Source organism: Streptomyces sp. NPDC014889 (assembly GCF_043081205.1).
GTDB lineage: Bacteria > Actinomycetota > Actinomycetes > Streptomycetales > Streptomycetaceae > Streptomyces.
Genome location: NZ_JBIBWH010000007.1, coordinates 273,955 through 386,544, shown reverse-complemented (window position 1 = coordinate 386,544; position 112,590 = coordinate 273,955). Strand labels below are relative to the sequence as shown.

104 protein-coding genes, 7 tRNA genes and 1 riboswitch (1 of these 112 only partly in view) are annotated in these 112,590 nt (G+C 71.9%); of the genes, 23 read left to right on the top strand and 88 right to left on the bottom strand.

The window, feature by feature from the left end:
- The 4 genes in view from ACF09J_RS16805 to ACF09J_RS16790 are tightly spaced (at most 48 nt apart) and all read right to left on the bottom strand, a layout consistent with a single transcriptional unit that may run on beyond the window.
- On the bottom strand, positions 1-2,761 hold the 5' portion of the coding sequence (locus ACF09J_RS16805; protein WP_392306156.1) for a pentapeptide repeat-containing protein. 980 nt of this gene lie to the left of the window's left edge; 2,761 of the gene's 3,741 nt are visible here — the first part of the coding sequence; its start codon is at positions 2,759-2,761; its stop codon lies beyond the left edge, outside the window.
- Complete coding sequence (locus tag ACF09J_RS16800) at positions 2,754-3,554, bottom strand: SIR2 family protein (RefSeq protein ID WP_392306155.1); 801 nt, start codon at positions 3,552-3,554, stop codon at positions 2,754-2,756. The genes ACF09J_RS16805 and ACF09J_RS16800 overlap by 8 nt, the downstream gene beginning before the upstream one ends.
- A 48-nt stretch (positions 3,555-3,602) precedes the next feature.
- A complete protein-coding gene (locus ACF09J_RS16795) occupies positions 3,603-4,718 on the bottom strand; it encodes a hypothetical protein (RefSeq protein WP_392306154.1) in 1,116 nt (371 codons plus the stop codon).
- Complete coding sequence (locus ACF09J_RS16790) at positions 4,715-6,052, bottom strand: B12-binding domain-containing radical SAM protein (RefSeq protein ID WP_392306153.1); 1,338 nt, start codon at positions 6,050-6,052, stop codon at positions 4,715-4,717. Before ACF09J_RS16790 ends, ACF09J_RS16795 begins: the two co-directional genes overlap by 4 nt.
- A 215-nt stretch (positions 6,053-6,267) precedes the next feature.
- Here ACF09J_RS16790 and ACF09J_RS16785 point away from each other — a divergent pair, with 215 nt between their 5' ends.
- On the top strand, positions 6,268-7,044 hold the full coding sequence (locus tag ACF09J_RS16785; protein WP_392306152.1) for a hypothetical protein: 777 nt from the start codon (positions 6,268-6,270) through the stop codon (positions 7,042-7,044).
- Between the two features lie 98 nt (positions 7,045-7,142).
- Here the strand turns inward: ACF09J_RS16785 and ACF09J_RS16780 are convergent, their stop codons facing one another.
- The 10 genes from ACF09J_RS16780 to ACF09J_RS16735 all read right to left on the bottom strand — a co-directional run bounded on the left by ACF09J_RS16780 (position 7,143) and on the right by ACF09J_RS16735 (position 16,661).
- Positions 7,143-8,213 carry a hemolysin family protein gene (locus ACF09J_RS16780; protein ID WP_392306151.1) on the bottom strand — a complete coding sequence of 357 codons (1,071 nt, stop codon included), beginning with the start codon at positions 8,211-8,213 and terminating at the stop codon, positions 7,143-7,145.
- Complete coding sequence (locus tag ACF09J_RS16775; RefSeq protein WP_392306150.1) at positions 8,210-9,556, bottom strand: hemolysin family protein; 1,347 nt, start codon at positions 9,554-9,556, stop codon at positions 8,210-8,212. Before ACF09J_RS16775 ends, ACF09J_RS16780 begins: the two co-directional genes overlap by 4 nt.
- A gap of 224 nt (positions 9,557-9,780) precedes the next feature.
- Positions 9,781-10,248, bottom strand: coding sequence for a PH domain-containing protein (locus ACF09J_RS16770; protein WP_392306149.1), 468 nt, complete (start codon positions 10,246-10,248; stop codon positions 9,781-9,783).
- 21 nt (positions 10,249-10,269) lie between these two features.
- A complete protein-coding gene (gene hisG / locus ACF09J_RS16765; RefSeq protein ID WP_392306148.1) occupies positions 10,270-11,118 on the bottom strand; it encodes an ATP phosphoribosyltransferase in 849 nt (282 codons plus the stop codon).
- Positions 11,119-11,174: 56 nt separating this feature from the next.
- A complete protein-coding gene (locus ACF09J_RS16760) occupies positions 11,175-11,447 on the bottom strand; it encodes a phosphoribosyl-ATP diphosphatase (protein WP_062704494.1) in 273 nt (90 codons plus the stop codon).
- Positions 11,448-11,481: 34 nt separating this feature from the next.
- Positions 11,482-11,967: a 6,7-dimethyl-8-ribityllumazine synthase gene (gene ribH, locus ACF09J_RS16755; RefSeq protein WP_392306147.1), complete on the bottom strand. Its 486-nt coding sequence runs from the start codon at positions 11,965-11,967 to the stop codon at positions 11,482-11,484.
- A 22-nt stretch (positions 11,968-11,989) separates the two neighbouring features.
- Positions 11,990-13,318, bottom strand: coding sequence for a bifunctional 3,4-dihydroxy-2-butanone-4-phosphate synthase/GTP cyclohydrolase II (locus ACF09J_RS16750; RefSeq protein WP_392306146.1), 1,329 nt, complete (start codon positions 13,316-13,318; stop codon positions 11,990-11,992).
- Positions 13,315-13,959, bottom strand: a complete 645-nt coding sequence (locus ACF09J_RS16745; protein WP_392306145.1) for a nicotinamide riboside transporter PnuC — start codon at positions 13,957-13,959, stop codon at positions 13,315-13,317. Before ACF09J_RS16745 ends, ACF09J_RS16750 begins: the two co-directional genes overlap by 4 nt.
- Positions 13,956-14,564: a riboflavin synthase gene (locus tag ACF09J_RS16740; RefSeq protein WP_392306144.1), complete on the bottom strand. Its 609-nt coding sequence runs from the start codon at positions 14,562-14,564 to the stop codon at positions 13,956-13,958. The genes ACF09J_RS16745 and ACF09J_RS16740 overlap by 4 nt, the downstream gene beginning before the upstream one ends.
- Positions 14,565-14,718: 154 nt before the next feature.
- Positions 14,719-14,849, bottom strand: a riboswitch (FMN riboswitch).
- A 585-nt stretch (positions 14,850-15,434) separates the two neighbouring features.
- Entirely contained in the window at positions 15,435-16,661 is a 1,227-nt protein-coding gene (locus ACF09J_RS16735) for an ROK family transcriptional regulator (RefSeq protein ID WP_392306143.1), read from the bottom strand.
- Positions 16,662-16,793: 132 nt separating this feature from the next.
- Here ACF09J_RS16735 and ACF09J_RS16730 point away from each other — a divergent pair, with 132 nt between their 5' ends.
- From ACF09J_RS16730 to ACF09J_RS16715, 4 genes are all read left to right on the top strand, one after another.
- Positions 16,794-18,005: an MFS transporter gene (locus ACF09J_RS16730; protein ID WP_392306142.1), complete on the top strand. Its 1,212-nt coding sequence runs from the start codon at positions 16,794-16,796 to the stop codon at positions 18,003-18,005.
- 185 nt (positions 18,006-18,190) lie between these two features.
- On the top strand, positions 18,191-19,588 hold the full coding sequence (locus ACF09J_RS16725) for a uracil-xanthine permease family protein (RefSeq protein WP_392306141.1): 1,398 nt from the start codon (positions 18,191-18,193) through the stop codon (positions 19,586-19,588).
- 114 nt (positions 19,589-19,702) lie between these two features.
- Positions 19,703-20,389, top strand: a complete 687-nt coding sequence (locus ACF09J_RS16720; RefSeq protein ID WP_392306140.1) for a DUF5995 family protein — start codon at positions 19,703-19,705, stop codon at positions 20,387-20,389.
- 91 nt (positions 20,390-20,480) lie between these two features.
- Positions 20,481-21,413 (top strand): LLM class F420-dependent oxidoreductase, encoded by a 933-nt coding sequence (locus tag ACF09J_RS16715; protein ID WP_392306139.1) that lies wholly within the window; start codon positions 20,481-20,483, stop codon positions 21,411-21,413.
- A 16-nt stretch (positions 21,414-21,429) separates the two neighbouring features.
- Here ACF09J_RS16715 and ACF09J_RS16710 read toward each other — a convergent pair whose 3' ends face one another.
- The 10 genes from ACF09J_RS16710 to fmt form a co-directional block, all read right to left on the bottom strand.
- Positions 21,430-23,127 (bottom strand): flavin monoamine oxidase family protein, encoded by a 1,698-nt coding sequence (locus ACF09J_RS16710; RefSeq protein ID WP_392306138.1) that lies wholly within the window; start codon positions 23,125-23,127, stop codon positions 21,430-21,432.
- 50 nt (positions 23,128-23,177) lie between these two features.
- On the bottom strand, positions 23,178-23,966 hold the full coding sequence (locus ACF09J_RS16705; RefSeq protein ID WP_392306137.1) for a carbon-nitrogen hydrolase family protein: 789 nt from the start codon (positions 23,964-23,966) through the stop codon (positions 23,178-23,180).
- 208 nt (positions 23,967-24,174) lie between these two features.
- Positions 24,175-24,627, bottom strand: coding sequence for an Lrp/AsnC family transcriptional regulator (locus ACF09J_RS16700; RefSeq protein WP_390828254.1), 453 nt, complete (start codon positions 24,625-24,627; stop codon positions 24,175-24,177).
- A gap of 34 nt (positions 24,628-24,661) precedes the next feature.
- Positions 24,662-26,104: a GuaB1 family IMP dehydrogenase-related protein gene (locus ACF09J_RS16695; protein WP_392306136.1), complete on the bottom strand. Its 1,443-nt coding sequence runs from the start codon at positions 26,102-26,104 to the stop codon at positions 24,662-24,664.
- A gap of 132 nt (positions 26,105-26,236) precedes the next feature.
- Complete coding sequence (locus ACF09J_RS16690) at positions 26,237-26,566, bottom strand: barstar family protein (RefSeq protein WP_392306135.1); 330 nt, start codon at positions 26,564-26,566, stop codon at positions 26,237-26,239.
- Positions 26,563-26,964 (bottom strand): ribonuclease domain-containing protein, encoded by a 402-nt coding sequence (locus tag ACF09J_RS16685; protein ID WP_392306134.1) that lies wholly within the window; start codon positions 26,962-26,964, stop codon positions 26,563-26,565. Before ACF09J_RS16685 ends, ACF09J_RS16690 begins: the two co-directional genes overlap by 4 nt.
- A 38-nt stretch (positions 26,965-27,002) precedes the next feature.
- Positions 27,003-28,046, bottom strand: coding sequence for a sugar-binding transcriptional regulator (locus ACF09J_RS16680; RefSeq protein ID WP_392306133.1), 1,044 nt, complete (start codon positions 28,044-28,046; stop codon positions 27,003-27,005).
- A 78-nt stretch (positions 28,047-28,124) separates the two neighbouring features.
- Complete coding sequence (rpe, locus tag ACF09J_RS16675; protein ID WP_392306132.1) at positions 28,125-28,811, bottom strand: ribulose-phosphate 3-epimerase; 687 nt, start codon at positions 28,809-28,811, stop codon at positions 28,125-28,127.
- A gap of 78 nt (positions 28,812-28,889) precedes the next feature.
- Entirely contained in the window at positions 28,890-30,305 is a 1,416-nt protein-coding gene (locus tag ACF09J_RS16670) for an RsmB/NOP family class I SAM-dependent RNA methyltransferase (RefSeq protein WP_392306131.1), read from the bottom strand.
- Positions 30,306-30,387: 82 nt separating this feature from the next.
- Positions 30,388-31,320 (bottom strand): methionyl-tRNA formyltransferase, encoded by a 933-nt coding sequence (gene fmt / locus ACF09J_RS16665; protein WP_392306130.1) that lies wholly within the window; start codon positions 31,318-31,320, stop codon positions 30,388-30,390.
- 1,165 nt (positions 31,321-32,485) lie between these two features.
- Here fmt and ACF09J_RS16660 point away from each other — a divergent pair.
- Complete coding sequence (locus ACF09J_RS16660; protein WP_392306129.1) at positions 32,486-33,019, top strand: hypothetical protein; 534 nt, start codon at positions 32,486-32,488, stop codon at positions 33,017-33,019.
- A gap of 55 nt (positions 33,020-33,074) precedes the next feature.
- Here the strand turns inward: ACF09J_RS16660 and ACF09J_RS16655 are convergent, their stop codons facing one another.
- The 14 genes from ACF09J_RS16655 to pyrR all read right to left on the bottom strand — a co-directional run bounded on the left by ACF09J_RS16655 (position 33,075) and on the right by pyrR (position 49,857).
- A complete protein-coding gene (locus ACF09J_RS16655; RefSeq protein ID WP_392306128.1) occupies positions 33,075-35,222 on the bottom strand; it encodes a primosomal protein N' in 2,148 nt (715 codons plus the stop codon).
- A 115-nt stretch (positions 35,223-35,337) separates the two neighbouring features.
- Positions 35,338-36,552, bottom strand: coding sequence for a methionine adenosyltransferase (gene metK, locus ACF09J_RS16650; RefSeq protein ID WP_392306127.1), 1,215 nt, complete (start codon positions 36,550-36,552; stop codon positions 35,338-35,340).
- A 238-nt stretch (positions 36,553-36,790) separates the two neighbouring features.
- Positions 36,791-37,993: a bifunctional phosphopantothenoylcysteine decarboxylase/phosphopantothenate--cysteine ligase CoaBC gene (coaBC, locus tag ACF09J_RS16645; RefSeq protein ID WP_392306126.1), complete on the bottom strand. Its 1,203-nt coding sequence runs from the start codon at positions 37,991-37,993 to the stop codon at positions 36,791-36,793.
- A 185-nt stretch (positions 37,994-38,178) separates the two neighbouring features.
- Complete coding sequence (gene rpoZ, locus ACF09J_RS16640) at positions 38,179-38,451, bottom strand: DNA-directed RNA polymerase subunit omega (RefSeq protein WP_030577387.1); 273 nt, start codon at positions 38,449-38,451, stop codon at positions 38,179-38,181.
- A 50-nt stretch (positions 38,452-38,501) separates the two neighbouring features.
- Positions 38,502-39,095, bottom strand: a complete 594-nt coding sequence (gmk, locus tag ACF09J_RS16635; protein WP_392306125.1) for a guanylate kinase — start codon at positions 39,093-39,095, stop codon at positions 38,502-38,504.
- 58 nt (positions 39,096-39,153) lie between these two features.
- A complete protein-coding gene (locus tag ACF09J_RS16630) occupies positions 39,154-39,477 on the bottom strand; it encodes an integration host factor (protein WP_003977346.1) in 324 nt (107 codons plus the stop codon).
- 288 nt (positions 39,478-39,765) lie between these two features.
- The gene (gene pyrF / locus ACF09J_RS16625; protein WP_392306124.1) at positions 39,766-40,611 is read right to left on the bottom strand and encodes an orotidine-5'-phosphate decarboxylase; all 846 of its coding nucleotides are present in this window, start codon (positions 40,609-40,611) and stop codon (positions 39,766-39,768) included.
- Complete coding sequence (locus tag ACF09J_RS16620) at positions 40,608-41,723, bottom strand: quinone-dependent dihydroorotate dehydrogenase (protein ID WP_392306123.1); 1,116 nt, start codon at positions 41,721-41,723, stop codon at positions 40,608-40,610. Before ACF09J_RS16620 ends, pyrF begins: the two co-directional genes overlap by 4 nt.
- A 99-nt stretch (positions 41,724-41,822) precedes the next feature.
- On the bottom strand, positions 41,823-45,131 hold the full coding sequence (carB, locus tag ACF09J_RS16615) for a carbamoyl-phosphate synthase large subunit (protein WP_392306122.1): 3,309 nt from the start codon (positions 45,129-45,131) through the stop codon (positions 41,823-41,825).
- Positions 45,124-46,266: a glutamine-hydrolyzing carbamoyl-phosphate synthase small subunit gene (gene carA, locus ACF09J_RS16610; protein ID WP_392306121.1), complete on the bottom strand. Its 1,143-nt coding sequence runs from the start codon at positions 46,264-46,266 to the stop codon at positions 45,124-45,126. Before carA ends, carB begins: the two co-directional genes overlap by 8 nt.
- Positions 46,263-46,856: a hypothetical protein gene (locus tag ACF09J_RS16605; protein WP_392306120.1), complete on the bottom strand. Its 594-nt coding sequence runs from the start codon at positions 46,854-46,856 to the stop codon at positions 46,263-46,265. The genes carA and ACF09J_RS16605 overlap by 4 nt, the downstream gene beginning before the upstream one ends.
- Positions 46,853-48,139 (bottom strand): dihydroorotase, encoded by a 1,287-nt coding sequence (locus ACF09J_RS16600; protein WP_392306119.1) that lies wholly within the window; start codon positions 48,137-48,139, stop codon positions 46,853-46,855. The genes ACF09J_RS16605 and ACF09J_RS16600 overlap by 4 nt, the downstream gene beginning before the upstream one ends.
- A gap of 4 nt (positions 48,140-48,143) precedes the next feature.
- Positions 48,144-49,172 carry an aspartate carbamoyltransferase catalytic subunit gene (locus ACF09J_RS16595; RefSeq protein ID WP_392306118.1) on the bottom strand — a complete coding sequence of 343 codons (1,029 nt, stop codon included), beginning with the start codon at positions 49,170-49,172 and terminating at the stop codon, positions 48,144-48,146.
- A 100-nt stretch (positions 49,173-49,272) separates the two neighbouring features.
- Positions 49,273-49,857 carry a bifunctional pyr operon transcriptional regulator/uracil phosphoribosyltransferase PyrR gene (gene pyrR, locus ACF09J_RS16590; protein ID WP_392306117.1) on the bottom strand — a complete coding sequence of 195 codons (585 nt, stop codon included), beginning with the start codon at positions 49,855-49,857 and terminating at the stop codon, positions 49,273-49,275.
- 254 nt (positions 49,858-50,111) lie between these two features.
- Here pyrR and bldD point away from each other — a divergent pair, with 254 nt between their 5' ends.
- A complete protein-coding gene (bldD, locus tag ACF09J_RS16585; protein WP_004990661.1) occupies positions 50,112-50,615 on the top strand; it encodes a transcriptional regulator BldD in 504 nt (167 codons plus the stop codon).
- Positions 50,616-51,004: 389 nt separating this feature from the next.
- Here the strand turns inward: bldD and nusB are convergent, their stop codons facing one another.
- The 17 genes from nusB to ACF09J_RS16500 all read right to left on the bottom strand — a co-directional run bounded on the left by nusB (position 51,005) and on the right by ACF09J_RS16500 (position 68,085).
- Positions 51,005-51,439, bottom strand: coding sequence for a transcription antitermination factor NusB (gene nusB, locus ACF09J_RS16580; RefSeq protein ID WP_390724322.1), 435 nt, complete (start codon positions 51,437-51,439; stop codon positions 51,005-51,007).
- A gap of 2 nt (positions 51,440-51,441) precedes the next feature.
- Entirely contained in the window at positions 51,442-52,008 is a 567-nt protein-coding gene (gene efp / locus ACF09J_RS16575) for an elongation factor P (protein ID WP_392306116.1), read from the bottom strand.
- Positions 52,009-52,064: 56 nt separating this feature from the next.
- Positions 52,065-53,174 (bottom strand): aminopeptidase P family protein, encoded by a 1,110-nt coding sequence (locus ACF09J_RS16570; RefSeq protein WP_392306115.1) that lies wholly within the window; start codon positions 53,172-53,174, stop codon positions 52,065-52,067.
- Between the two features lie 105 nt (positions 53,175-53,279).
- Positions 53,280-54,410 (bottom strand): AAA family ATPase, encoded by a 1,131-nt coding sequence (locus tag ACF09J_RS16565; RefSeq protein ID WP_392306114.1) that lies wholly within the window; start codon positions 54,408-54,410, stop codon positions 53,280-53,282.
- 164 nt (positions 54,411-54,574) lie between these two features.
- The gene (gene aroB, locus ACF09J_RS16560; RefSeq protein ID WP_392306113.1) at positions 54,575-55,666 is read right to left on the bottom strand and encodes a 3-dehydroquinate synthase; all 1,092 of its coding nucleotides are present in this window, start codon (positions 55,664-55,666) and stop codon (positions 54,575-54,577) included.
- Positions 55,663-56,181 carry a shikimate kinase gene (locus ACF09J_RS16555; protein WP_392306112.1) on the bottom strand — a complete coding sequence of 173 codons (519 nt, stop codon included), beginning with the start codon at positions 56,179-56,181 and terminating at the stop codon, positions 55,663-55,665. Before ACF09J_RS16555 ends, aroB begins: the two co-directional genes overlap by 4 nt.
- Positions 56,178-57,362 (bottom strand): chorismate synthase, encoded by a 1,185-nt coding sequence (gene aroC, locus ACF09J_RS16550; RefSeq protein WP_392306111.1) that lies wholly within the window; start codon positions 57,360-57,362, stop codon positions 56,178-56,180. Before aroC ends, ACF09J_RS16555 begins: the two co-directional genes overlap by 4 nt.
- A gap of 158 nt (positions 57,363-57,520) precedes the next feature.
- On the bottom strand, positions 57,521-57,829 hold the full coding sequence (locus ACF09J_RS16545; protein WP_392306110.1) for a hypothetical protein: 309 nt from the start codon (positions 57,827-57,829) through the stop codon (positions 57,521-57,523).
- Positions 57,830-58,118: 289 nt separating this feature from the next.
- Entirely contained in the window at positions 58,119-58,958 is an 840-nt protein-coding gene (locus ACF09J_RS16540) for a shikimate dehydrogenase (RefSeq protein ID WP_392306109.1), read from the bottom strand.
- On the bottom strand, positions 58,939-60,774 hold the full coding sequence (gene mltG, locus ACF09J_RS16535) for an endolytic transglycosylase MltG (RefSeq protein WP_392306108.1): 1,836 nt from the start codon (positions 60,772-60,774) through the stop codon (positions 58,939-58,941). Before mltG ends, ACF09J_RS16540 begins: the two co-directional genes overlap by 20 nt.
- A gap of 122 nt (positions 60,775-60,896) precedes the next feature.
- Positions 60,897-61,361 carry a Holliday junction resolvase RuvX gene (gene ruvX / locus ACF09J_RS16530; RefSeq protein WP_358737525.1) on the bottom strand — a complete coding sequence of 155 codons (465 nt, stop codon included), beginning with the start codon at positions 61,359-61,361 and terminating at the stop codon, positions 60,897-60,899.
- Positions 61,361-64,033 carry an alanine--tRNA ligase gene (alaS, locus tag ACF09J_RS16525; RefSeq protein ID WP_392306107.1) on the bottom strand — a complete coding sequence of 891 codons (2,673 nt, stop codon included), beginning with the start codon at positions 64,031-64,033 and terminating at the stop codon, positions 61,361-61,363. Before alaS ends, ruvX begins: the two co-directional genes overlap by 1 nt.
- Positions 64,033-64,407: a hypothetical protein gene (locus tag ACF09J_RS16520; protein WP_392306106.1), complete on the bottom strand. Its 375-nt coding sequence runs from the start codon at positions 64,405-64,407 to the stop codon at positions 64,033-64,035. Before ACF09J_RS16520 ends, alaS begins: the two co-directional genes overlap by 1 nt.
- A gap of 9 nt (positions 64,408-64,416) precedes the next feature.
- Positions 64,417-64,866: a DUF948 domain-containing protein gene (locus ACF09J_RS16515; RefSeq protein ID WP_390828222.1), complete on the bottom strand. Its 450-nt coding sequence runs from the start codon at positions 64,864-64,866 to the stop codon at positions 64,417-64,419.
- 186 nt (positions 64,867-65,052) lie between these two features.
- The gene (gene rpsD, locus ACF09J_RS16510) at positions 65,053-65,667 is read right to left on the bottom strand and encodes a 30S ribosomal protein S4 (protein ID WP_392306105.1); all 615 of its coding nucleotides are present in this window, start codon (positions 65,665-65,667) and stop codon (positions 65,053-65,055) included.
- Between the two features lie 345 nt (positions 65,668-66,012).
- Positions 66,013-67,368: a replication-associated recombination protein A gene (locus tag ACF09J_RS16505; RefSeq protein ID WP_392306104.1), complete on the bottom strand. Its 1,356-nt coding sequence runs from the start codon at positions 67,366-67,368 to the stop codon at positions 66,013-66,015.
- 60 nt (positions 67,369-67,428) lie between these two features.
- Entirely contained in the window at positions 67,429-68,085 is a 657-nt protein-coding gene (locus ACF09J_RS16500; RefSeq protein ID WP_392306103.1) for a vitamin K epoxide reductase family protein, read from the bottom strand.
- Between the two features lie 143 nt (positions 68,086-68,228).
- On the opposite strand from ACF09J_RS16500, the gene ACF09J_RS16495 reads away from it, so the two are divergent.
- Together ACF09J_RS16495 and ACF09J_RS16490 are read left to right on the top strand one after the other, a co-directional pair.
- A complete protein-coding gene (locus tag ACF09J_RS16495) occupies positions 68,229-69,089 on the top strand; it encodes an ABC transporter ATP-binding protein (protein ID WP_392306102.1) in 861 nt (286 codons plus the stop codon).
- Positions 69,086-69,931 (top strand): ABC transporter permease, encoded by an 846-nt coding sequence (locus tag ACF09J_RS16490; RefSeq protein ID WP_392306101.1) that lies wholly within the window; start codon positions 69,086-69,088, stop codon positions 69,929-69,931. The genes ACF09J_RS16495 and ACF09J_RS16490 overlap by 4 nt, the downstream gene beginning before the upstream one ends.
- Before the next feature lie 75 nt (positions 69,932-70,006).
- Here the strand turns inward: ACF09J_RS16490 and hisS are convergent, their stop codons facing one another.
- Positions 70,007-71,269, bottom strand: a complete 1,263-nt coding sequence (gene hisS, locus ACF09J_RS16485) for a histidine--tRNA ligase (protein WP_392306100.1) — start codon at positions 71,267-71,269, stop codon at positions 70,007-70,009.
- 13 nt (positions 71,270-71,282) lie between these two features.
- On the bottom strand, positions 71,283-71,996 hold the full coding sequence (locus ACF09J_RS16480; protein WP_392306099.1) for an MBL fold metallo-hydrolase: 714 nt from the start codon (positions 71,994-71,996) through the stop codon (positions 71,283-71,285).
- Between the two features lie 166 nt (positions 71,997-72,162).
- Here ACF09J_RS16480 and ACF09J_RS16475 point away from each other — a divergent pair, with 166 nt between their 5' ends.
- Together ACF09J_RS16475 and ACF09J_RS16470 are read left to right on the top strand one after the other, a co-directional pair.
- Positions 72,163-72,996 carry a peptidylprolyl isomerase gene (locus ACF09J_RS16475; RefSeq protein ID WP_392306098.1) on the top strand — a complete coding sequence of 278 codons (834 nt, stop codon included), beginning with the start codon at positions 72,163-72,165 and terminating at the stop codon, positions 72,994-72,996.
- Positions 72,997-73,142: 146 nt separating this feature from the next.
- Positions 73,143-74,372 (top strand): DUF349 domain-containing protein, encoded by a 1,230-nt coding sequence (locus ACF09J_RS16470; protein WP_392306097.1) that lies wholly within the window; start codon positions 73,143-73,145, stop codon positions 74,370-74,372.
- A gap of 99 nt (positions 74,373-74,471) precedes the next feature.
- Here ACF09J_RS16470 and ACF09J_RS16465 read toward each other — a convergent pair whose 3' ends face one another.
- The 15 genes from ACF09J_RS16465 to pgsA form a co-directional block, all read right to left on the bottom strand.
- Positions 74,472-76,979 (bottom strand): RelA/SpoT family protein, encoded by a 2,508-nt coding sequence (locus ACF09J_RS16465; RefSeq protein ID WP_392306096.1) that lies wholly within the window; start codon positions 76,977-76,979, stop codon positions 74,472-74,474.
- Positions 76,980-77,476: 497 nt separating this feature from the next.
- Positions 77,477-78,016: an adenine phosphoribosyltransferase gene (locus ACF09J_RS16460; protein WP_392306095.1), complete on the bottom strand. Its 540-nt coding sequence runs from the start codon at positions 78,014-78,016 to the stop codon at positions 77,477-77,479.
- Positions 78,013-79,131 carry a protein translocase subunit SecF gene (gene secF / locus ACF09J_RS16455; RefSeq protein WP_392306094.1) on the bottom strand — a complete coding sequence of 373 codons (1,119 nt, stop codon included), beginning with the start codon at positions 79,129-79,131 and terminating at the stop codon, positions 78,013-78,015. Before secF ends, ACF09J_RS16460 begins: the two co-directional genes overlap by 4 nt.
- 1 nt (position 79,132) lies before the next feature.
- On the bottom strand, positions 79,133-80,869 hold the full coding sequence (gene secD / locus ACF09J_RS16450; RefSeq protein WP_392306093.1) for a protein translocase subunit SecD: 1,737 nt from the start codon (positions 80,867-80,869) through the stop codon (positions 79,133-79,135).
- Between the two features lie 134 nt (positions 80,870-81,003).
- A complete protein-coding gene (gene yajC / locus ACF09J_RS16445) occupies positions 81,004-81,513 on the bottom strand; it encodes a preprotein translocase subunit YajC (protein WP_392306092.1) in 510 nt (169 codons plus the stop codon).
- Between the two features lie 165 nt (positions 81,514-81,678).
- A complete protein-coding gene (gene ruvB / locus ACF09J_RS16440; protein WP_392306091.1) occupies positions 81,679-82,773 on the bottom strand; it encodes a Holliday junction branch migration DNA helicase RuvB in 1,095 nt (364 codons plus the stop codon).
- A gap of 15 nt (positions 82,774-82,788) precedes the next feature.
- Complete coding sequence (ruvA, locus tag ACF09J_RS16435) at positions 82,789-83,394, bottom strand: Holliday junction branch migration protein RuvA (protein ID WP_392306090.1); 606 nt, start codon at positions 83,392-83,394, stop codon at positions 82,789-82,791.
- Positions 83,391-83,969 (bottom strand): crossover junction endodeoxyribonuclease RuvC, encoded by a 579-nt coding sequence (gene ruvC, locus ACF09J_RS16430; RefSeq protein ID WP_392306089.1) that lies wholly within the window; start codon positions 83,967-83,969, stop codon positions 83,391-83,393. Before ruvC ends, ruvA begins: the two co-directional genes overlap by 4 nt.
- Before the next feature lie 174 nt (positions 83,970-84,143).
- Entirely contained in the window at positions 84,144-84,896 is a 753-nt protein-coding gene (locus ACF09J_RS16425) for a YebC/PmpR family DNA-binding transcriptional regulator (RefSeq protein WP_392306088.1), read from the bottom strand.
- Between the two features lie 48 nt (positions 84,897-84,944).
- Entirely contained in the window at positions 84,945-85,550 is a 606-nt protein-coding gene (gene pdxT / locus ACF09J_RS16420; protein ID WP_392306087.1) for a pyridoxal 5'-phosphate synthase glutaminase subunit PdxT, read from the bottom strand.
- Between the two features lie 27 nt (positions 85,551-85,577).
- Positions 85,578-86,426 carry a pyridoxal 5'-phosphate synthase lyase subunit PdxS gene (gene pdxS, locus ACF09J_RS16415; RefSeq protein WP_202430709.1) on the bottom strand — a complete coding sequence of 283 codons (849 nt, stop codon included), beginning with the start codon at positions 86,424-86,426 and terminating at the stop codon, positions 85,578-85,580.
- A 205-nt stretch (positions 86,427-86,631) separates the two neighbouring features.
- Positions 86,632-87,174, bottom strand: a complete 543-nt coding sequence (locus ACF09J_RS16410) for a hypothetical protein (RefSeq protein WP_392306086.1) — start codon at positions 87,172-87,174, stop codon at positions 86,632-86,634.
- Positions 87,175-87,249: 75 nt separating this feature from the next.
- Positions 87,250-88,413: a glycosyltransferase family 4 protein gene (locus tag ACF09J_RS16405; protein ID WP_392306085.1), complete on the bottom strand. Its 1,164-nt coding sequence runs from the start codon at positions 88,411-88,413 to the stop codon at positions 87,250-87,252.
- The gene (locus ACF09J_RS16400) at positions 88,410-89,339 is read right to left on the bottom strand and encodes a phosphatidylinositol mannoside acyltransferase (RefSeq protein ID WP_392306084.1); all 930 of its coding nucleotides are present in this window, start codon (positions 89,337-89,339) and stop codon (positions 88,410-88,412) included. Before ACF09J_RS16400 ends, ACF09J_RS16405 begins: the two co-directional genes overlap by 4 nt.
- A complete protein-coding gene (gene pgsA / locus ACF09J_RS16395) occupies positions 89,336-90,064 on the bottom strand; it encodes a phosphatidylinositol phosphate synthase (RefSeq protein ID WP_392306207.1) in 729 nt (242 codons plus the stop codon). Before pgsA ends, ACF09J_RS16400 begins: the two co-directional genes overlap by 4 nt.
- 227 nt (positions 90,065-90,291) lie before the next feature.
- Here pgsA and ACF09J_RS16390 point away from each other — a divergent pair, with 227 nt between their 5' ends.
- A complete protein-coding gene (locus ACF09J_RS16390; protein WP_392306083.1) occupies positions 90,292-92,490 on the top strand; it encodes an elongation factor G-like protein EF-G2 in 2,199 nt (732 codons plus the stop codon).
- A gap of 169 nt (positions 92,491-92,659) precedes the next feature.
- On the top strand, positions 92,660-94,327 hold the full coding sequence (locus tag ACF09J_RS16385; protein WP_392306082.1) for a hypothetical protein: 1,668 nt from the start codon (positions 92,660-92,662) through the stop codon (positions 94,325-94,327).
- A gap of 42 nt (positions 94,328-94,369) precedes the next feature.
- Here the strand turns inward: ACF09J_RS16385 and ACF09J_RS16380 are convergent, their stop codons facing one another.
- The 4 genes from ACF09J_RS16380 to ACF09J_RS16365 form a co-directional block, all read right to left on the bottom strand.
- A complete protein-coding gene (locus ACF09J_RS16380; RefSeq protein ID WP_392306081.1) occupies positions 94,370-94,915 on the bottom strand; it encodes an HIT family protein in 546 nt (181 codons plus the stop codon).
- A 90-nt stretch (positions 94,916-95,005) separates the two neighbouring features.
- A complete protein-coding gene (thrS, locus tag ACF09J_RS16375) occupies positions 95,006-96,982 on the bottom strand; it encodes a threonine--tRNA ligase (RefSeq protein ID WP_392306080.1) in 1,977 nt (658 codons plus the stop codon).
- Between the two features lie 131 nt (positions 96,983-97,113).
- Positions 97,114-98,355 (bottom strand): hypothetical protein, encoded by a 1,242-nt coding sequence (locus ACF09J_RS16370; protein WP_392306079.1) that lies wholly within the window; start codon positions 98,353-98,355, stop codon positions 97,114-97,116.
- Positions 98,352-98,918, bottom strand: coding sequence for a DUF4365 domain-containing protein (locus ACF09J_RS16365; protein WP_392306206.1), 567 nt, complete (start codon positions 98,916-98,918; stop codon positions 98,352-98,354). The genes ACF09J_RS16370 and ACF09J_RS16365 overlap by 4 nt, the downstream gene beginning before the upstream one ends.
- 184 nt (positions 98,919-99,102) lie before the next feature.
- Here ACF09J_RS16365 and ACF09J_RS16360 point away from each other — a divergent pair, with 184 nt between their 5' ends.
- A complete protein-coding gene (locus ACF09J_RS16360; RefSeq protein WP_392306078.1) occupies positions 99,103-99,831 on the top strand; it encodes a 3'-5' exonuclease in 729 nt (242 codons plus the stop codon).
- A 45-nt stretch (positions 99,832-99,876) separates the two neighbouring features.
- Here ACF09J_RS16360 and ACF09J_RS16355 read toward each other — a convergent pair.
- The 4 genes from ACF09J_RS16355 to ACF09J_RS16340 all read right to left on the bottom strand — a co-directional run bounded on the left by ACF09J_RS16355 (position 99,877) and on the right by ACF09J_RS16340 (position 101,370).
- Positions 99,877-99,948: transfer RNA gene (locus ACF09J_RS16355), tRNA-Val, on the bottom strand.
- 39 nt (positions 99,949-99,987) lie between these two features.
- A complete protein-coding gene (locus ACF09J_RS16350) occupies positions 99,988-100,434 on the bottom strand; it encodes an SRPBCC family protein (protein ID WP_392306077.1) in 447 nt (148 codons plus the stop codon).
- 330 nt (positions 100,435-100,764) lie between these two features.
- Positions 100,765-100,836: transfer RNA gene (locus ACF09J_RS16345), tRNA-Val, on the bottom strand.
- Between the two features lie 69 nt (positions 100,837-100,905).
- On the bottom strand, positions 100,906-101,370 hold the full coding sequence (locus tag ACF09J_RS16340; RefSeq protein WP_392306076.1) for a TIGR02611 family protein: 465 nt from the start codon (positions 101,368-101,370) through the stop codon (positions 100,906-100,908).
- 192 nt (positions 101,371-101,562) lie between these two features.
- Between ACF09J_RS16340 and ACF09J_RS16335 the strand changes: the two genes are divergently transcribed.
- Positions 101,563-101,976 carry an SsgA family sporulation/cell division regulator gene (locus ACF09J_RS16335; RefSeq protein WP_004002642.1) on the top strand — a complete coding sequence of 138 codons (414 nt, stop codon included), beginning with the start codon at positions 101,563-101,565 and terminating at the stop codon, positions 101,974-101,976.
- Positions 101,977-102,202: 226 nt separating this feature from the next.
- Positions 102,203-102,766, top strand: coding sequence for a CGNR zinc finger domain-containing protein (locus ACF09J_RS16330; protein ID WP_392306075.1), 564 nt, complete (start codon positions 102,203-102,205; stop codon positions 102,764-102,766).
- Between the two features lie 102 nt (positions 102,767-102,868).
- On the opposite strand, the gene ACF09J_RS16325 is transcribed toward ACF09J_RS16330, so the two are convergent.
- Positions 102,869-103,021, bottom strand: a complete 153-nt coding sequence (locus tag ACF09J_RS16325) for a hypothetical protein (RefSeq protein WP_361412767.1) — start codon at positions 103,019-103,021, stop codon at positions 102,869-102,871.
- Positions 103,022-103,159: 138 nt separating this feature from the next.
- A complete protein-coding gene (locus ACF09J_RS16320; protein WP_392306074.1) occupies positions 103,160-103,612 on the bottom strand; it encodes a hypothetical protein in 453 nt (150 codons plus the stop codon).
- A 190-nt stretch (positions 103,613-103,802) separates the two neighbouring features.
- Between ACF09J_RS16320 and ACF09J_RS16315 the strand changes: the two genes are divergently transcribed.
- Positions 103,803-104,333: a DsbA family protein gene (locus tag ACF09J_RS16315; protein WP_392306073.1), complete on the top strand. Its 531-nt coding sequence runs from the start codon at positions 103,803-103,805 to the stop codon at positions 104,331-104,333.
- 48 nt (positions 104,334-104,381) lie between these two features.
- Here the strand turns inward: ACF09J_RS16315 and ACF09J_RS16310 are convergent, their stop codons facing one another.
- The 3 genes from ACF09J_RS16310 to ACF09J_RS16300 form a co-directional block, all read right to left on the bottom strand.
- Positions 104,382-105,206 (bottom strand): GNAT family N-acetyltransferase, encoded by an 825-nt coding sequence (locus tag ACF09J_RS16310; protein ID WP_392306072.1) that lies wholly within the window; start codon positions 105,204-105,206, stop codon positions 104,382-104,384.
- An 87-nt stretch (positions 105,207-105,293) separates the two neighbouring features.
- Positions 105,294-106,115: an aminotransferase class IV gene (locus ACF09J_RS16305; RefSeq protein WP_392306071.1), complete on the bottom strand. Its 822-nt coding sequence runs from the start codon at positions 106,113-106,115 to the stop codon at positions 105,294-105,296.
- A gap of 11 nt (positions 106,116-106,126) precedes the next feature.
- Positions 106,127-107,245: a chorismate-binding protein gene (locus tag ACF09J_RS16300; RefSeq protein WP_392306070.1), complete on the bottom strand. Its 1,119-nt coding sequence runs from the start codon at positions 107,243-107,245 to the stop codon at positions 106,127-106,129.
- A 178-nt stretch (positions 107,246-107,423) separates the two neighbouring features.
- On the opposite strand from ACF09J_RS16300, the gene ACF09J_RS16295 reads away from it, so the two are divergent.
- The 5 genes from ACF09J_RS16295 (at position 107,424) to ACF09J_RS16275 (ending at position 107,887) form a co-directional block, all read left to right on the top strand.
- A tRNA-Gly gene (locus tag ACF09J_RS16295) sits at positions 107,424-107,496 on the top strand.
- A 38-nt stretch (positions 107,497-107,534) separates the two neighbouring features.
- Positions 107,535-107,608: transfer RNA gene (locus ACF09J_RS16290), tRNA-Cys, on the top strand.
- 1 nt (position 107,609) lies between these two features.
- Positions 107,610-107,681, top strand: a tRNA-Val gene (locus ACF09J_RS16285).
- Between the two features lie 25 nt (positions 107,682-107,706).
- Positions 107,707-107,778: transfer RNA gene (locus ACF09J_RS16280), tRNA-Val, on the top strand.
- A gap of 37 nt (positions 107,779-107,815) precedes the next feature.
- Positions 107,816-107,887 (top strand) — tRNA-Val (locus tag ACF09J_RS16275).
- Between the two features lie 205 nt (positions 107,888-108,092).
- On the opposite strand, the gene ACF09J_RS16270 is transcribed toward ACF09J_RS16275, so the two are convergent.
- Positions 108,093-108,287, bottom strand: a complete 195-nt coding sequence (locus ACF09J_RS16270) for a hypothetical protein (protein WP_392306069.1) — start codon at positions 108,285-108,287, stop codon at positions 108,093-108,095.
- A gap of 571 nt (positions 108,288-108,858) precedes the next feature.
- On the opposite strand from ACF09J_RS16270, the gene ACF09J_RS16265 reads away from it, so the two are divergent.
- On the top strand, positions 108,859-110,211 hold the full coding sequence (locus ACF09J_RS16265) for a serine/threonine-protein kinase (RefSeq protein WP_392306068.1): 1,353 nt from the start codon (positions 108,859-108,861) through the stop codon (positions 110,209-110,211).
- Between the two features lie 28 nt (positions 110,212-110,239).
- Here the strand turns inward: ACF09J_RS16265 and ACF09J_RS16260 are convergent, their stop codons facing one another.
- Positions 110,240-111,058 (bottom strand): TrmH family RNA methyltransferase, encoded by an 819-nt coding sequence (locus ACF09J_RS16260; RefSeq protein WP_392306067.1) that lies wholly within the window; start codon positions 111,056-111,058, stop codon positions 110,240-110,242.
- Positions 111,059-111,098: 40 nt separating this feature from the next.
- Positions 111,099-112,331 (bottom strand): uroporphyrinogen-III C-methyltransferase, encoded by a 1,233-nt coding sequence (gene cobA, locus ACF09J_RS16255; RefSeq protein WP_392306066.1) that lies wholly within the window; start codon positions 112,329-112,331, stop codon positions 111,099-111,101.
- Positions 112,332-112,590: the final 259 nt, after the last annotated feature.

Below are 112,590 nucleotides of genomic sequence, written 5' to 3'. Positions count from 1 at the left end.
TCTCGTGCAGCATCGCGCCGTGCAGCCGGGCGCCCCGCAGGTCGGCGCCGGTCACCACGGCACCCTGGAGCAGCACCGAGCGCAGATCGCAGTCACGCAGATCGGCGCCGGCCAGCCGGGCGCCCTGGAGGTCGGCGCCGCGCAGATCGAGTCCGCGCAGCGAGCGGCCGGCCAGGGAGACGCCCATGCGGTTGGCCAGTGAGAGGCAGTTCGCGGGCAGCCGGCCGCCGACCAGGGACCCCACAGGACCGGCGGCGGGCTCGCGGACGGCCGGCGCCGGCCCGCCCGGGGGCAGCCAGTCGAGCGGCGACAGTCCTGCGGAGGCCAGTTGCTCGGCCAGATAGCCGATCGGCTCGGGCAGCAGCAGCCGTTCGTCCAGCGGGGCGAGGTCCCCCGCGCGCAGCGCCGTGCACAGACCGCGTGCGGTGAGGAACTCGCGCATGGTCTTGAGCCGGAAGCGCACGGTGCCGTCGGCGGCCACCCGTAGGAAGGCCTCCCAGCGGGGGTCGGCGCTCAGCGGCCCGGCCGTCGTGGCGGAGGCGGGTTCCGGCACGCCGAGGACGCCGCGGGCCTCGGGCAGCGGCAGGGCATGGGTGGCCCGGCTGCGCATCCGGCCTGCGAGCGCCGCGAGCCGGTCGATGTCGGCGCGGACCGCCGCGCCGTCGACGGCGACGCGTTCGGCACCGCCGAGCAGGACGGTGACGTACTCCTCGAACAGTTCCGAGGCGGTCGTCGGGGCCTCGCGCCCGGGCACGGCCAGCACCACGGACATCAGGTCGAGCAGACCGGGCAGCCGGGCCAGATCGGTCAGCGCGCTGCTGGCGTCGATCAGCCGCCGCACCGGTTCCGCCCGGGTGCCGAGCCGCCGCGCCAGGGCCTGGACGCGCTGTTCGTAGCCGAGGTCGGCGAGCCGGATCACCTCGAAGGTGGACCCGTCCGGCAGCCGGAGTCCGGGGACGCCGGCGGTGTCCTCGGACGCGGTCGCGGACGACGGTGCGCCCGGGGCGCCGCCGAGGCGCAGGGCGGAGCGGTCCTGTTCGAAGTAGCCGGGCCTGCTCGCCAGCAGGATCTTGCTCCGGGGGCCCACCAGATCGGCGAGTTCGGCCAGGGTGCGCCGGGCGCGCTCGGGAGTGACCTGCCAGCGCAGTTCGTCGAGCCCGTCGAGGATCACGACCAGCCGGCCGGTGTCGTTGGCGTACCGGAAGGACCGTGTGCCACCGAGGAGTTCGGCGCCCTTGCCGCGCATCTGCGCGATCAGGAAGTCCTCCAGCGAGCCGGTGGCGGGCATCTCCGACAGGAGGGCGAGCACGGGGACGCGTCCGCGGTTGGGGTCGTCCAGGCAGCGGCGGGCCAGGGCGTAGGCGAGGTGCCGGCAGTACCAGGACTTGCCGCTGCCGGGTTCGCCGAGCAGGGTGAGCTGGCTGTGCGAGCGCTCGCGCAGCCAGGAGTCGACGTAGTCGTCGAGCCAGTAGGCGTCGCCGCGCACCGGGGCCACCGCGTCGGACAGCGGGCGCTGGCACTGGAGGTCCACATAGGCGCCGCGCTGGGTTCCGCTCTCGTACTCGTCGAGGATCCAGCGCAGATACGGTTCGACGCCGAGGACGCGCTCCAGCAGGGACTGGCGCGTGTGCAGTTCGAGCCGGTCGTCTGCGGCGGCGAGCCGGCGGGCGGTGTTGGAGACCCTGGTCTCGGTGACGGCCATGCCCCGGCCGTGCCCGCCGACGCGTTCGGCGAGCCGGCGCACATCGCCGCCCGACAGCTCGCCCTCCACGATGTGCGCGGTGAGCGGCCCGGGTTCGGTGGGGTGCCCGAAGACGGACTCCACGGCGCGGTCGCTCAGCCGTACCGAGTGCCGTGCGCTCCAGCCGAGGACGCCGAGTTGCTCCTCGCACTCCCTTATGGCCGGTGACTCCCCGCGCAGTTCCTCGGTGCCCTGCCGTTCCGCCGTGCCGCGGACCAGGTCGAGCAGGTCCCGGGTATAGGCGGCGGTGGGGACGCCGCCGGTGGCGACGACCTTGATCTGCCGCCGGCCGTAGGCGGCGCGCACCCCGTCGTCGGCCTCGGGCAGCACCACGACGGCGCCGCGCCAGTGGACGCCGAGCGAGTGCAGGGCGGGTGCCAGGAGCTCTTCGAGGACCGGGTCGTGCGGGGCGAAGCCGACGAGGACCAGGGTGTGCGAGGCGGGCAGGTCGGCCAGGCGTGCGGTGAGCAGGGGGCGCAGAAAGCGGGCGGCCCGCCGCTCCCGTTCGCTGACCAGGGCGTCCTGCGGGGCGTCCAGACAGCCGAAGAGATGGACGATCTGGGGCTGTGCGGTGTCCCAGAAGGCGATCGCCGTCTCGGTCTTGACGACGTGGAAGGGGCGCCGGAAGCGGCGGTAGGCGTCTTCGGCCGTCGGGAACAGCGAGGTGACCAGGAGGCAGGCCGGCGGGCGGGCGGCGAGCCACTCATGGAGCGCCGCGGAGGGCGAGGGTGGCCGCGCGGGCGTCGTCTCACCGGGCGCCGCCGGGCGTCCCGCGGTGCGCAGCAGGCTGATCAGGGCGGCGCGGCCGAAGCGGGTCAGGTACTCCTCGGTGAGCCGGTCCGGTGGAGGGGGCGAGGGCTCGTCGGCGCGGCCGAGTTCGGCGAGCAGCGCCGTGCGGACGGTGTCGTCCGTCTCGCGGTCGAACTCGGGGCCCAGGACCACGGCCAGGGAGCCGGTTGCCCAGGCCCGGGCCAGTTCGACGACGAGGTGCGGGTCGAACTCGGGCGGGGTGTCAGGCATGCGCGGCGCTCAGTCCGTCCAGCCAGCGGGCCAGGGCCCGGGTGACACCGTCCTCCGTCACGTCGAGCGGCAGGGTGCGCAGCCCCCTGGTGAGCGCGACCCGCTGTTGCAGGGGCGAGACGTCGGCGGTGAGCACCCAGCCGACGGGTTTGTGCTCACCGAGCCCGGCGGTCGCCAGGTCCCAGAGCATGTTGAACTCCGGGTCGGACGGTCCGGCGCCGAGCACCAGCAGTTCATGGGTCTCCAGCAGGCCGCGGACGTACTCGGCGAGCCGGGGCTTGACCGCGCCGTAGACCGCGAAGTCCCGGCGGGTGACGGTCAGTGTCTCCGGGTTGAGCACATCGCCGCACATCTTGACCAGCCGGGTGCGGGCGGGCGCGGTGTAGGCGAGGTCGGAGTCCCGTACGACGACGTCGACCGGGCCCGCGACGGCGCTCAGGGCCTCCTCAAGCAGGACGTCGTAGTTGGTGGTGAGGATCTCTTTGAGGCCGGTGGCGGCCAGGGCCCGGTGCGCGTCGGTGTAGGCGAGGGAGCGGCGCAGTTCGCGGCGCAGATGGGAGACGAGGCTGTTGCGGCCGTACTCCGCCTCGTACGCCTCGGCAAGGGCGGGCAGGTCGTCGGGCAGCTGGGTGCCGCCCGCCGCGGGGCCCAGCGCCTGCCCGAGCGGGGCGAAGAGCCGGCCCCAGCCGGGATATCCGGCGCCCATGGACAGCCCGGCGCCCACGAGGACGGCCAGGCGGCCCTCCGCGGCCCGGGTCGCGAGGTGTCCGAACACTCCGTCGGCTGCTGTCATCCGCGTCCACCGTCCCCGTTCGTTCGTCGTGCGTCGTACGTCCGTCGATCACCCGGTGTCCGTCCGCCCGGCGGGGCCGCGCAGCTCCGCGACGGCGGCGCGGAAGCGGGAGACGGAGGCGTCGCCCCGGCCGTGGCCGTAGCCGTGCAGGACCCCGACCTCCAGTTGCCGGGTGAGCCAAGCGTCCCACACGGCACGCACCCGCGGGTCCTCGATCGCACCGAGGGCCGCCCGGATCCTGCGGGTCAACCGGCCTGCGGCCAGGACGACATGGGAGCGCACGGCATAGTGCTCCAGCATCCGGTCCACCCGGACGAGTGCCTCGGCGCCGAGCGGGCCGCGGCCCCACACCCGGGTGGCGAGCCACTGCCGGTCGGCGGGGTCGGCGCGCCGCCACAGCAGTCCCGAGACCGCGGTCAACCTGCCGTCACCGAGGTCGGAGTGGCGCAGTCCGCCGTCACGGCTCTCCCTTGCGGTGGTGTTGCGCAGGTCGTTGCGCAACTGGCCGGCCTCGGCGCACCAGGGGTAGGCGGTGGTGACGAAGGCCGCCGCGCGGGGGTCGCCGCCGGCGGTCAGGACGTCGGCCCAGGCGCTCCCGACGAAGGCGGTACGCCGCCGGGCCGCCTCGGTGTAGCGCTCCCAGGAGAAGGTGCCGTGGGTCAGCGCGTGCCGCTGCGACTGGCCGTCGGCCATCCCGGTCACGCACTCCTCCCACAGGTCGCCGGGCAGCCCGGCGAGCGGTCCCGAGCGCGGCAGGCCCCGCCGGGCGGCGTCCAGGGTGCGGGTCAACTCGCTGCGTCCGTGGGCCGCGTAGGCCGTGGCGGTGCCGTAGCGCACGCGTTTGCGGTCGAGCAGGTCGTCGAGGCAGTAGAAGACCGCGAACAGCAACTCCGGCATCAGACAGCGGTGGACCGGCCGGCCGGGGCGGGCGAGGGTCAGCCAGGGCAGTACGGCGCGGTACTTGCGGCCGGGCATCGTCTCGACGTAGTGCACGGCGGCCGGGCCGAGCCAGTGCGCGGCGGCGGTACGCAGCGGGGTGCTCCACAGGTCCTGGACGAAGACCGCGGTGAACTCGGTCTCCACCGCGCCGTACCAGGTGGTGACCGGCCAGGGCGCGCCGCCGGGCCCGGTGGAGGCCAGGCCGGGGGCCGGCGGGACGCTCACGGGGCCGGCCGGCGGGGCGCCGCGGCGGGCTCGCCCGAGGGCCGGCCCGCGTCCCGGCCCACCGTGTCGAGCCAGCCTTCCCAGGCGTGCACGGCCAGGGCGGTGTCCCGCATGGAGAGGATGCCGCGGCCGAACGGCTCACTCACCGTCTTGCGGTTGGCCCAGAACACCTCGGCGAAGTCCTCGGCCGCGGCGACCCGGCGGTAGTCGACGTACGTCATCGGGCGGGGTACGGCGCCGGCCGCGCGCACGGTGTCCAGGGTCAGGGCGACCTCCTGGCGGGTCTGGCCGGGCAGTCCCACCATGACGAAGCAGATCAGCAGGATGCCCTCGGCCGCGCACCAGGCGCCCAGGTCGGCCAGCCGCTCGGCGCCGACGCGCCCGGAGTAGCGGTTCCGGCCGTCCGGGAGCAGCGACTCCACACCGACGGCCACCCGGGTGCAGCCGGCCGCGGCCATCGCGCCCAGCAGCGGCGGGTCGAGCTCGGCGTGCGAGGTGACGCACTTCCAGGTGACCCCGGTGCGCGGGGCGCCGACACGGGCGCAGAAGTCGTGGACGTAGTCGCGGTGGGCGGTGAAGTTGGCCCCGAACAGCGAGACGGCGGTGTATCCGTGGTTCTCGCGGGCCGCGCGCAGATAGCCGGCCAGGGTGTCGAGACCCGTACGGAAGTACTCGTGGCGGCCCATCACGTCGGGGATCGGGCAGTAGCCGCAGTAGCTGTCGCAGCCGCGTGACACGCCGACCGCCAGCTCCCGTTCGGGTTCGCGGCCCGGGTACGACTCGTCCGCGGGCAGCCGCGCGTACCCGGCGACGGGCAGCAGGTCCAGTGCGGGCAGCTCCCAGTCGCCGGCCAGGTGGATGCCGGCCGGGCCGCGGGTCCAGGTGCCGGCCGTCCGGGTCAGGGTGCCGGGCACGGGTCCCGGCTCGGCGCCGGCGGCCACCTGGGCGGCGATCTCGGCGAGCGCCGGCTCCCAGTCCTGCTCCAGGACGATCCAGTCGGCGTCGGTGCGCTGGAACTGCCGGCGCAGATGGTAGGCGCCCCGCCCGTACAGAGCGATCCGGGTGCCGGGCGAGAGCTGGCGCAGCAGCCGGACGGTACGGGCCGTCTCCAGGGTGTTGTCCAGGGTGACGTGCAGGACGACGAGTCCGTTGGCCTGCAGCGCCTCCCCGACGATCGTGTCCCAGGTGACCTCGGGCAGGACGCCGTCGATGACGCGGACCTCGTGTCCGGCCCGGTCACGCAGATGGGCGGCGACCTCACCAAGCTCCACGAAGTGGTAGTCGAGGTTGAGATAGGCGCTCACACAGGGTGCTGAGACGATCCGGATCAGCATGGCCGGCCTCCTGGCGGGTCGCGCGGGTGTTCCCGGACGGTACGGAGGTACGGGGTGCGGAGAGCCGCCGCGCCGGCCGGACCATGTGCGCCGCGCGCGCCGTGTAGCGAACCCTGCCACACCGGCGAGGGCGGGGGCAGCGGTGCGCACTCTCCAACACATACCGTGCACAGGGCAGTTGCGGCTGATCCCGCCATGCGGGAACATCGGCACGGATGAGGCATCTGCGCAATGTCGAGGTCTATGTGGCCGCGGCGCTGGCCGCCGTGTTCGCCGTGCTGTCGGTCATCGGCGACATCGTGCCGGTGGACCTGCGGTGGGCGGCGCTGCTCGCGGCGGTGGCCCTGCTGGTGTACCGGTCGGCGCTGGAGACCCGGGTCCCGTCCGGGGACGAGCTGCTGGGGGACCGGATCGAACTCCAGGAAGCCTCGCCGCCGCTCGCCAAGCGGCTGGAAACGGCCCGTGCGGTCTGGCTGTTCGCACCCAGCGGGATCAACTTCCTGACGCCGCACGTGTCCCAGGCGCTGCGGCACCACGTGCTGAGCCGGCCGGAGGGTTCGGTGCGGGTGGTCGTGCTGGATCCGGCGGCCACGGACGCCGTCGCGGTCGCCGAGCACCAGCTCGACGACAGTCTGGAGGCTCCGCTCCAGCGGCTGCGGCCCTCGCTCGACACGGTGCTGCGGCAACTCGCCACCATGGACTCCTGGCCGCGCACCGGCACCTTCGAGTACCGGGTGCTCCCCTACAACCCCGGCTTCAGCCTGGTGGCCGTCGACCCGGGCGAGCGGGACGGCTGGCTGGTCCTGGAACTGCACGGCGTCCGCAACGAGGCCGTCACCAGCCGGATGCACCTGCGCCTCACCCGCCGCGCCCACGAGAAGTGGCACCGCTACTGGCTCCACCAGTACGAACACCTCTGGCACCAGTCCCGGCCCCCGGACCCGGGCCCGGGTACGGGTCCTGCCCCGGCTCCCGGCCCGGGCCCCGGGTGACGAGCCGTGCGAGCAGCACTCGGCGCACCGGTCCGCCCTCTCCTGAGGCCGAAACCGGCCCACCCCGTGCAGCGGGTGGGCCGGCGCCCGTGCGGGTGTCAGGCTGTGAGGGCCTGCCGGGGGGTGGGGCGGGGGGACGTGAGCGTCTGGGCGCGGTGGGCCGGGTCGGTGACCTCGCCGACCAGGAGTTCCAGTACGTCCTCCAGGGCGACCAGGCCGAGCACCCGCCCGGTGGTGTCGGCCACCTGGGCCAGATGGGTGGCGGCCCGGCGCATCACCGTCAGGGCGTCGTCGAGCGGCAGATCGGCCCTCAGCGTGGCCATCGGGCGCCAGGCCCGCTGGGGCACGGGACCGTCGGCGTCCTCCAGGTCGAGCACGTCCTTGACGTGCAGATAGCCCAGGAAGGCGCCGCCGCCCGCGGCGACCGGGAAGCGGGAGTAGCCGGTGCGGGCGGTGAGCGCGACGATCTCGGCCGAGGTGACCGACGGGCCGACCGTGACCAGTGCCTCGGGCGCAAGCAGGACGTCCGTCACCGGGCGCGAGCCCAGCTCCAGGGCGTCCTCCAGGCGCTCCTGCTCCTCGGGGTCCAGGAGCCCCGCCTGGCGGGAGTCCTCGACCAATCGGCCCAGCTGCACGCTGGTGAAGGCGGCCTCGACCTCGTCCTTGGGCTCGACCCGGAAGAGCCGCAGGACACCCTTGGCGCAGGCGCCGAGCGCCACCGTGATCGGCCGGCACAGCCGGGCGAAGGCGACCAGACCGGGGCCCAGCCACAGCGCGGCCTTCTCCGGCGCGGCCATGGCAAGATTCTTCGGCACCATCTCGCCGATGACGAGGTGGAAGAAGACCACGGCCGCAAGCGCGATGACGTAGCCAAGCGGGTGGACCACGCCGCTCGGCAGCCGGAGCCATGCGAACACCGGCTCCAGCAGGCGGGCCACCGTGGGTTCGGCGACGGCGCCCAGGGTCAGCGAGCAGACGGTGATGCCGAACTGGGCGGCGGCCATCATCTGCGGCAGCCGCTCCAGGCCGTGCAGCACCTGCCGGGCCCTGGCCGTGCCGAGCGGTTCGATCTGGCTGCGGCGGACGGAGACGAGGGCGAACTCGGCGCCGACGAAGAAGCCGTTGGCGAGGACCAGCAGCGCGGCGAACAGCAGTTGGATCACGCTCATCGGGCGGCCTCCGCCACGGCCGGGACCGGGTCCGCCGCGGTGACGGTGCGCACCAGCCGGACCCGCTCCGCGCGGTAGTGCCCGACCTGGCGCACGGCCAGCCGCCAGCCCGGCAGCTCGGCGCGGTCGCCGGGGGCCGGGATACGGCCGAGCAGGTCGGCGACCAGTCCGGCGACGGTCTCGTACGGGCCCTCGGGCGCGTCCAGGCCGATCCGCCGGAGCAGGTCGACACGGCAGCCGCCGTCGACGTCCCAGGCGGGGCTGCCGTCCTCGGGCGGGGCCGGCGCGAGTTCCGGCACGTCCGTGGCGTCGTGCTCGTCGCGGACCTCGCCGACGAGCTCCTCCACGATGTCCTCCAGGGTGACGACGCCCGCGGTGCCGCCGTACTCGTCGACGACGACCGCTATCGGCTGCTCGTTGCGGAGCTGGGCGAGCAGCGGCTGCACCGGCAGGGTCTCGGGGACCAGCAGCGCCGGGCGGGCGATCCGGCCCACCGGGGTGTGCAGCCACTCGTCGGACGGCACCGCGAGGGCGTCCTTGAGGTGGACCATGCCGACGACCTCGTCGATCTTCTCGTGGTAGACGGGGAAGCGGGACAGGCCGGTGGCGCGGGTGAGGTTGACCACGTCCTCGGCGGTCGCCGAGGTCTGGAGCGCGCTGACCTTCACCCGCGGGGTCATGACGTGCTGTGCGGTCAGGTCGCCCAGGGACAGGGTGCGCACGAAGAGGTCCGCGGTGTCCTGTTCGAGGGCGCCGGCCAGGGCCGAGTGGCGGGCCAGGGAGACCAGCTCGCCGGGGGTGCGGGCGGAGGCCAGCTCCTCCGTGGGTTCGACGCCCAGGGCGCGCACCAGCCGGTTGGCGACTGTGTTGAGCGCGGCGATCACCGGGTGGAACAGGCGCGAGAAGAGGTGCTGGGGGCCGGCCACGAAGCGCGCCACCTGGAGGGGCCGGGAGACCGCCCAGTTCTTGGGTACGAGCTCGCCGATCACCATCTGGACCGCCGAGGCCAGCAGCATGCCGACGACGACGGCGACCCCGGAGACGGCTCCGCCGGGAACACCGGCGGCCGCGAACGGGCCGCGCAGCAGCCCGGCCAGCGCCGGTTCGGCGAGCATGCCGACGACCAGGGAGGTGATGGTGATGCCGAGCTGGGTGCCGGAGAGCTGGAAGGACAGCTCCCTGAGGGACTCGACGACCCTGAGGGCCCGTCTGTCGCCCTCCTCGGCGGCCTTCTCGGCGTCCGGGCGCTCGACCGTGACCAGGCCGAACTCGGCCGCGACGAAGAAGCCGTTGGCGAGAATGAGCAGGAACGCCGCTCCTAGGAGCAGCAAGGGGATGGTCATGATGCCGCCGCCTCCGCGTTCGCGCGGAACATGTCCGCGCTATGTCGGCAGGGGGCGGCGCAGGTACTGCAGGACGATCCGTCCATCGCCGGAGGGAGTCACTCCTCGGGTAGCAGGAGCCCCTGGCACCGGTCGTGGAACCCAGGGGCGGAGGCGCAGCGAAAACGCGTCCGCAACCAGATTAATCAAGACACCGGCCGATGCGTCAGGGTGGACGTCCCGAGTCAGCTATGACGTTCGTCGCCGGACCGCTCGGGGCCCGCGAGCGAACGGGCTTCGACGAGCGCGCGCAGGGCGCGCGCGTCGGCGATGGCCTGCTGCTTCGCTATGCCCGGCTGTATGCCCAGGGCGGCCAGGCTGGTGCCGTCGCTGAGGTTCAGGAACACCCACGGATCACCCGGGCGCAGGTTGACCTGGATTATCTCCGCCCACTCCAGACGGCGGCGGCCGGCGATGTTGACGACGGTGACGCCCGAGTCGTCGGCGACGACCTTCGGCCGGGCGAGCAGGACGAGGACCCCGGCCAGGAGCGCGCCGGTGAAGGCGAAACTCACCCGTTCGCCGGGGCTGAGCTGCTCAAGGAGCAGCCCCACGGTCGTGATCACCACGAATATGACGGCTCCCGCGGTGAGCAGGACGGCCCGGGTGCGGCCCGGACGGAAGGTGACGGGAAGTACGGGTATCTCGGACATCTCCGGGTGCCTCCTCGTTCCTCAGAGTCGGCAGGCGTGGATGGCCGTGGTGAGGATGGCCCGGGCGCCGAGCTCGTACAGATCGTCCATGATCCGCTGCGCCTCCTTGGCGGGGACCATGGCGCGCACGGCTACCCAGCCCTCGTTGTGCAGCGGGGAGACGGTCGGTGACTCCAGGCCGGGGGTGAGCGCGACGGCCCGTTCGAGCTGCTCGACCCGGCAGTCGTAGTCCATCATCACGTACGTCCGGGCCACCAGGACGCCCTGGAGGCGGCGCAGGAACTGCTGGACCTTGGGCTCCTCGACGTCGGCGCCGGTGCGGCGGACGACGATCGCCTCGGACTTCATGATCGACTCGCCGACGATCTCCAGGCCGGCGTTGCGCAGGGAGGTGCCGGTCTCGACGACGTCGGCGATGGCCTCGGCGACCCCGAGTTCGATGGCGGTCTCGACGGCGCCGTCCAGGTGGACGACGGAGGCGTCGATGCCGCTGTCGGCGAGGTGCTTGCTGACGATGCCCTCGTAGGACGTGGCGACCGTCCGGCCGTTCAGGTCCGCGATGCCGCCGACCGTGCCGGGCTTGGCCGCGTAGTGGAAGGTGGAGCGGGCGAAGCCGAGCGGCAGGATCTCCTCGGCGCCCGCTCCGGAGTCGATGAGCAGGTCGCGGCCGGTGATGCCGATGTCCAGGCGGCCGGTGGAGACGTAGATCGCGATGTCGCGGGGGCGGAGGTAGAAGAACTCGACCTCGTTGACCGGGTCGACGATCCGCAGTTCCTTGGACTCCCGCCGCTGCTGGTAGCCGGCCTCATGCAGCATGTCCGCCGCAGGGCCGGAGAGTGAACCCTTGTTGGGGACGGCGATGCGCAGCATGAGGTCGGCTTCCTTCGTTCGTCTCGTACGACAGTGTGTGCGGTTGCTCGGAGTGCTCAGAGGTGGGCGTAGACGTCGTCCAGGGAGATGCCGCGGGCGACCATCATCACCTGGACGTGGTACAGCAGCTGCGAGATCTCCTCGGCGGCCGCCTCCTTGCCCTCGTACTCGGCGGCCATCCAGACCTCGGCGGCCTCCTCGACGACCTTCTTGCCGATGGCATGGACGCCCTTGCCGACCAGCTCGGCGGTGCGGGAGGTGGCGGGGTCGCCGTCTGCGGCCTTCTGCTGGAGCTCGGTGAAGAGCTCCTCGAACGTCTTCTTGGACATGGTGGTGCCAACCCTACGCGCTCCGGGCGACTGCTCACCGCCAGGGTTCGGATACCGAGCGGAGCGTGGCGGCGGTCGCGACCGCCGCGGTGACCGCCTCGTGGCCCTTGTCCTCGCTGGACCCGTCGAGGCCCGCCCGGTCCAGGGCCTGCTCCTCGGTGTCGCAGGTGAGCACGCCGAAGCCGACCGGGACGCCGGTCTCGACCGACACCTGGGTCAGGCCGTTCGTGACGCCCTGGCACACATAGTCGAAGTGGGGGGTGCCGCCGCGGATGACGACGCCGAGGGCGACGATCGCGTCGTAGCCGCGGCCGGCCAGGACCTTCGCCACCACCGGGAGCTCGAAGCTGCCGGGGACCCGGAGCAGGGTCGGCTCGTCGATCCCCAGTTCGTGCAGGGCGCGCAGGGCCCCGTCCACCAGTCCGTCCATCACCTTCTCGTGCCACTGCGCCGCGACGACGGCGACCCTGAGGTCTCCGACGTTCCGGACGGACAGTTCCGGTGCACCCTTGCCGCTCACGTGTCTCCTCGCGTCTGTTCGCTTACTGGTTGCCGCAGGTGGACACGGTGGTGGTGTCCAGCCAGGGCAGGTCGTGCCCCATCCGGTCCCGCTTGGTGCGCAGGTACCGGAGGTTGTGCTCGCCGGCCTGGACCGGCATCGGCTCCCGTCCGGTGACCTTGAGGCCGTGCCGGAGCAGGGCGTCGGTCTTGTCGGGGTTGTTGGTCAGCAGGCGGACGCTCGTCACCCCGAGGTCCTGGAGGATCCGCGCGCCGGCGCCGTAGTCGCGGGCGTCGGCGGGCAGGCCGAGTTCGAGGTTGGCGTCGAGGGTGTCCCGGCCGCGCTCCTGGAGTTCGTAGGCGCGCAGCTTGGACATCAGGCCGATGCCGCGTCCCTCGTGACCGCGCAGGTAGACCACCACTCCCCTGCCCTCCTGCTGGATGCGCTCCAGGGAGGTGTCCAGCTGGGGGCCGCAGTCGCAGCGCTGGGAGGCGAAGATGTCTCCGGTGAGGCACTCGGAGTGGACGCGGACCAGGACGTCCTCGCCGTCGCCGATCTCGCCGTGCACCAGGGCCACGTGCTCGACGCCGTCCGCGGTGGAGCGGTAGCCGTACGCGATGAAGACGCCGTGCGCGGTGGGCAGGCGCACCTCGGCCTCGCGGAGGACCGCGGGCTGGGCCGGCCGTCCCTCCTGCTCGGGCGATTCCGGCAACCCGGGCGAGCGCCGGTGCGCGATCAGGTCCTCGATGGAGATGATCGTCAGGCCGTGCTTGCGGGCGAAGACGATCAGTTCGGGCAGCCGGAGCATCCGGCCGTCGTCGCCGGCGATCTCGACGATCGCTCCGGCCGGGCGCAGCCCCGCCAGCCGGGCGAGGTCGACGGCGGCCTCGGTGTGGCCGGGGCGGACGAGCACGCCGCCGGGGCGGGCGCGCAGCGGGAAGACATGGCCCGGGCGGACGAGGTCGGTGGGCTCCGCGGTGCCGCTCGCCAGCAACTGGAGGGTGGTGGCGCGGTCGGAGGCGGAGATGCCGGTCGTGACGCCGTGGGCGGCGCCGGCGTCGACGGAGACCGTGAAGGCGGTCTTCATCGACTCGGTGTTCTCCTCGACCATCTGCGGCAGCTTCAGCCGGTCCAGCTCCTCGCCCTCCATGGGGGCGCAGATCAGACCGCGGCACTCGCTCATCATGAAGGCGACGATCTCGGGGGTCGCCTTCTCGGCGGCGATGACGAGGTCGCCCTCGTTCTCGCGGTCCTCGTCGTCGACGACCACGACCGGGCGGCCGGCCGCGATGTCGGCGACGGCCTGCTCGACGGGGTCGAGGGTGAAGTCCTCCATGGGGTCGGTGCCGTAGAGGACGGTTGCCGCTGTCATGCGGGCGCTCCTTCCAGGACCGGCCGCGCGTCCGTGCGGGTGCGCAGCCACCAGTCGCGCATGCCCCACAGGACCAGCGCGCCGTAGACGATGTAGACGAAGCCGGAGAAGGCGAAGCCGTTGGCGAAGTTGAGCGGTACGCCGACGACGTCGACGAGCAGCCAGGCGAACCAGAACTCGACCATGCCGCGCGCCTGCGCGTACATGGCGACGACGGTGCCGACGAAGATGTAGGCGTCGGGCCAGGGGTCCCAGGACAGCGACGGGTAGGCGTGGAACAGTCCGGCGACGGCGACCGTGCCGGCCGCGGCGGCGCCGAGCAGCACGGCACGCTCGCGCCAGGTGGCGAACCGCACGGCGATGTGGCCGTCCGCCGCCCCGCCCTTGCCGCGGTTCCACTGCCACCAGCCGAAGACGGCGACGACCATGACGACGATCTGCTTGCCCGCGCTGCCCGAAAGGTGGGCGGTGGCGAACGCGGCGAACAGGACCAGGCCGGACAGGAACTGGACGGGCCAGCTCCAGATGGAGCGCCGCCAGCCGAACGCCAGGCCGAGCAGGCCGATGACGTTGCCGGTCATGTCCGACCACTTGATGTGCTGGCCGAGGAGGGTGAACGCCTCGGAGTTGAGCCAGTTCACCGTCCGGCTCCCTGGGCGCGGTCGCCGAGCAGCCGCTCGACGTACTTGGCGACGACGTCCACCTCGAGGTTGACCGGGTCGCCCGGCTGCTTCAGGCCGAGGGTGGTCAGGGCCAGGGTGGTCGGGATGAGGCTGACGGTGAAGTGCGCGTCACCGGCCTCGACGACGGTGAGGCTGATGCCGTCGACGGTGATGGAGCCCTTCTCGACGACGTAGCGCGCGAGGTCCGGCGGCAGCGAGATCCTCACGATCTCCCAGTGCTCGGAGGGGGTGCGCTCCAGGATCGTGCCGGTGCCGTCGACGTGCCCCTGCACGATGTGGCCGCCGAGGCGGGCGCCGACGGCGGTGGGGCGTTCGAGGTTGACGCGGGAGCCGGTGGTGAGGACGCCGAGACTGGAGCGCTTGAGGGTCTCCGCCATGACGTCGGCGGTGAACTCGTCGCCCTCGTGCTCGACGACGGTGAGACAGACCCCGTTCACGGCGATGGAGTCGCCGTGCCGCGCGCCCTCGGTCACGACGGGGCCGCGGAGCCGGAAACGGGCGGCGTCGCCGAGGTCCTCCACGGCGGTGACTTCACCCAGCTCTTCGACGATTCCGGTGAACACTTCCCGGGTCCTCCTGCCTCTTCGGGCACGGACTCCGGGGGCTGCCGACGTCGACAGACTGCACGAACGAGGACACTCGGGGGACGACGCCGGACGGGACCCGCCCGCGAAGGGCGAGCCCAGAGACGGCGGCGCACACGGATGTGCTCGCTCGCCGCGCACTGCCTCCCATCCGGACTTTAACCGTCGGTCCAGGAATTCCACCTGGTCAACCGGCCGCTGGAAGCGACCGGGTCGCGGACTGTAACCGCCGGTTCGGACTTTCACCGACCCCGGAGTGCGCTGCTTCTGGTACAGAGCCAGTGTGCCACGCCCGATGGGCGGGACCACGGACGAAGCGTGTGGGGTGGCTCACAGAACGTACCGCCCGCGCTGCCGTGCGTGGGCGTGGAGGTCCGGCGGCGGGCAAGGGCCGTCGTCACCGCCGCCGGACCGGTCTGCGCGGAAGTCCGACCCTAAGAGGACTAGACCAGGCAGGTCAACAGATGCGTGGAACACGCAAGTTCCACCACACCGACCCGAACGCCCGTCGCGACCTGTGCAGTTCGCCCGGCACGGGGGCTGGTTTCCGTGCGGGGGCGGGCGATTGCGCGCGGATGCCGGGCCGGCTTCCATGCGGCACCGGGCCTGGTCTCCTTGCGGCACCGGGCGGATTCCGTAGCGGCCGGGGCGACTGCCGCACAGCGGCAAGCCGGTTCCGTGGGGCGCCAGGACGGCTTCCGTGGCCGGTTCCGTGGGCGCCAGGACGGCTTCCGTGCGACCTCGGGCCTGGCTGCCTGACGGCGCCGGGCCGATTCCCTGGCGGCTGGGCCCGCTGCCGGGCGGTGCCGAGTCGAGCCCGTGCGGTGTCGGGTCGGGCTGCCTGCGGCGTCAGCGTTCCGGTGGGGTGAACAGGTCGTCCTGGGCGCGGTCGCGGGCGGTCACGAGGGCGCCGCGCAGTACCGCCCGGCCGCCGAGCGCGCCCGCCCTCACCTCCGTGTGCAGCGGGGACATCCGGGCCACGCGCTCCGCCACGCGCGCGGCGAGCGCGTCTCCGCCGGCCTGCCCGATCTCGCCCCCGAGGACCACGCACCCGGGATCGAGAACGGCCACCACCGAGGCCACCCCGAGGGCGACGCGGTCGGCCAGGGCGTCGAGGAAGCGCGAGGCCGCCGCGGAGCCGGCAGCCCCCGCGCTCGTCCGTACCGCCGTCCGCACCAGTTCCGCGGCGACCGGCTCCGCGCCCGCTCCCTCCATGCGGTCCGAGCCGGCCCCGCTCGCCGACAGCCCGTGCCGCTCGGCCAGTTCCGTCACCGCGGCAGCACAGGCCAGGGAGTGGAAGCCGTCCGCGCACCCTGTCGCCGAGGGCAGCCCCGCGGTGCCCGGGACGGGCAGGAAGCCGATCTCGCCGGTGCCTCCGGAGGCACCGCGGCGCAGGGTTCCGTCCAGGACGACGGCCGCGCCCGTGCCGTGGCCGAGCCACAGCAGGACGAAGGTGTCCCGCCCTTGGGCGGCCCCGTCGCGCTGCTCGGCCAGCGCCGCGAGGTTGGTCTCGTTCTCGACGGTCACCCGGGCCCGCGGCAGCCGCTCCTGCAGGGCGGCGACCAGCCGGCGGTGCCACTCGGGCAGTCCCGTGGAGTCGCGGAGCTCACCGGTGACCGGGTCGATCAGCCCCGGCGCGCCGATCCCGACCGTGTGCAGCCGCTCCGCCCCCGCCTCCTTGACCACCCGCTCCACCAGACCGACCGCCTGCTCGAGCGCCGGGCCCGTACCGGTGTCCCCGCCGATCGGCACGGACTCCGCGGCCAGTTCCCGGCCCAGCAGGTCGGCGACGATCACGGCCACGCTGTCGGTGCGGACGTCGAGGGCGGCCAACTGGGCGCGGTCGGCGACGATGCCGTAGAGCCGCGCGTTGGGCCCGCGCCGCTGCTCGCCGGACTCACCGACCACGGTGACCAGGCCGGAGGCCGTCAGCCGCTCGACGAGATCGGCGACGGTGGGCCGGGACAGACCGGTGAGCTGCTTCAACTGCCCTGCTGTCAGCGGTCCTTGCTGCTGAAGCAGCCGCAGGGCGAGCCGGTCGTTGATGGCCCGGGCGGTGCTCGGGGATGCGGGCATGCCGGGAATCCTTCCAGATCTGCGGGCTGCTGCCGTCGTGATATCCGCTATCTATCAGGCAGGTTCCCTGATAGTTTACGTCGGCGCGAAAACGCGAGGGGCAGCGACGGTCAGCCAGGGAGGGGCCGGACAATGAGTGCGGTGGTCTACGAACAGTACGAGGTACGGCGCGCCCGGTACGCCGTGGCGGCCGTCTTCGCCGTGCACGGCGCCGTCACCGGCTCGTTCGCGACCCGGGTGCCGTGGATCCAGGACCACGCCGGGGTCAGCCCCGGGCAACTGGGCCTCGCGCTGGCCTTCCCCGCGCTCGGCGCGTCCCTCGCGATGCCGCTCGCGGGCGGCATCAGCCACCGCTTCGGCGCCCGCAACGCGCTGCGCGGCCTGATCGCCCTGTGGACACTCGCCCTCGTCCTGCCCTCACTCGCACCGAACCTCCTGACCCTGTGCCTGGGCCTGTTCCTCTACGGCGCCACGGCGGGCATGGCGGACGTCGCGATGAACGCCCTCGGGGTGGAGGTCGAGAACCGGCTCGACCGCTCCATCATGTCCGGCCTGCACGGCATGTGGAGCGCGGGCGCCCTGGTCGGCTCGGCGGCCGGCACGGTCGCCGCGCACCTCGGCTCGGACGCGCGGCTGCACCACCTGCTGGCCGCCGCCGTGCTGACCGTGCTGGGCGTGACCGCCTGCACCTGGGTGCTGGACCTCCAGCCCGCGCAGGACGAGGAGCCGCCGCCGCGGTTCGCGCTGCCGCCGAAGTCGGCGCTGCTGATCGGCGCGATCGGGTTCTGCGCGGTGTTCGCGGAGGGCGCCAGCCTGGACTGGTCGGCGGTCTACCTGCGGCACCAGCTGGAGACCTCGGCCGGGCTCGCGGCGGCCTGCACCACGGGCTTCACCCTCACCATGGCGATCGCGCGGATCTCGGGCGACCGGGTGGTGGACCGGTTCGGCGCCGTGCGCACGGTGCGGGCGAGCGGCGTGCTGGCGGTCCTCGGCGGCCTGCTCGTCGTCGCGGGGAGCCATCCGGCGGTGGCGATGACCGGGTTCGCGCTGATGGGCCTCGGCATCGCGGTCGTCGTACCGCTGTGCTTCGCCGCGGCCGGCCGCAGCGGTCCGAACCCCAGCCAGGCCATCGCCGGTGTCGCGACCATCACGTACACCTCCGGGCTCGTCGCCCCGAGCGCGATCGGCGGACTGGCCCAGGCGACCAGCCTGGTGGTCTCCTTCGGCCTGGTGACCCTGCTCGCGTGCGGTCTGGTCGCCTTCGCGGGGGTGCTCAGGGCCGGCGACCGGAACCGGACGAAGATCGGCCCCACGAGCACCGCGGTACCCGACCCGCGGCCCTGAGCGGCGCCCGAGCGGCTCTCCGGGCGGGGCCCGAGCGGTTGTCCGCTCGGCTCCTGAGCGGCTTGTCCGGCGGACCCCGAGCGGGACCTCAACGGCCCTGAGCAGGGGCGGGTGGGCACCGGACCCGTCGGCACCCCGACAATGGTGCGGACAGGCTCCACGTACAGAGAAAGCGAAATCCCACCATGGACCTCGGCGTGCGCTGGAAGCTGCACGGTGACGGGCGCACGCCCGCGCCCGGAGCAGTGGTACGGCCCGACGAACGGCTCTCCTGGCCCCGCACGGCAGGACTCGGCGCGCAGCACGTCGTGGCCATGTTCGGCGCCTCCTTCGTCGCCCCCGTGCTCATGGGCCTCGACCCCAACCTCGCGATCATGATGTCGGGCGTCGCGACCGTCATCTTCCTGCTCGCCACCCGCGGCCGGGTGCCCAGCTACCTCGGCTGCTCGCTCTCCTTCGTGGGCGTCGCCGCGGTCATCCGGGCGCAGGGCGGTACCAGCGCCACCGTGACCGGCGCGGTCCTCGTCGTCGGCGCCGCGCTGTTCCTGGTCGGGCTCGCCGTGCAGCACTTCGGGGCGCGGATCATCCACGCCGCGATGCCGCCGATCGTCACCGGCGCGGTCGTCATGCTGATCGGCTTCAACCTCGCGCCGGTGACCGCCTCCACCTACTGGCCGCAGGACCAGTGGACGGCCCTGCTCGTGATGCTGTTCACCGGCCTGGCCGTGGTGTGCCTGCGCGGCTTCTGGTCCCGGATCGCGATCTTCCTCGGGCTGGTCTTCGGCTACGCCGTCTCCTGGATCTTCGACCGGGGCCTCGGAAAGATCCACTCCGTGGACGCGAGCGGCAAGCTCACCGACCACTGGCGCCTGGACCTGTCGGGCGTGGGCAAGGCCGACTGGATCGGGCTGCCGTCCTTCCACGGGCCCAGCTTCCAGTGGTCGGCGATCCTGGTGGCGCTGCCCGTCGTCATCGCGCTGGTCGCGGAGAACGCCGGGCACGTGAAGGCGGTCGGCGAGATGACCGGCGACCCGCTGGACGACAAGCTCGGCACCGCGATCTCGGCGGACGGTGTGGCCTCCATGCTGTCGACCGCGGTGGGCGGCCCGCCCAACACCACCTACTCCGAGAACATCGGCGTGATGGCCGCGACCCGCGTCTACTCGACCGCCGCGTACTGGGCCGCCGCGGGCTTCGCGCTGCTGTTCGGCGTCTGCCCCAAGTTCGGCGCGATCGTGGCCGCGATCCCCGGCGGTGTCCTCGGCGGCATCACGGTCATCCTGTACGGCATGATCGGCCTGCTCGGCGCGCAGATCTGGATCAACGCCAAGGTCGACCTGCGCAACCCGCTGAACCTGGTGCCGGCCGCGGCGGGCATCATCATCGGCGTCGGCAACGTCAGCATGAAGTTCAGCGACACCTTCTCCCTCAGCGGCATCGCGCTCGGCACCCTGGTCGTCATCACCGGCTACCACGCGCTGCGCGCCTTCGCGCCCGCCCACCTCAAGAGGCAGGAGCCGCTGCTGGACGAGGGCACGTCGTCGTACGGCGAGGAGGCCGAGGGCACCCGGCCGGCCTCCTAGGCCCGCCCCGTGGGCGTGCGCCCGTCCGGTTCGCCGGCGGGCGCGTTCCCCCGTTCCGGGGAAGCGCCGGGCCCGTCGGCGCCCGGGCCGGCCCGGGCCTGGGACGCTGCCTCCATGGGGCAATCGGCACAACTCACCCATGGCGGCCCGGACACGGGGGACGCGGCGGACGCGATCGGCGCCACGGGCGCCCGCATGCGCGACCTCGCCGCCGCGCTGCCCGAGCGCGACGGGATCGCGGCCTTCCACCGCGTGTACCTCGCCGCCACCGAGGCGACCGGCCGGTGGCCCGCGACCGCGCTGGACGCACCGCTCGCCGGGCGGTACCTCGCCGCCGTGGACGCGGCCGCCGAGGGGCGGCGGCCGCCCGCCTGCTGGCGGCCGGCGTTCCAGTTCCGCCGGCACCCCGGGGTGCGGCCGGCGCAGTTCGCGCTGGCGGGCCTCCACGCCCTCATCGGCCACGACCTGACCCTCGCCGTGGTGGACGCCTGCCGGGAGGCCCGGTGCGAACCGGCCGACCTGGAGGGCGAGTTCGACCGCGTGGGCGACCTCCTCCTGGCGCTGGAGGAGCGCGTCCGCGAGGATCTGGCGCCCGGCCCCGAGCTGCTCCGGATCACCGACCCGCTCACCCACCTGCTCGGCTCGTGGAACCTGGAGCGGGCGCGTGAGGCAAGCTGGTCGGCCGCGCGGGCACTGTGGGCGCTGCGCCGACTGCCCGACGTGGCCGAGGAGTTCGCCCTGCGGCTGGACGCGGCGGTCGGCTTCGACTGCCGCATGATGCTCACGCCGCTGCCCGACTGATCCGGACATCCTCGGGCACCTTCCCGGAACGGCCCCCTGATCACTGTACGTTGGCCATGGGGCACGGACGATCACGAAGGAGCGCACCGTCATGGCGACCCGTCTGGGCATCGGCCTTCCGCAGAACCGTCAGTACGACCTCGGCAGGGACGTGCCCGACGTGGCACGCGCCGTGGAACGCATCGGCTACGACAGCGTGTGGGTCTACGAGCGGGCCCTGTTCCCGGAGCCCGCCACCCAGGGGCTCTACGGCATGGAGGGCGTGCCCTGGCCGGACACCTACCGGCACGTGGCCGACCCGCTGGTCACGCTCGCGCTTGCCGCGGCGGTCACCGAACGGGTCGGGCTGGGCACCAGCGTGCTGGTCGCGCCGCTCCACGTGCCGTTCCAGCTCGCCAGGTCCCTCGCCTCGCTGGACGCGGCCGCGGGCGGCCGGGTGATCGCCGGCTTCGGCACGGGCTGGTCCCTGGACGAGTACGCGGCGACGGGGATCCGGCCGATCAAGGAGCGCGGCCGGGTGCTGGACGAGGTGATCGACGTCTGCCGGGCCGTGTGGGGGCCCGACCCGGTGCGCTACGACGGCCGTATCACGAAGATCGAGTCGGCCGTGGTGGGCCCCAAGCCGGCCCGGCCGATCCCGATTCTGCTGGCCGCGGGCACCCGCAGGGCCCGGGAGCGGCTCGTCGAGCACGCCGACGGCTGGCTGCCGGTGGCCGCGGGCGGCGCCGAGCAGCTCGCGAGCCAGTGGGACGCGCTGCGGGACCTGGCCGCCGAGCGGGGCCGGCAGCAGCCGATCCGGACGGTGCTGCGGGTGAACGCGGCGTACTCGGCCAAGGCGCACGACGGTGCCGGACGCCGGCCCTTCCAGGGCAACGCAGACCAGATCGTCGAGGACCTCCTCCCGTACGCGGCGATCGGCCTGGAGGAGATCCTGATCGATGTGCAGGGCCGCCCGCGGGACGCCGAGGAGCTCAAGGACGTCGCCGCGGAGGTGTTCGGGGCTGCGCGGGCGGCCGGAGTGTGACCGCCCTCAACTCCTCTCAGCCCTCCGGGAGTTCGACCGGGGCGATCTCGTCGTAGACGTCGCCGGGGCCGGGGTTGGCCGGGTCGGTGGCGCCGCCGAACTGGTGCATGACGCCCCAGACCGCGTTCAGCGCGGTCTGCACGGCGCCCTCGGCCCACCCGGCCGTCCAGGAGATGTCGTCGCCGGCGAGGAAGACGCCCCGCTTGTCCTCGGGCAGCCGGTCCTGCATGAAGTGGGTGAACAGGCGCCGCTGGTAGCGGTAGTGGCCGGGCAGGTTGGCCTTGAACGCGCCCATGAAGTAGGGCTCGTTCTCCCAGGACACGGTGACCGGGCTCCCGATGACGTGCCCCCGGATGTCGACGTTCGGATAGATCTCCGACAGCGACTTCAGCATGACCTCCATCCGCTCGTTCGCGGACAGCGGCAGCCACTTCAGGCTGTCGTCGCACCAGGTGTAGGAGAGGCAGATGACGGCGGGCCTGTCCGGCCCGTCGTCGAGCAGGTAGGTGCCGCGGGTCATGCGGTCGGTGAGCGTCATCGACATCACGTCCCGGCCGGTCCGCGGGTCCTTGTCCAGCCAGAACGGCCGGTCGACCGGCACGAACAGCTTGCTGGACTCCATGTAGTGGGTGCGCTCGATCGCGGTCCAGTGGTCGATCGGGAAGAGCGCGTCGTCGCACTGGACCTTGGACAGCAGCATCCAGGACTGGGCGGTGAAGATCGCCGCCCGGTAGGTGCGGATGTCGCCGCTCGCGTCCGTCACCGTGATCCGGTTGTTCGCCGTGCGGTGCAGCCGGGTGACGGCGGGGCGCGGTTCACCGTCCACGTGCAGGGACTTCAGCGACGTGCCGTAGGGCCAGTGCACGATCTTCTCCGGCTCGCGCTCCCACAGCCGCAGCGGCAGTTGCTGCGAGCCGCCCACGATGCCGCGGTGGTGGTCGTCGGCCTCGGTGTAGACGACGCGCAGGATCTCCAGGATGGAGTTGGGGAAGTCGGTGTCCCAGCCGCCGGTGCCGAAGCCGACCTGGCCGAAGATCTCGCGGTGCCGGAAGGACTTGAAGGCCTCGGAGTCGCACAGGAAGCCGTAGAAGGTCTGGTTGTCGAGCTTCTCGACCAGCCGGGACCAGATCTCGCGGATGCGCGGCACGTCGCGCGTCCGCAGGGCGCGGTTCATGTCGGAGAAGTCCGCGCCCTCCTCCAGGCACCGGTTCCAGGCGTCCGCCACGTCCCGGTAGACCTGCGGCAGGTCGGCGATCGTCTCCGCGTAGTGCGACTCGCCCTTGAGGTCGACGACGGTCGACGGGGTCGCCTCGGACAGCGGGTTGGGGAACGGCCGGGTCTCCAGGCCCACCAGGTCGATGTAGTGCTGGAGGGCGGTGGAGGACGGCGGGAAGCGCATGGCGCCCATCTCGGCGGTCAGCGACTCGTCGCAGCCCTCGAAGCCGACGGTGCGCAGCCGGCCGCCGATCCGGTCGGCCTCGTAGACGACGGGCTTGAGGCCCATCTTCATCAGCTCGTAGGCGGCGACGATGCCGGACAGGCCGCCGCCGATGATCGCGACCTCGGTGCCGTGCTCGGTCGCGGGGACCTGGCCGAGTCCCGCCGGGTGGGCGAGGAAGTCGTCGTACGCGTACGGGAAGTCCGGGCCGAACATGGTGATCGGCGGCTGCTGCTCGTCTGCGTGCTCGACGGCGTTGGGCACCGTGGACGTCATGGGGTACGGACTCCTTGCGCGGAAGAACTGGGGTGGGGCGATCGGGTGGTTCAGACGAGGGACCCGTAGAGGCCGGGGCGGCGGCCCTCCAGATACGGGTTGGTCTCGCGGGAGGCGGCGAGGAGGCCGGGTTCGGCGTCCGCGAGGACCAGTTCCTCGGTCCGGCCGGCGCGGGCGCGGGCCACCCCGTCGGGGCCTGCGAGAGCGGAGAGCCCGACGAACTCGAACTCGCCCTCGGTACCGGCCCGGTTGACGTAGGCGATGTACATCTGGTTCTCGAAGGCGCGCACCGGGACCAGGGATTCGGCGACGAACTGGAACGGGTGCATCAGCGCCGTCGGGACGACGAGGAGGTCGGTGCCGGCCAGGGCGTGGGCGCGTACGTTCTCCGGGAACTCGACGTCGTAGCAGATGATCAGGCCGACGGTCAGTCCGTTCAGCTCCGCCTGGACGACCGGCTGCTCGCCCGGCGTGAACTGGGCGTGCTCGAAGTCGCCGAACAGGTGCGTCTTGCGGTAGTTGGCGAGGCGGGTGCCGTCGGCGGAGATCAGCTGCACGGAGTTGTGGACCGTCTCGCCGTCCCGCTCCGGGTAGCCGTAGGCGACGGCCAGTCCGTGCCTGCAGGCCAGCTCCGCGACCGCGTCCGCCCAGTCGCCGTCGGCGGGCTCGGCCAGCCGGCCGATGTCGCCGCCGATCGCGTACCCGGTCAGGAACAGCTCCGACGTCGCCAGCAGCCCGGCCCCGGCGGCGGCGGCACGGCCGGCGGCGGCGTCGAGGACCTTGAGGTTCTCGCCGACGGAGCCGGGACGGCCGGAGCTTTGGAGCAGGGCGGTGCGCATGGACGTTCCTCACCGGTACGGGGGGTCGGGGATCGCTTAGACGCTACGGTCGGCGACCCCGGCGAACAAGCGGCAGCCGTTGCGCGTCGGTGAGCTGTTCGTTGCGTGCGCCCGGGGATGGACGGCGATTCGTTGCACGGGCCGTGTCGGCTGCAACGGGCGCCTGACCTGCGACGGGCTGAGGCGGGCGAAGGCCGGACGCGAGACCCTAGCCCGGCGCGCCCGAGGAGAAGCGGCGCAGGAGGGGGGAGAGCACCAGGACGGACTTCGTCCGTTCCACGAAGGGCTCGCCGGCGATCCGCTCCAGGACCCGCTCGAAGTGGCGCATGTCGGCGGCGAAGACCTGGACGATCGCGTCCGCCTCGCCGGTGACGGTGGAGGCGGACACGACCTCCTGATAGCGCTCAAGGCCGCGCTGGATGGTCTCCGGGGAGGTGTTGCTGCGGCAGTAGATCTCGACGAACCCCTCGGTCTCCCAGCCGAGCGCCGCCGGATCGACCCGGACGGTGAAGCCGGTGATGGCGCCGGTGGCGCGCAGCCTGTCCACGCGCCGCTTCACGGCGGGCGCGGACAGGCCGACCAGTTGACCGATGTCCGCGTAGGAGCGGCGGGCGTCCTCGGCGAGGGCGTGCACGATGCGTTCGTCGAGATCGTTCAGCACTGTGGGTGGTTCACTTCTCAGGGACTCGGCGGGCTCAGTTCCAGCTGGCGTGCAGCGGCTTGCCCTCGGCGTAGCCGGCCGCGCTCTGGATGCCGACGATGGCCTTGTCGGCGAACTCCTCCAGGGAGCCGGCCCCGGCGTAGGTGCACGAGGAGCGGACGCCGGCGATGATCGCGTCGATCAGGTCCTCGACGCCCGGCATGGCCGGGTCGAGGAACATCCGGGAGGTGGAGATGCCCTCCTCGAACAGCGCCTTGCGGGCGCGGTCGTACGCCGACTCCTCGGAAGTGCGGTTGCGCACCGCGCGCGCGGAGGCCATGCCGAACGACTCCTTGTAGGGGCGTCCGTCGGCGTCGTGCTGGAGGTCGCCGGGCGACTCGTAGGTGCCCGCGAACCAGGAGCCGATCATCACGTTGGACGCGCCCGCGGCGAGCGCCATGGCCACGTCGCGCGGGTGGCGGACCCCGCCGTCGGCCCACACGTGCTTGCCGTACTTCCTCGCCTCGGCCGCGCACTCCAGGACCGCGGAGAACTGCGGGCGGCCCACGCCGGTCATCATGCGGGTGGTGCACATGGCGCCCGGTCCCACGCCGACCTTGACGATGTCCGCGCCCGCCTCGATCAGGTCCTTGACGCCCTCGGCGGAGACGATGTTGCCGGCGACGACGGGCACCCGCGGGTCGAGGTCGCGCACCAGCTTGACGGCGTTGATCATCGACTCCTGGTGGCCGTGCGCGGTGTCGATGACGAGCGTGTCGACGCCCGCGTCGAGCAGTTGCTCGGCCTTGCCCGCCACGTCGCCGTTGATGCCCACGGCGGCGGCGATGCGCAGCTTGCCCCGGGCGTCGGTGGCGGGGGTGTACAGCGTGGCGCGCAGGGCACCCTTGCGGGTGAGGATGCCGGCGAGCCTGCCGTCCCTGTCCACGGCGGGCGCGTAGCGGCGGTTGGCCCCGTCCAGGGTGTTGAAGGCCTCGCGCGGGTCGATGTCCGCGTCCAGCAGGAGCAGGTCCTTGCTCATGACCACTTCGAGCTGGGTGAAGCGGTCGACGCCGGTCAGGTCCCGGTCGGTGACGACGCCGACCGGCCGGTGCTGCTCGTCGACGACCACGCCGGCGTTGTGCGCGCGCTTCGGCAGCAGGGCCAGGGCGTCGGCGACGGTCTGGTGCGGGGCCAGCACGATCGGCGTGTCCAGGACGAGGTGGCGGCTCTTGACCCAGGAGATCACGTCGGTGACGACGTCGATCGGGATGTCCTGCGGGAGGGCCACGAGACCACCGCGGCGGGCCACGGTCTCGGCCATGCGGCGCCCGGCGATGGCGGTCATGTTGGCGACGACGAGCGGGATGGTGGTGCCCGTGCCGTCCGGGGAGCCGAGGTCCACGCCCTGACGTGAGCCGACCGCGCTGCGGCTCGGCACCATGAAGACGTCGTCGTACGTCAGGTCGTACGCGGGCTGGATGTCATTGAGGAAACGCACGTGCCGCACATCCCAGTCGATCAGAGGTGACCCCCGGACAGGTCCGCCAGGGGGAAAGAGCACGTACTTCATTCTCCCATGGCGGGAACCGTGCCATGCCCGCACGGAAGGTCCAGGCCGGCCGGCGGCCCGCTAGGAGGAACCTCCAAGCGCGAGGGCGACGTCCAGGCCAGGCCGGCCGCCCGCCGCGGCGGCGAAGACCTCCTCGGCGATCTCCCACTCCTCCGGTCTGGCCTGCGCGTAGCCCTGCCAGTCCCGGACCACGACCAGCATTCCGCGCTTCACGGCCTCGGCGGGCCAGAGGGTCTCGTCGCCGAGACTGTCGGCCAGGGCGTCCCAGTTCCGTCCGAACCAGTCGGGCAGCGCGAGGTCACGGGCGGCACGGTCCATCAGTGCCGCCTTGTCCGTGACACCGTCGAGGTCCAGCGTGACCACGACCCGGCCCGCCAGGTCTTCGCTCATCTCAGTACCGCCCGGAACGTGTTGTAGTGATCATCGGTGTAGTAGAACTCCCCGCCCTGGCCGCTGACGATGCGCCTGGCCCCGCGGTCGCGCGAGCCGGGGGTGCGCACCGTGTACTCGTGGTAGTAGCCGCGCGGCTCCTTGGGCAGCCGCCCCTCGAAATTGCCGAAGACGGTGTTGTCCTGCCGGTACGGGTAGGGGCCGCCCCTGTCGACGAGGTCCAGGGTCTGCCGGGCCTCGGCCGGCAGCCGGGACTGACTGATCGTGGCCATCCCGTGCGCCCACGAAGGGGCGGAGGGGTCGGAACCGGCCTGCCCGGAGGGCGAGCAGCCCGTCAGGAGGACGGCGAGCGTGACGAGGAGCCCCGCGAACACACGGGGGACGAACCGCAGCAGCATGCCGACGATGCTCCCACGGCCGCCCCGCCGTGTGCTCGTCAGGTGCCGTCCGGGTCCGCCCTGTTGAGAGCGGGCCGGGGGGCGGGGCCCGCTGTCAACAGATAGTCCGCGGCCGAGGTGTCCGTGACCAGGCTGGTGACCAGACCGGACCGGAGCACCGCGTCGATCGCCGCCGCCTTGCGCTGCCCGCCCGCGATCGCGACGACCTCGGGGATACGGCGCAACTGGTCGGCCTTGACCGTGATGCACCGCTCCCCCAGGTCCCGTCCGATCCGGCGGCCCTCGGCGTCGAAGAGGTGCGCGGCCATCTCGGCGGCGACGCCGAGCGAGGCGTAGTGGGCCCGCTCCTCGTCGCTGAGCATGTCGTGCACCGTCGAGATGCCGGGCTCCCAGGAGCCGATGGACACGCAGGCGACCGTGACCTTGTCGAAGTATTCAAACGCGCGTGCGATTCCGGTCTGGTGGCGCAGCGCCCCCGCGGTGGCCGCGTCCGGCAGCAGCATCGGCGCGTAGATGGGGTGGGCGTCGCCGCCCGAGACCTGGGCGGCGCGGCGCACGGCCTCCACCGAGCCGCGCTCGGAGGTCCCGGCGTCGTACACCCCGGTGAGCTGCACCACCGTGCACGGTGGCAGCCGGTTCAGGGCCGCCGCCATGTGGATGGTGGACCTGCCCCAGGCCAGACCCAGCACGGCTCCCTCGTCGACGAGCTCGCCGAGCAGGTCGGCGGCCACTTCGCCGAGGTTCTCGGGGTCGGGCGTCTCCTCTGCCTCGGCCGGGGACTCGACCACCACGGCGTGCCTGAGGCCGTAGCGGGCGCGGAGCGCGTCGGAGCGCTCGGCGTCCAGCTCGGCGGGCACGCGGATCTCGATGCGCACGAGATCCCGTTCGAGAGCGGTCTCCAGGACCCGGGCCACCTTGAAGCGGCTGACGCCGAACTCCTCGGCGATCTGGATCTTCGATTTGCCCTCGAGGTAGAAACGGCGGGCCATGGCCGCCGCCTGCACCAGCTCAGCGGGTCCCATCCGCATGGCTGACCGGCCCGCCGACATACCCGACACGGCGATCTCCTCACTGCTGTTCACACTCTGGATTCACCGTTCATCCTTGCAGATGCGGCGCGCTTGATCAGCCCTGATGGTTGCCGTTCACGCAGTCGTTGTTCAGTGTCCGCATGCCCAGGACGCCTTGGCGGTGGCCGTTTCCGCCTGATGGCGCAGGGCACGCACCGCTTCCGCGGGGTCCTCGGCAGCGTAGACCGCCGAGCCGGCGACGAACACGTCCGCGCCGGCCTCCGCGCACCGCTCGATCGTCGAGGCCGACACCCCGCCGTCGACCTGGAGCCACAGCTGGAGGCCGTGCTTGGCGATCAGCTCCCGAGTGCGGCGGATCTTGGGCAGCATGATGTCGAGGAAGGCCTGGCCGCCGAAGCCCGGCTCCACCGTCATGATCAGGAGCATGTCGAGCTCGGGGAGCAGGTCCTCGTACGGCTCGATCGGCGTGGCGGGCTTGAGGGCCATCGAGGCCCGGGCGCCCTTGGCGCGGATCTCGCGGGCCAGCCGGACGGGGGCGGCGGCCGCCTCGACGTGGAAGGTCACGGAGGAGGCGCCCGCCTCGACATACTGGGGCGCCCAGCGGTCCGGCTGCTCGATCATCAGGTGGCAGTCCAGCGGGGTGTCCGTCGCCCGGGCCAGGGACTCCACGACGGGCACGCCCAGCGTGAGGTTCGGGACGAAGTGGTTGTCCATGACGTCGACGTGGAGCCAGTCGGCCCCTTCGACCGCCTGCGCCTCCTCGGCGAGGCGCGCGAAGTCGGCGGACAGGATGCTGGGGTTGATCTGCACGGCCATGCCCCAAGCGTGCCATGCCCGGGCCCGCCGATCCGCCCCGGTACCCGGCTGAATCCAAGAGGACCGCGAAGGGGCCGGTCAGCCGGTGCGGCGGAGCAGGGCCAGGTACATCGCGTCGGTTCCGTGCAGATGCGGCCACAGCTGTACGTCGGGGCCGTCGCCGAGGACTCCGACGCCCGGCAGCAGGGGACGGGCGTCGATCAGCTCGGCCCCGGGGAACTGCTTGAGCACGTCGCCGACCACGGCCCGGGTCTCGGCGAGGTGGGGCGAACACGTCGCGTAGCCGACCACACCGCCGACGCGCACCGACTCCAGGGCCGTGCGCAGCAGGCCGCGCTGGAGCGGGGCGAAGCCGTCCAGGTCCTCCGGGCGGCGGCGCCACCGGGCCTCGGGGCGGCGGCGCAGGGCACCGAGCCCGGTGCACGGGACGTCGACGAGGACACGGTCGAAGCTCCCGGGCCGCCAAGCCGGGCGCGTGCCGTCGGCGGCGATGACCTGGTACGGGCCGGGGTTGCCGGCCAGCGCCTTGGCCACCAGGCCGGCCCGGTGGGGCTGCTTCTCCGAGGCGAGCAGCACGGCTCCGCGCTCGGCGGCCAGCGCCGCCAGCAGGGCCGCCTTGCCGCCGGGGCCCGCGCATCCGTCGAGCCACTTGTCGTCGGGGCCGTCGAGGGGTGCGTTCGCCAGGGCGAGCGCGACGAGCTGGCTGCCCTCGTCCTGGACGCCGGCCCGGCCCTCCCGTACGGCGTCCACGGCGCCCGGTTCGCCGCCCTCGGTCAGCCGCACGGCGTACGGCGACCAGCGGCCCGGCAGCGCGGCCTCCTCGCGCAGCAGTTCCTCGGTGGTGGACCGTCCGGGCCGGGCGACCAGAGTGACCTCCGGCCGCTCGTTGTCGGCCTCCAGCAGGTCCTCGATCCCTGCGCGTGGGCCGCCGAGGGAGTCCCACAGGGCGGAGACGACCCAGCGGGGATGGGAGTGGACGACGGCGAGGTGGTCCTCGGGGTCCTCGTCGTAGGGCGGGGCGACCTTCTCCAGCCATCCGTCGAGGTCGTTCCGCGCGACCTTGCGGAGCACGGCGTTGACGAACTTGGCCCGTCCGTCGCCGAGGACGACCCGGGCGAGCTCGACGGTGGAGGACACCGCGGCGTGGCTCGGGATGCGCGTCCCGAGAAGCTGATGGGCGCCGAGGGACAGCACGTCCAGGACGGGCGGGTCGACCTCCCTCAGCGGACGGTCGACACAGGCCTCGATGACCGCGTCGTACGTCCCCTGGCGGCGCAGCGTGCCGTACACCAGCTCGGTGGCCAGGGCCGCGTCCCGGCCGTCGAAGCCGCCCTTCTCGCGTGCCTTGCGCAGCAGCGGGGGCAGGACGAGGTTGGCGTAGGCGTCCCGCTCGTCCACGGCGCGCAGCGCCTCGAAGGCGAGGACGCGGACGGGGTCCTTCTGGGGCCGGCGGTAGGGCTTGGCGGGCTTGCGGGGCCGACGGGTGTCGCTCACGAAAAAGGTGCTCCGGTTGTCTGGGTGCGCCGCGCTCGGACACGCGGTGCACCCAGCCTACGTCCCGGCCGGGGCCGCCCGGTCAGCCCCCGAGCGTCTCGCCCTCGGCGATCCGCGCCCCGCGCGCCCAGTCCGCCGCCCGCATCGGCTTCTTGCCCTGCGCCTGCACCCACAGCAGCTCAACGGCGTACGAACCGGTGCCGGCATGGACGTCGTTCTTGCCGACGGCGAGCGCGCCCGGGGCGAGGTCGGTGCGCTGCGGCGCCGGGGCGGCCTGGATCAGCTTGAGCCGCTCGCCGCGGAACGTGGTCCAGGCGCCGGGCGCCGGTGTGCAGCCGCGCACCACACGGTCCACGCGCAGGGCGGGGGCCGTCCAGTCGATCCGGGCGTCCTCGACGGTGATCTTGGGGGCGAGGGTCACGCCCTCGGCCGGCTGCGGCACGGCCTTGAGGGTGCCCTCCTCGATGCCGTCCATGGTCGCGGCGAGCAGTCCTGCCCCGGCGAGGGCGAGCCGGGTGAGCAGGTCGCCGCTGGTGTCGGTGGGCCGGATCCGCTCGGTGACGGTGCCGTAGACCGGGCCGGAGTCGAGTCCTTCCTCGATGAGGAAGGTGGACGCGCCGGTGATCTCGTCCCCGGCCATGAGCGCGTGCTGCGCGGGCGCGGCGCCGCGCCAGGCGGGCAGCAGGGAGAAGTGCAGGTTGACCCAGCCGTGGGCGGGGATGTCGAGGGCCACCCTGGGCAGCAGGGCGCCGTAGGCGACGACCGGGCAGCAGTCCGGGGCGATCTCCCTCAGCCGCTCCAGGAAGTCCGGGTCCCGCGGCTTGACCGGCTTGAGCACCTCGATCCCGGCCTCCTCCGCCCGTTCGGCGACCGGGCTCGCGACCAGCCTGCGCCCGCGCCCGGCCGGCGCGTCGGGCCGGGTGACGACGGCGGCCACCTCGTGCCGCCCGGAGGCGAGCAGAGCGTCCAGAGCGGGAACGGCGACCTCGGGGGTACCGGCGAAGACGAGCTTCATGGGGTGGCTTGGGCCTCTCGGGCGGGATGGACGGCGGGCAGCGCACCAGTCTATGACCCCGCACGAAATGCGGTGGCCGACAGACGGGATGGCGGCGGCGGACGGCGGCGCCCCGCAGCGGGCAACGGTCGGCGTGCCACGGGAGCCTGGCGGCCGGCGACGGGCGGTGAGGGGCGGACGGGAGGCGACGGGCGGCGAGCCACCGGGACCTGGCGGCCGGCAACGGGCGGTGAGGGCCGGACGGGGGCGGCGGGCCACCGGGACCTGGCGGCCGGCAACGCGAGATGAGGGCCTGACGGGAGGCGCCGGGACACTGGGCGTGTGGGGCGGGGCGCCGGGCGGCAGGCCACCATATGGGGCGGCGGGCGCCGGGCGGCGGGCCCCGGTGGGTGCCTGTCGGCGAGCGACAGACGGCGGACCGTGAGGCCTGGTGGCAAGCGGCGGGCGGCGAAGCCCTGTAGCCGGCGACGAGGGCGGGCCGCCAGGGCCCGGCGGCCGGCAACAGGCGGCGAGGGGCGGACGGGAGGCGACAGGCGGCGGGCCGCCGGGGCCTGGCGGCCGGCAACGCGAGATGAGGGCCTGACGGGAGGCGGCGGGCCACTGGGCGTGTGGGGCGGGGCACCAGCGAGGGCGGCAGGCCACCGCACGGGGCGGCGGGCCCCGGTGCGTGCCTGTCGGTCGGGAGCGACAGGCGGCGGGCCGCGAGGCCTGGTGGCAAGCGGCGGGCGGCGAGGCCCGGTAGCTGGCGACGGGCGGTGGGCCGCCGGGGCCTGGTGGCAGGCGACACCCGGTCAGGGTCCGTGGGCAAGCGACAGGCGGCGGGCCACCGGGCCGTGAGCGCCTAGGGGTAAGCGACGGGCGGGGCCCCCGTGGCGGGAGACGAGCGGTGCGGGGCCGGGGGGCAAGCCACGGTTGGTCCAGGGGCCCGGCGGCAAGGGACAGGCGGTGGGCCGCAGGGCCCGGCGGGCCCGGCGGGCGGCGGCTCGTGGTGGGGCTTGCCGTGTGGTCGCGCAGCGTGCGGCCGGCGCGCGGGGGCGTACGTATGTCTTCCTACGCCCCCACACCGTGACCCGCGGAGCTGAAGCGCGTTGGTCAAGAAAGAGTTGACCACAGCGGGCCGCTGTTCGGCCCGATTCCTTTCAACGCCGGTTCGAGAGGCTTGTTCATGGCCGACCACGCAACCCACGACGCCCAGGCCCGGGCCAGCCTTCACTTGCTGGTGCGGGACATCGAGCGGGTCCGCCGGCAGGTGGACGCACTGCGCACGCTCACCGCCCAGCTGGGCAACGTCTACCGCCCGCGCCGCTCCGGCCCCTCCACGGGCTTCGTCGTCTACGGACGTGCCCCCGCCCCGACCGTCCGTCTCGCCCAGGAGCTGCGGGACAGCGTCGAGACCCTGGTCACGGCCGCCGTGGACTTCGACCGCTCGCTCGGCTTCTCGTGGGACGCCGTCGGCTCGGCCCTCGGCGTCACCAAGCAGGCCGTCCACCGGCGCTACGGCGCCCGCCGCGCGGCGGCCCAGGCGGCGCCCGAGGCCGAGCGGGCCCCGGACCCGGCGGGCACCAGTAGGGTCAACGTCGGCACCGGCATCACCACGGTCCCCGCGGCCCGCTCCATGCCGACCCAGCCGACGGCCGGCAGCCCGGTCCTCCGCGACGACCCCCGCCCCACGGCCTTCCCGAGCCCGCGCAACGGCTGACCTCATTTTTCCCTCCCGGCCGGCATCCGGGAGGGCCTCGGCCGCGAAAGGGCCGTCAGCCGATGTCCGGTGGGTCGACGCGGATCCAGACCGGGTCGGGGGTTCCGCGGGTCAGACGGGCCGCCTGGGCGGACTTCAGGGCGGCGGCCAAGGCGGCTCCGGTGCCGGGCGGTACGCGGATCAGGGCGCGCGTCCAGTGCTCGCCGGGCGGGGGCGCGCCGGAGCGGCGGGGACGGCCCGGAGGCGTGACCGGCAGCGGGACGGGGCCCAGCACCTCCGCATCACGCGGCAGTTCGACGGTGGGGAGGAAGTCCGACACCGCCTCCGCCGGGCCCGACACGGCCGCCATGCGGGACACCGGCGGGAACCCGAGTTCGGCGCGCTCGGACAGCTCCCGCAGGGCGTGACCGACGGGATCCCAGCGCACCAGCGCCTGCACGGGCCGCAGCGTCGGTTCGGCGACGACGACCACGGTGCCGCCCTCCGGCTGCGGCCGGACGAGCGCGGCGGCGGCGATCCAGCGCCGCAGCGCGTCCTCGCCCGCGCGCAGATCGGGCCGCCCGAGCATGGCCCAGCCGTCCAGGAGCAGCGCCGCCGCGTACCCGCCCTCGGCCACGGGCTCCGCGCCCGGGGTGCTCACCACGAGCGCCGGTGCCCCCGGCACCGTGTCCAGCACATGCTCGCGTCCCGAGGTCCGCACCGGCACGGACGGAAACGCCTGGCCCAGTTCCTCGGCGGTCCGCCGCGCACCGACGACCTGGGCCCGCAGCCGGAACGAGCCGCACTCCGGGCAGTGCCAGGCCGGCTCCTGGCGCCCGCACCAGCCGCAGCCGAGCGCCCCCGCGTCCTGCCCCTGGAGGGGCCCCGCGCAGTGCCGGCACCGCGCGGGCGCCCTGCACTGCGCGCAGGCCATCCGCGGTACGTAGCCCCGGCGGGGCACCTGCACCAGCACGGGCCCGTGCCGCAGTCCTTCCCTGGCCGCCTGCCAGGCGAGCGAGGGCAGCCGTGCGGCCCGCGCGGCCTCGTCCCGGGCGAGCTCGGCGTCGCCGACCGTGCGCACCAGCGGAGCCGCCCGCCGCACCTGTTCCCGCGCGGCGACGAGCGGCCGGGCCCAGCCGCTCTCGACGAGCTGCGCCGCGTCCACCGTGCAGCTCCAACCGCCCAGCAGGAAACCGCACTTGTCCTGTGCGGCGCGCAGCAGCAGCACCTCGCGGGCGTGCGGCTGCGGCGCGTGCTGCTCGCTGTGGCTGTCGTCCCCGTCGTCCCACAGCGCGACCAGACCGAGGTCCTGTACCGGCGCGAACATCGCGGCCCTGGTGCCGACGACGGCCCGTACGGAGCCCCGGCGCACGGCGAGCCACTGCCGGTACCGCTTCTCCGGCCCCGCGTCGGCGGTGAGCAGCGCGTGCCGTCCCTCGCCGAGGAGGGCGGTCAGCGCGGCGTCGATCCGGGCGGCGGCCCGCCCGTCCGGTACGACGACGAGCGCGCCGCGTCCCGAGGCGAGCGCGGCGGCGACGGCGCGGGCCAGTTCCTCGCTCCACCCGGGTCCGGGCAGCGCGTTCCACACGGCCCGCGGCGAGCCGCCCGCGGCCAGGGCCCGTACGAACGCGGCCCCCTGCTCGTACCGGGCCCAGGAACCCGGGTCGGGGGCGGGCGGCGGTGGCAGCGGTGCGGGCGAGGGCCGTTCCTCAGCGCGCGCCCTGCGCGGCGGCACGGCGAGTTGGAGCACGTCGGCGACGCTGCCCGCGTACCGGTCGGCGACGGCCCGGGCCAGGCCGAGCAGTTCCTCGCTGAGCACGGGCTCAGGCGAGACGACCTGGGCGAGCGCGGCGAGAGGCCCCGCGTAGTCGGACTCGGCCCGGCGCTCGATCAGGAACCCGTCGATGAGCCCGCCGCCCTCGCGCCGCCCCTCGCGCACCCGGTGCCGTCCGGCTCCGAACCGCACGCGCACCCGCACCCCGGGCCGCGCCTCCGCGTCCAGCTCGGCCGGCACGGCGTAGTCGAAGTACCGGTCGAGGTGCAGTGCGCCCTTGTCGACCAGTACGCGCGCCACGGGCAGTTCCCCGGCGAGCGCGGCACCGCGCCAGGTGCGCGGCTTGGCCCGTGGCTCCTTCGCCTTGCGCACGGTCTCCCGGATGAGCGCAAGCTGCTCGGGCGGCGCCCCCGCGGCCCCGCCGTGCCCCGTCCCGTTCTCGCTGCTCACGCTTGCATTCTTACCAAACGGGACCGACAACCGACGGCGAGCGAGGCCCGGACCCCTGTGGGGTCCGGGCCTCGCTCAGGTCTCGCGGCAGCCAGGGGCCTGCGGCCCCCGGGTCCTACAGACCCGCCGCCGCGCGCAGCGCGTCCACGCGGTCCGTGCGCTCCCAGGTGAAGTCGGGCAGCTCACGGCCGAAGTGACCGTAGGCGGCCGTCTGGGCGTAGATCGGGCGGAGCAGGTCGAGGTCGCGGATGATAGCGGCCGGACGCAGGTCGAAGACCTCGTCGATCGCCTTCTCGATCTTCTCGGGCTCCACCTTGTGGGTGCCGAAGGTCTCCACGAACAGGCCCACCGGCTCGGCCTTGCCGATCGCGTAGGCGACCTGGACCTCGCAGCGGGCGGCCAGGCCCGCCGCCACCACGTTCTTCGCGACCCAGCGCATCGCGTACGCGGCCGAGCGGTCCACCTTGGACGGGTCCTTGCCGGAGAAGGCTCCGCCGCCGTGCCGGGCCATGCCGCCGTAGGTGTCGATGATGATCTTGCGGCCGGTCAGACCCGCGTCGCCCATCGGGCCGCCGATCTCGAACCGGCCGGTGGGGTTGACCAGCAGCCGGTAGCCGTCGGTGTCCAGCTTGATGCCGTCCTCCAGCAGCGCCTTCAGCTCCGGCTCGACGACGAACTCGCGGATGTCGGGCGCCAGCAGCGAGTCCAGGTCGATGTCGGAGGCGTGCTGCGAGGAGACCACCACGGTGTCCAGGCGGACCGCCTTGTCGCCGTCGTACTCGATGGTGACCTGGGTCTTGCCGTCCGGGCGCAGGTAGGGGATCGTGCCGTTCTTGCGCACGTCCGACAGGCGCTTGGACAGCCGGTGCGCCAGGAAGATAGGCAGCGGCATCAGCGTCGGGGTCTCGTCGGAGGCGTATCCGAACATCAGGCCCTGGTCGCCCGCGCCCTGCCGGTCCAGCTCGTCACCCGCGGCGCCGCCGTCGACCCGGGACTCGTACGCCGTGTCGACGCCCTGGGCGATGTCGGGGGACTGCGCGCCGATCGAGACGGACACGCCGCAGGAGGCGCCGTCGAAGCCCTTCTTGGAGGAGTCGTAGCCGATCTCGAGGATCTTGTCGCGGACCAGGGTCGCGATGTCCGCGTAGGTCTTGGTGGTGACCTCGCCGGCCACGTGCACCAGGCCGGTGGTGATCAGTGTCTCCACGGCGACCCGGGAGGTCGGGTCCTCGCGCAGAAGCGCGTCGAGAATGGTGTCGCTGATCTGGTCAGCGATCTTGTCGGGGTGACCCTCGGTCACGGACTCCGAGGTGAACAGGCGACGGGACACAACGCTCCCTGGGGTTGCAGCGGCTGCTGGCTGATCATTGGCGGACGGACACGGGGCTGCGCCCGGCCTCGTCCGAGAACAGTTTATCGGTCGCGCTCGGCCGCCGGCCCACCTGTCTCGCCTCTCGGGAGTGCTGTGACCTGCGGCACGGGCATTCTGCCGAAGCCCGGCGACCTTGGCCAGAGTCGCCACGCGCCGGGCTTCGAAGTTCGGCGGGACAGTGCGGGCCGGAGGGCGCTCAGCCGAGCCGGGCGGCCACCAGGTCCCACACAGTTTCGGCCAGAGCCTCCTTCGGGCCGTGCGGCACGGGTGTCTCGCCGCCGTCGGCGGCCAGCACCACGGCCTCGTTGTCCTCCGCGCCGAAGGTCCTGCGCTCCCCCACCTCGTTGACCACGAGCAGGTCGCAGCCCTTGCGGGCGAGCTTCTTGCGCCCGTTGGCGAGGACGTCGTCGGTCTCCGCGGCGAATCCCACGATCACCTGTCCGGGGCGCGCCCGTTCGGCTGATATCTCGGCGAGGATGTCCGGATTGCGTACCAGCGTGATGGGCTCGGGGTCCTCGCCGTCCTTCTTCTTGATCTTGCCGGTCGCGTAGCTCGCGGGCCGGAAGTCGGCGACCGCGGCCGCCATGACCACCGCGTCGGCGTCCGCGGCGGCCTTCAGCACGGCCTCCCGCAACTGCACGGCCGTGCCGACCCGGACGAGGTCCACGCCCGCCGGGTCCGGCAGGGCGGTGTTGGCGGCGACGAGCGTGACCCGGGCCCCGCGGGCCGCCGCCGTCCGGGCGAGGGCGTAGCCCTGCTTGCCGGAGGAGCGGTTGCCGAGGAAGCGGACGGGGTCCAGGGGCTCGCGGGTGCCGCCGGCGCTGACGACGACGTGCCGCCCCGCGAGGTCGGGCTCGCTCGCGCCCCGGGCCAGCACACGGCGGCAGGCCTCGAAGATCTCCGCCGGTTCCGGCAGCCGGCCCTTTCCGGTGTCGACGCCGGTCAGCCGGCCGACCGCCGGTTCGACGACGACGGCCCCGCGGCGGCGCAGCGTCGCCACGTTGTCCTGGGTGGCCGGGTGCTCCCACATCTCGGTGTGCATCGCGGGGGCGAAGACCACCGGGCAGCGGGCGGTGAGCAGGGTGTTGGTCAGCAGGTCGTCGGCGAGGCCGTGGGCGGCCCTGGCGAGCATGTCGGCGGTGGCCGGGGCGACGACCACCAGGTCGGCCTGCTGCCCGATGCGCACGTGCGGCACCTCGTGGACGTCGTCCCAGACCTCGGTGGAGACGGGGTGGCCGGACAGGGCCGACCAGGTCGCGGCGCCGACGAACTGCAGCGCGGAGGCGGTCGGGACCACGCGCACGTCGTGACCGGACTCGGTCAGCCTGCGCAGCAGCTCGCACACCTTGTAGGCGGCGATGCCGCCACCGACGCCCAGAACGACCTTGGGCTTGCTCACCGGGCCTCCCCTCACTCGACACACGCACGCCGCGGCTCGTCGGCGTACGCGTCCATGCTGCATCATCGCGGGATCGGCTCCCGCACCCCCCGAGCACACCACAGGCCCGGCAGTCGCGCTGCCGGGCCTGTGGAAAAACCTGCTGCGATCCTCAGATATGAAGAACCGCGGGGACTACGGGCGGACTACTGGCCCGGGCCCTCGATGGCCTCGGACGTCAGCAGACCCGCGTTGATCTCGCGCAGGGCGATGGAGAGCGGCTTCTCGTGGACGTGGGTGTCGACGAGCGGACCGACGTACTCGAGGAGGCCCTCGCCGAGCTGCGAGTAGTACGCGTTGATCTGGCGGGCCCGCTTGGCCGCGTAGATCACGAGGCTGTACTTCGAGTCGGTGGCCTCGAGGAGCTCGTCGATCGGCGGGTTGATGATGCCCTCGGGCGCGGAGATGGAAGAGGACACGCTCTACCTTCCGATGGATGGGAAAGAATCAGTCGGTGCGACCGTCACGATCACACAACGTCCATCAAGGCTAGCAGCTCGCGAGCCACGTCCTCGACGGAGGTGTTGACCAGGGTCTCGTCGAACTCCGGCTCGGCCGCGAGTTCGATCTTCGCCGCCTCCAGCCGCCGCTCGATGACCTCGGGCGGCTCGGTCCCCCGCCCGGTGAGCCTGCGCACGAGCTCCTCCCAGGACGGAGGAGCCAGGAACACCAGCCGGCCCTCGGGCATGGACTCGCGGACCTGCCGGGCGCCCTGGAGGTCGATCTCCAGCAGCACCGGCACGCCCGCCTCCAGGTGCTCCAGCACGGCGGCGCGCGGGGTGCCGTAGCGGTTGCCCGCGAACTCGGCCCATTCCAGCAGCTCGCCGTTGGCGATCATCTTGTCCATCTCCTCGTCGGTGACGAAGAAGTAGTGGACGCCGTGCTGCTCACCGGGGCGTGGCTTGCGGGTCGTCGCCGACACCGAGAGCCAGACCTCGGGGTGTTCCTTGCGCATATGAGCGACGACCGTGCTCTTGCCGACCCCTGAGGGGCCGGAGAGCACGGTCAGCCGCGGACGTGCGTCCGGGGGTACGGGGGTCGCGCCCCGGGGTGTTACAGCCATGCGGCGATTATTCCAGCAATCGCGCGGTGCCCGGGACTCCTGCCCGGAGCAGCCGGCCTCAGGAGCCGGTGCTGCCGAACTCGCGCTCCAGGGAAGCGATCTGGTTGGACCCGAGGCCGCGCACGCGACGACTCTCGGAGATGCCGAGCCGCTCCATGATCTGCTTGGCGCGGACCTTGCCCACGCCCGGCAGGGACTCAAGAAGGGCGGAGACCTTCATCTTGCCGATGACGTCGTTCTCCTGGCCCTGCTTGATGACCTCGTGCAGGGAGGCGCCGGAGTGCTTGAGTCGATTCTTGACCTCGGCCCGCTCCCGGCGAGCCGCGGCGGCCTTTTCGAGCGCGGCTGCGCGCTGTTCAGGGGTTAGGGGCGGAAGAGCCACGCCTACGTCACCTCGGATGTCGAACTGTCGGATACGGACCGGTGAGGAACCTAGTCGCCCCACACCTGGGGAGCCACGAGCAACACGCTTGCCCGCTCTCCCCCACTGCGTTGAGGGCGTGGGAGGCGCCCCCACTCGACGGAGACTAGCGGTCCCGTCCGCCGGAGTCAGCGAGAACAGCGGAAAAGTCCTGGTCAGCCTCCGTCAGGCCGGGCATTTAGGACATAATGCCCCGGATTTGAGGATGTATCCAGACTCAGGCGCGCCCCGGACCGCCCATCGGGGCACTCAGCCGCCGGTCACCGCCGTCCTGATCTCCTCCGCGAAGCGCTCCGCGGCCCCGCGCAGCGCCCCCACCTCGGGACCGTGACGCAGAACACCCCGGCTGACGCTCGGGACCACACGGCGCACCGCGGCGCCGAACACCCGGGGAAGATCGGCCGGCGTCGCACCCTGCGCGCCGATCCCCGGCGCCAGCAGCGGCCCGCCCGTGTCCAGGTCGTACGACGACAGGTCGCCCAGCGTGGCCCCCACCACCGCGCCGAAGGAGCCGAGCGGGACCTGCCCCGCGTTCTCCTCGGCGAGGTGCGCGAGCACGGTCGCGGCGACGCTGCGGCCGTCGGGCCGCACGGCATGCTGGACCTCGGCGCCCTCCGGGTTGGAGGTCAGCGCCAGCACGAACAGGCCCGTGCCGCTCTCCCGCGCCAGGTCGACCGCAGGCCTCAGCGACCCGTAGCCGAGGTACGGCGAGACCGTGAGCGCGTCCGAGAACAAGGGCGCGTCCTCGCGCAGGAACGACTCGGCGTAGGCGGCCATGGTCGAGCCGATGTCGCCGCGCTTGGCGTCCATGACGACCAGCGCACCGGCCGCCCGGGCCTCCTGGACCGACTTCTCCAGGACGGCGAGGCCGCGCGAGCCGAAACGCTCGTAGAAGGCGCTCTGCGGCTTCAGGACGGCCACCCGGCCGGCCAGCGCCTCCACCACGGTGCGGCTGAACCGTTCCAGGCCGGCCACGTCGTCGTTCAGGCCCCACTCGGCGAGCAGCGAGGCGTGCGGGTCGATGCCGACGCACAGTGGGCCGCGCTCGTCCATGGCGCGGCGCAGCCGCGCGCCGAAGGGTTCCCTCGGGCTCATGCCGGCTCCCCTGCCTTCCTCACATCGGCGCCGACCGCGTCGGCGAGGGTGGCGTACGGGCTGGTCCGCAGGCGTGCGGCGAGCCCCTTGTGGATCGCGCGGCTCCAGAAGGGCCCCTGGTAGACGAAGGCGCTGTAGCCCTGCACCAGGGTGGCGCCGGCCAGGATGCGCTGCCAGGCGTCCTCGGCGTTCTCGATGCCGCCGACGCCGACCAGGGTGATCCGGTCGCCCACGCGCGCGTAGAGGCGGCGCAGCACCTGGAGGGAGCGCGCCTTCAGCGGGGCGCCCGACAGCCCGCCGGTCTCCTTCACGAGCGAGGGCGCGGAGTTCAGCCCGAGTCCCTCGCGCGCGATGGTGGTGTTGGTGGCGATGATCCCGTCCAGACCCAGCTCCACGGCGAGGTCGGCGACGGCGTCGACGTCCTCGTCGGCGAGGTCCGGCGCGATCTTCACCAGCAGCGGCACCCGGCGCCCGGGCACGACCCGGTCGGCGGCCTCGCGCACGGCGGCGAGGAGCGGGCGCAGCGCCTCGGTGGCCTGGAGGTCGCGCAGCCCGGGGGTGTTCGGCGAGGAGACGTTGACGACCAGGTAGTCGGCGTGCGGGGCCAGCCGCTCGGCGGACTTCACGTAGTCCCCGACGGCCTCCTCCTCCGGGACGGCCTTGGTCTTGCCGATGTTGACGCCCACGACGGTCCGGAACACGGGCGTGCGCGAGGCCAGGCGCGCGGCGACGGCGAGCGAGCCCTCGTTGTTGAAGCCCATGCGGTTGATCAGCGCGCGGTCCTGGACCAGCCGGAACAGCCGCTTCCTCGGGTTGCCGGGCTGCGGCTCCCCCGTGACCGTGCCGATCTCGACGTGGTCGAAGCCGAGCATCGACATCCCGTCGATCGCCACGGCGTTCTTGTCGAAGCCGGCGGCGAGCCCGAAGGGGCCGTGCATCCGCAGCCCGAGGGCCTCGGTGCGCAACTCCTTGTGGCGGGGGGCGAGCACGGCGGCGGCGAAGGTGCGCAGCACCGGGACGCGGGCGGCGAGCCGGATCCAGCGGAAGGCGAGGTGGTGCGCCTGTTCCGGGTCCATCCGCTGGAAGAACAGGCGGAAGAAGTGCTTGTACATCACTGAGTCACTGAGTCCTCGGGTGTCCTCGGGGCCTCATGGGTCCCCCTGGTCCTCGTGAAGAGGGGGACACCGCTTCCGGTGTCCCCCTCGGGGCTGCTAGTCGCGCGTCGCGGTCAGGAATCCCGCGTGTTCCTGGAGGGAGCGGACACCCACCTCGCCGCGGTGCAGGGCGTCGATGCCCTGGACGGCCGCCGCGAGCGCCTGGACCGTCGTGAGGCACGGCACGGAGCGCGCCACGGCCGCGGTGCGGATCTCGTAGCCGTCCAGGCGGCCGCCGGTGCCGTACGGGGTGTTGACGATGAGGTCGACCTCGCCGTCGTGGATGAGCTGGACGATGGTCCGCTCGCCGTTCGGCCCGGTGCCCTGCGACTGCTTGCGCACCACCGTGGCGTTGATGCCGTTGCGCTTGAGCACCTCGGCGGTGCCGGAGGTGGCGAGCAGTTCGAAGCCGTGGGCGACCAGCTCACGGGCCGGGAAGATCATCGACCGTTTGTCCCGGTTGGCCACCGAGATGAAGGCGCGGCCCTTGGTCGGCAGCGGACCGTAGGCCCCCGCCTGCGACTTCGCGTACGCGGTGCCGAAGACGGAGTCGATGCCCATGACCTCGCCGGTGGAGCGCATCTCGGGGCCGAGGACGGTGTCCACACCGCGTCCTGAGGTGTCCCGGAAGCGGCTCCAGGGCAGCACGGCCTCCTTGACGGAGATCGGCGCGTCCAGCGGCAGCGTGCCGCCGTCGCCGCTCTTCGGCAGCAGCCCCTCGTCGCGCAGTCCGGCGATGGTCGCGCCCAGCGAGATCCGGGCGGCGGCCTTGGCCAGCGGCACGGCGGTCGCCTTCGAGGTGAAGGGGACCGTACGGGAGGCGCGCGGGTTGGCCTCCAGGACGTAGAGGATGTCGCCGGACAGCGCGAACTGGATGTTGATCAGACCGCGCACCCCGACACCGCGCGCGATGGCCTCGGTGGAGGCCCGCAGCCGCTTGATGTCGTACCCGCCGAGCGTGATCGGCGGCAGCGCGCACGCCGAGTCGCCGGAGTGGATGCCGGCCTCCTCGATGTGCTCCATGACGCCGCCGAGGTACAGCTCCTCGCCGTCGTAGAGGGCGTCGACGTCGATCTCTATGGCGTCGTCGAGGAACCGGTCGACGAGCACCGGGCGGGAGGGGCTGATCTCGGTCGACTCGGCGATGTACGCCTCCAGGCGCGCCTCGTCGTACACGATCTCCATGCCTCGGCCGCCCAGGACGTAGGACGGGCGGACCAGGACCGGGTAGCCGATCTCGTCGGCGATGGTCTTGGCCCGGGCGAAGGTGGTGGCGGTGCCGTGCTTGGGGGCCGGCAGGCCCGCCTCGGCCAGCACCTGCCCGAAGGCGCCCCGGTCCTCGGCCGCGTGGATCGCCTCGGGCGGGGTGCCGACGATCGGCACGCCGTTGTCCTTCAGAGCCTGCGCCAGGCCCAGCGGGGTCTGGCCGCCGAGCTGGACGACGACACCGGCGATCGGGCCGGCCTGCCGCTCCGCGTGGACGATCTCCAGGACGTCCTCCAGGGTGAGCGGCTCGAAGTACAGCCGGTCGGAGGTGTCGTAGTCGGTGGAGACGGTCTCCGGGTTGCAGTTGACCATCACCGTCTCGTACCCGGCGTCGTGCAGCGCGAAGGAGGCGTGCACGCAGGAGTAGTCGAACTCGATGCCCTGGCCGATGCGGTTCGGGCCCGAGCCCAGGATGATCACTGCGGGCTTCTCGCGCGGGGCGACCTCGCTCTCCTCGTCGTAGGAGGAGTAGAAGTACGGCGTCCTCGCGGCGAACTCGGCGGCGCAGGTGTCGACCGTCTTGTAGACCGGGCGGATGCCGAGCGCGTGCCGCACCTCGCGGACGACGTCCTCGCGCAGGCCGCGGATCTCGCCGATCTGCTGGTCGGAGAAGCCGTGCCGCTTGGCCTCGGCGACCAGTTCGGCGGTCAGCTCGGGCGCCTCGGCCAGCTCGTCGGCGATCTCCTTGATCAGGAAGAGCTGGTCGACGAACCACGGGTCGATCTTGGTGGCGTCGAAGACCTCCTCGGGCGTGGCGCCCGCGCGGATGGCCTGCATGACCGCGTTGATCCGGCCGTCGGTCGGGCGGACGGCCTCGCGCAGGCGCTCGTGCCGGTCGCCGGGGTCGCCGACGAACGTGAACCGGCTGCCCTTCTTCTCCAGCGAGCGCAGGGCCTTCTGGAGGGCCTCGGTGAAGTTGCGGCCGATGGCCATGGCCTCGCCGACCGACTTCATGGTGGTGGTCAGCGTGGAGTCGGCCTGCGGGAACTTCTCGAAGGCGAACCGGGGCGCCTTGACGACCACGTAGTCGAGGCTCGGCTCGAAGGAGGCCGGGGTCTCGCGCGTGATGTCGTTGGGGATCTCGTCGAGGGTGTAGCCGACGGCGAGCTTGGCGGCGATCTTGGCGATGGGGAAGCCGGTCGCCTTGGAGGCGAGCGCGGAGGAGCGCGACACGCGCGGGTTCATCTCGATGACGATGACCCGGCCGTCCTCGGGGTTCACCGCGAACTGGATGTTGCACCCGCCGGTGTCGACGCCGACCTCGCGGATGACGGCGATGCCGATGTCGCGCAGGATCTGGTACTCGCGGTCGGTGAGCGTCATCGCCGGGGCGACGGTGATGGAGTCGCCGGTGTGCACGCCCATCGGGTCGAAGTTCTCGATGGAGCAGACGACCACGACGTTGTCGTGCTTGTCGCGCATCAGCTCCAGCTCGTACTCCTTCCAGCCGAGGATGGACTCCTCCAGGAGCACCTCGGTGGTCGGCGAGAGGGTGAGGCCCTGTCCGGCGATGCGGCGCAGTTCCTCCTCGTCGTGCGCGAAGCCGGAGCCTGCGCCGCCCATGGTGAAGGAGGGGCGGACCACGACCGGGTAGCCGCCGAGCTCGTCGACGCCGGCCAGGACCTCGTCCATGGTGTGGCAGATCACCGAGCGGGCGGACTCGCCGTGCCCGGTCCTGCGCCGGACGGCCTCCACGACCTCCTTGAACTGCTCACGGTCCTCACCCTTGTGGATGGCCTCGACGTTGGCGCCGATCAGCTCGACGCCGTACTTGTCCAGGACGCCGTTCTCGTGCAGCGAGATGGCGGTGTTGAGCGCGGTCTGGCCGCCCAGGGTGGGCAGCAGGGCGTCGGGGCGCTCCTTGGCGATGATCTTCTCGACGAAGTCCGGGGTGATCGGCTCGACGTAGGTGGCGTCGGCGATCTCCGGGTCGGTCATGATCGTCGCGGGGTTGGAGTTCACCAGGACGACGCGCAGGCCCTCGGCCTTCAGGATGCGGCAGGCCTGGGTCCCGGAGTAGTCGAACTCGGCGGCCTGGCCGATGACGATCGGGCCGGAGCCGATGACCAGGACGGACTGGATATCGGTGCGCTTAGGCACGCTGGCCCTCCATCAGGGAGACGAAGCGGTCGAACAGGTAGGCGGCGTCGTGGGGTCCAGCGGCCGCTTCGGGGTGGTACTGGACGCTGAAGGCCGGCCGGTCGAGGAGCTGGAGGCCTTCCACCACGTTGTCATTGAGGCAGACGTGGGAGACCTCGGCACGGCCGAAGGGGGTGTCGGAGACCCGGTCGGTGGGGGCGTCGACGGCGAAGCCGTGGTTGTGCGCGGTGACCTCGACCTTGCCGGTCGTACGGTCCTGCACCGGCTGGTTGATGCCGCGGTGGCCGTACTTCAGCTTGTAGGTGCCGAAACCGAGGGCGCGGCCGAGGATCTGGTTGCCGAAGCAGATGCCGAACAGCGGCGTGCCGCGCTCCAGGACGCCCCGCACGACGGAGACGGCGTGGTCGGCGGTGGCCGGGTCGCCGGGGCCGTTGGAGAAGAACACTCCGTCGGGCTCGACGGCGTACACGTCCTCGACCGTGGCGGTGGCGGGCAGCACGTGCACCTCGATGCCGCGCTCGGCCATGCGGTGCGGGGTCATGCCCTTGATGCCGAGGTCGACGGCGGCGACGGTGAACTTCCGGTCGCCGATCGCGGGGACGACGTACGCCTCCTCGGTGGCCACCTCGGCGGACAGGTCCGCGCCCTCCATCCGGGGGGACTCGAGGACCCGGGCCAGCAGCGTGGCGTCGTCCTGGACGGCCTCCCCGCTGAAGACGCCGACGCGCATGGCGCCGCGCTCGCGCAGGTGGCGGGTGAGGGCGCGGGTGTCGATGCCGCTGATGCCGACGACGCCCTGCGCGGCGAGCTCCTCGTCCAGGGTGCGCCGGGCACGCCAGTTGGAGGGCCGGCGGGCGGGGTCGCGCACGACGTAGCCGGAGACCCAGATGCGCTTCGACTCGGGGTCCTCGTCGTTGACGCCGGTGTTGCCGACGTGCGGGGCCGTCATCACGACGACCTGGCGGTGGTACGACGGGTCGGTGAGGGTCTCCTGGTAGCCGGTCATCCCGGTGGAGAACACGGCCTCGCCGAACGTCTCCCCCACGGCCCCGTAGGCACGGCCGCGGAAGATCCGGCCGTCCTCCAGGACGAGTACGGCGGGAACCCTCGAGGTTCCCCTGGTGGAGGTGGTCATCGTTCGGCGCCTTCCGTGCTGTTCTTCTCGATCATGGTGTTGAGGGCCTCGGCCCACGCGGTGTGCTCGGCCGCCCGGTCGGAGCGGAACCCCGAGTCGATCAGCCGCTCGCCGTGCTCCCAGGTCACGACGAGCACCCCGCCCTCGGTGAGCACCTTGCCGGCGATGCCCTTGTCGAGCCGGGCCCCGCGCAGCCGTGCGGCCGGGACGAAGAAGTCGTCCGCTCCGGGGCGCACCACGTCGAGGCCCGCGTCGGTCAGGGTCAACTCGGCCCGGCTGCGGGTGCCCAGACCGCGCGCCACGATGCGGTCCAGCCACTGTCCGGCGGTGGTGGAGCCGTGGTAGCGGCCGGTCATGGTCAGTACCGCCGGACCGGGCTCCTCGGGCGCGCTCGGCAGCTCCGGCAGGTCGCCCTGGAGCGTGGCGCGCCACTTCCAGCCCTCGCGCATCAGCCAGTAGACGAGGGCGATGAACAGGAGCAGGGCGACCAGCCAGCCGATGCGGGCGGCCCAGTCGGTGACCGCGGCCGATTTCCCTTCCGCGGCGATGTCGGTCGCGATCCCGGCTGCGAGCAGAGGTGCAGGTGTCACGTGAGCTTCCCGTCGACGAGCGTGGCCTTGCCCCGGAGCCACGTGTGGGTGACACGGGCCGGCAGCTCACGTCCCTCGTAGGGAGTGTTCCGGCTGCGCGAGGCGAAGCCCGCGGGGTCCACCTGCCCACGGTATGCCGTGTCGACCAGCGTGAGGTTGGCGGGCTCACCTGCCGAGACGGGGCGTCCGTGGCCGGTGGCCCGTCCGATCCGGGCCGGCGCGAAGGACATGCGGTCCGCGACGCCCGCCCAGTCCAGCAGGCCGGTGTCGACCATGGTCTCCTGGACCACCGACAGGGCCGTCTCCAGGCCGACCATGCCCATGGCGGCCGCGGCCCACTCGCAGTCCTTGTCCTCGTGCGGGTGCGGGGCGTGGTCGGTGGCGACGATGTCGATGGTGCCGTCGGCGAGCGCCTCGCGCAGGGCGCGCACGTCCCGCTCGGTGCGCAGCGGCGGGTTGACCTTGTAGACCGGGTCGTAGGTGCGCACCAGTTCGTCGGTGAGGAGCAGGTGGTGCGGGGTGACCTCGGCGGTGACCTGGATGCCGCGGGACTTGGCCCAGCGGACGATCTCGACGCTGCCCGCAGTCGACAGGTGGCAGATGTGGACGCGGGAGCCGACGTGCTCGGCGAGCAGGACGTCGCGGGCGATGACCGACTCCTCCGCGACGGCCGGCCAGCCGCCGAGGCCCAGCTCGGCGGAGACGACGCCCTCGTTCATCTGGGCGCCCTCGGTCAGCCGCGGCTCCTGGGCGTGCTGGGCGACGACGCCGCCGAATGCCTTCACGTACTCCAGCGCCCGGCGCATGATCACCGCGTCGTCGACGCACTTGCCGTCGTCGGAGAAGACGGTGACGCCGGCGGCCGACTCGTGCATGGCGCCGAGTTCGGCGAGCTTCCTGCCCTCCAGGCCGACCGTGACGGCGCCGATGGGCTGCACGTCGCAGTAGCCGTGCTCCCGGCCCAGCCGCCAGACCTGCTCGACGACGCCGGCGGTGTCGGCCACGGGGAAGGTGTTGGCCATGGCGAACACGGCGGTGTAGCCGCCCGAGGCGGCCGCGCGGGTGCCGGTCAGTACGGTCTCGGAGTCCTCGCGGCCCGGTTCGCGCAGGTGGGTGTGCAGGTCGACCAGGCCCGGCAGCAGCACCTTGCCGTCGGCCTCGACGGTCTCGGCGCCGTCGGCGCTCAGCCCGGTGCCGACCGCCTCGACGGTCCCGCCGTCGATCAGGACGTCCTGCGGCGCGCCGCCGAGCACCTTGGCACCACGGATCAGGATCTTGCTCATGTGTCTACTTCTCCTCGGCGAAAGAGGTGCGCGCGGAGCGCTCGTCAGAGGGGCGGTGGTGGGAGACGGGCGGGCGGGCTTGGGGGGCGGGTTCCATGCCGCCGAGCAGCAGGTACAGCACGGCCATGCGGATGGAGACGCCGTTGGTGACCTGCTCCAGGGCGGTGCAGCGGTCGGAGTCGGCGACCTCGGCGGTGATCTCCATGCCGCGGACCATCGGGCCGGGGTGCATCACGAGGGCGTGCTCGGGCATCCGGGCCATCCGCTCGCCGTCCAGGCCGTAGCGCCGCGCGTACTCGCGCTCGGTCGGGAAGAAGGCGGCGTTCATGCGCTCGCGCTGCACGCGGAGCATCATCACGGCGTCGGACTTGGGCAGGGTGGCGTCGAGGTCGTAGGAGACCTCGCAGGGCCAGCTCTCGACGCCGACCGGCAGCAGGGTGGGCGGGGCGACCAGGGTGACGTCGGCGCCGAGGGTGTGCAGCAGGTCCACGTTGGAGCGGGCCACCCGGCTGTGCAGCACGTCGCCGACGAGGGTGACGCGCCTGCCGGACAGGTCCTGGCCGAGGCCCGCGTCCCTGCCGACCAGCCGGCGGCGCAGGGTGAAGGCGTCGAGCAGGGCCTGGGTGGGGTGCTGGTGGGTGCCGTCGCCGGCGTTGATGACGGCGGCGTCGATCCAGCCGGAGTTGGCCAGCCGGTACGGGGCACCGGAGGCGCCGTGCCGGATGACCACGGCGTCGACGCCCATGGCCTCCAGGGTCTGGGCGGTGTCCTTCAGGGACTCGCCCTTGGACACCGAGGATCCCTTGGCGGTGAAGTTGATGACGTCCGCGGACAGCCGCTTCTCCGCGGCCTCGAAGGAGATCCGGGTGCGGGTCGAGTCCTCGAAGAAGAGGTTGACGACGGTGCGGCCGCGCAGGGTCGGCAGCTTCTTGATCGGCCGGTCGGCGACCCGGGCCATCTCCTCGGCGGTGTCGAGGATCAGGACGGCGTCGTCGCGGGTGAGGTCGGCGGCCGAGATGAGATGACGCTGCATCTGTCAGGCTCCGTAAGGCGGTTCATTCGGGAGAATTGGGGCAGACGGGCGCGTGCGAGGGCACACGCGCGGGGCGTACGGCGATGCGTACGCGCGCGTGTTACGGGTGTTCGCCCTGGGCGGCCGGCTTGGCGCCGAGCAGCACGGTGTCGCGACCGTCCTCCTCGGCGAGCAGGACCTTGACCGTCTCCCGCAGCGACGTGGGGAGGTTCTTGCCGACGTAGTCGGCGCGGATCGGCAGTTCACGGTGGCCGCGGTCGACGAGGACGGCGAGCTGCACCGCGCGCGGGCGCCCGATGTCGTTCAGGGCGTCGAGGGCGGCGCGGATGGTTCGGCCGGAGAAGAGCACGTCGTCGACGAGGACGACCAGGCGGCCGTCGATGCCGTCACCGGGGATCTCGGTGCGGGCCAGTGCGCGCGGGGGCTGCATGCGCAGGTCGTCGCGGTACATGGTGATGTCGAGCGAGCCGTGCGGGACCTTGCGTTCGGTGATCTGCTCGAGCTTGGCGGCGAGCCGCTGGGCAAGGAAGACGCCCCGGGTCGGAATGCCGAGGAGCACCACGTCGTCGGCGCCCTTGGCGCGCTCGACGATCTCGTGGGCGATGCGGGTCAGCACCCGCGCGATGTCGGGGCCCTCGAGAACGGGCCGGGCTTCGGACGCTTGCGCGTCTGCGTGCGTGTCCATACGAAACGGACCTCCTTCTCCGCCTCACGGGACGGACCTTAAAGGACGTCGGAATTGCGCCATACACGCTACCAGGTGCCGGAGAGCTCCCCGATCACCCCCTTGGCGCAACCGGCCGCGGTTACCACGGAAGCGGCGCCCCGGACCATTCGGCTTGACGCGGCAGAGTAACGCTGCGTAACCTCACAGTGAGTTACCAGCCGCGCGGTCTGGCAGCGAAGCCAGTCGCGTCGACACAGTGTCCGGGGAGCCATATGTCCAGCGAATACGCCAAACAGCTCGGGGCCAAGCTCCGGGCGATCCGCACCCAGCAGGGCCTTTCCCTCCACGGTGTCGAGGAGAAGAGCCAGGGACGCTGGAAGGCGGTCGTGGTCGGCTCGTACGAGCGCGGCGACCGTGCCGTGACCGTGCAGCGCCTCGCCGAGCTGGCGGACTTCTACGGGGTCCCCGTGCAGGAACTGCTGCCGGGCACCACCCCGGGCGGAGCCGCCGAGCCCCCGCCGAAGCTGGTCCTCGACCTGGAGCGGCTGGCCACCGTGCCGGCCGAGAAGGCGGGCCCCCTCCAGCGATACGCGGCCACGATCCAGTCGCAGCGCGGTGACTACAACGGCAAGGTGCTCTCCATCCGCCAGGACGACCTGCGCACACTCGCCGTCATCTACGACCAGTCGCCCTCGGTCCTCACCGAGCAGCTGATCAGCTGGGGTGTACTGGACGCGGACGCGCGCCGCGCGGTGGCGTCCCACGAGGAGAGCTGACCGCTCCGCCGACTCAGCAGAAACGTGGGGGGGGGGGGGGGGGGGGGGGGGGGGGGGCGGGGGCCCGGGGGGGGGGGGGGCGGGGGGGGGGGGGGGGGGGGGGGGGGGGCCGGCCGCCCCCCCCGACCCCGCGCGGGCCGCCCCCCCCCCCCCCCCCCCCCCCCCCCCCACCCCCCCCGGGGGGGGGGGGGGCCCCCCCCCCCGCGGCCCCCCCCCCCCCCGGAGGCTTTTCCGCGGCCCTGAGGGGCGGGCGTGATCCTGCCGTAGCGGGCCGCGCACACGGACGAGGGGGTGGGGACACGCACGGACGCCGAGAGGCCCGCAGCAGTCGTGCTGCGGGCCTCTGCGGGTCCGTCCGGCGCCGGCCGTGCGGGCCGGCTCCTTCTTTCTCACACCTGGTCGCGGCGGAGGGAGGGCTTGAGCTCCTTCAGACGGCCCAGCAGGCCGTTGACGAACGAGGGCGACTCGTCCGTGGAGAACTCCTTCGCCAGTTGCACCATCTCGTCCAGCACGACGGCGTCCGGGGTCTCGTCGGCCCAGATCAGCTCGTACGCGCCGAGCCGCAGGATGTTGCGGTCCACGACCGGCATGCGGTCCAGCGTCCAGCCGACCGCGTACTGCGCGATCAGCTCGTCGATCCGGGTCGCGTGCTCCGCGTAGCCCTCGACGAGCTGCATCGTGTACTCGCTCACCGGGGGCTGCCGGGTGTCGGTCCGGGAGAGCCGGATCCAGTCGGCGAGGACCGTCAGGACGTCGGCGCCGCGCTGGTCGCCCTCGAAGAGGATCTGGAAGGCACGCTTGCGGGCCGTGTTACGGGCAGCCACGGTTAGCTGTTCACCCGGCCGAGGTAGTCGCTCGTACGGGTGTCGACCTTGATCTTCTCGCCGGTGGTGATGAAGAGCGGGACCTGGATCTGGTGGCCGGTCTCCAGGGTGGCGGGCTTGGTGCCACCGGTGGAGCGGTCGCCCTGGACGCCCGGCTCGGTCTCGGCGATGGTCAGCTCGACGGCGGCGGGCAGCTCGACGAAGAGCACCTCGCCCTCGTGCTGGGCGACGGTCGCCTCGAAGCCCTCGACCAGGAAGTTGGCGGTGTCGCCGACGACCTTGCGGTCGATGTGCAGCTGGTCGTAGGTCTCCATGTCCATGAAGACGAAGTAGTCGCCGTCCATGTAGGAGAACTGCATGTCACGCTTGTCGACGGTGGCCGTTTCGACCTTGACGCCGGCGTTGAACGTCTTGTCGACGGTCTTCCCGGACAGCACGTTCTTGAGCTTGGTGCGCACGAAGGCGGGGCCCTTGCCGGGCTTGACGTGCTGGAACTCGACGACGGACCACAGCTGGCCGCCGTCGAGCTTGAGCACCATGCCGTTCTTGAGGTCGTTCGTGGAAGCCACGGTTGCGGAATCTCCTGGACTGACGTACGACCCTGGGGCAGGCGCACAGCGCGAGGCTAGAGCGCGAGGAGCTCCTTGGTCGTGATGGTGAGTAGCTCGGGTCCGCCGTCCGCCTCGGGGCGTACGACGAGCGTGTCATCGATCCGGACACCGCCCCGGCCCGGGAGGTGGACCCCGGGTTCGACAGTGACCGGCACGCAAGCGTCCAGTTTACCCATGGCCGAAGGGGCCAGCTGCGGGTCCTCGTCGATTTCGAGTCCGACCCCGTGTCCGGTGAGCGGTTGCAGGCTCTCGGCGAACCCGGCCGAATCCAGTACCTGGCGTGCGGCGCGGTCGACTTCACGGTAGGCGGCACCGGGGGCCAGGGCCTCCCGACCGGCGCGCTGGGCTGCGAAGACGAGGTCGTAGAGCTGGATCTGCCAGTCCGCCGGGGACGTGCCGATCACGAAGGTACGGCCGATCTCGCAGCGGTAGCCGCGGTAGGCGGCGCCCAGGCACACCGTGAGGAAGTCGCCCTCCTCGACCCGTCGGTCGGTGGGCCGGTGGCCGCGGCGGCCGGAGTTCGGGCCGGTGGCCACGGAGGTCGGGAAGGCGGGTCCGTCGGCGCCGTGGTCGACGAGCCGCCGCTCCAGTTCCAGGGCGAGATGGCGCTCGGTGCGGCCGACCAGGATGGACTCCAGCAGCTCGCCCAGGGCCTGGTCGGCGATCTCGGCACCGATTCTCAGACAGGAGATCTCCTCCTCGTCCTTGACGACTCTGAGCTGCTCGACCGCGCCGCCCAGATCGGCCAGGCGCAGCCGGGGCGCCACCGAGCCGAGGGCGCGGTGGCGGGCCACCGTGAGGTGGTGCTCCTCCACGGCGAGCGAGTCGGCGCCCTGGGCGCGGGCGTGGTCGGCGGCGGCGACGGCCGGGTCGCCGCCGTGGGGTTGGGGCAGGACCTGCACCGGCAGCGCCTCGTCGGGACGGCCCTCGTAGGGCCGGTCGTCCGGCGGGCTCAGGCACACCAGCAGGTCCTCGCGCCTTCCGAGAAGCAGGACGGCACCCTGCGGGGCGGCCCCCGCGAGGTACCGCACATTGGCGGGACGAGTCACCAGCGCCGCCGCGCTGCCGCCCGCGTTGCAGCGCTCCCTCAGCCGGGTCCGGCGGGCCGCGTACACCTCTGACATGAACCGAGCGTAAGAGTCATGGCTCAATATCGCCGTTCGAGAGGTCCGAGTGGGTCTGCGGATTCCCGGCCGCGGCCCGCCCGGGCCGCCGGGCACGGCCGCGTCCTACCAGTTCGGGGGGCTGGCGATGGCCCGGGACAGGACCTCGTCCAGGACGCGGGCCGTGGCCGGGACGTCGAGTTGGGAGTTGTCGATGATGGGCAGGCCGGAGCCGTACCAGCCGGCCATGCGGCCGTGGATGCGGGCGACCTCCTCGTCGGTCAGCCGGCGGTTGCCGGAGCGCTCGGCGTTGCGCTCCAGGACGATGTCGAGGCCGGGCAGCAGCACGACCGGGAGCAGGCCGGGGCCGACGTGGCGCTTCCAGCCGCCGAGTCCGACCACCGGGCGGTCGGGGAAGACGGCGTCGTCGAGGATGCACGAGATGCCGTTGGCGAGGAAGTTGCGGGCGGCGAAGCCGCAGGTGCGGCGGGCGAGCCGGTACTGCGCCTCGGAGTGGTCGTTCCATCCCGACTGCGGGTCCGCGAAGCCGGAGCGTACCCACTCGCGGACGTCGTCGAGGCTGATGTGCGCGGTGGGCACGCGGCGGTGGTCGGCCCAGTACTTGGCCACGCTCGTCTTGCCCGCCCCGGCCGGCCCGATCAACAGCACCGCCAGCGTGGTGGCCGACGGATCGGGCACACTCTGGGCCGGCGGCACGCTGGGCATCCCGACGGGACCGCCGGGCGGCAACCGGACATGCCCGGTCCCGTCCGGCACGGGCGCCGCGGCGGGCGGCGGCACGGGGGCCGACTGGCGGGGGGCCTGGGGGTGCGGGCTCTGCGGGTGCGGGCTCTGCGGGTGCGGCACGGACGGGGGCGGGCCCTGAGGGTGCGGGTTCCGGGGATGCGGCGCCGCCGGGGGCGGACCCTCGGGGCGCGGGCCCTGCACGTGCGGACCCGACGGATGCGGGCCCGGCGACTGCTGCGCCGACGGACGCGGACCCTGGACATGCGGCGCCGCCGGGGGCGGACCCTCGGGGCGCGGGCCCTGGACGTGCGGAGCCGGCGGATGCGGGCCCGGTGGCTGGGGCGCCTGTGTGCCGGGGTGGCCCGGGGCCCGGGGCGGTGCGGGGGGCGGGCCCTGAGGGGCGTTCGGGTGCCGCGGGTCGGGGTGGTGTGCGGCCGGCGCCCAGCCGGCGGCCGGTCCGTGCCCCGGCTGGTGGGGCGGCGGCAGCGGTGAACCCACTGCGTCCTGCATCCGGTGCGACTCCGTCTCGTACGGGGCAATTGGCGCCGGCGGCGGGCCCGAGCCCGCCGCCTACCGAACGGTACCTTCCCCGGCCGCCATATGGTGAACGGCCGGGCACGGACCGACGTGCCCGCCGCCGCGTGCGGAACGGGGCGGATCCGGCGCGGTGGTACTTACTGCCCGACCTCGCCGTACGCGCCGAGGAGCACGGCCGGGTCGGGGCCCTCCAGGACGGTGGGCTTCGCGAGGCCGTCCAGGACGATGAAGCGCAGCAGGTCGCCGCGGGACTTCTTGTCGACCCTCATCGTCTCCAGCAGCTTGGGCCACTGGTCGTAGCGGTAGTGCAGCGGCAGACCCACCGATTCGAGGACCGTGCGGTGACGGTCGGCCGTGGCGTCGTCCAACCGCCCGGCCAGACGGCCGAGTTCGGCGGCGAAGTGCATGCCGACGGCGACCGCCGCGCCGTGCCGCCACTTGTACCGCTCGTTCTTCTCGATCGCATGGCCGAGCGTGTGGCCGTAGTTGAGGATCTCCCGCAGGCCCGACTCCTTCAGGTCCGCGGAGACGACGTCCGCCTTGACCCTGATGGACCGCTCGATGAGCTCGGCGGTGTGCGGGCCGGCCGGCGTACGGGCGGCCTCGGGGTCGGACTCGATCAGGTCGAGGATCACCGGGTCGGCGATGAAGCCCGCCTTGATGACCTCCGCGAGCCCGGAGACGTAGTCGTTGACCGGGAGGGAGTCCAGCGCGACCAGGTCGCACAGCACGCCCGCCGGCGGGTGGAAGGCGCCCACGAGGTTCTTGCCCTCGGCGGTGTTGATGCCGGTCTTGCCTCCGACGGCCGCGTCCACCATGGCCAGCACGGTGGTCGGGACGGCGATCCAGCGCACCCCGCGCAGCCAGGTCGCGGCCACGAATCCGGCCAGGTCGGTGGTGGCGCCGCCGCCCACGCCCACGATGACGTCGGTGCGGGTGAACCCGCACTGGCCCAGCGCCTTCCAGCAGTAGGCGGCGACCTCCGCGGTCTTGGCCTCCTCCGCGTTCGGCACCTGGATGGCGACGGCCTCGTAGCCCTGCTCGGCCAGGTCGGCGCGGATCGCGTCCCCGGTCCCGGCGAGCGCCTCGGGGTGGATCACGGCGACGCGCTTGGCCTTGTCACCGACCAAACCGGTGAGTTCACCGAGGAGTCGATGGCCGACCAGCACGTCGTACGCCTCGGTGCCGGCCGTGCCGGCGATGTGGATCCGGGTGACCGACTCGCTCATGCTTCCTTCAACTCCAGTGCGTCCAGGGCGGCTCGGGTGACCTCTTCGGGGGTGCGCCCGTCGGTCGGCACGACCGCCGTGGCCACCTCCTCGTACAGGTGCCGCCGGGCCTCCATGAGTTCGCGCCACTGCTTGCGCGGGTTCACCGCGAGCAGCGGGCGCGCCACGTTCAGGCCGGTGCGCCGGACGGCCTCCTCGACGTCCATCGAGAGGTACAGGACCGGCAGCCGGGAGATCAGCGCCCGTGTGTCCGGGTCCAGGATCGCGCCGCCGCCGAGGGCGAGTACGCCGTCGTGCTCGGCGAGCGCCCGGCGCACCGCTTCCTTCTCCGCGGCGCGGAAGAACGGCTCGCCCTCGTCGACGAAGATCTCCGCGATGCTGCGGCCCTGCTCGGCGACGATGTCGTCGTCGACGTCCCGGTAGGCGAGCCCGAGGCGGTCGGCCAGCATCCGCCCGACGGTGGACTTGCCGACGCCCATGGGCCCGACCAGGACGACGACCGGTTCGGCGCTCACCGGATCGCCAGGTTCTCGAGGTAGGACCGCACGTTGCGGCGGGTCTCGGGCACGCTGTCGCCGCCGAACTTCTCCGCGACGGCGTCGGCGAGGACGAGGGCCACCATGGCCTCGGCCACGATCCCGGCGGCCGGCACCGCACACACGTCGGAGCGCTGGTGGTGGGCCTGCGCGGGCTCGCCGGTGGCCACGTCCACGGTCCGCAGGGCACGCGGCACGGTCGCGATCGGCTTCATCGCGGCCCGCACCCTCAGCAGCTCACCCGTGGTCAGCCCGCCCTCGGTGCCGCCGGAGCGGCCCGTGGCGCGCCGGATGCCCTCGTCGGTGGTGACGATCTCGTCGTGGGCCTTGGAGCCGGGCACCCGCGCCAGGTCGAAGCCGTCGCCGACCTCGACGCCCTTGATCGCCTGGATGCCCATGAGCGCGGCCGCGAGCCGGGCGTCCAGCCTCCGGTCCCAGTGCACGTGGGAGCCGAGGCCCACCGGCACGCCGTACGCCAGCACCTCGACCACGCCGCCGAGCGTGTCCCCGTCCTTGTGGGCCTGGTCGATCTCCGCGACCATCGCCTTGGAGGCGTCCGCGTCCAGGCAGCGCACCGGGTCCGCGTCCAGCTTCTCCACGTCCGCCGGGGCCGGGTACACGCCGTAGGGCGCCTTGGCCGCGGCCAGCTCGACGACGTGGCTGACGATCTCGATGCCGGCCGTCTCCTTCAGGTACGACCGGGCCACGGCGCCCAGCGCCACACGGGCCGCCGTCTCACGCGCGGAGGCCCGTTCCAGCACCGGCCGGGCCTCGTCGAAGCCGTACTTCTGCATGCCCGCCAGATCGGCGTGTCCGGGCCGGGGCCGGGTCAGCGGCGCGTTGCGCGCGATCTCGGCCAGCTCCGCCGGGTCCACCGGGTCGGCGGCCATGACCTTCTCCCACTTGGGCCACTCGGTGTTGCCCACCATGATCGCCAGCGGGGAGCCGAGGGTGAGGCCGTGCCGGACGCCGCCGAGGAAGGTGACCTCGTCGCGCTCGAACTTCATCCGGGCACCGCGCCCATGGCCCAGGCGCCGCCGTGCCAGGTGGTCCGCCACCATCTCGGTGGTGACGGGCACGCCGGCGGGAAGGCCCTCCAGCGTGGCGACGAGTGCGGGTCCGTGGGACTCCCCCGCGGTCAGCCAGCGCAACCTGCTCAACGGTGCTCCTCATGCTCGCGCCTGGAACTGCGACGACGCGACCGGGTGCGCGGCCCTGGCCCGCCACCTCCGATCCTCCCACGTCCGGCAACCGGGCCCCGTCACCAGTCCATCTGACGGACGGGGCGCGAGAGGGCCCGGCGACATACCGGCCGAGGTCAGCCGCAATGCCCGAACCCGCTTGTGTAACTGTCCCAGAAAATGCCGTTGTCGACATATTCGATGCCGCCGGTGTACTTCACGCACTTGTTGGCGGCGTATACATAGACGGGACCGGCGTAATAGCTGTAATCACGCTTGTCGCGGTTCCAGCTACCACCCTCGACGAGAATTCCAGCTTCAGTGGTCGCACCGAATCCGACATAACCGTTGATATGCATCGTCACTACACAGTTGTAGCCGTTCGAGGCGTTGTAAAGCAGCGAAACCCGGCCAGCGGGCTTGCCGGTGCTCTTGTCGAACCCCACAGTGTGAGACTCCAGAACCTTGTACCTGCACCACAAGCCGCTTCGGGCGTCGAAGCCGCAGCCGCGGCCGGCGCCGCGCCAACGAGGCACATGGCACCGGCCAGCCCCACCGCCATGCCGATCGAATAAAAGCGTCCGCGCACTTCAATCCCCTTCCCCTCCAAGCCATTACGCCGTCGCAAAATAGCAACGGAAGAGAAGATGATCAACGGGGATTGCTTTATCCTTCTTCCCGGTCGACGCAGACTGGAATAAATCCACCTGCACCGGGCGAAGAATCAGCCGGTGTTCACCCGCTGGCGAGCGCACGCCCTCCAGCGGCCCGCATTGCCGCGAGCGGAACCCTTGAGCGGCCCGTCATCTGTTCGACCTGGAGGACCGCCTGGTGCACCAGCAGGTCGAGCCCGCTGACGACGGCGCCGCCGGCCATGGACCAGCGGGCCGCCAGCGGAGTGGGCCACGGGTCGTAGAGGACGTCGAAGAGCGTGGTGGGCCGTCCGGGTACGGCGTCGGCGAGCGCGTCCGTCGTTCCGGCCGGGGTGGTGGCGATCACCAGCGGCGCGCTCAGGGCCTGCCCGGCGTCCGCCCAGTCCGCAGTACGGACCTCGACCTCCAGCCGCTCGCCCCACTGCCGCATCTCGGCCGCGCGGGCCTCGCTGCGGACGTAGGCGACGACCTCGCCGGTGCAGACGCGGGCGAGCGCGGCCAGCGCGGAGGAAGCGGTGGCGCCTGCGCCGAGGATCGCGGCCGAGTCGACCTGCTCGATGCCGTGCTCGCGCAGGGCGGCGACCATGCCGGGCACGTCGGTATTGTCCCCGACCCGGCGGCCGTCCGCAGTGAACACGACCGTGTTGACCGCCTCGACGGAGGCGGCGGTGTCGCTGATCCCGTCGAGCAGCGGGATGACCGCCCGCTTCAGTGGCATGGTCAGCGACAGCCCGGCCCACTCGGGCCCCAGACCCTCGAAGAACGGGGGCAGGCCTGCCTCGTCGATCTCGAACCGCTCGTACGACCAGTTCGCGAGCCCCAGCTCCGCGTACGCCGCCCGGTGCAGCACCGGGGAGAGCGAGTGGGCGATCGGCGAACCCAGCACCGCCGCCCGGCGGGCGTCAGTTGCCCTTGGTGGCATCGAACTTGTCCTTGAGCTTGAGGAATTCGGCGTACGTCTTGGCGAACTCGGTCTTGTGCGCGCCGTCGGTCGCCACGAAATAGATCCAGCCGTCCTGGGTCGGATTCAATGCCGCACTCAACGCCTCGTCGCCGGGGTTTCCGATCGGTCCAGGCGGCAGGCCCTTGCGGGTGTACGTGTTGTAAGGGTCCTTGTTACTGTTGATCTCTTTTTCGCTGATGTGGATATTACTCTCGCCCTTCAGGTAATTGAAGGTCGAGTCGAACTGCAGCAACTGGTAGGTCTCGGTGTTGGTCGGCTTCAGACGGTTATAGATCACTTCCGACATCTTGCGGAAGTCGTCGTGCGTCTTGCCCTCGGCCTGGACCAGGCTCGCCACGGTGAGCAGTTGCCAGGGCCCTTCGAGGTCCAGGCCTTTGGCCTTTTTCTCCAGACCGAGCTGGTTGTACTTCCCGTTGGCGCGCGCCACCATCTCCTTCAGGACGGCCTCGGGCTTCTGCCCCTTGGCGACGGCGTAGCTGGAGGGGTAGAGGAAGCCTTCCAGCGGGTCCTTCAGGTTGGGATGGTTGAGCGCCCAGGAGGGCAGGCCGAGGTTCTTGTACTCCTTCTTCGCGACGCCGGCCGTGGTGCCGTCCGGCAGTTCGAGGCGCTTGTCGATCAGCGCGTAGACCGCCGTGTTGCGCAGGCCCTCTGCGAGGACCAGGTTGCTGCGGCTCTTCGGACTGAGCATCAGTTCGACCGCGCTGGCGGCCGACATCTGCTTGCGCAGCGTGTAGATGCCGTCCTGGATCGTCCTGCCATTGGGGTTCTGCGACTGCGCCGCCACGAAGGCGTCGACGCTCTTGACGACGTCCGCCGCCTTCAACGCCCGGCCGATATCGTAGCCGCCCGCGCCCTTGGGGATCTCGACGGTCACCATCTCGTTGATACCGTTGCCCGCGTAGTCCGGCGCGGCGCCGAAACGGTTTTCGTAGAACTGGTAGCCGTAGTAGACGACTCCGACCGTGCCTCCGCCGAACACCAGGGCGACGACCAGGCAGGCGCAGCCGTTGCGGCGCTTCTTGCTCTTGCCCTTGCCGCCGCGGCCCTTGCGGTCGCCGCGCCCCCGGCCCTCCTTCGGATCGTCGGCGGCGTCGTCGTCCTCGTCGCCGCCGCCGCCCGCGAAGAACGCGTGATCGTCCTGCTCGGGTTCGGGTTCCGGGTCCCAGTCCGGCCGCGGCTCCGGCTCGGCACGCCGGCGGCTCGGCGGCTCCGGCGGCGGGTAGGCCTCGGGGGTGCCGTAGTGATCGGGCTGCTCGGAGCCGTACGCCGCGGCCTGCTGGCCGTACGGGTCCGCCGGATCGCCGGGGTAGGCGGGCTGCTGCTGCCCGCCGGCGCCGTCCCAGCCGCCCTGGCCGTAGCCCTGCTGCTGAGGGTGTCCCCCGTACTGCTGGTCGTACTGCTCCTGGCCCTGCTGACCCTGGTGGCCGTACTGCTGCTGCCCCTGCTGGCCCTGGTGGCCGTACTGCTGCTGACCTTGCTGACCGTACTGCTGCTGACCGTGCGGGTCGTAGTGCTGCCCGCCCTGCTGGTGGCCCTGGTCGCCGTAGTGCTGCTGCGGGTACTGGCCGCCGTAGCCGCCCTGCTGATCCTGGCCCCAGTCTCCGTACTGCGCCTGCTGTCCCTGCTGCGACTGCTGCGGGTGGTGCTGCGGCCCACCGCCGTAGGGGGACTGCGGGCCCGCCTGGGCCTGCTGTCCTCCCCATCCGCCGTCCCCGTACAACGGGTCCTCCGGATGCCACGGTTCGGGACCTGGGCCCCGGCCATACTCAGTCATCGATCCCCTAGAGCCGCGAGGCGGCGGTCACACGGCCGTGTGCCCCGGCTTCCGCTCCGCCTCTTTCTGTGCGTCGTCTGTTCGAACACAGGCGCATCGCGCGGAACGTTACCGTATCGCGATCAGATGACCACTTCGACGCCCTCGCCGGGTGCTTTCCCTGACACCCGTTCGGATTCGAGGGCCTGCTGCAGGATGATGACGGCCGCGGCCTGGTCGATCACGGAGCGTCCCTTCTTGGACTTCACCCCCGACGCCCGCAGTCCCTGACTGGCCGTCACCGTGGTCATCCGCTCGTCCACCAGGCGGACCGGCACCGGGGCGATGCCCTTGGCCAGCTCACCGGCGAAGGCGCGGACCTTGACGGCGGCCGGGCCCTCGCCCCCCTTGAGGGAGCGGGGCAGCCCGACGACGACCTCGATCGGCTCGTACTCCGCGACCAGTTGCCTGAGCCGGCGGTGGGCCGCGGGGACGTCACGGCCGGGGACCGTCTCCACCGGGGTGGCGAGGATCCCGTCGGGGTCGCACGAGGCGACCCCGATCCGGGCGTCCCCGACGTCGATCGCGAGCCGACGTCCTCTTCTCATCACTTGGCCGTTTCCGCCACGAGCCGCTCCACGGCGTCCACGGCCTCGCCGACGGCGGCCGGGTTCTGCCCGCCGCCCTGGGCGACGTCCGGCTTGCCGCCACCGCCGCCGCCGAGGGTCTTGGCGGCCGTGCGGACCAGGTCACCGGCCTTCAGACCGCGCTCGCGGGCGGCCTCGTTGGTGGCGATCACCGTGAGCGGCTTGCCGTTGTTCACCGTGAACAGGGCGACCACGGCGGCCCGGCCGCCCTGGATCCGGCCGCGCACGTCGAGCACCAGCTTGCGCAGGTCGTCCGGCGTGGTGCCGTCCGGGACCTGCCCGGTGACGACGGCCACACCGCGGACGTCCTTCGCGGACCCGGCAAGACCGGCGGCGGCCTGGAGCACCTTCTCGGCGCGGAACTTCTCGATCTCCTTCTCGGCGTCCTTCAGCTTGCCGAGCATGGCGGAGACCTTCTCCGGCAGTTCCTCCGGGCGGCCCTTGATCAGCTCCTGGAGCTGGGCGACCACCGTGTGCTCACGGGCCAGGAAGTTGTAGGCGTCCACCCCGACCAGGGCCTCGATCCGGCGCACACCGGAGCCGATCGACGACTCGCCGAGCAGCTTCACCAGCCCGAGCTGGGCGGTGTTGTGCACATGGGTGCCGCCGCACAGCTCCTTGGAGAAGTCGCCGATGGTCACCACGCGCACGCGCTCGCCGTACTTCTCGCCGAACTCGGCGATGGCGCCCTGCTTCTTGGCGTCGTCGATGCCCATGACCTCGGCGTGCACGTCCAGATCGCGGGCGAGCACCTCGTTGATCTTCTGCTCGACGTCGGTCATCACGGCCGTCGGGACGGCGGACGGGGAACCGAAGTCGAAGCGGAACCGGCCGGGCTGGTTCTCGGAGCCGGCCTGGGCGGCCGTCGGGCCGAGGGCGTCCCGCAGGGCCTGGTGGGTCAGGTGCGTGGCCGAGTGGGCGCGGGCGATGGCCTTGCGGCGGCGGGAGTCGATCGAGGCGTGGGCCTTGGCGCCCACGGTGACCTCGCCGACCTGGACGACGCCCTTGTGGACGTACACGCCCGGGACCGGCTTCTGGCAGTCGCGGACCTCGATGACGGCGCCGGAGTCCACCTTGATGCGGCCGGTGTCGCCGATCTGGCCGCCGCCCTCGGCGTAGAAGGGGGTGCGGTCGAGGACGATCTCGACCTCGTCGCCCTCGGTGGCGGCCGGGGAGGAGGCTCCGTCGACGAGGATGCCGACGATCGTGGACTCGCCCTCAGTGTCGGTGTAGCCGATGAAGTCGGTCGCGCCGGCGGAGTCGGCGATCTCCCGGTAGGCGCCGAGGTCGGCGTGGCCGGTCTTCTTGGCCCGGGCGTCGGCCTTGGCGCGCTCCCGCTGCTCCTTCATCAGGCGGCGGAAGCCCTCCTCGTCCACGGACAGGCCCTGTTCGGCGGCCATCTCCAGGGTGAGGTCGATCGGGAAGCCCCACGTGTCGTGGAGCAGGAAGGCCTTGTCGCCGGAGAGGACCGTGCCACCGGCCTGCTTGGTCTCGGTGACGGCGGTGTCGAGGATGTTGGTGCCGGACTTCAGCGTCTTGAGGAAGGCGGCCTCCTCGGCGAGGGCGACCTTCTCGATCCGCTCGCGGTCGGTGACCAGCTCCGGGTACTGCTGCCCCATCATGCCGATCACCACGTCGATCAGGTCCTTGACGACCAGACCGGTGGCGCCCAGGAGGCGCATGTTGCGGATGGCGCGGCGCATGATGCGGCGCAGCACGTAGCCGCGGCCCTCGTTGCCGGGGGTGACACCGTCGCCGATGAGCATGGTGGCGGTGCGCATGTGGTCGGTGACCACACGCAGCGACACGTCCGAGTGGTGGGCGTCGCCGTAGGCGACACCGGTGAGTTCGGTGGCCTTGTCGATGACGGCCATGGACGTGTCGATCTCGTACATGTTCTGCACGCCCTGCAGAATCATGGCGAGCCGCTCCAGGCCGAGCCCGGTGTCGATGTTCTTGCTCGGCAGGTCGCCGAGGATCTCGAAGTCGTCCTTGCCCGTGCCCTCGCCGCGCTCGTACTGCATGAAGACGAGGTTCCAGATCTCCACGTACCGCTCGTCGTTGACGGCGGGGCCGCCCTCGACGCCGAACTCGGGGCCGCGGTCGTAGTTGATCTCGGAGCAGGGGCCGCACGGGCCGGGCACGCCCATGGACCAGAAGTTGTCCTTCTTGCCCAGGCGCTGGATGCGCTCCTTGGGCACGCCGACGACCTCGTGCCAGATCCGCTCGGCCTCGTCGTCGTCCTGGTAGACGGTGATCCAGAGCTTCTCCGGCTCCAGGCCGTAACCGCCCTTGTCCTGGGGCGCGGTGAGCAGCTCCCAGGCGAGCTTGACGGCGCCTTCCTTGAAGTAGTCGCCGAAGGAGAAGTTGCCGCACATCTGGAAGAAGGTGCCGTGCCGGGTGGTCTTGCCGACCTCTTCGATGTCGGGGGTGCGCACGCACTTCTGCACGCTGGTGGCGCGAGGGAAGGGCGGCTTGACCTCGCCCAGGAAGTAGGGCTTGAAGGGCACCATGCCGGCCGGGACGAGGAGCAGAGTCGGGTCGTCCGCGATGAGCGACGCCGAAGGGACGACGGTGTGCCCGCGCTCCTCGAAGAAGCTCAGCCAGCGGCGGCGGATCTCAGCCGACTCCATCAGTGGTCCTCATTCCGGTTGTACGAGTACGTCGTGTGCGGGTGTTCCGAGGACGCCGGGTCCTGAACGTACTTCGGGTGGTTGCGGTTCTCGATGGCGGTGTACCGCCTGGACGGGGGGAGTTCCGGGTCGACCGGGGCGTTCATGCCCAGTGCCTCGCCGAGTTCGGCCTCCCGCTGGGCCATGTTCTCGCGGACGTCGAGCGCGAAGCCGAGGGCGCGGTCCTTGAGCCGGTGACCGGCCTCGACCGCCTTGGTCGCCGCGGTCACGGCGAGGCTCTCGGGGGTGAGCTGCCTGAGTTTGCGGTTGACCTTGGTGGTGGCCCACACGCCGGCGGCGACACCAGTGGTGAACCAGAACGTACGGCGGAACATCGCTAGTCCTTACTTCTCCCGGTTGTTCCGCTTCCCCCGCCGCGCGGCCGGGACGGTGCGGCCCACGATCACGGTACGCCTCGACGTCCTGCCGGGCACGTCCTCCTTGCGGCCGCCCAGCGCCCTGCGCACGCCGTAGCCGAAGGCCGCGACCTTGACCAGCGGGCCGCCGAAGGTGGAGGCGACGGTGGTCGACAGCGCGGAGGCGTTGGACGTGACCTCCTGGACGTCCGAGGCGATCGCGTCGACGCGGTCGATCTGGGTCTGCGCGGAACGCACCGCCTGGGAGGCCTCGGCCAGCAGTGGAACGGCCTGGTCGGTCACGTCCGCCACGAGTCGGGTGGTCGCCTTGAGCGTCTGGGCCAGCCTCGCCAGTGCGACGGCGAGGAAGGAGACCAGGATCGCCCAGAAGACGGCCACCAGGATCCCGGCCACCTCTCCACCGGACACTGTGCGCACCCGCTCCCTGAAACGTGCCTGTACATCGAGAAAGTCGTGCACCGAGCCTATCGCGCCGAGGGTGCGGCTCCGTACCGGATTTACGCCCGTGCGCCCTTGGCACGAGCGAGCCCGCCGTCTCCCCGCCCGGGAGGGCGGGGAGACGGCGGGCCGGGTGGTGCTGCGGGTGCTACGGCCTGCCGGTGATCAGCGGGCGTAGTACTCGACGACGAGCTGCTCGTCGCAGATCACCGGGATCTCCTTGCGGTTCGGCTCACGGTCCAGGCGGAACGCCAGGGCCCTGAGGTTCACCTGGAGGTAGCGCGGGGTCTCGCCGTCGGGGGCGAAGCCACCCTCGCGGGAGACCTGGAAGAGGGTCTTCTCGCGGCTGCGCTCGCGGACCTGGACCACGTCGTCGGGACGGACCTGGAAGGACGGCTTGTCGACCTTCTTGCCGTTGACCTGGATGTGGCCGTGGACGACCATCTGACGGGCCTGGTAGATCGTGCGGGCGATGCCCGAACGCAGCACCAGGGCGTCAAGACGCTTCTCGAGGTCGATGACGAGGGCTTCGCCGGTCTTCATCGACGTCTTGGCGGCACGCTCGTAGGCGCGGACGAGCTGACGCTCGCTGACGTCGTACTGAGCGCGCAGACGCTGCTTCTCCAGCAGACGGACCTTGTAGTCCGAGTTCTGCTTGCGGCCACGACCGTGCTCACCCGGCGGGTAGGGGCGCGCCTCGAAGTACTTGACGGCCTTCGGGGTCAGCGCGATGCCGAGGGCACGCGACTTCTTGACCTTGGGGCGGGACTGGTTCGCCATGAACCAAACACCTCTTGTTTTCTGTGCGAATACGGCTTCACCAGGGTTAGGGGAGGTCGCATCCGCAGCCGGGGAATTCCCTCGGGCCCCTGTCGGGTCCGGAGGGCAGCCGCTCCCCTGATCTGGGCACATACGTGCAGCACGCGAGTGGCCCACCGACCGCTCCCGGAGCTCCGGGTGGTGGTGGGCTGCCCGCGACACCGTTCGACGGTGCGCGACGCTCCTGGATCCCCGCCGTCCTGTGAACGGCGGAGTTCCGGCTGAATGTCCCGCTCTGGTGGCGCCGGTTCCCCTTTCGGGGTTCCGGACACGGAACTCAGCGCTTCGAGGCAGTCTACAGGGCGCTCAGGACCGCTTCCGACCGAGGTGCTTGCGGGTCCACTCCACCGCGTCCGCGTACCGCGCCTCGGCGCCGTGCCGGCCCGGGGCGTAGTACTCGCGGTCCTTCAGGGCGTCCGGCGCGTACTGCTGGGCGGCGATGCCCTCGGGCAGGTCGTGCGGGTAGACGTACCCCTGCGCGTGCCCGAGCTTGGCCGCGCCCTTGTAGTGCCCGTCCCGCAGATGGGGCGGGACGGCTCCGGCCAGTCCCTTGCGCACGTCGTCCAGGGCGGCGCCGATCGCGGTGGTCGCCGAGTTGGACTTGGGGGCGAGGGCCAGGGCGATGGTGGCGTGGCTGAGGGTGAGGGCGGCCTCGGGGAAGCCGATCATGGCGACGGCCTGGGCGGCGGCGACCGCGGTGGGCAGCGCGTGGGGGTCGGCCAGACCGATGTCCTCGCTGGCGGAGATCATCAGACGGCGGGCGATGAACCGGGGGTCCTCGCCGGCCTCGATCATCCGGGCCAGGTAGTGCAGGGCGGCGTCGACGTCGGAGCCCCGGATGGACTTGATCAGGGCGCTGGCGACGTCGTAGTGCTGGTCGCCGTCGCGGTCGTACTTCACCGCGGCCCGGTCGACGGTCTCCTCGAGCGTGGTGAGGCCGATCTCGCCCTCGCCCTTGTCGAGGGCGGCCCCGGCGGCGGCCTCCAGGGCGGTCAGGGCACGGCGGGCGTCGCCGCCGGCGATGCGCAGCAGATGGCTCTCGGTGTCCTCGGGCAGGCCGACGGCCGAGTTCAGTCCGCGCTCGGCGGTGAGCGCGCGCCGGAGCAGACCGCGGACGTCGTCGTCGGTGAGCGGTTCGAGGGTGAGCAGGAGCGAGCGGGAGAGCAGCGGGGAGATCACCGAGAAGTACGGGTTCTCCGTGGTGGCCGCGATGAGGGTCACCCAGCGGTTCTCGACCGCCGGGAGCAGGGAGTCCTGCTGTGCCTTGCTGAAACGGTGGATCTCGTCCAGGAAGAGGACGGTCTCCTGGCCGTACCCCCCGGAGGCGCGGCGGGCGCCGTCGATGACCGCGCGGACCTCCTTGACGCCGGCGGTGATCGCCGACAGCTCCACGAACCGCTTGTTGGTGGCCTTGGAGACCACGTACGCCAGGGTGGTCTTCCCGGTGCCGGGCGGGCCCCACAGGATCACCGAGGAGGGTCCCGCGGGGCCGCCCGCGCCCTCGCCGACCAGCCGGCGCAGCGGCGAGCCGGGCTTGAGCAGGTGCTGCTGGCCCACCACCTCGTCGAGGGTGCGCGGGCGCATCCGTACCGCCAGGGGACTCGCGGCCGGGTCCTTCTCCTGGCGTTCTTCACTTGCGGCGGTGAACAGGTCGGGCTCCACGCTGAAACCCTATGGCACACCGCCGACAACACGGCCGGCCGGTGGATCACCGGCTCCGGCTCAGGCCCAGAGGCTGCTGCCCCAGCGGGTCAGGATCAGCATGACGATGACACCGCAGTGCGTGACCGGCAGCACCCAGGTGAACTCGGCGAGGAAGTTCTTCACCGGGCGCGGTGCGGGCAGGAAGCCGTTGCGGATGTTGAAGGAGGTCACGTACCAGAACATGACGATCGTGGCCGCCCAGGCCAGCGAGCACCACAGGCACAGCGCGTTGATGCGGTACAGCGACTGGAACTGGAGCCAGGTGACGAAGCAGACGCCGAAGAGCGTGCCGAAGTTGAACGTCAGCCAGTACCAGCGCGGGAAGGTGGCGCGGCCGATGAGGCTCATGCCCACGCAGATGACGATGCCGTAGGCGACCAGGCCGAGCAGCGGGTTGGGGAACCCGAAGACGGTGGCCTGCTTGCTCTCCATGACGCTGCCGCAGGACACGATCGGGTTGAGGCTGCAGCTCGGGGTGAAGGTCTTGCCGCTGAGCTTGCCCTCGAGGATCTTCTGCTTGTCGATCGTGATGATCCACGCGGCGAGCAGACCGGCCGCGCCGGTGATCACCAGCAGCAGGGCGAAGGCGCGGCTGCCGCCCACCGTCCGCGGCCCGGTCGCCGCGCGCTCCGGTTCGGGCTCCGCGGAGACGTGTTTGACTGTCGTCTTGCTCATCACGCCGATTCCGTCACTTGTGAGTTGGACCTTCTTCGGGCACGGCCATTGTGCCGCACGTGCGCGTGTGAGCACCGTCGGGTGGACACACGAAGACGTGCACGGCCGTACCCGAACGCTCGGTTCCGGACGATGCTCGGACCATGACGCGAAACGAACTCGCGGTGGACGTACGGGGGCTGCGCAAGCGGTACGGGGACGTCACCGCGGTCGACGGAATGGACCTGGCGATCAGGAAGGGCGAGGTCCTGGGCCTGCTCGGACCGAACGGGGCGGGCAAGAGCACCACGGTGGAGATCATCCAGGGCCACCGTTCACGGGACGCGGGCGAGGTCTCGGTCCTGGGGGCGGACCCGGCGAGCGCCCCACGCGTGTGGCGCTCGCGTGTGGGGATCGTCTGGCAGGACGAATCGGCGCCCGCCGAGTTGACGGTCCGCGAGACCGTGCGGCACTTCGCCCGGTACTACCCCCGGCCGCGCGACCCGGACGAGGTCATCGCCCTGGTCGGTCTCGAGGCGAAGGCGGGGAGCCGGATCAAGGCGCTGTCGGGTGGCCAGCGCCGCCGGCTGGACGTGGCCCTCGGCGTGATCGGCGGCCCCGAACTGCTGCTCCTGGACGAGCCGACGACCGGGTTCGACCCGGCGGCCCGGCGCCGGTTCTGGGCCCTGATCCGCACGCTCGCCCAGGAGGGCACGACGATCCTGCTGACCACGCACTACCTGGAGGAGGCGGAGGCCCTCGCGGACCGGCTGGCGGTGGTCACCCGGGGCCGGATCGTCGCCGAGGGCACCTCCCGTGAGCTGCGGGAGCGGCACGCCACCGGCGCCACCGTCGAGTGGACCGACCCCGCCGGCACCCCGCGCGCCGAGCACACCGGGACCCCCACCAGGACCGTCGCCGATCTGATGCACCGCTTCGACGGCGAGATACCGGGCCTGCGGGTGAGCCGCCCCACGCTGGAGGACGTCTATCTCCGGCTGACCGGACAGGAGGACGCGCGATGACCACGACCGCCGAACGGACCCGCGCCGGGGAGGCGGCCGCGCGCCTGCCCGGGGCGTGGGGAGTCGGGCTGCACCGGGGCGCCCTGGAGATCAGGCAGTTCTTCCGGCAGCGCGAGCAGGTGGTGTTCACCTTCGCCTTCCCGGTGGTGTTCCTGTTCCTGTTCGCGTCGATCTTCCGCGACGACGTCAGCGGCACCGGCGTCACCGCCTCCCAGCTCTACGTCCCGTCGATGGTGGCCTCGGGCATCATGTCGACCAGCTTCCAGTCCCTGGGCATGTCGATCGCGGTCGAACGGGACGAGAAGGTGCTGCGCCGGCTGCGCGGCACGCCGATGCCGCCGACGGCGTACTTCCTGGGCAAAATCTGGCTGGTTCTTTTCACCGGCTTACTGGAGACGGCGATCCTGCTGCTCGTCGGCACCACGCTGTACGGCGTCCGGCTGCCCTCGGACGCGACCCGGTGGTTCCACTTCGCCTGGATCTTCGTGCTCGGCCTGACCGGGTGCGCGCTGCTCGGCATCGCGATCAGTTCGGTGCCCAGGTCGGCCAGGAGCGCCGGCTCCGTGGTCGTCCTGCCGTTCCTGGTGCTCCAGTTCATCTCCGGGGTCTACATCCTGATCGACGCCCTCCCCGGCTGGATGCTGAACGTCGGCGCCCTCTTCCCGCTGAAGTGGCTGTGCCAGGGCCTGCGCGGGGTGTTCCTGCCGGACTCGGCGCGGGTGCTGGAGCAGGCGGGGAGCTGGGAGTTCGGGCGGGTCGCCCTGGTGCTCGCGGCCTGGTGCGTCGGCGGTCTGGCGCTGTGCCTGCTGACGTTCCGCTGGAAGGACCAGCGGAAGGGATGAGACCGGGGCCCACCGGAACGGCGAAGGGCGCCGGGTGCCTGATCGAGCACCCGGCGCCCTTCTTCACGCATGGCGTCAGCCGAGGCGGGACTCCAGTTCCGCGACGATCTCGTTGACCGCGATCGCCGTCTGCTCGCCGGACTCCATGTCCTTGAGCTGGACGACGCTGTCGGCGAGGTCGCGTTCGCCGGCGACGAGCGCGAAGCGGGCACCGGACCGGTTGGCCGCCTTCATGGCGGCCTTGAGGCCCTTGTGACCGTAGGTGAAGTCGGCGGCGATGCCCACCTTGCGTAGTTCGGAGACCTTCGCGAAGAGCACCCGGCGGGCCTCCTCGCCGAGCGGTACCGCGAACACGCTGGTGGTCGACGGGAGTTGGAGTTCGATGCCCTCCGCCTCCAGGGCCAGGACCGTACGGTCCACGCCCAGGGCCCAGCCCACCGACGGCAGGGCGGGACCGCCGATCATCTCGGACAGGCCGTCGTACCGGCCGCCGCCGCCCACCGCGGACTGGGAACCGAGCCCGTCGTGCACGAACTCGAAGGTGGTGCGGGTGTAGTAGTCGAGTCCGCGGACCAGCTTGGCGTCGTCCTCGAAGGCGACGCCGTGGGTCTCGAGGAGCGACCGCACGTCCTCGTGGTACGCCTTGCAGGCGTCGCACAGGTAGTCGCGCAGCAGCGGGACGCCCGTGAGCTGCTTCTGGACCGACTCCCGCTTGTCGTCCAGGACGCGCAGCGGGTTGATCTCGATCCGGGCGCGGGTGTCGTCGTCCAGGTCGAGGCCGCGCAGGAAGTCCTGGAGCGCGGCCCGGTACACCGGACGGCACTCCTTGTCGCCGAGGCTGTTGAGCAGGATGCGGAACTCGCGCAGGCCCAGCGAGCGGTACGCCTGGTCCGCCAGGATGATCAGCTCGGCGTCCAGGAACGGGTCCTCGGCGCCGATGGCCTCCGCACCGACCTGGGAGAAGTGGCGGTAGCGGCCCTTCTGGGGGCGCTCGTAGCGATAGTAGGAACCGGAGTACCACAGCTTGACGGGCAGGTTGCCAGCCTTGTGGAGGTTGGCCTCCAGGGCGGCCCGCAGGACGGACGCGGTGCCTTCGGGCCGCAGCGCGAGCCGGTCGCCGCCCTTCGTCTCGAAGGCGTACATCTCCTTGGTCACGATGTCCGTGGACTCGCCGACGCCGCGCGCGAACAGTTCCACGTTCTCGAAGCCGGGGGTCTCGATGTAGCCGTAGCCGGAGTTGCGCAGCGGGGCGGCGATCGCCTCGCGGACCGCCAGGTACTTCGCGGAGTCCGGCGGGATCAGGTCGTACGTGCCCTTGGGGGCCTTGAAGGTGCTCACGGGAGGTCTCTCGTCACATTCCTCGTCGGGGAGCGTCGTCCAGGTCCGCTCCCTGGCCGGCGGCCACCTGCCGCAGGTAGGGGTTGGTGGCACGCTCACGGCCGATGGTCGTCTGGGGGCCGTGGCCGGACAGCACCACGGTCGAGTCGTCGAGCGGCAGGCACACGCGCGCCAGCGAGTCGAGCATCTCGGCCATGTCGCCGCCGGGCAGGTCGGTGCGTCCGATGGAGCCGGCGAACAGCAGATCCCCGGAGAAGAGGACCGGCGGGATGTCCGCGGCCCCGGGCATCCGGAACGTCACCGACCCCTTGGTATGGCCGGGCGCGTGCGCGACGGAGAACTCCAGGCCGGCCAGTTCCAGACCGGCGCCGTCGGCCAGTTCCCGGACGTCGTCCGGCTCCCCCACCGTCAGCTCGCCCATCAGCGGCATGCCGATGGAACGGCCGAGCGCCTTCTCGGGGTCGCTCATCATGAACCGGTCGGCCGGGTGGATCCAGGCGGGTACGTCGTGCGCGCCGCACACCGGGACGACCGAGGCCACATGGTCGATGTGGCCATGGGTGAGGACGACGGCGACGGGCTTGAGCCGATGCTTCCCGATCGCTTCCTCGACGCCTTGGGCGGCCTGGTGGCCGGGGTCGATGATCACGCACTCCTCACCGGCGGCGGGGGCGACGAGGTAGCAGTTCGTCCCCCAGGCCCCGGCGGGGAACCCGGCAATGAGCACGATCGTCCTTCGTTGTGTCGATACAGGCGGCTGAAGCTGTTGTCAGAGCCTACCGGCGCTGCCGGATCCTCAGCGAACCCATATACGGTACGGGTCACACGCGGGTGCCCGCCTCGGACGACGCACCCGTACCGGTGGACACACGAGACGCTGAGGAGAGAACGCGGTGGTCAGCCAGGAGCAGCGGCGGCGTCAGCTCGCCCGGGAGAAGTTCTTGCGGCAGCAGCAGCGGCGCACCGCCACGCGGCGCAAGGCACGCGTACGGAACTCCGTGATCGCGTCGGTACTCGGCGTGGTCCTCATCGGCAGCGTCGCGCTGTACACGACCGGGGTGCTGAAGAACGGCAAGGACGACAAGGCCAACGCGAGCGCTGAGGTCACCCCCAGCGCCTCGGCCACCAGCAAGGCCCCGGACCCGTGCGCGAAGCCGGCCGCCGGCTCGGTGAAGAAGCTGAGCTGGGACAAGGAACCGGCGATGACGATCGACAAGTCGGCGAAGTACACGATGACGCTCGACACCACGTGCGGCACGATAGACCTGGATCTGAAGGCCTCCGCGGCGCCGCACACCGTGAACTCCTTCGACTTCCTGGTCGGGAAGGGCTTCCTCGACCACACCAAGTGCCACCGGCTCACCGCGGAGGGCATCTACGTTCTGCAGTGCGGCGACCCGCAGGGCACGGGCATGGGTGGTCCCGGTTACACGATTCCCGACGAGAACCTCAAGGACAAAAGCCTGAAGGGCGACGTGTATCCGGCGGGCACCGTGGCGATGGCGAACACGTCGCAGCCGAACAGCGGCGGCAGCCAGTTCTTCCTGGTGTACCAGGACAGTCCGCTTCCGCCCAGCTACACCCCGTTCGGCACCATCTCCGAATCCGGCATGAAGGTGCTGAAGAAGATCGCGGACGCCGGTGCCCAGCCCGCCGATCCGCAGACGGGCAACACCGCCCCGAACGCGACCGTGGTAATCAACAAGGCGACGGTGAAGAAGTCCTGACGGCAGCGACGGTCGGCTGGGAAATTTCGGTCGCGCTGGATGCGGACAGGCCACCCGCCGGTCGCCTATGTTGGCGGTGACGAAACTGTGGACGATGCCCGGGGGAGCTTCGAGGCCCTCCGCAGGCATCATGTGGAGGAGGCGCTGTGAGCAGCGACCCGTGGGGCCGCGTCGACGAGACGGGGACCGTGTACGTGCGAACGGCCGACGGCGAGCAGGTCGTCGGTTCCTGGCAGGCCGGCTCCCCCGAGGAGGCACTGGCCTACTTCGAGCGCAAGTACGAGGGCCTGGTTGTCGAGATCGGCCTCCTCGAGAAGCGAGTGCAGACCACCGACCTGTCGGCGAAGGACGCGCAGGCCGCCGTCGACCATCTGCGGGAGCAGGTCGACGCGCACCACGCGGTCGGTGATCTGGAGGCGCTGCGTGCCCGGCTGAACAAGCTGGTCGAGACGGTCGAGGCACGCCGTGAGGAGCGCAAGGCGCAGCGCGCCCGGCAGGCGGACGACGCCCGGCACGCCAAGGAGGCGCTGGTCGCGGAGGCCGAGGAACTGGCCCGTTCCGACCAGTGGCGGGCGGCCGGGGAGCGGCTGCGGGCGCTGGTGGACACCTGGAAGGGGCTGCCGCGTCTGGACCGCAAGTCGGACGACGACCTGTGGCATCGCTTCTCGCACGCCCGGTCGGCGTTCTCCAAGCGGCGCAAGGCGCACTTCGCGCAGTTGGACGCGCAGCGCGAGGACGCGCGCAGGGCCAAGGAGCGGCTGGTCGCCGAGGCCGAGGCGCTGTCGGGCTCGACGGACTGGGGTCCCACCTCGGCCCGCTACCGCGAGCTGATGACGGAGTGGAAGGCCGCCGGCCGCGCCCAGCGGGAGCACGAGGACGACCTGTGGAACCGCTTCCGCGGCGCCCAGGACGTCTTCTTCGCCGCCCGCAGCGCGGTGTTCGCCGAGCGGGACGCGGAGCAGGCGGAGAACCTGAAGCTGAAGGAGGAGCTGGCCGAGGAGGCCGAGAAGCTCCTGCCGATCACGGATCTGAAGGCCGCCCGGGCCGCCTTCCGCTCGATCAACGAGCGCTGGGAGGCCATCGGCCATGTGCCGCGCGACGCCCGTCCGCGGGTGGAGGGCCGGATGCACACGGTCGACCGGGCCCTCCAGGAGGCCGAGGAGTCCGAGTGGCGCCGGACGAACCCGGAGGCGCGGGCCCGTGCCGAGGGTCTGACCGGTCAGCTCCAGGCCGCCGTGGACAAGCTTCGGGGGCAGATCGAGCAGGCCCGTGCCCAGGGCAACACCCCCAGGGCCGACAAGCTGGAGAAGGAGCTCGAGGGCCGCCAGGCGCTCCTGGACCAGGCCCTGAAGGGCCTGCAGGAGTTCGGCGGCTGACTCTGGTCCCGCTGGATCGGGCGACGCTTCCACGCACGGCTGAGGGCCCCCGCAGGTGCTGCGGGGGCCCTCAGCCGTGCTCTTCGTTCAACTCGGCGGCTACGCCCGGCTGCGCGCCGAGGTGACCCGGTAGACGTCGTAGACGCCCTCCACACCCCGTACGGCCTTCAGGACGTGCCCGAGGTGCTTGGGGTCGCCCATCTCGAAGGTGAAGCGGGAGGTGGCGACGCGGTCGCGTGAGGTCTGGACGGCCGCGGAGAGGATGTTGACGTGCTGGTCCGACAGCACGCGGGTGACGTCCGAGAGCAGGCGGGAGCGGTCCAGGGCCTCGACCTGGATGGCGACCAGGAAGACCGAGGACTGGGTGGGCGCCCACTCGACGTCGAGGATGCGCTCCGGCTCACGGGACAGTGACTCCACGTTGACGCAGTCGCTGCGGTGAACCGATACACCACTGCCCCGCGTGACGAAGCCGATGATCGGGTCGCCGGGGACCGGAGTGCAGCACCGGGCCAGCTTGACCCACACGTCGTCGACACCCTTGACGACGACACCGGGGTCGGCGCTGGAGCGGCGTTTGCGGGAGCGTCCGCGCGAGGGCGGCACGCTCTCGTCGATCTCCTCGGTGGCCGCCTCCTCGCCGCCGAGCGCCTGCACCAGCTTCTGCACGATGTTCTGCGCGGAGACGTGGCCCTCGCCGATCGCCGCGTAGAGCGCGGAGATGTCGGAGTAGCGCATCTCGTGCGCGAGGGTGACCAGGGAGTCGCCGGTCAGGATGCGCTGGATCGGCAGGTTCTGCTTGCGCATCGCCCGGACGATGGCGTCCTTGCCCTGCTCGATCGCCTCGTCCCGGCGCTCCTTGGAGAACCAGGCCCGGATCTTGTTGCGGGCGCGCGGGGACTTGACGAAGCCGAGCCAGTCGCGGGAGGGGCCGGCGCCGGCGGCCTTGGAGGTGAAGACCTCCACCAGGTCGCCGTTGTCCAGGGTCGACTCCAGCGGGACGAGCCTGCCGTTGACGCGTGCCCCTATGGTGCGGTGGCCGACCTCCGTGTGGACGGCGTACGCGAAGTCCACGGGGGTGGCGCCGGCCGGGAGCGCTATGACGTCGCCCTTGGGCGTGAAGACGAAGACCTCGTTGCGGGACAGGTCGAAGCGCAGCGACTCCAGGAACTCGCCGGGGTCCTCGGTCTCCTTCTGCCAGTCCAGCAACTGCCGCAGCCACGCCATGTCGTTGATGGCGTCCTTGTCCTTGGCGGAGCCCTTCGGTGCGTCGGTACGCACCTTGGAGGCGCCGGCCACGGCCTCCTGCTTGTACTTCCAGTGCGCGGCGATGCCGTACTCGGCGCGGCGGTGCATGTCGAAGGTGCGGATCTGCAGCTCGACCGGCTTGCCGTTGGGGCCGATCACCGTCGTGTGCAGCGACTGGTACATGTTGAACTTGGGCATCGCGATGTAGTCCTTGAACCGGCCGGGGACCGGGTTCCATCGCGCGTGCACGGTGCCGAGGGCGGCGTAGCAGTCGCGGACCGTGTCGACGAGGACGCGGATGCCCACCAGGTCGTAGATCTCCGCGAAGTCACGGCCGCGGACGATCATCTTCTGGTAGACGCTGTAGTAGTGCTTGGGTCGGCCGGTGACGGTCGCCTTGATGCGCGCGGCGCGCAGATCGGCCTGGACCTCGTCGGTCACGATCGCGAGGTACTCGTCGCGCTTGGGGGCGCGCTCGGCGACGAGGCGGACGATCTCGTCGTACATCTTGGGGTAGAGGATCGCGAAGGCGAGGTCCTCCAGCTCCCACTTGATGGTGTTCATGCCCAGCCGGTGGGCGAGCGGGGCGTAGATCTCGAGCGTCTCGCGGGCCTTCTTCTCCTGCTTCTCCCGCTTGAGGTAGCGCATGGTGCGCATGTTGTGCAGGCGGTCGGCGAGCTTGATGACCAGGACGCGGGGGTCCTTGGCCATGGCGACTACCATCTTGCGCACGGTCTCGGCCTGCGCGGCCTCGCCGAACTTGACCTTGTCCAGCTTGGTGACGCCGTCGACGAGCAGGGCGACGGTGTCGCCGAAGTCGCGGCGGAGCTGGTCCAGGCCGTACTCCGTGTCCTCGACGGTGTCGTGCAGCAGCCCCGCCATCAGGGTGGCCGGGTCCATGCCGAGCTCGGCGAGGATGGTGGTGACGGCGAGCGGGTGCGTGATGTACGGGTCGCCGCTCTTGCGCTTCTGGCCGCGGTGCCAGCGCTCGGCGACCTGGTAGGCGCGCTCGATCTGGCGCAGGGTCGAGTTCTCGATCTTGGGATCGTTGCTGCGCACTATCCGCAGCAGCGGCTCGAGGACCGGGTTGTACGGGTTGGCGCGCTGCACGCCGAGACGGGCGAGGCGGGCGCGGACGCGGTTGGAGGAGCCGGACCGGCCGGGCTGCCCGGCGGAGGGGCGCACGACGGGCTGCGCCGGCTTGGCACGCGCGGCCTCGCTCGTCTGGCCGACGGGGGCGGACTGGGCGTGCTCCACCGTCCCACGGTTGTCGCTCTTCGCGTGCGGCGCGGGCTTGGCCGCGGGCGCCGAGGCGGACTCGGGCTTGGCGGCGGTCAGTGGCTGGGCCTCGTCTGGCAAGAGGACTCCTCGTGCGCGATCCGGGTCCCCCGGTCAGGCTCCGGAGCCCCCATGGTAGCGATCCAGAGCCCCAGGATCCCCTCCAGCCCGATCGAAGGACGGTTTACGGTACAAACACACAAGTCGGACACACGATTCCGGTACCCCCGTTTCCCCCACCCGCACGCCTCCGGGAACGGCTGGTCCGGATCCCCCGGCGGGGCCTGCGCGGGGTGGGAAACCAGGGGTGCTTGGGGCCGGGGCGCAGCAGCGCCGGGGCTGGGGCAAGGCCCAGAGTCGAGGCCGCTGCCACCCAGCGAGACGGGCTGGTGGGTGGACAGGGGGGTGCAGGGGGCAGAGCCCCGCTGGGGTCTGAGGCGAAGCCCCAGGGCTCGGGTCTGGGGCGGAGCCCCCCGGGACGGGGGCCCTTCCGCCCATCGGGGCGCAGCCCCGAAAGAGGCGGGGGCCCGGGGCGACAGCCCCGGGCCCCCGTCGGGTCGCACACAGACTCTGTTGGGTCACAGGCGGAGAAGGGACTCCAGTGGGGCCCCCGACAAGGCCGGTTCCAGGCGGGCGCGGCCGCCGAGGAAACCGAGTTCCATCAGCACCGCCACCCCGGCGACCTCGGCTCCCGCCCGCCGGATGAGCTGGATGGACGCCTCCGCCGTACCTCCCGTGGCGAGCACGTCGTCGACGACGAGAACACGGTCCCCGGCGCTCAGATCCTCCGCGTGGACCTCGATCTCCGCCGACCCGTACTCCAGGTCGTACGCCTGGCTGAGCGTCGCTCCGGGGAGCTTGCCCGCCTTGCGCACGGGGATGAAGCCGAGCCCCGAGCGGAGCGCGACCGGGGCGCCGAGGATGAAGCCGCGGGCCTCCAGGCCGACGACCTTCGTCGCCCCTTCCCGCGTGCCCACCTCAGCCAGCGCGTCCGTGAGGACGGCGAACGCCGCCGGATCGGCCAGGAGCGGGGTGATGTCCTTGAACATCACCCCCGGCTCCGGATAGTCGGCCACATCACGGATGCGGCTGAGCAGCAGCTCCTGGATGTCGGTCATCGACGCTTCCCCGAGGGTCGGCCGCGGCCACGGCCACGGGCGGCGGACTGGTCGCGCGGACCCACCACGGCCGGCGCGGCGTCCTCCGCGTCGTCACCGGCGGTGACACCGGCGGCCTCCGCGTCCAGGGGCTCGCCCTGCGCCGCCGCCTGCGCCCGCTTGGCGAGGACGCGCTTCTTGAGGGCCTTCATCGGCGGCTCGAGCTCCTTGAGGTCGGCGACGAGCGGCGTGGCGATGAAGATCGAGGAATACGCACCGGCCGCGAGGCCGACGAACAGCGACAGCGAGATGTCGTTCAGCATGCCCGCGCCGAGCACACCACCGCCGATGAACAGCAGGCCCGCCACCGGCAGCAGCGCCACCACGGTGGTGTTGATCGACCGGATCAGCGTGCCGTTGATCGAGCGGTTCGCGATCTCGCTGTACGTCCAGCGGGTCTGCCGGGTGATGTCCTTCGTCTGCTCCTTGAGGCTGTCGAAGACGACGACCGTGTCGTAGAGCGAGTAACCGAGGATCGTCAGCAGACCGATCACCGTACCGGGCGTGACCTCGAAGCCGACGAGGGCGTAGACACCGGTGGTGATCGTCAGGTCGTGGATCAGCGCGACGAGCGCGGCGAGCGCCATGCGCCACTCGAACGCGATCGCCAGGTAGATCACGACCAGGACCATGAAGATCGCCAGGCCCTGCCAGGCCTTGTTGGCGATCTGCTCGCCCCAGCTCGGGCCGACCAGGTCCGCGTTGATGTGCTCCGGGTTGACCTTGAGGTCCTTGGCCAGGTCTTCCTTGATCTGGTCGGACTTCCCGGTCTCGATGCCGGCGATCTGGATGCGCAGGCTGCCGTCACCGAGCTTCTGGACGATCGACTCCTGGCCGGAGGCGGCGTGCGCGAAGTCCTCGGCCTGGGCCACCGACGCACTCATGTGCTTCGGCGTGGTGAAGACCGCACCGCCCTGGAACTCGATGCCCATGTTCAGGCCGCGTACCGCCAGGCCCAGGATCGCCGTGATGGTGATCAGGATCGAGATGCCGTACCAGATCTTGCGGTTCTTGATGAAGTCGTAGCCGACCTCGCCATGGTGCAGTCGGGCGCCGAGGTTGCCGAGCTTGGACACCTCACGCCTCCTTCGTCTCGGTGCGGGCGGAGGGGCGGCGGGTGCGGCGCAGCGGAGGCTTGGCACCCAGGCGCTTGGGGTCCAGACCGGACCAGGTGTGGCCGCTGGCGAAGAACTTGCGGCGGGCGAGGATCGTCATCAGCGGCTTGGTGAACAGGAAGATGACGACCACGTCGAGCAGCGTGGTCAGACCGAGCGTGAACGCGAAGCCCTGCACCTTGCCGACGGTCACGATGAACAGCACGGCGGCGGCCAGGAACGACACGAAGTCCGAGACGAGGACGGTGCGCCGGGCCCGCGGCCAGCCGCGCTCCACGGCAGGACGCAGCGAACGGCCCTCGCGGATCTCGTCCCTTATGCGTTCGAAGAACACGATGAAGGAGTCCGCTGTGATACCGATCGCGACGATGGCGCCGCACACGGCCGGCAGGTTCAGCGCGAAGCCGATGGTCGGGCCGAGCAGCGACATGAGCGTGTAGGTGAGGACCGCGGAGACCATCAGGGAGGCGATGGCGATCATCGCCAGTCCGCGGTAGTAGACCACCAGGTAGATCACGACGAGGCCGAGGCCGATGGCGCCCGCGATCAGACCGGCGTGGAGCTGCTCACCGCCGAGCGCGGCGGTGACGGTGGTGACGCTGTCCTCCTTGAAGGTCAGCGGCAGCGCGCCGTAGGAGAGCATGTTGGCGAGGCTCTGCGCGTCATCCTGGGTGAAGTGGCCGGAGATCTCCGCGCTGCCGCCGGTCAGCGCCTCGTGAACGTACGGGTCGGAGACGACGTCGCCGTCGAGGACGATGGCGAACTGGTTCTGCGGCGAGGGGTTCTGGGCCAGCTTGCCGGTGATGTCGGCGAACTTCTTGGCGCCCTTGGAGGTGAACTCCATGGTCACGGTCCAGCCGGAGGCGGTCTGCGTGTTGAAGACGGCGTCCGCCTTCTTCACGTCGGTGCCGTCCACCTGGGCGGGGCCGAGCAGGTACTTCTGCCACTGGCCCTGCGAGCCCTTGCCGCAGGCGACGGTCGACTCGGTGGGCAGCACGCCCTTGCCGGCGGTGGTGCGCACGTCCTGCTTGCTGCAGTCCAGGGCGGCGTACTCGGCCTCGAGCTTGCTGTTCGCGTCACCGGAGCCACCGCTCGGAGACGGGCTGGCGGAGGCCGACGGGCTCGTCGACGCGGCCGGGGTGGCGTCCGCCTTCAGGGCGCTGGTGACCGGGCGGCCCTGCTGGGTCTCGGAGGCCGAGGGGCTCGGGGAGCCGGAGGGGGTCGGCTCGCCGGTGGACTTGTCGGTCGCCTTGTGGGAGGTGCTGGGCGACGGCTCGGCCGGGGCGGCGCCCGTGACGTCGGTGGCGAGGACCGGACGGAAGTACAGCTTGGCGGTGGTACCGACCTGCTCCCGCGCCTGCTTGGAGTTGGTGCCCTTGGGGATGTTGACAATGATGTTGTCGTTCCCCTGGGTCTGGACCTCGGCCTCCGAGACACCGAGACCGTTGACACGCCGTTCCATGATGTTGACGGCCGTGTCCATGTTGGCCTTGTTGATCGCGGATTCCTGACCGCGCTCCGGAACCGCCCGCAGCGTGATGCTCGTACCGCCGGCCAGGTCGATGCCCAGGCGCGGAGCGGTGTTGCCCGTGAGGAACATGCCTCCCGTGAGCGCCACGATGGCGATCAGAATGAGGGCCAGCGAGCGCCCCGGCTTGCTCTGGGCGCTCGCACTGCGTCCCTTTTTGGATACAGCCACCTTTTAGCTACTCCCTCTCGGGCCGTCCCGCGCCGGGTGGGCTCGGCGACGGCCATCACATGGTGTCGGAATCCCGCGCGAAGTCGACGCGACTCAGGGCGCGCGCAGGTGGTGCCGCGCGCCCTGGGTGGTGACTACTTCGCCTCGGAGTCGCCCTGGGTCTTCTTGGCCTCGGAGTCGCCGTCGGTCTTCTCCGGCTCGTCCTCGGTCTTGGCCTCGGCGGCGTCCGCCGGCTCCTCGGCCGCGTCCTTCTTGCCGAGGTCGACGGACTTGTCGTCGGAGGCGTCGGCGGGCTCGTCGGCACCGGTGAGGGAGGAGGCGTCGTCGGGGACGAGGTCGGCGTCGGTCTTCAGGTCGTGCTCGACGCCGTGGACGATGCGGTTGTACTCGTCGTCCGTCAGGACGGTCGCGATCGCGTTCTTGGCGAAGAGCAGCTCGACGCCCGGGCCCGCGTCGAGGAGGACCGTGTCGTCGTTGACCTCCTTGACCGTGGCGTACATGCCCCCGATGGTGCGGACACCACTACCGGGCTGCATCTGGTCGCGCATATTGGCGGCCTGCTGCTGCTTCTTCTTGGCCGACCGGGTCATCAGGAACATGGCCCCGATGAGCACGATGAACGGGAGGAGGGTCACGAGACTCACGGGTCGGAACTTCCTTCACACGACCGCGATGGGGAGCGGCCTGATTGGTTGGGGGTATGTGTACTGCCTACAAAGGCGGCATCGGCGGAGTCTAGGCGAGTCCGCATGCATGGAACAACGCTCAGCATGACACCTGGGTTCCTCCGCGGGCCAATACCGCGGCCCTCACGCCCCGAACAGGCCCTGTTGTCCGTTTCCCGCAGCTTGCGAGCCGGGCGGGGTCAGACCGAGATGTGCCCAGGCCGCGGGCGTGGCGACACGGCCGCGCGGGGTGCGGGCGAGCAGCCCCTCGCGGACGAGGAACGGCTCGGCGACCTCCTCGACGGTCTCACGCTCCTCCCCCACGGCGACCGCGAGCGTCGACACACCGACCGGTCCGCCGCCGAACAGCTTCAGCAGGGCCTCGAGGACCGCCCGGTCGAGCCGGTCGAGGCCGCGGGCGTCGACCTCGTAGACGGCCAGGGCGGCGGCGGCGATCTCGCGTGTGATGGTTCCGTCGGCCTTGACCTGCGCGTAGTCGCGGACGCGGCGCAGCAGTCGGTTGGCGATGCGCGGGGTGCCCCGGGAGCGGCCGGCGATCTCGGCTGCTCCTTCGGTCTCGATCCGTACGTCGAGGAGGTTCGCCGAGCGGTGGACGACGCGCTCCAGCTCAGCGGGCCCGTAGAACTCCATGTGCGCGGTGAAGCCGAAGCGGTCGCGCAGCGGGGGCGGCAGCAGGCCCGCGCGTGTCGTGGCGCCGACGAGGGTGAAGGGAGGCAGTTCGAGCGGGATGGCGGTGGCGCCGGGGCCCTTGCCGACGATCACGTCGACCCGGAAGTCCTCCATCGCCATGTAGAGCATCTCCTCGGCGGGCCTCGACATGCGGTGGATCTCGTCGAGGAAGAGCACCTCGCCCTCCTGGAGGGAGGACAGGATGGCCGCGAGGTCGCCGGCGTGCTGGATGGCGGGGCCCGAGGTGATGCGGATGGGGGCGCCCATCTCGGCCGCGATGATCATGGACAGGGTGGTCTTGCCCAGGCCGGGGGCGCCGGACAGCAGCACGTGGTCGGCGGTGGCGCCGCGCGCCCGGGCGGCGCGCAGCACGAGGTCGAGCTGTTCGCGGACCTTCTCCTGGCCGATGAACTCGCCCAGGTCCTTGGGGCGCAGGGCGGCCTCGACGGCCTGGTCCTCACCGTCGGCGGCGGAGCCCACCAGCCGCTCCGCCGCGGGGCCGGTGAGCCCCTCTGCGGCGGGCGTGTCGGAAGTGTCGTCCCAGTTCACTCACGTACTCCTGGCTCAGCGGGCTCGGTTCAGGGTCTGCAGGGCCGCCTTGAGCAACTGGCCCACCTGGGGCGTGCCCCCGGCGGTCTCGGCCCGGGGAGCCACGGCGGTCACCGCCTCGTCGGCCTCACGGGTGGCGTACCCGAGGCCGATCAGCGCCGCGTGGAGCTGGTCGCGCCAGCCCTGGGTGACCGGGGCGCCCACGGCGGGGGCGCCGACGGGCTCGCCGAGCCGGTCCTTGAGCTCGAGGAGGAGCTTCTGGGCGCCCTTCTTGCCGATGCCCGGAACGGCGGTGAGGGCCTTCTCGTCGCCGGTGGCGACGGCGCGGCGCAGGGCGTCGGGCGTGTGCACGGCCAGCATCGCCTGGGCGAGCCGTGGTCCCACGCCGCTTGCGGTCTGGAGCAGTTCGAAGACCTGGCGCTCGTCGTCGTCCGCGAAGCCGTAGAGGGTCAGCGAGTCCTCGCGTACGACGAGGGAGGTGGCGACCTTGGCCGGCCGGCCGAGGCGGAGCGCGGACAGCGTGTTCGGGGTGCACTGCACGGCCATGCCGACGCCGCCGACCTCGATCACCGCGGCGTCGGGAGCGAGGGCTGCGACCGTGCCGCTGACGAAGGCGATCATGCCGTACGGCCTTTCGTTGTCGTCGTGGTCGTGGTAGTCGTCGTGGTCGTCGTCGGGTGTCCGGCCGCGTGCGCGGCGACGGCCTGCTGGAGCCGGTTCTGGGCGGGCGCTCGCCAGATGTGGCAGATGGCCAGGGCGAGGGCGTCGGCGGCGTCGGCCGGCTTGGGGGGTGCGGCGAGCCGCAGCAGCCGGGTGACCATGGCGCCGACCTGGGCCTTGTCGGCGCGGCCGCTGCCGGTGACGGCGGCCTTGACCTCGCTGGGGGTGTGCAGCGCGACCGGGATGCCGCGGCGGGCGGCGCAGAGCATCGCGACGGCGCTGGCCTGGGCGGTGCCCATCACCGTGCGCACGTTGTGCTGGCTGAACACGCGCTCCACCGCCACGTATTCGGGGCGGTGCTCGTCAAGCCAGCGCTCCATCCCCTGTTCGAGGGCGAACAGACGGTGGCTCAGGTCGGCGTCCGCGGGGGTGCGGACGACTCCGACGCCGAGCATGGCCAGCGGCCGGCCCGCGACCCCCTCGACGACACCGACGCCGCAGCGGGTGAGTCCGGGGTCGACTCCCAGTACGCGCACGCGTGTCCCTCCCCTCATGACATGGTCGTGGTCATGGCGGCGATCTTTGAGTGATCTTTGCCTGACGCCAGGCTATCCGCTGCCACTGACAACGACGGCGGTGCCACCGACAACGACGGCGGGCCGGCGGGAATGTCCCACCGGCCCGTCCAAGCCCGCGACGCCGCGGCGGCCCTACGCCTCGACCTTCTCCATGATCTCGTCGCTGACGTCGAAGTTGGCGAAGACGTTCTGCACGTCGTCGCTGTCCTCGAGAGCGTCGATCAGCTTGAAGATCTTCCGGGCGCCCTCCTCGTCCAGCTCCACCTGCATGGTGGGGACGAAGTTGGCCTCGGCGGAGTCGTAGTCGATGCCGGCCTCCTGGAGGGCGGTGCGGACCGCGACCAGGTCGGTGGCCTCGCTGAGCACCTCGAAGGACTCGCCGAGGTCGTTGACCTCCTCGGCGCCGGCGTCCAGGACGGCCGTCAGGACGTCGTCCTCCGACAGCTCGCCCTTGGGGACGATCACCACGCCCTTGCGGTTGAACAGGTACGACACCGAGCCCGGGTCGGCCATGGAGCCGCCGTTGCGGGTCATGGCGACGCGGACGTCGGAGGCGGCGCGGTTGCGGTTGTCGGTGAGGCACTCGATGAGCACCGCGACACCGTTCGGCCCGTAGCCCTCGTACATGATCGTCTCGTAGTCGGCGCCGCCGGCCTCGAGACCGCCGCCGCGCTTGATGGCCGAGTCGATGTTCTTGTTCGGCACCGACTGCTTCTTGGCCTTCTGCACGGCGTCGTAGAGCGTCGGGTTGCCGTCCAGGTCGACGCCGCCCATGCGAGCCGCGACCTCGATGTTCTTGATCAGCTTCGCGAAGAGCTTGCCGCGCTTGGCATCGATGACGGCCTTCTTGTGCTTCGTCGTGGCCCATTTAGAGTGGCCGGACATCTGCCTGTCTCCTTCGCGTAACCCGTCTGCGTAACGAACGCAGGAATCCTACAAGGACTCGGGTGTCCGGTTCGCGCGCACCATGTCGACGAACAGGGCGTGCACACGGTGGTCGCCGGTCAGCTCCGGGTGGAACGACGTGGCCAGCGCGTTGCCCTGGCGGACCGCGACGATGTGGCCGTCGTGCTCGGCGAGCACCTCGGCCCCGGCGCCGACGGACTCGACCCAGGGGGCACGGATGAAGACGCCCTCCACCGGTTCGCCCGGGACGCCCTTGACGTCGACGGAGGCCTCGAACGACTCGTTCTGCCGTCCGAAGGCGTTGCGGCGCACGATCATGTCGATTCCGCCGACGGTCTCCTGGCCCGAGCGCGGGTCGAGGATCTTGTCGGCGAGCATGATCATGCCGGCGCAGGTGCCGTAGACGGGCATGCCGTCACGCACGCGCGCGCGGAGAGGGTCCATCACTCCGAAGAGGACGGCCAGCTTCGAGATGGTGGTGGACTCGCCACCAGGGAGGACGAGGCCGTCGACCTCGGCGAGTTCTTCGGGGCGCCGCACCGGCCTGGCCACGGCGTCCGCCGAGGCCAGGGCGACGAGGTGCTCCCGTACGTCGCCCTGGAGGGCCAGGACGCCGATGACAGGAGTGTTCATGGGGTTCTTGTACCTGTGGGCCTGTGCTTACCAGCCGCGGTTGGCGTAGCGCTCGGTCTCGGGGAGGGTGTCGCAGTTGATGCCGACCATGGCCTCGCCGAGGTTGCGGGACGCGTCCGCGATGATCTTCGGGTCGTCGTAGAAGGTGGTGGCCTTCACGATGGCGGCGGCGCGCTTGGCCGGGTCGCCGGACTTGAAGATGCCGGAGCCGACGAAGACGCCCTCGGCGCCGAGCTGGCGCATCAGGGCCGCGTCGGCGGGGGTGGCCACGCCGCCGGCGGAGAACAGCACGACGGGGAGCTTGCCCAGCTCGGCGACCTCCTTGACGAGCTCGTACGGGGCGCGCAGCTCCTTGGCGGCGGCGTACAGCTCGTGGTTGTCGAAGCCGCGCAGCCTGGCGATCTCGTTCTTGATCTGGCGCAGGTGACGGACGGCCTCGACGACGTTGCCGGTGCCGGCCTCGCCCTTGGAGCGGATCATCGCGGCGCCCTCGGCGATCCGGCGCAGGGCCTCGCCGAGGTTGGTGGCGCCGCAGACGAAGGGCGTGGTGAAGGCCCACTTGTCGGAGTGGTTGACCTCGTCGGCCGGGGTGAGCACCTCGGACTCGTCGATGTAGTCGACGCCGAGCGACTGAAGGACCTGGGCCTCGACGAAGTGGCCGATGCGGGACTTGGCCATGACCGGGATGGAGACGGCGTCGATGATGCCCTCGATCATGTCCGGGTCGGACATGCGGGCCACGCCGCCGTCCTTGCGGATGTCGGCGGGGACACGCTCCAGGGCCATGACCGCGACGGCGCCCGCGTCCTCGGCGATCTTCGCCTGCTCCGGCGTGACGACGTCCATGATCACGCCGCCCTTGAGCTGCTCGGCCATGCCGCGCTTCACACGGGCGGTACCGGTCTCGGGAGTCGGGGCGGAGTCGGGAATCGTGGTGGACACGGGTGACCTCACTTGGTGAGAAGAGGGTGTGGTGCGCCACTGAGGAAACGGGATTGGACCAGTCCACGGCAAGGGCCAATGGAAACCCGGTGGATCCTTTTCGCCCGGCACCGTCCAAAAGCGGGTCGCTCGTTCCCCGTCAGGCGGCCCGCTCCGCCAGGGCCTTCGGGGGCTCGTCGTCCATCTCGAAGGCCATCGGGAAGGGGGCGTGTCCGGCCAGCCGGAACCACCGCACCTTGCGGTGCTCGCGCAGCCGGCGGGCGGCTCCCACGGCGTCGTTGTGGAAGCGGCGGGCCATCGGCACCCTGCGCACGGCCTCGGTCAGCTCGCGCGCCGCCTCCTCTCCCCCGGGTGCCTCGCGCACCGCCTCGACCTGCGGGACCTCGGCGAACACGGCCCGCAGGGCCTGGCTCAACTCGCTCTCCGCGACCTCCCGTTGCTCCTCCTCGGCCTGCCGGGCGGCGTGCGCGGCCTCGTACAGCACGATGGAGGCGGCCGGGTCGAGGACGCCGGAGGTGGCCAGTTCCTGCGCCACCGAGGCCCGGCGCAGCAACTGGGCGTCCAGCGCGGCCCGCGCGGCGTCGATACGGGAGTGCAGCCGGTCAAGGCGCCCCGCCGTCCAGCTCAGGTACAGCCCGACGGCTACGAGCGCGACGACGATCCAGATGAGCGTTACGGTCACGGGCGGCAAGGCTACCGGGACGCCCCGCCCGGGCGGCCGGGGCCCTGCGTCCCGGGCGGATCACCGAGGCGGGGGTCAGTCGCGGGCCAGGCCGAGGCGGGCCCGCAGCCCCGTGGTGCGTTCGTCGGCGGCGACGGCCGCCGCGCCGGCGGTGACCGTCTCGTAGACGGAGAGGATATCGGCGCCGACGGTCGACCAGTCGAAGCGGCGCACATGGGCGCTGCCGCGTTCGCGCAGTTCGGCCCGGCGGGACGGGTCGGACAGCAGGCGCACCGCGGCTTCGGCGAGCGCGCCGGCGTCCTCGTTGGCGAAGAGTTCACCGGCCTTGCCCTGGTCCAGGACCTGGGCGAAGGCGTCCAGGTCGGAGGCGAGGACCGGGGCCCCGGCCGACATGGCCTCGACCAGGACGATGCCGAAGCTCTCCCCGCCGGTGTTGGGGGCGACGTACAGGTCGACGCTGCGCAGGAGCCGCGCCTTGTCCTCGTCGCTGATCATGCCGACGAACTGCACGCGCGAGCGCAGTTCCCTCGGCAGCTCCTCCACCGCCTGTTCCTCGTCCCCGCGGCCCGCGACCAGCAGCCGGGCCCCAGGCCGGGCGGCGAGGATCGCGGGCAGCGCCCTCATCAGCACGGGCAGGCCCTTGCGGGGCTCGTCGATGCGGCCGATGAAGCCGATCGTGTCCCCCTGCCACTCCGGCTTGGCCTCGGCCCGGGCGAAGAAGTCGACGTCGACGCCGTTGGGGATCACCACCGCGTCGCCGCCGAGGTGCTCGACGAGGGTGCGGCGGGCGTACTCGCTCACCGCGATCCGCGCGCTGATCTTCTCCAGGGCCGCCTGGAGGATGGCGTACGCGGCGATCATCGCCCGCGACCGGGGGTTGGAGGTGTGGAAGGTGGCGACGATCGGGCCCTGGGCCGCCCAGCAGCTCAGCAGGCCGAGCGACGGCGAGGTCGGCTCGTGGATGTGGATCACGTCGAACCTGCCCTCGTGCAGCCAGCGCCGCACCCGGGCCGCCGACAGGAAGCCGAAGTTCAGCCGGGCCACCGAGCCGTTGTACGGCACCGGGACCGCACGGCCGGCCGAGACGACGTACGGCGGCAGCGGGGTGTCGTCGTCGGCGGGGGCGAGGACGGACACCTCGTGGCCGAGGCCGATGAAGTACTCCGCCAGGTCCCGGATGTGGAACTGGACACCACCGGGCACGTCCCACGAGTAGGGGCAGACGATGCCGATCCTCACGCCGTCGCCTTCCCCGAAGCCGCGGGGCGCCGCTCCGGATCCAGGTCCGCGAGCCACAAGCGCTGCAGCATGTGCCAGTCCTCCGGATGCTCGGCGATCCCCGTGGCGAAGGCGTCGGCCAGCGCCTGTGTCATGACAGACGTCTTCTCGGCCCGGGTACCTGTCCCGGGCACGTCGACCGGAGGGTGGACGCGGCCCCGCATGACGGGCGAGTCGTCGTACCACAGGGTGACGGGCAGCAGCAGCGCGCCCGTCTGCTGGGCGAGGAGGGCGGGTCCGGCGGGCATCCGGGCCGTCTCGCCGAAGAACATCACCTCCACCCCGGAGGAGGACAGGTCGCGGTCCGCGACCAGGCAGACCAGGCCGCCGTCGCGCAGCCGCCGGGCCAGCGTGCCGAACGCGGAGCCGCCGCTGTGCGGCAGGACCTCCATGCCGAGGCCCTCGCGGTAGGCGACGAACCGGTCGTAGAGCGTCTCCGGCTTCAGCCGCTCCGCGACCGTCGTGAACGGCGTGTTCAGCTCGGTGGTGACCCAGGCACCGGCCAGGTCCCAGTTGGCCAGGTGGGGCAGGGCGAGGACGACGCCCTTGCCCGCCGCCAGGCCGTCGGTCAGGTGGTGCACGTCCTTGGGGTCGAAGCCCGCCCTGATCCGCTCGGCGCTCCAGGCCGGCAGCCGGAAGGACTCCATCCAGTAGCGCAGGTACGAGCGCATCCCCGCACGCGACAGCTCGGCGAGGCGCTCGGGGGTCGCGTCGGGCACCACGCGCGCGTAGTTGCCCTCCAGCCGGCGCACGCCCTTGCCCCGCTGCTTCCAGGCGAGGTCGGCGACGGTACGGCCGAGCCGCACGGCGACCGGTTCGGGGAGCTTCTTCACGGTGCCCCAGCCGAGGCCGTACAGCCCGTCGGTGAGCCGCTCCCGCACGGTCATTTCGCCGCCTCGCTGCCCTGCTCGCGCCGGGCCGCGTCGGCCTCCGCCTCGGCCGACTCCCGGCGCACCGTGACGACCCGCTGGACCAGCGTGACCAGGCTGCCCGCGGCGACGATCCACAGGGCGATCGGCAGCAGGTACTGGATGCCCGGCACCCCGAACTTGTGCAGTCCCGCGAACCCGGCCGCGACCAGCGAGATCACCAGCCGCTCGGCACGCTCGACCAGCCCGTTGACGGCGACCGGCAGACCGATCGACTCGCCCCTGGCCTTGGTGTACGACACCACCTGGCCGCTCGCCAGGCAGAAGATCGACACCGCGCACAGCACGTTGTCGTCGCCGTGGCCCGCGTACCACAGGGCGAACCCGCCGAAGATCGCGCCGTCGGCGACCCGGTCGAGGGTGGAGTCCAGGAAGGCGCCCCAGCGGCTGGAGCGGCCGAGCTGGCGGGCCATGTTGCCGTCGACGAGGTCGGAGAACACGAACAACGTGATCACGACCGTGCCCCAGAAGAACTCGCCCCGCGGGTAGAAGACCAGCGCCCCCGCGACCACTCCGGCGGTCCCGATGAGCGTGACCGTGTCCGGGCTCACGCCCCGGCGGATGAGAAACGCGGCGAACGGTGTGAGGACACGCGTGAAGAATGCACGCGCGTACTTGTTCAGCATGGCCTTCCCGAGGGTCGGTGTCGCCGGGCGGCCCCTGCTGGCCACCGGCTGGCCCATCGTAGCCACGCACGCGCGTGCGCGGCGGCCGGGCGCCCGACCTCCCTGAGCACCGGCCGCCACCCGCGCGGGGGCACCGCCGGACGGCGGGATCGGGTCCCTCGTATGGACGCAACGTGACGGGAGTGGAAAGCTCGAAGAACCGCGGGCGTCGCAGGAGCCGCCAGTGCACGCGGTGCCGCGTGTCCGCGCCCACAGTGACCTCACCCTCAACGGGAGGCAGGATCATGGGCGACAAGACGCAGACCCACCCCGGAGCCGCCGGCAGGGCAACGGCGGCCGACCATCCCGCATCCGTACGCAACGTGGTGCTGGTCGGCCACTCCGGATCGGGCAAGACGACCCTGGTGGAGGCTCTCGCGCTGACCGCGGGAGCGGTGAACCGCGCCGGCCGCGTGGAGGACGGCGGCAGCATCTCGGACTACGACGACATCGAGCACCGGCAGCAACGCTCGGTGCAGCTCTCCCTGGTGCCCCTCGAATGGGACGGCATCAAGATCAACCTGCTGGACACCCCCGGCTACGCCGACTTCGTCGGCGAGCTCAGGGCCGGTCTGCGTGCCGCGGACGCGGCCCTGTTCGTCGTCTCGGCCTCCGACGGCGTGGACGGCTCCACCCGCATGGTCTGGGAGGAGTGCGCCGCCGTCGGCATGCCCCGCGCCATCGTGATCACCCACCTGGAGGCCGCCCGCGCGGACTTCGAGGAGATGACACGGGTGTGCGCGGAGGCGTTCGGCGCCGACGACCCCGACGCCGTACTGCCGCTCTACCTGCCGCTGCGCGGCGCGCAGGGACCCGACGGGCACGCGCCCGTGACCGGCCTGGTCGGACTGCTGACGAAGAAACTGTTCGACTACTCCTCCGGCGAGCGCAAGGAGTCCGAACCCGGCGACGACCAGCTGCCGCAACTGGAGGAGGCCCGCAACCGGCTGATCGAGGGCATCATCGCGGAGAGCGAGGACGAGACCCTCATGGACCGCTACCTCGGCGGCGAACAGGTCGACGTCAAAACGCTCATCGAGGACCTGGAACGGGCCGTCGCACGCGGCGCCTTCCACCCGGTCCTGGCCGCCGCGCCCGCCGCCGAGGGCGCCAAGCAGGGCATCGGGACCGTGGAACTCCTGGAACTGATCACCCGCGGCTTCCCCACCCCGCTGGAACACGAGGCGCCCACCGTCACCACTGTCGACGGCGGACCGCGCGAACTGCGGCCGTGCGACCCGGACGGTCCGCTCGTCGCGGAGATCGTCAAGACCTCCTCCGACCCCTACGTCGGCCGGGTCTCCCTCGTCCGCGTCTTCTCCGGCACCCTGCGCCCCGACGAGACCGTGCACGTCTCAGGACACGGCCTGGCCGACCGCGGCCACGAGGACCACGACGTCGACGAGCGGGTCGGCGCCCTGTCCACCCCCTTCGGCAAGCAGCAGCGGCCGGTGACCCACGTCATCGCCGGCGACCTCGCGTGCGTGGCCAAACTCGGCCGCGCGGAGACCGGTGACACGCTCTCCGCCAAGGACGACCCGCTGCTCATGGAGCCCTGGCAGATGCCCGACCCGCTGCTGCCCCTGGCCATCCAGGCACACAGCAAACCGGACGAGGACAAGCTCTCCCAGGGCCTGGCCCGGCTGGTCGCGGAGGACCCGACGATGCGCCTGGAGCAGAACCAGGACACCCACCAGGTGGTGCTGTGGTGCCTGGGCGAGGCCCACGCAGACGTCGCCCTGGAACGGCTGCGCAGCCGCTACGGCGTCCAGGTCGACGTCGTACCGCACCGGGTCTCGCTGCGGGAGACCTTCGCGGACCGCTCCGCGGGGCGCGGACGGCACGTCAAGCAGTCCGGCGGCCACGGCCAGTACGCCATCTGCGAGATCGAGGTGGAACCGCTGCCGGGCGGCTCGGGCATCGAGTTCGTCGACAAGGTCGTCGGCGGAGCCGTGCCACGGCAGTTCATCCCCTCGGTGGAGAAGGGCGTACGGACCCAGGCGGCCAAGGGCGTCGCCGCGGGCCACCCGCTGATCGACGTACGGGTCACCCTGCTCGACGGCAAGGCCCACTCGGTGGACTCCTCCGACGCCGCCTTCCAGACGGCGGGCGCACTGGCGCTGCGGGAGGCCGCGACCGACGCGCGGATCCACCTGCTGGAGCCGGTGGCCGAGGTGACCGTGCTGGTCGGCGACGACTACGTCGGCCCCGTGATGAGCGACCTGTCCGGACGGCGCGGCCGGGTCCTCGGCACCGAACAGGTCGGCAGCGGCCGCACCCTGATCCGCGCCGAAGTGCCCGAGATCGAGATCGGCCGCTACGCCATCGACCTGCGCTCCCTGTCCCACGGCACCGCCCGCTTCGACCGCCGCTACGTGCGGCACGAACCGATGCCGCCCCAGGTGGCCGACCGCGTACGCCAACAGGAGCGCGAAGCTTCATAGTCGGCGCACCCGGCGCACAACCGGTGTACTGGAACGAATCGTTGCGGACAGGTGGACGGCTCCGGCCGTCCACCTGTCCACGCGCGCCGCTGCCGATACCCTGATGACCTGATCAACAGGTGTGCGGGGCAGGGAAGTCGGGAAGGCCGCAGGTGCAGGAGCGGCGGCAATGGGGGCGGTAGTGACGGACGGATTCGATTTCAGTCCCGGGGCACAGGTGCCCCTGTCCGGCACGGCCGGACAGACCGCGGCGACCAACGCGCTCGCCGCGGCCGCGTACCGGGACGACGAAGTGACCAAGATCCTGGCCGCGGACAACGAATGGCACCAGTCCACGGTCAGCCTCCCGCGCTCCTGGGCGAAGATCTTCCGCCCCCGGTTCGGCGAGGCCTTCTCCCGCGCCGTGATCGACCGCATGCTCGGCGCCGGACGCAAACCGCTCATCCAGTCCTTCGGCCTCGAACCCCAGGTCGTCGTGGAGCACTGCCTCGCGGCCCACCGCATCCGCCGCGACCGCGACAACTGGCTGACGGCGGTGACCGTACTGTGCGGGCTGCTCTTCCTGCCCGGGCTCCTCGTATGGCTGCTGGTGTTCACCCTGCGCGCCACCGTCAGCAAGCGCGAGGACAAACGGGCCGGCGCCCTCGCCAACACCCTGCTCGTCGCCGTCGCCGCACTCGCCGTGCTCTTCCTGGTCAAGATGCCCTTCAGCGACTTCTGGGCGTGGTACGCACGCGCGGCCGTCGTCATGCCCGTGGTCGGCTGGTACTGGGCCAAGCGGATCTGCGAACGCTCCGCACGCGAACTGCGGGAGCGCTGGGAAGGCCTGCTGACCGGCGGCGGCGTGGGCGCCAAGATCCCCGAAGCCGTGCCGGGCAGCCCCGGCGACGCCGCCGAACAGGTCCGCAAGGAACTCGCCCGGCTCAGCGCCGAACAGCGCTCCAACTCCGTCTTCTACGCGGGCCCCAAGGGCATACTCGGCATGGGCACGCGCTGGGGCAGCTGGCAACTGGCCGAGGAACTCGTGTCCGCCGAACCCGGCAAGGAGTTCCACCCCTTCCGCAGCTGGGACGTCATCACCGCGATCCAGGGCGGCCTGGCCATGCTCGAACGCACCTCCATCAACACCGGCGGCTTCCCCAAGCCGACCGTCACCCACTGGGTCGTCACCCCCATCGGGGAGAACGCCAAGGAGGTCTCCCGGCCGAGCGGCACCGACGTCGAGACGTACACGGTCAAGACCCACGCCATACAGGACATCTGCAACAAGCAGCAGTTCGGCAGCGGCGACCGCCACTACCTCGGCGTGCAGTGGACCCTCTGGGACGGCCACCTCGTCATCACGATGCTGGTCACCGTGACCGTGCTGCACGACACCCTGCGCATCGAGGTCACCGGCCACGCCCTCGGACCGGTCAACCCCCTGTTCAACGAGAAGCCGGCGGCCAAGGAGAAAACGGTCCAGAAGGCACTGCGCTTCTGGGAGACCCGCAAGGTCAAACTGCCCCTGGTCGACGCCGACGAGGTCGTACGGCTCGCCGCCCGCGCCCCGCTGTCCTGGTACCCGCCCCTGCTGAACTGGCTCGGCGGCAACCTCACCCTGCCCGAACCGTTCGGCCTGCGGCACGCCTGGGCCGACCAGCCCTGGCGGCACCGCTTCATGGCCGACGACGCGCTGCGCGCCGCCACCCCGGTACTGCGGGTGGTGCACGCCGCCGCGCTGAAGGTCCTCAAGGAGAACGGTGTGGACGTCGAGAAGTTCGGCTCCCGCTCCTCGGTCCTCAGCGGCGCCGTCCAGGACGCGTCACCGAAGAAGGCCGACTCGTACGACGCGTGAGGCGCGGACCGTCCAGGGCCTGTCGCAACAGGCCCTGGCGGGCTACGCCTGCCAGGCCTCCGCGAGCATCTTGCGGGTGTCGGCGAGAAGCTGCGGCAGGACCTTCGTGTGGCCGATCACGGGCATGAAGTTGGTGTCACCGCCCCAGCGGGGAACGACGTGCTGGTGCAGATGGGCGGCGATACCGGCGCCCGCGACCGTGCCCTGGTTCATGCCGATGTTGAAACCGTGGGCTCCGGAGGCGGCGCGCAGCGCGCGCACCGCCTGCTTGGTCAGCTCCGCCAGCTCCGCGGTCTCCGCCCCGGTCAGGTCGGTGTAGTCGGCGACGTGCCGGTAGGGCACCACCATGAGGTGGCCGCCGTTGTACGGGTAGAGGTTGAGCACCGCGTACACCAGCTCGCCGCGGCGGACGATCAGGCCGTCCTCGTCGGACTTGGCCGGGATCGAGCAGAAGGGGCAGCCGTCGCCGGCACCGGGGCCGCTCGGCTTGTTCTCGCCCTGGATGTAGGCCATCCGGTGGGGCGTCCACAGGCGCTGGAACGCGTCCTGCGTCCCCACTCCGATCTGCTGCTCCGGCTCACTCGTCATGCGTGCAGCATATGGCGTGCGACCTGCGGGCAGGCAAAGGCCCCCGGGGCTACCCCGGGGGCCTGACGGCCCATGTCGCCGGCGTCCGCGTCACACCTGCACGCGGCGCTCCACCACGTCGAGGAGCTTCGCCAGCGCCTCGTCACGCGGGATGCCGTTCTCCTGCGAGCCGTCGCGGTAGCGGAACGACACCGTGCCCGCGTTCATGTCGTCGTCGCCGACGATGATCATGAACGGCACCTTCTGCTTCTGCGCCGTCCGGATCTTCTTCTGCATGCGGTCCGACGAGGAGTCCACCTCGACCCGCAGGCCCTTGCTCTTCGCGTCCGCGGCGAACTTCTGGAGGTACTCCACGTGGGCGTCGCCCACCGGGATGCCGACCGCCTGCACCGGCGCCAGCCACGCCGGGAACGCGCCCGCGTAGTGCTCGAGGAGCACCGCGAAGAACCGCTCGATGCTGCCGAACAGCGCGCGGTGGATCATGACCGGGCGCTGCTTGGAGCCGTCCGCGGCCGTGTACTCCAGGTCGAAGCGCTCGGGCAGGTTGAAGTCGAGCTGGACCGTCGACATCTGCCAGGTCCGGCCGATGGCGTCCTTGACCTGGACGGAGATCTTCGGGCCGTAGAACGCCGCGCCGCCCGGGTCCGGGACGAGCTGGAGGCCCTGCTTCTCGCCGACCTGGCGCAGGGTCTCGGTGGCCTCCTCCCAGACCTCGTCCGAGCCGACGTACTTCTCCGGGTCCTTGGTGGAAAGCTCCAGGTAGAAGTCGGTCAGGCCGTAGTCACGCAGCAGGTTCAGCACGAAGGTGAGCGTCTTGTCGAGCTCGTCCGCCATCTGCTCGCGGGTGCAGTAGATGTGCGCGTCGTCCTGGGTGAAGCCGCGGGCACGGGTCAGGCCGTGCACCACACCCGACTTCTCGTACCGGTACACGGTCCCGAACTCGAAGAGCCGCAGCGGCAGTTCACGGTACGACCGGCCGCGGGCGTCGAAGATCAGGTTGTGCATCGGGCAGTTCATGGGCTTGAGGTAGTAGTCCACGCCCTCGTCGAGCTGCATGGGCGGGTACATGCCGTCGGCGTACCAGTCCAGGTGGCCCGAGGTCTCGAAGAGCTTCCCCTTGGTCGCGTGCGGGGTGTAGACGAACTCGTAGCCCTCCTCCTCGTGCCGGCGGCGCGAGTAGTCCTCCATCACCCGGCGGATGATGCCGCCCTTGGGGTGGAAGACCGCGAGGCCGGAGCCGATCTGCTCGGGGATGGAGAACAGGTCCAGCTCGCTGCCCAGCTTGCGGTGGTCGCGCTTCTCGGCCTCGGCGAGGAATTCGAGGTACGCCTTCAGCTCGTCCTTGGACGGCCAGGCGGTGCCGTAGATGCGCTGGAGCTGCTTGTTCTTCTCGTTGCCGCGCCAGTACGCCGAGGCGTTGCGCATCAGCTTGAACGCGGGGATCAGCCGGGTGGAGGGCAGGTGGGGACCGCGGCAGAGGTCCTTCCAGCACAGCTCGCCGGTCTTGGCGTCCAGGTTGTCGTAGATCGTCAGCTCACCGGCGCCGACCTCGACGTCCGCTCCGTCGTCGTGCGACGCGGAGCCCTTGAGGCCGATCAGCTCCAGCTTGTACGGCTCGTCGGCCAGCTCCTCGCGGGCGGCCTCGTCGGTGACGACACGGCGGGAGAACTTCTGGCCCCGCTTCTGGATCTCCTGCATCTTCTTCTCGATGGCCTTGAGGTCATCGGGGTGGAAGGGCTTCTCGACGTCGAAGTCGTAGTAGAAGCCGTCCTTGACCGGCGGGCCGATGCCCAGCTTGGCCTCGGGGAAGAGCTCCTGCACGGCCTGCGCCATGACGTGAGCGGTGGAGTGGCGCAGGATGTTGAGGCCGTCCTCGGAGGAGATCTCGACGCCCTCGACGGTCTCGCCGTCCTCGACCTCGTACGCGAGGTCCTTGAGCTCGCCGCCGACGCGTGCGGCGACGATCGAGCGCTCGCCGGCGAAGAGGTCGGCGGCCGTGGTGCCCGTCGTCACCGTGCGCTCTTCCCGCTCGGAATCGCGTTGGATGATCACACGGACGTCTGACACCGGTCTCTCCTGACTGCAGGTGGGGTGCGGCGCCATACCTGGAGCGCGCGCATGACTGGGATCGTACCGACCCCGGGCCTTCTACCGCGAAACGATTACGCACGGTCCTCGATCGGTCGCGCTCGTGGCCGTCAGTCGCGGTCGTCCCCGCCGCACGCCTCCTCGAAGCAGTCCGTGTCCTCGGCGTTCTCGGCGTTCTCCCGCAACGACTTCAGCAGCCGGTCCCGCTCCTCGTCGTCCACCTCCACGGGCACGACGCCGCAGGCGCCGGTGAGCCGCCGGAAACCGCCGCGGCTCTCCAGCCGCCCGAGCACCCGCACGGGCAGTCCTACGAGGTGGGCATGTCCGGCGATGCGGTAGTCCTCCTCGTCCAGGGTCACGCGCACGTACGGCACTTCGGCGCCCGCGAGCACCCGCAGCCGTACCGTGCCCTCGCCGCGCGGGTGCGCCCTGCGCATCCGCACCACGGTGCCGGTGATCCGGGCGGGCACCGACGGTTCCGTGTGCAGATAGCGGGCACCGGCCTCGCGCAGCACGGGCAGGTCGCCGGGTGAGAACTCGACGGCCTCGGCGGCGGCCGCGCAGTCCTCGGGGACGCCCGCGGCGGGCGCCCATTCGACGGCGACGCGCGCGCCCTCGGTGCCGCGGACGAGGGCGACGACGGCCTCGGTGAGTTCACGGCTGGCGCCCGCGCGGACGGCGCCGTCGAAGGCGTCCATGGCGCCGGTGGCCCGCCGGTAGTCGACGGCCTCGCGGACGGCGTACAGGGCCTGGTGGAGGCGGACGGCGAGGGGCCGGCCGGGGTCGACGGGGACGAAGGCGGTCAGGCCGCGGCCGTCGGCGGAGCCGACGAGGACGTGGTCCACGGCGGCGGCGGCCGAGCGCCGGTGGCGGGCGCCGTGGTAGCCGGCACGCGCCCGTGTGGCGAGCGCGGCGGCGAGCAGCATCTGCCGGGCGGCCCCGCGCAGCCGTTCCTCGGCGGTCCAGCCGGCGGCCTCGGCCGGGCCTTCGGGCACGTCCCGCCACCAGCGGATCTCGTCGCTCGGCAGGGTGAGGGCGATCAGTACCTCGCGCGCGGAGGTCGTGCGGCTGCGGGCGAGGGCGTCGAGCGCCTCGCCGAGCAGGTCGTCGCTGTCGGGGAAGGCGCGGCTCTCCGGCACCAGCAGGCTGGTGCCCGTGCCGCCCGGGCCCGGCGGGGTCCAGCGGCCGTAGCGGCCGGCGGCGCCGCCGCGCCGCTGCCAGCCGTGCCGGTGCAGCAGGGCCCCGAGGACGGCGGGGTCGACGTCGGAGGGTGCCGGGAGACGGCTGCGTCGGGCGTCGCCGGGGTGCGGCCGCACTGGCCGCAGCGGCTCGTCGAGGGGGCGGTGCGTCATGGTCTGCCTCCCGTCCCGACCCGCGTCATGATCTCGCACAGGGCCCGGTCGTCGAAGATGCGCGAGGTCGGGATCCGCACGGTGGTGCGGTGCCGGCCGGTGAGGGGGTGGCCGGCGAGGTTGACCCAGTAGCAGCAGTGTCTGAGGTCGAGCCGGTCGTGGCCGGCGCGCAGCCACTGGTCCTGCGACCGGGGCACGATCATCACGACGAGGATCTTGTGCACCGAGACCGGGGTGCGGGCGAGCTTCGCCAGGTGGGCGTTGTCGAGCGTGAAGGAGAAGTACCGGCCCGGGGGGTTGGGCGGAATCTGGTAGGTGCACTTCAGCTGCACCTTGATGGTCACCTCGTCGTCGACGGTGTGTCCGGGGGCGCTGTGGCTGACGTGCCAGTCGATGCCGTTGTCGGGAAAGGGCTGCGACAGCGAGCAGCCGGCCGCCGCGGCGACCGCGTGCAGATAGCCCACCTGGAGTGTCTCCATGCAGGCGGTGGTGGCGAGTGTGCCCCGTGGGGCGCTCGCGCGCTCGGGCAGCAGCCCGCCCCGCTCGGGCTGTGCCATCACCATGACGACCAACAGCCTTCCGTGCTTGGTGTATCCCCGCTGCGGGCCCGTGAACTGCAAAGACCCGCACTCCTGTTGTCTCCTTCCGGCGTACGGCGCAAACAGCCCGGGTATCACCAAACGGGCAGAAGGCGAACGCGGGAGACGATGCGTCAGCTGCCCTCGTGAGCCGAGGAGTTGAGGGCCTATGACGTGCTGGTACGAGGGGCCTCTGGCCGCCTTCGACACGGAGACGACGGGCGTCGACGTCGAGACCGACCGCATCGTGTCGGCCGCCCTCGTCGTCCAGGACGGTCCGGCCTTCCGGCCCCGGGTGCACCGCTGGCTGGTGAACCCGGGCGTGCCGGTGCCGGAGGCGGCGACGGCGGTGCACGGGCTGACCGATGAGCATCTGCGGCGCAACGGGCGCTGGCCGGCGCCGGTGATGTACGAGATGGCCGAGGAGCTGGCCAAGCAGGCCGCTCTGGGGCGACCGCTGGTGGTGATGAACGCGCCGTTCGATCTGACGCTGCTGGACCGGGAGTTGCGCCGCCACCGGGCCTCGTCGCTGGAGCGCTGGTTCGAGGCGACGCCGCTGCGGGTGCTGGATCCGCGGGTGCTGGACAAGCATCTCGACCGCTACCGCAAGGGCAGGCGCACGCTCACCGACCTGTGCGCGCACTACGAAGTGGCCCTGCAGGACGCGCACGACGCGGCGGCGGACGCGCTGGCCGCGCTGGAGGTGGTCCGCGCGCTGGGCCGCCGCTTCGCGGCCCGTCTCGAACGGCTGACCCCGGCGGAACTGCACACGCTGCAGACGGGCTGGCACGCCGCGCAGGCACGCGGTCTGCAGGCGTGGTTCGCGCGCAGCGGGACGGAGGAGACGGTGGACCAGTCGTGGCCGCTGCGTCCGGAGCTGCCGGCGGCGGCCGCCTGAGGATGAGAAAAGGCCGGTCCGCCTGTGCGGACCGGCCTCACCCGGTGGGCGATACTGGGTTCGAACCAGTGACCTCTTCGGTGTGAACGAAGCGCTCTCCCACTGAGCTAATCGCCCGGGAACGCACTGAACCATACAGGCCCGCGGGGCGTTCGTTCAAACCGCTTCCAGGCGGGCGGCCAGTCCGCGCCGTCCGGCCCGCATCATCAGCCGGTGGTTGGCGCGGAAGACGGGCCGGCCGGGTACGGCGAACCGCCTGAGCAGCGGTTTGCGCACGTCGACGACCTGTTCGTAGAGGGCGCGGGTGCCGGTGCCGTGCGCGGTGAGCGTCCAGCGTGCCCAGCCGTCGACGTCCCCGGCGAGCACGGCCTCCAGGACTCCGGCGGCCGGATCGCGGCGCACCTCGCGCGCGGTGAAGGTCAGGTCGTAGGGCAGCAGGGAGCGGATCCGGACGACGCCGGTCGTCGGGCCGGTCCGGGTCACCTCGCGCACCTGCCGCCACCATCCCGGGTAGTCCTCGATCCGCTCCAGTGCCCGGTAGACGGCATCGGGCGGCGCGGGCAGGGTCCACCGGGTGCGGAAGCGGTAGTGGGTCCAGTCCATGGGACGAGTGTGACGTGAACGCCGACCGCTCGGGATCTCTCCTTCCGTGCCCGTGAAGAAAGGTGACGGCGTTTTGGAAATAGGTCCGTGGATTTTCACCGAAGGCCGCTTCCCGAACTTCTCCCGGAATGGGACACGGTCACGGAAGTCGGCCTTCTCCTTGATCCTCGAATACTTCATCGGGAAGAACCGGATCATCCGGTCGACTTCTCCCGCGCGTTCACCGGCGCTCCGTTCTCAGGTAACGGATCGTCACCGCGCCCTCGACTGCCGCACGCGCATACGAACGGCGGCCCGTCCGCGTGATCGCAGACGGGCCGCCGTTCCGGGTGGGCGATACTGGGTTCGAACCAGTGACCTCTTCGGTGTGAACGAAGCGCTCTCCCACTGAGCTAATCGCCCGGGCACAGGGAGAACATTACCGCATGTCAGGGGTGCCCGGGACCGAGGTCCGGCGAGCGCCCGCCGCGCTCAGCGGCCGACGGCCCTCCAGGGCGGCACCGGGCCGAACCTCCAGAGGTACACCCCGGCCAGCGCGGCGACGATCAGCAGGCCGATCACGGTCAGCGCGATGTTGCGCCGGCGCACCCGGGGGTCGAGGGCCTGCTGGGCCGCCGCGGTGACCTTGCGCTTGGTCCAGCGCAGCACGAGCTGGGCCCAGACGAACTCGGTGGCCCAGATCGCCATGCCGCCGAAGATCACCAGCCAGCCCGGTCCGGGCAGCGCGAGCATGACGATCCCGGCGATCACCACCAGGAGCCCGGCGACGAAGATCCCGGCCTGCCAGCCCCGGTGCAGCACGCGGTGTGACCGGACGAACGCCGGAGCCCGCGAGCCCAGCCCCCGCCGGTCCCGCGCCTCATCCGCGTCCGCCTCGGCGTTCGCTCGTTCCGACGCCTCGTCCGGTCGGTCCGGTTCGTCACTCCCCGTATTCATACGCTGCCACCGTACCGGACGGGAATCCGGTCACCGCAATGGGCGTACCGTACGAAGACACCATCGGCCGGAAGAGTTACGTAAAGCCAAGCAAAACACTCAGAGGGGTTTACAACGGCACCGTAGGTGGCATGTCGATTTCGCCGACGTGCGAATCCCCGAGCGCACACTGAGCGAAAGGCCCTGGCGCTTATGAACACCACGGTCAGCTGCGAGCTGCACCTGCGCCTCGTTGTATCGAGCGAGTCCTCTCTGCCTGTCCCCGCAGGCCTGCGGTACGACACGGCCGATCCCTACGCCGTGCACGCCACCTTCCACACCGGAGCCGAGGAGACCGTCGAGTGGGTGTTCGCCCGCGACCTCCTCGCCGAGGGTCTTCACCGGCCCACGGGCACCGGAGACGTCCGTGTCTGGCCGTCGCGCAGCCATGGCCAGGGCGTCGTGTGCATCGCCCTGAGTTCTCCGGAGGGCGAGGCCCTGCTCGAGGCCCCGGCGCGGGCCCTGGAGTCCTTCCTGAAGCGAACGGACGCGGCCGTGCCCCCCGGCACGGAACACCGGCACTTCGATCTGGATCAGGAGCTGTCACACATCCTCGCGGAGAGTTAGGCCCGTCGAGGCCCTTCAAGCTGCCCGTTGCCGTCCACTCGGGGAGACGGCTCGGGCCAGGACAACCGCATACGCGAACACACCGGTACCGGTCTCCCGCGGGGGCTGGTGCCGGTGTGCGCGCATGGCCGCCGCCAAGCCGCGCGCTGCTCGGGGACGCGCGGAGCCACTACCATCGGCCTGCATCGGCGGGCGTGTGCCCGATCCCCAGGCCAGGGAGCGAGATGTGCTGATCACCCACGACACCCGGTGCGCGCTGGACACCGTGGTGGATCTGGTGAACACCGCACCGGAGGACGACGCGGCACCGGACGACGGGCTGGCGGACGTCTCGGCGCTCGAGGATTTCGTCCGCAACCACAAGATGAGCGATGTGGGTGTCCTGTCGGAGTTCGATCTCTCCGCGGTGCGCAGGATCCGCGGCCGGTTCGCGGGGATCTTCGCGGCCCCGGACTGCCGGACGGCGGCGGGCATGATCAACGAGCTGGTGGCCGCCGCGGGCACCACGCCCCGGCTGACGGACCACGACGGGTACGACTGGCACGTCCACTACTTCGCGCCCGGCGCCTCCGTGGCCGACCACCTGGCCGCCGACTGCGGGATGGCGCTGGCGTTCTTCGTGGTGGCCGGGGAGCGGGAGCGGCTGCGGCGCTGCGAGGCTCCCGACTGCCGGCGTGCCTTCGTCGATCTGTCCCGCAACCGCTCGCGGCGGTACTGCGACAGCCGTACGTGCGGGAACCGGCTGCATGTGGCCGCCTACCGGGCGCGCCGCAAGGAGGCGGCCGGCTGAGCGCGGCGCCGGGTGACGGACCGGTCCGGGGCCGGCGGCCACGGGCGCGTCGATGGTTGTCGTGGTCCCCGGCGGGTGGCGCCGAGGACCCACGCGTACGGCTCACAGCAACAGCAGGTCGTGCAACGAAGCCATGAGCAGCAGACACCCGATCACCGCAAGGAAGATCATCAGCGGCGGCTGGGAAAGGGCGAAGAGACATCCGCGCGGCTCGTCCTGAGGGGGCGCGGACTCGCTCTGTGTCGTGTCCACCATCTCGGGGCGATGATGACGCAGCCGCGGCGGGGGACGCGATCAACACACCAGGAATGTGCGGGAGTCAGCCGGATTCCGTGATCTTAGGTCCGCTTCGGCGCCGACCGTGATCACTTGCGGGCGCACCCATGATCACCGTCATATGCCGTGCTTCTTCAGGATGGCCTCGATGTCGCTGAAGTCGTCGTCGCTCCCGGACGACGCCGGCTTCGCGGCGGCCCGGCCGGACGGACGGACGGCCTGTCCCGGTCCCAGGGAGGGCGCCGACGCCGCCGGGGCCACCGCTCCGTGCTCCGCCGCCCGGGCCGCCTCCTTGCGCTCCTTGCGCGTGCCGCCGCGGCGGCGCTCCACCGCCCGGGTCGACGCGAAGAGCAGCCAGGCGGCGCCGAGCAGCCCGAAGCCCGCCCAGGCGGTCGGGCTGAAGGCGGTGTCGGCGAGCCAGCCGACGACGCCGGTCATCGCCAGGGCGACCGGGACCAGGGAGTAGGCGGCGATACGGGCCGCGGCGAGGAAACGCCGGCGGTAGGCCGTGACGGCGGCGATGCCCAGGCCGGCCGCGGAAACGGCGGAGCATACGGTCTCGGCGATCATCCGGTCCTCCAGGCGGGCTCACCGGTCGGGGTGGTTCGTCCCTTCCATCCTGCACCGCCCACCGCGGGCGAGGCCATGCTCCGGGCGGACTTCAGGGAGATCTCCGGGTCGCCTCCTCCGCAGGTCCCGGTGGGCGTACGACGTGTGATCCCGGTTGGGCCGCCCGCGACGGGCCTGGAAGACTGTCCCCATGAGCGACTCCTCCCCCGCGCACGCCCCCGTCCCGGCTCTCGACGTCTGGTGCGAGCTGCAGTGCCCCGACTGCCGTACCGCGCTCGACGACCTGCGTGCCCTGCGCGCCCGGTACGGGGACCGGCTGGAGCTGCGGCTGCGGCACTTCCCGCTGGAGAAGCACCAGCACTCCTTCGCCGCCGCGCAGGCCGCGGAGGAGGCCGCCGAGCAGGGGCAGGGCTGGCCGTACGTGGAGGCGGTGCTGGAGCGGACAGAACGGCTGGCCCGCGAGGGCGAGCCCGTCCTGATCGAGGTGGCCCGTGAACTGGGCCTGGACGCCGAGGAGTTCGACACCGCGCTGATCGACGGCCGGCACATCCTGATCGTCGACGCCGACCAGGCCGAGGGCAAGGCGATCGGCGTGACCGGCACGCCGACGTACGTGGTCGGGGGCGAGCGCCTGGACGGCGGCAAGAGCCAGGAGGGGCTGCGCGAGCGCATCGAGGAGATCGTGGACCGGCTGCTGGCCGGGACCGGGCAGGTGAACTGACCGGCCCGGCCCTCTCCCGTCGCTCTCACGGGACGCCGAAGCGGTTTCTCAGAGCAGTTCCTTGTAGACGGCGCGCACCACGGGCCGGTAGCCGAGAGACTCGTACAGCCGCTCGGCCGGGGTGTTGCCCGCGAAGACGTTGAGGCCCAGGACGCGTCGGCCGGCGGCCAGTGCCTGGGCCTCGGCCAGCAGCATCAGGGAGCGGCCGTGGCCCCGGCCGCGGAAGCGCTCGTCGGCCTCGACGTCGTAGACGAAGGCCCGCTCCTCGGTGACCGCCACCCACAGGGTGCCGACCGGGGTGCCCTCGTGCTCCAGGACGCTGAGCAGCATGCCCGGGGTGTCGGGGCCCTGGGGCAGCAGCCTGGCGTGGTCGTCGTCCGACTTGGCCCATGCCTCACCGTCGGGCACTCCGCGGTCGATCCAGCTCCGCGCGTAGGCGGCCTTGCCATGTTCGAGCCAGGGTCCGTACTCGGCCGGAGTCATGGACCTGCCCCGGCTGCCGGCGGGCAGTTCGGGGGCGGTGGCGGCGAGTTGCTTCTCCATGCCGCGGTTGCGTTCCACGTAGCCGAGCGCCGTGGCCAGCCGGACGGCGGCCTCGGCGTCGGCGGGCACGGAGGCCTCGATCCGCTTGCAGCCCCAGCCGCGCGCCACCTCCTCGGCGGCGAGCGCGGCGACCGTGCCCCGGCCCCGGCCCCGGTCCGGTTCGTCGATGTGCAGGCCGAGGACCCTGGCGACCAAGGGGCCGAAGACGGGATGCGTGGCGAGGTGTATCGCGCCGACCGGGCGGCTGTTCACGCACACCTGGTAGCGGCGTGAACGGGTGCCGTCGGCGTTCTGCTGCAGCGGCTCGGTCGGCCGCAGGGTCGTGGTCATCAGGATTGTTCTACCCGCTGCGACGCGGTGCGGCGCCGATCGGGTCCCGTCTCCGGGTCCGGGCGCCGCGTCGCAGGAGGTCCGTGCCTACGGGTCCAGGCGGTGGGACGCGCGTTCGTCGAAGATCCGCATGGCCTTGGCGGTCACCGGGCCCGGGGCGCCCGGCAGTTCGCGGTCGTCGACGCGGTGCACGGCCTGGATGTCGCGCAGGGTGGAGGTGAGGAAGACCTCCTCGGCGCGGCTCAGGACGTCCAGCGGCAGGTCGGTCTCCTTCGCGCCCGTCCACTCGATCGTGAGGGCGCGTGTGATCCCGGCGAGGCAGCCGGAGGCGAGCGGCGGGGTGTGGATCTCCCCGTCGAGGACGACGAAGACGTTGGAGCCGGTGCCCTCGCAGAGCCGTCCGACGGTGTTGCCGAACAGGGCCTCGGTGGCGCCGTGTTGGTGGGCGCGGGCGAGCGCGACGACGTTCTCGGCGTACGAGGTGGTCTTCAGGCCGGTGAGCGCGCCGCGCTCGTTGCGGGTCCAGGGGACCGTGACGACGGCGGTGGAGTCGGGGCGCCGCCCGGTCTCGCCGAGGGCGACCAGCAGGGTCGGGCCCTGGTCGCCGCGGTCGGAGCCGAGGGGCCCCCGGCCTCCGGTGTAGGTGATGCGCAGCCGGCCCAGCGGCATCGGGTTGGCCTCGAGCACGGCGGCGCAGGCGCGGCGCACCTCGTCGTGGTCGGGGTCGGGCAGGCCGAGGCCGTGGGCGGACCGGGTGAGCCGGTCCAGGTGCCGGGTGAGCGCGAACGGCCTTCCGTCGACCGCCTTCACCGTCTCGAAGATGCCGTCGCCCACGGTCAGTCCGTGGTCGAACGCGGAGACACGGGCGGACTCGATGTCCCGCAGCGCGCCGTCGAGCCAAAGCTTCACTGGTCCCTACCTCACAAGTCCCTGCCCGGTGCATCGTGTCGGCCGGGGGTCCGGGGGTCGTCCCCCGGGCAGGCACAGCACTGTTGCAGTCCCTCTCCACTTTCCTCGTACGTGCCCGACGCTACCGCGAGCAGCCTGGCCGCCTTCAGCTCGGTCTCCCGCCACTCGCCCTCGGGGTCGGAGTCCCAGGTGATCCCGGCGCCGGCGCCGAAACGCAGGACGGGCGTGCCGGCGGCGCGGTCGATCCAGAAGGTGCGTATACCGACGGCCAGCTCGCCCGTCCCGCGGTCGGCGTCGACCCAGCCGAGGCCGCCGCAGTAGGGTCCGCGAGGGGCCGTCTCCAGGGCGTCGATGATCCGCAGGGCGCTCGACTTGGGGGCCCCGGTGATCGAACCGGCCGGGAAGGCGGCGTCGAGCAGCTCGGGCCAGCCCGCGCCGTCGCACAGCTCGCCGCGGACCGTGGAGACCAGGTGGACCAGTCCGGGGTGCTTCTCGACGACGCACAGGTCGGGGACGGTGACGCTGCCGGTGGCGCACACGCGCCCGATGTCGTTGCGGACCAGGTCCACGATCATCACGTTCTCGGCGTAGTCCTTGGCCAGGAGTTCCGCCTCGGTGCGGGCGGTGCCCTTGATCGGGCCGGACTCGACCGTCCGGCCGTCGCGGCGCAGGAACAGCTCGGGGGACGCGGTGGCGATCTCCACCCCGTGCCCGGGCAGACGAATCGTTCCCGCGTACGGGGCCGGGTTGCCGCGGGCCAGTACGGCGGTCAGGGCGTCCACGTCGGCGTCGGGGGCGACCGGCGCGCCGAGGACGCGGCAGAGGTTCACCTGGTAGACCTCGCCGGTCGCGATGTGCTCGCGGATGCGGCGCACGCCCGCCGTGTACGCGGCGCGGTCGAGGGAAGAGGTCCAGTCACCGGCCGCCGGGCCGCGCCACCGGCCCGGGACGGGGGCGGGTACGGGCTCCTCCCGCACGTCGCGGAAGCGGGCGCAGGTCAGCCGGCCCTCGTAGTCCGCGGCGACGGCCCAGAAACCGCTGGAGTCCAGGGCCGCGGGATCGCTGGTGACATCGGTCAGGCCGGTGGCGACACGGTCGCCGAAACGGGCAAGAGGTGGCAGGTCGAGCACGTCGTCGAGTCTATGGCGGGCGCCGCTCCGGGCCGTCCGGGCGTGTCGGTCCGGGCACCCGACCGGGTCGCCGGGCGGACGCAGCGCAGCACGCTGCGCAAACGCGTTTTTGTGCTGGCCCGGGAATCCGCTAGAGTTCAACACGTCGCCGGGCCGCGCAAGCGGAACGAAACGACAGGCGGACGTAGCTCAGTTGGTAGAGCGCAACCTTGCCAAGGTTGAGGTCGCGAGTTCGAGCCTCGTCGTCCGCTCGAAGGAAGAGGGGGCCTCCCGGGTCCCCCGTACTCCTGGTGGAGTGGCCGAGAGGCGAGGCAACGGCCTGCAAAGCCGTCTACACGGGTTCAAATCCCGTCTCCACCTCCAAGGACGATTAGCTCAGCGGGAGAGCGCTTCCCTGACACGGAAGAGGTCACTGGTTCAATCCCAGTATCGTCCACTGGATCTGCCGAAGATCCTTACCCGCGCGATTAGCTCAGCGGGAGAGCGCTTCCCTGACACGGAAGAGGTCACTGGTTCAATCCCAGTATCGCGCACAGGGTCCGTGGTCCCCATCCACGATCTTTGTCCCGAGGACGATTAGCTCAGCGGGAGAGCGCTTCCCTGACACGGAAGAGGTCACTGGTTCAATCCCAGTATCGTCCACACACCGGAAGCCCCCGGCCGTCGCGTACGGCCGGGGGCTTCGTCGTTCCGGACGCCGGCGGCAGGGCCGCCCGGGCACAGAACAATGCCGGCGCAGCTCCCCAGCTGCGCCGGCATTCTGCCGTCCGCCGCACCCCCGTCCCCACGGGGTTTCATGGGTGCGATGTCCCCGCCCGGACCGCTCTTCCGGGCCTGGGGTCGCCGCTCAGCGCCCCAGCATCACACCCACGGACGACGCCTGTGTGGCCACTGTGTTCCAGCCGTCGAAGACGAGCAGGAGCAGGGCCGCCAGGGGAAGGGCCATCAGCGTCGCCACCAGGGGGTGGCGGCGGCCCGTACGGCGGTGGCGCGCGAGGCGCTCCTGGGTGCGGAGCAGTGTCCGCGGTGCCGTCAGGGCCATGGTCCCTCTCCTGACCGTCTCGGTTGTCGTTGGCAGCGGCGGGTACTTGACCTCGGGGGACGAGTGCCGCACCCGCCGCTTGACCTCAAATCTAGGTGCGCCGCTCATCCGGGACGTCATGCCCTCGTACCGATTGGGAGGCCTCCCGGAGGATGAGCCGTCGGCTGGGGACTACTCCCCTGGGTGGAGACGTGGCTCCGGGCCTCGGGGTCTTCCCGGAGGGGGTCGCCCGCGTCGCCGCCGGCCCGACGGGGCCGGCGGACGAGCCGACCTTCTGTGCGTGACTTCGCTCACCTCGGCCGTGCCCCGGTGCGGGGCCCGCTCCCCCCGGTGGCGGGGCCCGTCCGCCACCCGCACCCGCCGCCGCCCCGGACCGGTCCAACCTCCTTCCGCCGGCGGGCGGTTGAGGATCTTGGAACGCCCCAAGGCGGGCCCTTCGCAGGCGTGTTGACCGGCCGTCAAATCCGATGTCCCGCGCGGACAATCGATCGGGTCGAGAGGGCGCGGCCTCTGCGCGCGAGCCGTCCCCGGTACGTAAGCTGTGGCTCGTCACAGGGACCGGGCAGCGGGGATGAACATGGCGATGATGCGCCTGAGGCGCGAGGACCCGCGCGTCGTCGGCTCGTTCAGGCTTCACCGACGGCTCGGCGCGGGTGGGATGGGCGTGGTCTACCTGGGCTCCGACCGGAAGGGCCAGCGTGTGGCGCTGAAGGTCATCCGGCCGGATCTGGCGGAGGACCAGGAGTTCCGCTCGCGGTTCGCGCGGGAGGTCTCGGCGGCGCGGCGGATCCGGGGCGGGTGCACGGCGCGGCTGGTGGCCGCGGATCTGGAGGCGGACCGGCCGTGGTTCGCCACGCAGTACGTGCCCGGGCCCTCCCTGCACGACAAGGTGGCCGAAGAAGGCGCCCTGGGCGCGGCGGAGACGGCTGCGGTCGGGGCCGCGCTGTCCGAGGGGCTCGTCGCCGTGCACGAGGCCGGGGTGGTGCACCGGGACCTCAAGCCCTCGAACATCCTGCTGTCCCCCAAGGGGCCGCGGATCATCGACTTCGGCATCGCGTGGGCTACCGGTGCCTCCACGCTCACGCACGTGGGCACCGCGGTCGGCTCTCCGGGCTTCCTCGCCCCGGAGCAGGTGCGCGGCGCGGCGGTCACTCCGGCCACCGACGTGTTCTCGCTGGGGGCGACGCTCGCGTACGCCTCCACGGGCGACTCGCCGTTCGGGCACGGCAGTTCCGAGGTGATGCTGTACCGCGTGGTGCACGAGGAGCCGCAGCTGCACGGCGTGCCGGACGCGCTCGCTCCGCTGGTACGGGCGTGTCTGGCGAAGGACCCCCAGGAACGGCCCAGCACGCTGCAGTTGTCGCTGCGCCTGAAGGAGATCGCCGCGCGCGAGGCTCAGGACCTGGGTGAGGTGCGGGCGCCGGCGCCGCGGGCCGCGGAGGCGGACCGGACGACCGGTCCCCTGGTCGACAGCCACCCGGGACGGCAGCGAACCGGTCACACCGAGCAGGGGCGGGGGCGGCGGCGCCCGCCGGGCTCCTCCCCCGGCACGCCCGTCCCTCCGTCGCGGGGCGGTGCCTCGTCCCGCACGGGCGGCGGTTCCCGGGGCAGCGGTCCACGCCCGACGCCGCCGTCGCGGGGCGGTTCCCGCTCGGGCACCGGCAGCCGTCCGGTGCGGCGCGACGGCACCGGGCGGACGGGCCCGCGCGGCACGTCGGGCGGCCTGCGGCCCGCCAACCCGCGGCTGCTGCGGCAGCGTCTGATCGTGTTCGTGGTGGTGACGCTCCTGGTCGCCCTGGGCATCGCGGCGGCACAGGGCTGCCAGGGACCCTCGCGGGGGCTGGGCGACGACGGCCACGGGGGCCGGGAGCAGCGGCACACGCACGCGCAGACGGCGGATTCTCCGCCGCCGGGGCGGGCTTAGGGGTGGGACCCGGCTCGTCCAGCGGGGCTCACTGCCGGGGGTGGGCCGTCGCCACCGCATAGAAGGCGACCGCGGCCGCGGCTCCCACGTTGAGGGAGTCGACGTTGTGCGACATGGGGATGCGGACCCATTCGTCGGCGGCCTTCAGAGCCCGGGGGGTGAGGCCGGAGCCCTCGGCGCCGAGCATCAGGGCGACTCGGTCCATGCGGTGCGGGGCGGCCTCGTCGAGGGTCTTGGCCCGCTCGTCGGGGGTGAGGGCGAGCAGGGTGAAGCCTGCCGCGCGGACCGGCTCCAGGCCGCCGGGCCAGGTGTCGAGGCGGGCGTAGGGCACCGAGAAGACCGCGCCCATGGAGACCTTCACGCTGCGGCGGTAGAGCGGGTCGGCGCAGTCCGGGGAGAGCAGGACCGCGTCCATGCCGAGGGCGGCGGCGGACCGGAAGATGGCGCCGATGTTGGTGTGGTCGTTGACGGACTCCATGACCGCGACCCGGCGGGCCGTCCGCAGCAGATCGGGCGCGGTGGGCAGCGGCTTGCGCTGCATGGAGGCGAGGGCGCCGCGGTGGACGTGGTAACCGGTGACCCGTTCGGCGAGTTCCGGGCTCACCACGTGGACGGGCGCGGTGAGTTCGTCGATGACGTCACGCATCGCGTCGACCCACTTCGCGGACAGCAGCATCGAGCGCGTCTCGTAGCCGGCTTCCCGGGCTCGGCGGATGACCTTCTCGCCCTCGGCGATGAACAGGCCCTCGGCGGGTTCGCGCCGGCGGCGCAGTTCCACGTCGGTGAGGTCCGTGTAGTCGTGCAGACGCGGGTCGTCGGGGTCCTCGACGGTGATGAGTTCGGCCACGGGTGCTACTGCCTTGTCCTGGTGACGGTGCGGGCGGGGTTCACGAGTCGGTTCGCGGGCCCACCGCGACGACCTCGCCGATGACGATGACGGCCGGCGGCCTGACGTCCTGCGCGCGTACGGTCTCGGCGACCGTCGCGAGAGTGGCGTCCACCCGGCGCTGGGCGGCCGTCGTGCCCTCCTGGACCAGGGCGACCGGGGTGTCGGGGGACTTTCCGTGGGCCACGAGCGTCTCGGCGATCCGGCCGATCTTGTCGACGCCCATCAGGACGACGAGCGTGCCGGTGAGCCCGGCCAGGGACGGCCAGTCCACCAGGGAACGCTCGTCGCCGGGTGCCACGTGCCCGCTGACCACGGTGAACTCGTGGGCGACCCCGCGGTGGGTGACCGGGATGCCGGCAGCGCCCGGGACCGAGATGGAGCTGGAGATGCCGGGGACGACCGTGCACGGAATGCCGGCCTCCGCGAGCGCCTGGACCTCCTCCATGCCCCGGCCGAACACGTACGGGTCGCCGCCCTTGAGCCGGACCACCGACTTGCCCTGCTTGGCGTGCTCGACGAGGGCCTGGTTGATCGCCTCCTGGGCCATGAAGCGGCCGTAGGGGATCTTCGCCGCGTCGATCACCTCGACGTGCGGCGGGAGTTCGGCGAGCAGGTCGCGCGGGCCGAGCCGGTCGGCTATGACGACGTCGGCCTCGGCCAGCAGCCGGCGGCCGCGGACCGTGATCAGGTCCGGGTCGCCGGGGCCGCCGCCGACCAGGGCGACGCCGGGGGTGCGGGTGCGGTGGTGCGGGGCGACCAGCGTGCCGTCGCGCAGGCCCTCCACGACCGCGTCGCGGATGGCCGCGGTGTGCCGGGGGTCGCGGCCGCGCGCGCTGGTGGTGAGCACCGCGACCGTGACGCCCTCGCTGTGGCCGGTGGCCGGGGTCCAGGCGGTCGCGGCGTCGGCGTCGTCGGAGCGGACGCACCACACGCGCAGGCGCTCCGCCTCGGCCGAGGCGCGTGTGTTGGCATCGTGGTCGCTGGTGGCGATCAGGGCGTACCAGGCTTCGGCGAGGTCGCCGTCCGCGTAGGGCCGCCGCTGCCAGGTGATCTCGCCCGCGTCCGCCATCGCCTCCACGGAGGGGGTCGCCTCGGGCGAGACGAGGACGATGTCCGCGCCCGCCGCGACGAGCGCCGGGAGGCGGCGCTGGGCGACCTGCCCGCCGCCGAGGACGACCACACGGCGTCCGGTCAGGCGGAGGCCTACGGGGTAGGCGGGGTGTTCGGCCATGGGGCGAGCTCCTCTTGGCGGCGGTGCGATAGCCCTGACGTGCGGATTTTACGCGGTCGGGGGATGCGGTGACCTGGACGTCCGGTGGCTGGGCGGGAGGGCCGGGCACGGGCCGCAGATGCGGCTGCGGCTTGGTCCGGTGCCGGCCGGGGGCGCGACCGCCTGCCCGGCCGCGTTCGGGCCGTGGACACGACCGTCGGCGCGGCCGCGTGCGGGCCATGCCCACCGCCCACGGCTCGGCCCGGGCACCGGCCGTACG

What these genes read in the sequence shown, in the direction of transcription:
- ACF09J_RS16800 (WP_392306155.1), bottom strand. Translation starts at nt 3,554, where the DNA reads ATGACAGCAGCCGACGGAGTGTTCGGACACCTCGCGACCCGGGCCGCG.
- ACF09J_RS16790 (WP_392306153.1), bottom strand. Translation starts at nt 6,052, where the DNA reads ATGCTGATCCGGATCGTCTCAGCACCCTGTGTGAGCGCCTATCTCAAC.
- ACF09J_RS16785 (WP_392306152.1), top strand. Translation starts at nt 6,268, where the DNA reads ATGAGGCATCTGCGCAATGTCGAGGTCTATGTGGCCGCGGCGCTGGCC.
- ACF09J_RS16780 (WP_392306151.1), bottom strand. Translation starts at nt 8,213, where the DNA reads ATGAGCGTGATCCAACTGCTGTTCGCCGCGCTGCTGGTCCTCGCCAAC.
- ACF09J_RS16775 (WP_392306150.1), bottom strand. Translation starts at nt 9,556, where the DNA reads ATGACCATCCCCTTGCTGCTCCTAGGAGCGGCGTTCCTGCTCATTCTC.
- ACF09J_RS16770 (WP_392306149.1), bottom strand. Translation starts at nt 10,248, where the DNA reads ATGTCCGAGATACCCGTACTTCCCGTCACCTTCCGTCCGGGCCGCACC.
- hisG (WP_392306148.1), bottom strand. Translation starts at nt 11,118, where the DNA reads ATGCTGCGCATCGCCGTCCCCAACAAGGGTTCACTCTCCGGCCCTGCG.
- ACF09J_RS16760 (WP_062704494.1), bottom strand. Translation starts at nt 11,447, where the DNA reads ATGTCCAAGAAGACGTTCGAGGAGCTCTTCACCGAGCTCCAGCAGAAG.
- ACF09J_RS16750 (WP_392306146.1), bottom strand. Translation starts at nt 13,318, where the DNA reads ATGACAGCGGCAACCGTCCTCTACGGCACCGACCCCATGGAGGACTTC.
- ACF09J_RS16735 (WP_392306143.1), bottom strand. Translation starts at nt 16,661, where the DNA reads ATGCCCGCATCCCCGAGCACCGCCCGGGCCATCAACGACCGGCTCGCC.
- ACF09J_RS16730 (WP_392306142.1), top strand. Translation starts at nt 16,794, where the DNA reads ATGAGTGCGGTGGTCTACGAACAGTACGAGGTACGGCGCGCCCGGTAC.
- ACF09J_RS16725 (WP_392306141.1), top strand. Translation starts at nt 18,191, where the DNA reads ATGGACCTCGGCGTGCGCTGGAAGCTGCACGGTGACGGGCGCACGCCC.
- ACF09J_RS16720 (WP_392306140.1), top strand. Translation starts at nt 19,703, where the DNA reads ATGGGGCAATCGGCACAACTCACCCATGGCGGCCCGGACACGGGGGAC.
- ACF09J_RS16715 (WP_392306139.1), top strand. Translation starts at nt 20,481, where the DNA reads ATGGCGACCCGTCTGGGCATCGGCCTTCCGCAGAACCGTCAGTACGAC.
- ACF09J_RS16710 (WP_392306138.1), bottom strand. Translation starts at nt 23,127, where the DNA reads ATGACGTCCACGGTGCCCAACGCCGTCGAGCACGCAGACGAGCAGCAG.
- ACF09J_RS16705 (WP_392306137.1), bottom strand. Translation starts at nt 23,966, where the DNA reads ATGCGCACCGCCCTGCTCCAAAGCTCCGGCCGTCCCGGCTCCGTCGGC.
- ACF09J_RS16690 (WP_392306135.1), bottom strand. Translation starts at nt 26,566, where the DNA reads ATGAGCGAAGACCTGGCGGGCCGGGTCGTGGTCACGCTGGACCTCGAC.
- ACF09J_RS16685 (WP_392306134.1), bottom strand. Translation starts at nt 26,964, where the DNA reads ATGCTGCTGCGGTTCGTCCCCCGTGTGTTCGCGGGGCTCCTCGTCACG.
- rpe (WP_392306132.1), bottom strand. Translation starts at nt 28,811, where the DNA reads ATGGCCGTGCAGATCAACCCCAGCATCCTGTCCGCCGACTTCGCGCGC.
- fmt (WP_392306130.1), bottom strand. Translation starts at nt 31,320, where the DNA reads ATGAAGCTCGTCTTCGCCGGTACCCCCGAGGTCGCCGTTCCCGCTCTG.
- ACF09J_RS16660 (WP_392306129.1), top strand. Translation starts at nt 32,486, where the DNA reads ATGGCCGACCACGCAACCCACGACGCCCAGGCCCGGGCCAGCCTTCAC.
- gmk (WP_392306125.1), bottom strand. Translation starts at nt 39,095, where the DNA reads ATGGCTGTAACACCCCGGGGCGCGACCCCCGTACCCCCGGACGCACGT.
- pyrF (WP_392306124.1), bottom strand. Translation starts at nt 40,611, where the DNA reads ATGAGCCCGAGGGAACCCTTCGGCGCGCGGCTGCGCCGCGCCATGGAC.
- ACF09J_RS16620 (WP_392306123.1), bottom strand. Translation starts at nt 41,723, where the DNA reads ATGTACAAGCACTTCTTCCGCCTGTTCTTCCAGCGGATGGACCCGGAA.
- carA (WP_392306121.1), bottom strand. Translation starts at nt 46,266, where the DNA reads ATGACCACCTCCACCAGGGGAACCTCGAGGGTTCCCGCCGTACTCGTC.
- ACF09J_RS16600 (WP_392306119.1), bottom strand. Translation starts at nt 48,139, where the DNA reads ATGAGCAAGATCCTGATCCGTGGTGCCAAGGTGCTCGGCGGCGCGCCG.
- ACF09J_RS16595 (WP_392306118.1), bottom strand. Translation starts at nt 49,172, where the DNA reads ATGCAGCGTCATCTCATCTCGGCCGCCGACCTCACCCGCGACGACGCC.
- pyrR (WP_392306117.1), bottom strand. Translation starts at nt 49,857, where the DNA reads ATGGACACGCACGCAGACGCGCAAGCGTCCGAAGCCCGGCCCGTTCTC.
- bldD (WP_004990661.1), top strand. Translation starts at nt 50,112, where the DNA reads ATGTCCAGCGAATACGCCAAACAGCTCGGGGCCAAGCTCCGGGCGATC.
- ACF09J_RS16570 (WP_392306115.1), bottom strand. Translation starts at nt 53,174, where the DNA reads ATGTCAGAGGTGTACGCGGCCCGCCGGACCCGGCTGAGGGAGCGCTGC.
- ACF09J_RS16565 (WP_392306114.1), bottom strand. Translation starts at nt 54,410, where the DNA reads ATGCAGGACGCAGTGGGTTCACCGCTGCCGCCGCCCCACCAGCCGGGG.
- aroB (WP_392306113.1), bottom strand. Translation starts at nt 55,666, where the DNA reads ATGAGCGAGTCGGTCACCCGGATCCACATCGCCGGCACGGCCGGCACC.
- ACF09J_RS16540 (WP_392306109.1), bottom strand. Translation starts at nt 58,958, where the DNA reads ATGCCACCAAGGGCAACTGACGCCCGCCGGGCGGCGGTGCTGGGTTCG.
- mltG (WP_392306108.1), bottom strand. Translation starts at nt 60,774, where the DNA reads ATGACTGAGTATGGCCGGGGCCCAGGTCCCGAACCGTGGCATCCGGAG.
- ruvX (WP_358737525.1), bottom strand. Translation starts at nt 61,361, where the DNA reads ATGAGAAGAGGACGTCGGCTCGCGATCGACGTCGGGGACGCCCGGATC.
- alaS (WP_392306107.1), bottom strand. Translation starts at nt 64,033, where the DNA reads ATGGAGTCGGCTGAGATCCGCCGCCGCTGGCTGAGCTTCTTCGAGGAG.
- ACF09J_RS16520 (WP_392306106.1), bottom strand. Translation starts at nt 64,407, where the DNA reads ATGTTCCGCCGTACGTTCTGGTTCACCACTGGTGTCGCCGCCGGCGTG.
- rpsD (WP_392306105.1), bottom strand. Translation starts at nt 65,667, where the DNA reads ATGGCGAACCAGTCCCGCCCCAAGGTCAAGAAGTCGCGTGCCCTCGGC.
- ACF09J_RS16500 (WP_392306103.1), bottom strand. Translation starts at nt 68,085, where the DNA reads ATGAGCAAGACGACAGTCAAACACGTCTCCGCGGAGCCCGAACCGGAG.
- ACF09J_RS16495 (WP_392306102.1), top strand. Translation starts at nt 68,229, where the DNA reads ATGACGCGAAACGAACTCGCGGTGGACGTACGGGGGCTGCGCAAGCGG.
- ACF09J_RS16490 (WP_392306101.1), top strand. Translation starts at nt 69,086, where the DNA reads ATGACCACGACCGCCGAACGGACCCGCGCCGGGGAGGCGGCCGCGCGC.
- ACF09J_RS16460 (WP_392306095.1), bottom strand. Translation starts at nt 78,016, where the DNA reads ATGACCGACATCCAGGAGCTGCTGCTCAGCCGCATCCGTGATGTGGCC.
- ruvA (WP_392306090.1), bottom strand. Translation starts at nt 83,394, where the DNA reads ATGATCGCCTTCGTCAGCGGCACGGTCGCAGCCCTCGCTCCCGACGCC.
- ACF09J_RS16425 (WP_392306088.1), bottom strand. Translation starts at nt 84,896, where the DNA reads ATGTCCGGCCACTCTAAATGGGCCACGACGAAGCACAAGAAGGCCGTC.
- pdxT (WP_392306087.1), bottom strand. Translation starts at nt 85,550, where the DNA reads ATGAACACTCCTGTCATCGGCGTCCTGGCCCTCCAGGGCGACGTACGG.
- pdxS (WP_202430709.1), bottom strand. Translation starts at nt 86,426, where the DNA reads ATGGCCGAGCAGCTCAAGGGCGGCGTGATCATGGACGTCGTCACGCCG.
- ACF09J_RS16400 (WP_392306084.1), bottom strand. Translation starts at nt 89,339, where the DNA reads ATGACCGTGCGGGAGCGGCTCACCGACGGGCTGTACGGCCTCGGCTGG.
- pgsA (WP_392306207.1), bottom strand. Translation starts at nt 90,064, where the DNA reads ATGGGCCAGCCGGTGGCCAGCAGGGGCCGCCCGGCGACACCGACCCTC.
- ACF09J_RS16390 (WP_392306083.1), top strand. Translation starts at nt 90,292, where the DNA reads ATGGGCGACAAGACGCAGACCCACCCCGGAGCCGCCGGCAGGGCAACG.
- ACF09J_RS16385 (WP_392306082.1), top strand. Translation starts at nt 92,660, where the DNA reads ATGGGGGCGGTAGTGACGGACGGATTCGATTTCAGTCCCGGGGCACAG.
- ACF09J_RS16380 (WP_392306081.1), bottom strand. Translation starts at nt 94,915, where the DNA reads ATGACGAGTGAGCCGGAGCAGCAGATCGGAGTGGGGACGCAGGACGCG.
- ACF09J_RS16370 (WP_392306079.1), bottom strand. Translation starts at nt 98,355, where the DNA reads ATGACGCACCGCCCCCTCGACGAGCCGCTGCGGCCAGTGCGGCCGCAC.
- ACF09J_RS16365 (WP_392306206.1), bottom strand. Translation starts at nt 98,918, where the DNA reads ATGGTGATGGCACAGCCCGAGCGGGGCGGGCTGCTGCCCGAGCGCGCG.
- ACF09J_RS16360 (WP_392306078.1), top strand. Translation starts at nt 99,103, where the DNA reads ATGACGTGCTGGTACGAGGGGCCTCTGGCCGCCTTCGACACGGAGACG.
- ACF09J_RS16350 (WP_392306077.1), bottom strand. Translation starts at nt 100,434, where the DNA reads ATGGACTGGACCCACTACCGCTTCCGCACCCGGTGGACCCTGCCCGCG.
- ACF09J_RS16340 (WP_392306076.1), bottom strand. Translation starts at nt 101,370, where the DNA reads ATGAATACGGGGAGTGACGAACCGGACCGACCGGACGAGGCGTCGGAA.
- ACF09J_RS16335 (WP_004002642.1), top strand. Translation starts at nt 101,563, where the DNA reads ATGAACACCACGGTCAGCTGCGAGCTGCACCTGCGCCTCGTTGTATCG.
- ACF09J_RS16325 (WP_361412767.1), bottom strand. Translation starts at nt 103,021, where the DNA reads ATGGTGGACACGACACAGAGCGAGTCCGCGCCCCCTCAGGACGAGCCG.
- ACF09J_RS16320 (WP_392306074.1), bottom strand. Translation starts at nt 103,612, where the DNA reads ATGATCGCCGAGACCGTATGCTCCGCCGTTTCCGCGGCCGGCCTGGGC.
- ACF09J_RS16315 (WP_392306073.1), top strand. Translation starts at nt 103,803, where the DNA reads ATGAGCGACTCCTCCCCCGCGCACGCCCCCGTCCCGGCTCTCGACGTC.
- ACF09J_RS16310 (WP_392306072.1), bottom strand. Translation starts at nt 105,206, where the DNA reads ATGACCACGACCCTGCGGCCGACCGAGCCGCTGCAGCAGAACGCCGAC.
- ACF09J_RS16270 (WP_392306069.1), bottom strand. Translation starts at nt 108,287, where the DNA reads ATGGCCCTGACGGCACCGCGGACACTGCTCCGCACCCAGGAGCGCCTC.
- ACF09J_RS16265 (WP_392306068.1), top strand. Translation starts at nt 108,859, where the DNA reads ATGAACATGGCGATGATGCGCCTGAGGCGCGAGGACCCGCGCGTCGTC.
- cobA (WP_392306066.1), bottom strand. Translation starts at nt 112,331, where the DNA reads ATGGCCGAACACCCCGCCTACCCCGTAGGCCTCCGCCTGACCGGACGC.